General features: G+C 67.4%; 90 protein-coding genes, 2 pseudogenes and 1 riboswitch (1 of these 93 only partly in view). Of the genes and pseudogenes, 44 read left to right on the top strand and 48 right to left on the bottom strand.

Translation table 11 applies throughout. The features are described 5' to 3' along the window. Positions 1–196: 196 nt before the first annotated feature. Positions 197–1,075: a transposase family protein gene (locus AC0B44_RS12245; protein ID WP_471903145.1), complete on the bottom strand. Its 879-nt coding sequence runs from the start codon at positions 1,073–1,075 to the stop codon at positions 197–199. A 715-nt stretch (positions 1,076–1,790) separates the two neighbouring features. On the opposite strand from AC0B44_RS12245, the gene AC0B44_RS12240 reads away from it, so the two are divergent. Together AC0B44_RS12240 and AC0B44_RS12235 are read left to right on the top strand one after the other, a co-directional pair. After that, a complete protein-coding gene (locus AC0B44_RS12240) occupies positions 1,791–2,816 on the top strand; it encodes a DUF2235 domain-containing protein (RefSeq protein ID WP_471903153.1) in 1,026 nt (341 codons plus the stop codon). A gap of 59 nt (positions 2,817–2,875) precedes the next feature. Then, positions 2,876–4,513 (top strand): peroxidase family protein, encoded by a 1,638-nt coding sequence (locus AC0B44_RS12235; RefSeq protein WP_471903144.1) that lies wholly within the window; start codon positions 2,876–2,878, stop codon positions 4,511–4,513. A gap of 16 nt (positions 4,514–4,529) precedes the next feature. Here AC0B44_RS12235 and AC0B44_RS12230 read toward each other — a convergent pair whose 3' ends face one another. From AC0B44_RS12230 to AC0B44_RS12220, 3 genes are all read right to left on the bottom strand, one after another. Then, on the bottom strand, positions 4,530–5,495 hold the full coding sequence (locus AC0B44_RS12230) for an endonuclease/exonuclease/phosphatase family protein (protein ID WP_471903143.1): 966 nt from the start codon (positions 5,493–5,495) through the stop codon (positions 4,530–4,532). 101 nt (positions 5,496–5,596) lie between these two features. Beyond that, positions 5,597–8,185: a LuxR C-terminal-related transcriptional regulator gene (locus tag AC0B44_RS12225; protein WP_471903142.1), complete on the bottom strand. Its 2,589-nt coding sequence runs from the start codon at positions 8,183–8,185 to the stop codon at positions 5,597–5,599. Positions 8,186–8,253: 68 nt separating this feature from the next. After that, positions 8,254–9,384 (bottom strand): catalase family protein, encoded by a 1,131-nt coding sequence (locus AC0B44_RS12220; protein ID WP_471903141.1) that lies wholly within the window; start codon positions 9,382–9,384, stop codon positions 8,254–8,256. Positions 9,385–9,586: 202 nt separating this feature from the next. Between AC0B44_RS12220 and AC0B44_RS12215 the strand changes: the two genes are divergently transcribed. Beyond that, a complete protein-coding gene (locus tag AC0B44_RS12215; RefSeq protein ID WP_471903140.1) occupies positions 9,587–9,976 on the top strand; it encodes an effector-associated constant component EACC1 in 390 nt (129 codons plus the stop codon). Between the two features lie 47 nt (positions 9,977–10,023). On the opposite strand, the gene AC0B44_RS12210 is transcribed toward AC0B44_RS12215, so the two are convergent. Together AC0B44_RS12210 and AC0B44_RS12205 are read right to left on the bottom strand one after the other, a co-directional pair. Then, complete coding sequence (locus tag AC0B44_RS12210) at positions 10,024–12,081, bottom strand: caspase family protein (protein WP_471903139.1); 2,058 nt, start codon at positions 12,079–12,081, stop codon at positions 10,024–10,026. A 174-nt stretch (positions 12,082–12,255) separates the two neighbouring features. Beyond that, positions 12,256–12,723 (bottom strand): hypothetical protein, encoded by a 468-nt coding sequence (locus tag AC0B44_RS12205; RefSeq protein WP_471903138.1) that lies wholly within the window; start codon positions 12,721–12,723, stop codon positions 12,256–12,258. 214 nt (positions 12,724–12,937) lie between these two features. Here AC0B44_RS12205 and AC0B44_RS12200 point away from each other — a divergent pair, with 214 nt between their 5' ends. Together AC0B44_RS12200 and AC0B44_RS12195 are read left to right on the top strand one after the other, a co-directional pair. Beyond that, positions 12,938–14,200, top strand: coding sequence for a hypothetical protein (locus AC0B44_RS12200; protein ID WP_471903137.1), 1,263 nt, complete (start codon positions 12,938–12,940; stop codon positions 14,198–14,200). Next, positions 14,187–17,000, top strand: a complete 2,814-nt coding sequence (locus tag AC0B44_RS12195; RefSeq protein WP_471903136.1) for an FtsW/RodA/SpoVE family cell cycle protein — start codon at positions 14,187–14,189, stop codon at positions 16,998–17,000. The genes AC0B44_RS12200 and AC0B44_RS12195 overlap by 14 nt, the downstream gene beginning before the upstream one ends. Before the next feature lie 20 nt (positions 17,001–17,020). Here the strand turns inward: AC0B44_RS12195 and mreB are convergent, their stop codons facing one another. Continuing rightward, positions 17,021–18,010, bottom strand: coding sequence for a rod shape-determining protein MreB (mreB, locus tag AC0B44_RS12190; protein WP_471903152.1), 990 nt, complete (start codon positions 18,008–18,010; stop codon positions 17,021–17,023). A gap of 206 nt (positions 18,011–18,216) precedes the next feature. After that, positions 18,217–18,768 carry a helix-turn-helix domain-containing protein gene (locus tag AC0B44_RS12185; protein ID WP_471903135.1) on the bottom strand — a complete coding sequence of 184 codons (552 nt, stop codon included), beginning with the start codon at positions 18,766–18,768 and terminating at the stop codon, positions 18,217–18,219. Between the two features lie 82 nt (positions 18,769–18,850). Between AC0B44_RS12185 and AC0B44_RS12180 the strand changes: the two genes are divergently transcribed. The 4 genes from AC0B44_RS12180 to AC0B44_RS12165 all read left to right on the top strand — a co-directional run bounded on the left by AC0B44_RS12180 (position 18,851) and on the right by AC0B44_RS12165 (position 22,552). Further along, the gene (locus tag AC0B44_RS12180; RefSeq protein ID WP_169652723.1) at positions 18,851–19,210 is read left to right on the top strand and encodes a hypothetical protein; all 360 of its coding nucleotides are present in this window, start codon (positions 18,851–18,853) and stop codon (positions 19,208–19,210) included. 220 nt (positions 19,211–19,430) lie between these two features. After that, positions 19,431–20,414: a hypothetical protein gene (locus AC0B44_RS12175; protein ID WP_471903134.1), complete on the top strand. Its 984-nt coding sequence runs from the start codon at positions 19,431–19,433 to the stop codon at positions 20,412–20,414. Positions 20,415–20,469: 55 nt separating this feature from the next. Further along, positions 20,470–21,585 (top strand): acid phosphatase, encoded by a 1,116-nt coding sequence (locus AC0B44_RS12170; protein WP_471903133.1) that lies wholly within the window; start codon positions 20,470–20,472, stop codon positions 21,583–21,585. 88 nt (positions 21,586–21,673) lie between these two features. After that, positions 21,674–22,552, top strand: coding sequence for a sulfurtransferase (locus AC0B44_RS12165; RefSeq protein ID WP_471903132.1), 879 nt, complete (start codon positions 21,674–21,676; stop codon positions 22,550–22,552). Here the strand turns inward: AC0B44_RS12165 and AC0B44_RS12160 are convergent. Then, positions 22,480–23,160, bottom strand: coding sequence for a TetR/AcrR family transcriptional regulator (locus AC0B44_RS12160; RefSeq protein WP_471903131.1), 681 nt, complete (start codon positions 23,158–23,160; stop codon positions 22,480–22,482). The genes AC0B44_RS12165 and AC0B44_RS12160 overlap by 73 nt on opposite strands. 116 nt (positions 23,161–23,276) lie before the next feature. Here AC0B44_RS12160 and AC0B44_RS12155 point away from each other — a divergent pair, with 116 nt between their 5' ends. Together AC0B44_RS12155 and AC0B44_RS12150 are read left to right on the top strand one after the other, a co-directional pair. Further along, complete coding sequence (locus AC0B44_RS12155; RefSeq protein ID WP_471903130.1) at positions 23,277–23,927, top strand: hypothetical protein; 651 nt, start codon at positions 23,277–23,279, stop codon at positions 23,925–23,927. A gap of 80 nt (positions 23,928–24,007) precedes the next feature. Continuing rightward, on the top strand, positions 24,008–25,216 hold the full coding sequence (locus AC0B44_RS12150; protein WP_471903129.1) for a winged helix DNA-binding domain-containing protein: 1,209 nt from the start codon (positions 24,008–24,010) through the stop codon (positions 25,214–25,216). On the opposite strand, the gene AC0B44_RS12145 is transcribed toward AC0B44_RS12150, so the two are convergent. Continuing rightward, the gene (locus tag AC0B44_RS12145; protein WP_471903128.1) at positions 25,213–26,340 is read right to left on the bottom strand and encodes a methyltransferase; all 1,128 of its coding nucleotides are present in this window, start codon (positions 26,338–26,340) and stop codon (positions 25,213–25,215) included. The genes AC0B44_RS12150 and AC0B44_RS12145 overlap by 4 nt on opposite strands. Before the next feature lie 79 nt (positions 26,341–26,419). On the opposite strand from AC0B44_RS12145, the gene AC0B44_RS12140 reads away from it, so the two are divergent. The 7 genes and pseudogenes from AC0B44_RS12140 to AC0B44_RS12110 all read left to right on the top strand — a co-directional run. Further along, the gene (locus tag AC0B44_RS12140) at positions 26,420–27,190 is read left to right on the top strand and encodes a helix-turn-helix transcriptional regulator (protein WP_471903127.1); all 771 of its coding nucleotides are present in this window, start codon (positions 26,420–26,422) and stop codon (positions 27,188–27,190) included. A gap of 140 nt (positions 27,191–27,330) precedes the next feature. Further along, complete coding sequence (locus AC0B44_RS12135; RefSeq protein WP_422423629.1) at positions 27,331–28,368, top strand: iron-siderophore ABC transporter substrate-binding protein; 1,038 nt, start codon at positions 27,331–27,333, stop codon at positions 28,366–28,368. Beyond that, the gene (locus AC0B44_RS12130; RefSeq protein ID WP_471903126.1) at positions 28,365–29,408 is read left to right on the top strand and encodes a FecCD family ABC transporter permease; all 1,044 of its coding nucleotides are present in this window, start codon (positions 28,365–28,367) and stop codon (positions 29,406–29,408) included. Before AC0B44_RS12135 ends, AC0B44_RS12130 begins: the two co-directional genes overlap by 4 nt. Then, positions 29,405–30,457, top strand: coding sequence for a FecCD family ABC transporter permease (locus AC0B44_RS12125; protein WP_471903125.1), 1,053 nt, complete (start codon positions 29,405–29,407; stop codon positions 30,455–30,457). Before AC0B44_RS12130 ends, AC0B44_RS12125 begins: the two co-directional genes overlap by 4 nt. Further along, positions 30,454–31,269: an ABC transporter ATP-binding protein gene (locus AC0B44_RS12120; protein WP_471903124.1), complete on the top strand. Its 816-nt coding sequence runs from the start codon at positions 30,454–30,456 to the stop codon at positions 31,267–31,269. Before AC0B44_RS12125 ends, AC0B44_RS12120 begins: the two co-directional genes overlap by 4 nt. Before the next feature lie 62 nt (positions 31,270–31,331). Further along, the gene (gene pnuC / locus AC0B44_RS12115) at positions 31,332–31,958 is read left to right on the top strand and encodes a nicotinamide riboside transporter PnuC (RefSeq protein WP_471903123.1); all 627 of its coding nucleotides are present in this window, start codon (positions 31,332–31,334) and stop codon (positions 31,956–31,958) included. Further along, positions 31,958–33,034: pseudogene (locus AC0B44_RS12110) on the top strand (AAA family ATPase); the annotation flags it as partial. The gene pnuC and the pseudogene AC0B44_RS12110, both read left to right, overlap by 1 nt. Before the next feature lie 411 nt (positions 33,035–33,445). Here the strand turns inward: AC0B44_RS12110 and efeB are convergent. From efeB to efeU, 3 genes are all read right to left on the bottom strand, one after another. Continuing rightward, positions 33,446–34,723 carry an iron uptake transporter deferrochelatase/peroxidase subunit gene (gene efeB, locus AC0B44_RS12105; protein WP_471903122.1) on the bottom strand — a complete coding sequence of 426 codons (1,278 nt, stop codon included), beginning with the start codon at positions 34,721–34,723 and terminating at the stop codon, positions 33,446–33,448. Continuing rightward, positions 34,720–35,859, bottom strand: coding sequence for an iron uptake system protein EfeO (gene efeO / locus AC0B44_RS12100; protein ID WP_471903121.1), 1,140 nt, complete (start codon positions 35,857–35,859; stop codon positions 34,720–34,722). The genes efeB and efeO overlap by 4 nt, the downstream gene beginning before the upstream one ends. A gap of 73 nt (positions 35,860–35,932) precedes the next feature. Continuing rightward, positions 35,933–36,820: an iron uptake transporter permease EfeU gene (efeU, locus tag AC0B44_RS12095; RefSeq protein WP_471903120.1), complete on the bottom strand. Its 888-nt coding sequence runs from the start codon at positions 36,818–36,820 to the stop codon at positions 35,933–35,935. 199 nt (positions 36,821–37,019) lie between these two features. Between efeU and AC0B44_RS12090 the strand changes: the two genes are divergently transcribed. Further along, positions 37,020–38,090 carry a DNA polymerase IV gene (locus AC0B44_RS12090; protein ID WP_471903119.1) on the top strand — a complete coding sequence of 357 codons (1,071 nt, stop codon included), beginning with the start codon at positions 37,020–37,022 and terminating at the stop codon, positions 38,088–38,090. Here the strand turns inward: AC0B44_RS12090 and AC0B44_RS12085 are convergent. Then, positions 38,087–38,713 carry a maleylpyruvate isomerase family mycothiol-dependent enzyme gene (locus AC0B44_RS12085; protein ID WP_471903118.1) on the bottom strand — a complete coding sequence of 209 codons (627 nt, stop codon included), beginning with the start codon at positions 38,711–38,713 and terminating at the stop codon, positions 38,087–38,089. The two genes, AC0B44_RS12090 and AC0B44_RS12085, sit on opposite strands and share 4 nt — an antisense overlap. Positions 38,714–38,827: 114 nt before the next feature. Here AC0B44_RS12085 and AC0B44_RS12080 point away from each other — a divergent pair, with 114 nt between their 5' ends. Together AC0B44_RS12080 and AC0B44_RS12075 are read left to right on the top strand one after the other, a co-directional pair. Continuing rightward, positions 38,828–40,837, top strand: coding sequence for a DUF2232 domain-containing protein (locus AC0B44_RS12080; RefSeq protein WP_471903117.1), 2,010 nt, complete (start codon positions 38,828–38,830; stop codon positions 40,835–40,837). Then, positions 40,834–41,571, top strand: a complete 738-nt coding sequence (locus AC0B44_RS12075; protein ID WP_471903116.1) for an energy-coupling factor transporter transmembrane component T family protein — start codon at positions 40,834–40,836, stop codon at positions 41,569–41,571. Before AC0B44_RS12080 ends, AC0B44_RS12075 begins: the two co-directional genes overlap by 4 nt. 19 nt (positions 41,572–41,590) lie before the next feature. Here the strand turns inward: AC0B44_RS12075 and AC0B44_RS12070 are convergent, their stop codons facing one another. Next, positions 41,591–42,241: a DedA family protein gene (locus AC0B44_RS12070; RefSeq protein WP_471903115.1), complete on the bottom strand. Its 651-nt coding sequence runs from the start codon at positions 42,239–42,241 to the stop codon at positions 41,591–41,593. A 164-nt stretch (positions 42,242–42,405) separates the two neighbouring features. Between AC0B44_RS12070 and AC0B44_RS12065 the strand changes: the two genes are divergently transcribed. From AC0B44_RS12065 to AC0B44_RS12055, 3 genes are read left to right on the top strand one after another with little or no spacing between them, the layout of a single operon-like run. Further along, the gene (locus AC0B44_RS12065; RefSeq protein ID WP_471903114.1) at positions 42,406–42,909 is read left to right on the top strand and encodes an NADPH-dependent FMN reductase; all 504 of its coding nucleotides are present in this window, start codon (positions 42,406–42,408) and stop codon (positions 42,907–42,909) included. Then, the gene (locus AC0B44_RS12060; RefSeq protein WP_471903113.1) at positions 42,906–43,388 is read left to right on the top strand and encodes a flavin reductase family protein; all 483 of its coding nucleotides are present in this window, start codon (positions 42,906–42,908) and stop codon (positions 43,386–43,388) included. The genes AC0B44_RS12065 and AC0B44_RS12060 overlap by 4 nt, the downstream gene beginning before the upstream one ends. A 36-nt stretch (positions 43,389–43,424) precedes the next feature. Further along, entirely contained in the window at positions 43,425–43,610 is a 186-nt protein-coding gene (locus AC0B44_RS12055; protein ID WP_471903112.1) for a hypothetical protein, read from the top strand. Between the two features lie 28 nt (positions 43,611–43,638). On the opposite strand, the gene AC0B44_RS12050 is transcribed toward AC0B44_RS12055, so the two are convergent. Next, a complete protein-coding gene (locus AC0B44_RS12050; RefSeq protein ID WP_471903151.1) occupies positions 43,639–44,859 on the bottom strand; it encodes an MFS transporter in 1,221 nt (406 codons plus the stop codon). A 220-nt stretch (positions 44,860–45,079) separates the two neighbouring features. Between AC0B44_RS12050 and AC0B44_RS12045 the strand changes: the two are divergent. Beyond that, a pseudogene (locus AC0B44_RS12045) lies at positions 45,080–45,706 on the top strand (GyrI-like domain-containing protein). 49 nt (positions 45,707–45,755) lie between these two features. Then, positions 45,756–46,520, top strand: a complete 765-nt coding sequence (locus tag AC0B44_RS12040; RefSeq protein WP_471903111.1) for a haloacid dehalogenase type II — start codon at positions 45,756–45,758, stop codon at positions 46,518–46,520. Here the strand turns inward: AC0B44_RS12040 and AC0B44_RS12035 are convergent. The 3 genes from AC0B44_RS12035 to AC0B44_RS12025 form a co-directional block, all read right to left on the bottom strand. Continuing rightward, entirely contained in the window at positions 46,502–46,933 is a 432-nt protein-coding gene (locus tag AC0B44_RS12035; RefSeq protein ID WP_471903110.1) for a PPOX class F420-dependent oxidoreductase, read from the bottom strand. The genes AC0B44_RS12040 and AC0B44_RS12035 overlap by 19 nt on opposite strands. Positions 46,934–46,942: 9 nt before the next feature. Beyond that, positions 46,943–47,506 (bottom strand): hypothetical protein, encoded by a 564-nt coding sequence (locus AC0B44_RS12030; protein ID WP_471903109.1) that lies wholly within the window; start codon positions 47,504–47,506, stop codon positions 46,943–46,945. Positions 47,507–47,633: 127 nt separating this feature from the next. Further along, entirely contained in the window at positions 47,634–48,491 is an 858-nt protein-coding gene (locus AC0B44_RS12025) for a helix-turn-helix domain-containing protein (RefSeq protein ID WP_471903150.1), read from the bottom strand. 37 nt (positions 48,492–48,528) lie between these two features. Between AC0B44_RS12025 and AC0B44_RS12020 the strand changes: the two genes are divergently transcribed. Together AC0B44_RS12020 and AC0B44_RS12015 are read left to right on the top strand one after the other, a co-directional pair. Next, complete coding sequence (locus AC0B44_RS12020) at positions 48,529–49,086, top strand: TIGR03086 family metal-binding protein (RefSeq protein ID WP_471903108.1); 558 nt, start codon at positions 48,529–48,531, stop codon at positions 49,084–49,086. Positions 49,087–49,127: 41 nt separating this feature from the next. Then, a complete protein-coding gene (locus tag AC0B44_RS12015) occupies positions 49,128–50,036 on the top strand; it encodes a pseudouridine-5'-phosphate glycosidase (RefSeq protein ID WP_471903107.1) in 909 nt (302 codons plus the stop codon). A gap of 10 nt (positions 50,037–50,046) precedes the next feature. Here the strand turns inward: AC0B44_RS12015 and AC0B44_RS12010 are convergent, their stop codons facing one another. Continuing rightward, positions 50,047–50,712, bottom strand: a complete 666-nt coding sequence (locus AC0B44_RS12010; protein ID WP_471903106.1) for an NUDIX hydrolase — start codon at positions 50,710–50,712, stop codon at positions 50,047–50,049. A gap of 60 nt (positions 50,713–50,772) precedes the next feature. Between AC0B44_RS12010 and AC0B44_RS12005 the strand changes: the two genes are divergently transcribed. Together AC0B44_RS12005 and AC0B44_RS12000 are read left to right on the top strand one after the other, a co-directional pair. Continuing rightward, entirely contained in the window at positions 50,773–51,771 is a 999-nt protein-coding gene (locus tag AC0B44_RS12005) for an ADP-ribosylglycohydrolase family protein (protein WP_471903149.1), read from the top strand. A 59-nt stretch (positions 51,772–51,830) separates the two neighbouring features. Next, complete coding sequence (locus tag AC0B44_RS12000; RefSeq protein ID WP_471903105.1) at positions 51,831–52,991, top strand: iron-containing alcohol dehydrogenase; 1,161 nt, start codon at positions 51,831–51,833, stop codon at positions 52,989–52,991. Positions 52,992–53,027: 36 nt separating this feature from the next. Here the strand turns inward: AC0B44_RS12000 and AC0B44_RS11995 are convergent, their stop codons facing one another. Further along, positions 53,028–53,216, bottom strand: coding sequence for a hypothetical protein (locus AC0B44_RS11995; protein WP_378602662.1), 189 nt, complete (start codon positions 53,214–53,216; stop codon positions 53,028–53,030). Positions 53,217–53,427: 211 nt separating this feature from the next. On the opposite strand from AC0B44_RS11995, the gene AC0B44_RS11990 reads away from it, so the two are divergent. Beyond that, a complete protein-coding gene (locus AC0B44_RS11990; RefSeq protein WP_471903104.1) occupies positions 53,428–53,928 on the top strand; it encodes a beta-class carbonic anhydrase in 501 nt (166 codons plus the stop codon). A 7-nt stretch (positions 53,929–53,935) separates the two neighbouring features. Here AC0B44_RS11990 and AC0B44_RS11985 read toward each other — a convergent pair whose 3' ends face one another. Next, a complete protein-coding gene (locus AC0B44_RS11985) occupies positions 53,936–55,984 on the bottom strand; it encodes an elongation factor G (protein WP_471903103.1) in 2,049 nt (682 codons plus the stop codon). A gap of 147 nt (positions 55,985–56,131) precedes the next feature. Between AC0B44_RS11985 and AC0B44_RS11980 the strand changes: the two genes are divergently transcribed. After that, the gene (locus tag AC0B44_RS11980; RefSeq protein WP_471903102.1) at positions 56,132–56,512 is read left to right on the top strand and encodes an ArsR/SmtB family transcription factor; all 381 of its coding nucleotides are present in this window, start codon (positions 56,132–56,134) and stop codon (positions 56,510–56,512) included. A gap of 18 nt (positions 56,513–56,530) precedes the next feature. Here AC0B44_RS11980 and AC0B44_RS11975 read toward each other — a convergent pair whose 3' ends face one another. The 4 genes from AC0B44_RS11975 to AC0B44_RS11960 are packed head-to-tail and all read right to left on the bottom strand — an operon-like array spanning position 56,531 to position 59,122. After that, positions 56,531–57,295, bottom strand: a complete 765-nt coding sequence (locus AC0B44_RS11975) for an energy-coupling factor ABC transporter ATP-binding protein (RefSeq protein ID WP_471903101.1) — start codon at positions 57,293–57,295, stop codon at positions 56,531–56,533. Then, positions 57,292–58,053, bottom strand: a complete 762-nt coding sequence (cbiQ, locus tag AC0B44_RS11970) for a cobalt ECF transporter T component CbiQ (RefSeq protein ID WP_471903100.1) — start codon at positions 58,051–58,053, stop codon at positions 57,292–57,294. The genes AC0B44_RS11975 and cbiQ overlap by 4 nt, the downstream gene beginning before the upstream one ends. Beyond that, a complete protein-coding gene (locus tag AC0B44_RS11965) occupies positions 58,050–58,436 on the bottom strand; it encodes a PDGLE domain-containing protein (protein WP_471903099.1) in 387 nt (128 codons plus the stop codon). The genes cbiQ and AC0B44_RS11965 overlap by 4 nt, the downstream gene beginning before the upstream one ends. After that, a complete protein-coding gene (locus tag AC0B44_RS11960; RefSeq protein ID WP_471903098.1) occupies positions 58,433–59,122 on the bottom strand; it encodes an energy-coupling factor ABC transporter permease in 690 nt (229 codons plus the stop codon). Before AC0B44_RS11960 ends, AC0B44_RS11965 begins: the two co-directional genes overlap by 4 nt. Before the next feature lie 325 nt (positions 59,123–59,447). On the opposite strand from AC0B44_RS11960, the gene AC0B44_RS11955 reads away from it, so the two are divergent. Next, complete coding sequence (locus tag AC0B44_RS11955; protein ID WP_471903097.1) at positions 59,448–60,743, top strand: MFS transporter; 1,296 nt, start codon at positions 59,448–59,450, stop codon at positions 60,741–60,743. A 13-nt stretch (positions 60,744–60,756) separates the two neighbouring features. Here the strand turns inward: AC0B44_RS11955 and AC0B44_RS11950 are convergent, their stop codons facing one another. Together AC0B44_RS11950 and AC0B44_RS11945 are read right to left on the bottom strand one after the other, a co-directional pair. Continuing rightward, entirely contained in the window at positions 60,757–62,514 is a 1,758-nt protein-coding gene (locus AC0B44_RS11950) for a sulfite reductase subunit alpha (RefSeq protein ID WP_471903096.1), read from the bottom strand. Further along, complete coding sequence (locus AC0B44_RS11945; RefSeq protein ID WP_471903095.1) at positions 62,511–68,006, bottom strand: glutamate synthase-related protein; 5,496 nt, start codon at positions 68,004–68,006, stop codon at positions 62,511–62,513. Before AC0B44_RS11945 ends, AC0B44_RS11950 begins: the two co-directional genes overlap by 4 nt. 334 nt (positions 68,007–68,340) lie before the next feature. Between AC0B44_RS11945 and AC0B44_RS11940 the strand changes: the two genes are divergently transcribed. Continuing rightward, a complete protein-coding gene (locus AC0B44_RS11940; protein ID WP_471903094.1) occupies positions 68,341–69,765 on the top strand; it encodes an aldehyde dehydrogenase family protein in 1,425 nt (474 codons plus the stop codon). Between the two features lie 74 nt (positions 69,766–69,839). On the opposite strand, the gene AC0B44_RS11935 is transcribed toward AC0B44_RS11940, so the two are convergent. After that, entirely contained in the window at positions 69,840–70,136 is a 297-nt protein-coding gene (locus AC0B44_RS11935; protein ID WP_471903093.1) for a chorismate mutase, read from the bottom strand. 397 nt (positions 70,137–70,533) lie between these two features. On the opposite strand from AC0B44_RS11935, the gene AC0B44_RS11930 reads away from it, so the two are divergent. Continuing rightward, a complete protein-coding gene (locus AC0B44_RS11930; protein ID WP_471903092.1) occupies positions 70,534–71,352 on the top strand; it encodes a hypothetical protein in 819 nt (272 codons plus the stop codon). A 158-nt stretch (positions 71,353–71,510) separates the two neighbouring features. Continuing rightward, positions 71,511–72,695: a thiolase family protein gene (locus tag AC0B44_RS11925; RefSeq protein ID WP_471903091.1), complete on the top strand. Its 1,185-nt coding sequence runs from the start codon at positions 71,511–71,513 to the stop codon at positions 72,693–72,695. Between the two features lie 94 nt (positions 72,696–72,789). Here AC0B44_RS11925 and AC0B44_RS11920 read toward each other — a convergent pair whose 3' ends face one another. Genes AC0B44_RS11920 through AC0B44_RS11910 form a run of 3 tightly spaced genes read right to left on the bottom strand, consistent with a single transcriptional unit; the run spans position 72,790 to position 79,582 of the window. After that, positions 72,790–76,932 carry a TIGR02680 family protein gene (locus tag AC0B44_RS11920; protein ID WP_471903090.1) on the bottom strand — a complete coding sequence of 1,381 codons (4,143 nt, stop codon included), beginning with the start codon at positions 76,930–76,932 and terminating at the stop codon, positions 72,790–72,792. After that, positions 76,929–78,065 carry a TIGR02678 family protein gene (locus AC0B44_RS11915; RefSeq protein WP_471903089.1) on the bottom strand — a complete coding sequence of 379 codons (1,137 nt, stop codon included), beginning with the start codon at positions 78,063–78,065 and terminating at the stop codon, positions 76,929–76,931. The genes AC0B44_RS11920 and AC0B44_RS11915 overlap by 4 nt, the downstream gene beginning before the upstream one ends. Then, the gene (locus AC0B44_RS11910; protein ID WP_471903088.1) at positions 78,062–79,582 is read right to left on the bottom strand and encodes a TIGR02677 family protein; all 1,521 of its coding nucleotides are present in this window, start codon (positions 79,580–79,582) and stop codon (positions 78,062–78,064) included. The genes AC0B44_RS11915 and AC0B44_RS11910 overlap by 4 nt, the downstream gene beginning before the upstream one ends. A gap of 167 nt (positions 79,583–79,749) precedes the next feature. Here AC0B44_RS11910 and AC0B44_RS11905 point away from each other — a divergent pair, with 167 nt between their 5' ends. Together AC0B44_RS11905 and AC0B44_RS11900 are read left to right on the top strand one after the other, a co-directional pair. Further along, positions 79,750–80,241, top strand: a complete 492-nt coding sequence (locus tag AC0B44_RS11905) for a MarR family winged helix-turn-helix transcriptional regulator (protein ID WP_471903087.1) — start codon at positions 79,750–79,752, stop codon at positions 80,239–80,241. Next, a complete protein-coding gene (locus tag AC0B44_RS11900; protein WP_471903086.1) occupies positions 80,234–82,024 on the top strand; it encodes an AMP-dependent synthetase/ligase in 1,791 nt (596 codons plus the stop codon). The genes AC0B44_RS11905 and AC0B44_RS11900 overlap by 8 nt, the downstream gene beginning before the upstream one ends. Before the next feature lie 52 nt (positions 82,025–82,076). On the opposite strand, the gene malQ is transcribed toward AC0B44_RS11900, so the two are convergent. The 3 genes from malQ to AC0B44_RS11885 form a co-directional block, all read right to left on the bottom strand. Continuing rightward, entirely contained in the window at positions 82,077–84,203 is a 2,127-nt protein-coding gene (gene malQ / locus AC0B44_RS11895; protein WP_471903085.1) for a 4-alpha-glucanotransferase, read from the bottom strand. A gap of 65 nt (positions 84,204–84,268) precedes the next feature. Beyond that, positions 84,269–85,660 (bottom strand): T3SS (YopN, CesT) and YbjN peptide-binding chaperone 1, encoded by a 1,392-nt coding sequence (locus AC0B44_RS11890; protein WP_471903084.1) that lies wholly within the window; start codon positions 85,658–85,660, stop codon positions 84,269–84,271. Between the two features lie 198 nt (positions 85,661–85,858). Then, positions 85,859–86,887 carry an alpha/beta hydrolase gene (locus tag AC0B44_RS11885; RefSeq protein ID WP_471903083.1) on the bottom strand — a complete coding sequence of 343 codons (1,029 nt, stop codon included), beginning with the start codon at positions 86,885–86,887 and terminating at the stop codon, positions 85,859–85,861. A 178-nt stretch (positions 86,888–87,065) separates the two neighbouring features. Here AC0B44_RS11885 and AC0B44_RS11880 point away from each other — a divergent pair, with 178 nt between their 5' ends. Beyond that, on the top strand, positions 87,066–88,454 hold the full coding sequence (locus AC0B44_RS11880) for a WS/DGAT/MGAT family O-acyltransferase (RefSeq protein ID WP_471903082.1): 1,389 nt from the start codon (positions 87,066–87,068) through the stop codon (positions 88,452–88,454). 19 nt (positions 88,455–88,473) lie between these two features. Here AC0B44_RS11880 and AC0B44_RS11875 read toward each other — a convergent pair whose 3' ends face one another. From AC0B44_RS11875 to AC0B44_RS11860, 4 genes are all read right to left on the bottom strand, one after another. Beyond that, complete coding sequence (locus AC0B44_RS11875) at positions 88,474–89,241, bottom strand: ABC transporter ATP-binding protein (RefSeq protein ID WP_471903081.1); 768 nt, start codon at positions 89,239–89,241, stop codon at positions 88,474–88,476. Then, a complete protein-coding gene (locus AC0B44_RS11870; protein WP_471903080.1) occupies positions 89,211–90,017 on the bottom strand; it encodes an ABC transporter permease in 807 nt (268 codons plus the stop codon). Before AC0B44_RS11870 ends, AC0B44_RS11875 begins: the two co-directional genes overlap by 31 nt. Then, on the bottom strand, positions 89,998–91,011 hold the full coding sequence (locus tag AC0B44_RS11865) for an ABC transporter substrate-binding protein (protein ID WP_471903079.1): 1,014 nt from the start codon (positions 91,009–91,011) through the stop codon (positions 89,998–90,000). Before AC0B44_RS11865 ends, AC0B44_RS11870 begins: the two co-directional genes overlap by 20 nt. Beyond that, the gene (locus tag AC0B44_RS11860) at positions 91,008–91,721 is read right to left on the bottom strand and encodes a TenA family protein (protein WP_471903078.1); all 714 of its coding nucleotides are present in this window, start codon (positions 91,719–91,721) and stop codon (positions 91,008–91,010) included. Before AC0B44_RS11860 ends, AC0B44_RS11865 begins: the two co-directional genes overlap by 4 nt. Then, positions 91,714–91,812: riboswitch (TPP riboswitch) on the bottom strand. Its footprint overlaps the gene before it by 8 nt. Positions 91,813–91,896: 84 nt before the next feature. On the opposite strand from AC0B44_RS11860, the gene AC0B44_RS11855 reads away from it, so the two are divergent. Together AC0B44_RS11855 and AC0B44_RS11850 are read left to right on the top strand one after the other, a co-directional pair. Beyond that, positions 91,897–92,262 carry a non-ribosomal peptide synthetase gene (locus AC0B44_RS11855; RefSeq protein ID WP_471903077.1) on the top strand — a complete coding sequence of 122 codons (366 nt, stop codon included), beginning with the start codon at positions 91,897–91,899 and terminating at the stop codon, positions 92,260–92,262. Between the two features lie 89 nt (positions 92,263–92,351). Next, positions 92,352–93,893: a carboxylesterase/lipase family protein gene (locus tag AC0B44_RS11850; RefSeq protein ID WP_471903076.1), complete on the top strand. Its 1,542-nt coding sequence runs from the start codon at positions 92,352–92,354 to the stop codon at positions 93,891–93,893. A 33-nt stretch (positions 93,894–93,926) separates the two neighbouring features. Here the strand turns inward: AC0B44_RS11850 and AC0B44_RS11845 are convergent, their stop codons facing one another. The 6 genes from AC0B44_RS11845 to AC0B44_RS11820 all read right to left on the bottom strand — a co-directional run bounded on the left by AC0B44_RS11845 (position 93,927) and on the right by AC0B44_RS11820 (position 97,388). Next, entirely contained in the window at positions 93,927–94,223 is a 297-nt protein-coding gene (locus AC0B44_RS11845; RefSeq protein ID WP_471903075.1) for a GNAT family N-acetyltransferase, read from the bottom strand. A gap of 21 nt (positions 94,224–94,244) precedes the next feature. Further along, a complete protein-coding gene (locus tag AC0B44_RS11840) occupies positions 94,245–94,874 on the bottom strand; it encodes a Type 1 glutamine amidotransferase-like domain-containing protein (RefSeq protein ID WP_471903074.1) in 630 nt (209 codons plus the stop codon). Positions 94,875–94,879: 5 nt separating this feature from the next. Next, complete coding sequence (locus AC0B44_RS11835; RefSeq protein ID WP_471903073.1) at positions 94,880–95,722, bottom strand: maleylpyruvate isomerase family mycothiol-dependent enzyme; 843 nt, start codon at positions 95,720–95,722, stop codon at positions 94,880–94,882. Next, positions 95,719–96,159 carry an HIT family protein gene (locus AC0B44_RS11830; protein WP_471903072.1) on the bottom strand — a complete coding sequence of 147 codons (441 nt, stop codon included), beginning with the start codon at positions 96,157–96,159 and terminating at the stop codon, positions 95,719–95,721. The genes AC0B44_RS11835 and AC0B44_RS11830 overlap by 4 nt, the downstream gene beginning before the upstream one ends. Positions 96,160–96,168: 9 nt before the next feature. Next, a complete protein-coding gene (locus tag AC0B44_RS11825) occupies positions 96,169–96,915 on the bottom strand; it encodes an SIR2 family NAD-dependent protein deacylase (protein WP_471903071.1) in 747 nt (248 codons plus the stop codon). A gap of 110 nt (positions 96,916–97,025) precedes the next feature. Continuing rightward, positions 97,026–97,388 carry a DUF488 domain-containing protein gene (locus tag AC0B44_RS11820; protein ID WP_471903070.1) on the bottom strand — a complete coding sequence of 121 codons (363 nt, stop codon included), beginning with the start codon at positions 97,386–97,388 and terminating at the stop codon, positions 97,026–97,028. A gap of 249 nt (positions 97,389–97,637) precedes the next feature. Here AC0B44_RS11820 and AC0B44_RS11815 point away from each other — a divergent pair, with 249 nt between their 5' ends. Genes AC0B44_RS11815 through AC0B44_RS11805 form a run of 3 tightly spaced genes read left to right on the top strand, consistent with a single transcriptional unit; the run spans position 97,638 to position 100,528 of the window. Beyond that, entirely contained in the window at positions 97,638–98,765 is a 1,128-nt protein-coding gene (locus tag AC0B44_RS11815) for a Re/Si-specific NAD(P)(+) transhydrogenase subunit alpha (RefSeq protein WP_471903069.1), read from the top strand. Beyond that, on the top strand, positions 98,766–99,101 hold the full coding sequence (locus AC0B44_RS11810; protein WP_471903068.1) for an NAD(P) transhydrogenase subunit alpha part 2: 336 nt from the start codon (positions 98,766–98,768) through the stop codon (positions 99,099–99,101). Continuing rightward, positions 99,098–100,528 carry an NAD(P)(+) transhydrogenase (Re/Si-specific) subunit beta gene (locus AC0B44_RS11805; protein WP_471903067.1) on the top strand — a complete coding sequence of 477 codons (1,431 nt, stop codon included), beginning with the start codon at positions 99,098–99,100 and terminating at the stop codon, positions 100,526–100,528. The genes AC0B44_RS11810 and AC0B44_RS11805 overlap by 4 nt, the downstream gene beginning before the upstream one ends. A gap of 30 nt (positions 100,529–100,558) precedes the next feature. Here AC0B44_RS11805 and AC0B44_RS11800 read toward each other — a convergent pair whose 3' ends face one another. The 3 genes in view from AC0B44_RS11800 to AC0B44_RS11790 are tightly spaced (at most 47 nt apart) and all read right to left on the bottom strand, a layout consistent with a single transcriptional unit that may run on beyond the window. Continuing rightward, positions 100,559–101,743, bottom strand: a complete 1,185-nt coding sequence (locus AC0B44_RS11800) for an MFS transporter (protein WP_471903066.1) — start codon at positions 101,741–101,743, stop codon at positions 100,559–100,561. 47 nt (positions 101,744–101,790) lie between these two features. Further along, complete coding sequence (locus AC0B44_RS11795) at positions 101,791–103,107, bottom strand: dihydrolipoamide acetyltransferase family protein (protein WP_471903065.1); 1,317 nt, start codon at positions 103,105–103,107, stop codon at positions 101,791–101,793. A gap of 14 nt (positions 103,108–103,121) precedes the next feature. Continuing rightward, positions 103,122–103,738: the 3' portion of an alpha-ketoacid dehydrogenase subunit beta gene (locus AC0B44_RS11790; RefSeq protein ID WP_471903064.1), read on the bottom strand. Its footprint extends 376 nt past the window's final position; only the last 617 of its 993 coding nucleotides appear in the window; its start codon lies off the right edge, out of view; its stop codon occupies positions 103,122–103,124.

The following is a 103,738-nucleotide window of genomic DNA, read 5'->3' as shown; positions in this document are numbered from 1 at the left end:
GTGAGCAGTGCAGAATGATCGTGGGTCATCGCGTAGCTGCTTTCTGTGAGTCACTGTGAGAGGTAACTCGTTGATCACTACGCGATGGCCCACCCACGGCGAGGGAGCGACACGCCGCGGACCTGGCCGGATGCGCTCAGCCGATTCCCACCACTCCCCGGGACTTACCCCGCAACCGTTCTGCGCGAGTAGTCGACTACTTGTTTCTGCGGATCGACCGTAGGTGCACTCTTCCGCGAGCACGGGTGCGTTCGCGAGTCGTCGAGAAATAAGACCGGGAGGTCCATCGGGCGCGGTTCGCTGAGGTTTTCTCACTAGGCCGGTGCTTGTAGGTGAAGAAGCACGGGACCCGCAGCAGTGATCGAACCGATCCTCCACGGGCATAGACTGATTCGCTGCAGGGCTTCCACGTGGTCTTCAACAGGGCATTCGCGCGTTCGGCCGGAGCGTGCATCGCAGATAGCAGCCTGTCGCGGCAGCGAGTGCCGGCATCGAGATCGGGGCCTTTCGTCGGGACGTGGACGCCGATCCCGGCACCGGTGTGCCCCTTGTCGGCGATGGTGGGCATCCCGGCGGCGGCAGCGTTGTAGAGGGCGCCGAGGATCTGCCCCGGCGAGCAGCGGTGAGGTCGTGCACCGAGCCGGGTGCAACCTCGGACACCGATCGGGTAGCCGGCGGGATCGGTCAGGACCTGGATGTTGCCGCCGTGGCGGCTGTGTTTGCCCGAGTGCCACTGATCGTGGCCGGAGCGTTCCCTGCAGCGAGTCGAGAGGCGATGGAAGTGCCGTCGAGGCAGACATACTCCCAGCTGGCCTCTATCCCACGTTCGAGCGGGTCGTGCAGGTTCGGCGTGCGCCGCGATCACGTCGATACCTTTGTGCACTAAACGGTAGGCGGTGGCCACCGACACGCGGTCGCGGGCCAGGGCGGCGATAGCGGTGCCGTCTCGAAACCACCGCAGCGCCATCGCCGCCTGCACGTACACGGTCGCGGCCCGCTGCCAGCGCCGGCGATCGGTCCTGTGGGGGTGCGCAGCGAGGATGCGGGTGACGAAGGCCAGGGTGTGCTCGGGCACGTCGATCGTGGCACGATAGGTGCTTACGTGGGGTCCTGCTTCGGGAATGGATTTCTTGGTCGAAACCACTCCCTACCAGGCCTGACCCCGTGATCACTGTCCGATGACGCGGAGCCGTAGCCACCGAGGAAATACGCCTGCAGGATACCGAATTCGGCAGCCAAGGAACGGAAAACTCGAGGCGGAAGCGACCGTGGCTGACACTCCCGTCGGTCGTTACCCGATCGCGGATCGGGTCTACGGCGACGTTATCATCGGTCTCCTGGGCGACTACGACGACGTTCCCGTCCGGATCCAGGGCCCTCCCTGGCTCAGTGGACGCTGCCCTAAATGTTCTCGAACCCGGCGTAGCCGATCGGCTATCTCGGGGCGCGTCCAGACCGACCTTATGCTGGCTCCCCGGTCAGCATCGGAGCAACGGACAGTCCGGAGAAGTCGGCGGCCCCCGAGTCGTTCGCCGGCGTCGGACGGAGTGCGGTCGCAGTGGGCGCACTACTCGCGGCGCTGGGAGTTGTCGTGTCTGGATTCTCGGGAACGTGGCACTCATCCCGTTGTTTAGGGCGGGAGCGGTGTGGATCATCGCCGGAGTCGGCGTTCTTTCTCTTCTGAGAGGCCGCGTGACCACAATCGGGTAGGGCACTACGCGTGCCCGCCGTCTCCGGGCGCGTGACGATCGTTTCGTTAGCTTCGAACCGATGTGGCAAGGGTGACCGATATGCCGAAGAACATCGTCTACTGCGCTGACGGGACCTGGAACTCGGGCAAGCTCACGAACACGAACGTTCACCGCTTCCACGAAGCGCTCGCGTCGACTTCCACCCAGATCAAGCTGTACGACCCCGGAGTGGGTACCGACGGAAGCCTGCTCTCTCGCTTGCGGGGCGGTGCCTTCGGGGAAGGTCTCGTCGAGAACGTACGGGAAGGCTATGGGCGTATCGCCGAAGTGTTCGAAGAAGGAGACCGCCTCTTTCTCATCGGCTTCAGTCGCGGCGCATATACGGCGCGGAGCCTCGGCGGGATGATCTCCTACTGCGGGTTGCCGTCCAGTCGGCCCACCGCTCGTCTCGTCGATCAGGCATTCCACGCGTACCGCAACCGGACGGGTGACGAGAAGAAGTGGGGCGAACCTCCCGTGGAAGTCCGCATGGTGGATGGGCACGTCGAGATGATCGGCGTGTGGGACACGGTGGGAACGCTCGGGATCCCCGGAGCGCTCTTCGGTCGTCTCGACCAGAAGGCCTATGGATTCCTGGACACGCAACTCCACCCCGATGTGAAGGCCGCCTACCACGCACTCTCTCTCGACGAGAAGCGCCGCCAGTTCCCGCCGACACTGTGGGATGGTGAGCCGGCAGGCGAGCAGATCGTCGAACAGGTCTGGTTCGCGGGAGTGCACTGCGATGTCGGCGGTGGATACCCGTCGACCTCGCTGGCTGACATCACTCTGGCCTGGATGTTATCCAATGCCGAAAGGCACGGTGTAGAGAAGGATCCGGCTGTCACCGCGACCTATCCTGCGCTCCTGCTGGACTACGCCGAGGCGCTCGGACCGGTCAACAAATCGTGGAATCCACTGTGGGGATTACCGAATCGCCGGAGGGTCGCCGACGACGCGCTCGTGGCCGACTCGGTGGTCTGCCGGGTGACCATGCAACCTCGATACTCACCGCCGCTGGCCATGGACAGCAACCCACGGCGTTTGGCGAGGTCGTACAGGCTCGCCTCGGTGGTCTACATCTAGCCGCTTTCGGAAGATCGGGCCGCTACCGACCGGCTCCGATGTCGACGAGGGGAAACTCCATGTTCACACCATTGCTCTTACCGACACGTCACCCACGGCAGTATCTCTCCGAGATCAAGAGGCTGTCGTCGGCTGCATCGCCGCTGCTGGAAGGTCGTCTGCCGTGGCTCGCCGCCGAGTTGGTCGGGCGGATCCCTACGGTTCGACGGCTCGCCAGCAGGGCCGTGATCAACAGGTACGCATACGTCGTTCCGCCGCGGCCACGCCCACTGACGCTGGCCGCCGATTACGCGACGTGGACGAGCCTGACCGACCGCACCTACAGCGGACGCCACCTTCCGCCGTCCACCGAGTCGCCGGAGGAACTGCCGGCCGTCGAGGACGTGGTGGCGCTGTTCCGGCGAAACCGGGACTTGCCCTCCACCGACACGAGCGTGTGGTTCGCGTTCTTCGCGCAGTGGTTCACCGACAGCTTTCTGCGCACGAACAAGGACGATCCGAAGAAGAACGACTCCAACCACGAGATCGATCTCTGCCAGATCTATGGGGTGAATCAGCACAAGACGGAGATGCTGCGGGCTCACTACGGAGGTCGCCTCGACAGCCAGATCATCGACGAGGCGGAATATCCTCCGTTCCTGTTCGCCGCGCGGGAACCGGGCGAGACCCCGACCATTGCATCGCAGTTCGACGGACTGCACGACGAGAAGTACCTCCTGGGGACAATTCTTCGCCTGTGCCCGGACGAGCGGAAGAGCTCTGTGTTCGCGGTCGGACTGGAGCACGGCAACAGCACGATCGGCAATACCGTCCTGAACGTGCTTTTCCTACGCGAACACAACCGGATCGCCGGCCTCCTGGAGACTGCGTACCCGGAGTGGGACGACGATCGGCTGTTCGAAACCACCCGCAACATCATGATCGTTCTCCTGCTGAAGATCGTCATCGAGGAGTACATCAAGCACATCGGCCCGTTCGATTTCCCTATCGAGTTCGTGCCGTTCATTGCCGACGGTGAACGGTGGAATCGAACGAACTGGTGTGCAATCGAATTCAACCTCCTGTACCGGTGGCACTCGCTGATTCCCGATTCGGTGGTGTTCGATTCGCGGCGGATGTGCTCGAGCGAGTTCGTCGACAACAACCCACTCGTCCTCGACCGCGGAGTCGACTCGATCATCGAACAGTTCTCGCGACAGAAGGCGTCGAGGATCGGGCTGGGGAACACCCCGGCCTTCCTGGTCGACCGGAATCCCCGTTGCCCCGAACGTGAGTCGGTCGAAGAGAGGACCGTCCAGTTGATGCGACAAGCCCGGCTGCGCTCGTACAACGACTACCGTGAAGCGTTCGGACTCGACCGGTTGACGAGCTTCGCCGCCCTCACTCGGAACGCCGAACTACAACAGAAACTGGAAAAGCTCTACGGAGATGTCGACCGGGTCGAGTGGTATGTGGGCATCTTCGCCGAGGACTATCCACCTCAACGCATGATGGGCGAACTGCTCACCACGATGGTCGCGCACGACGCGTTCACCCAGGCTTTGACGAATCCGCTGCTTGCGCGCAACGTCTACAACGAGGACACCTTCTCGAAGGTCGGCATAGAGATCATCGAGCAGACGCACAACCTTCAGGAGATCGTCGCCCGCAATTCGAAGCGCACTGAGAAGGCATACGCGAGCTTCCGCGTCGAGTGAACGATATCCCCGACCTTCAGAGGAGCCTCGCGACGACCGGCGCGTGATCGGAACACGCCGCAGCGCGCCGCAAGGTGGGATCTGTGGTGATGCCGGGGAGGGAAGCTGTCGCGGTGCTCGCGGCATCGAGGTGGTCGAGCAATCGATGGCTGATCAGGATGTGATCGATCAACTCGTGTTGGCCCTCGAAGATCCGCGAGAACCGGCGCTCCTCGGGAATCAGTGGCGCGACGTTCCACAGGCGGGTTCTGTCGCCGCGATCCGGGCGAGGGTATCCGCCGGTCCCGATCTGGGATCCGGGCGGTCCGTGGAGGACCTGCGTGGTGGCGGCGCCGGCGGTGTCGTTGAGGTCGCCGAGCACGATCACAGCGGGGTCGTCGCGCGTGGGGCGGTGGCCGGTGGGATCCTCGAGCAGGGCGGTCGCGGCAGCTCGTACGGTGGCTGCTTCGGCCGCCCGCCGGTAGAGCGCGTAGGCGCCGAAGCGGGCACGCTCGTCCTCGTCATGCGGAGCGAATCGGTTACCGGGATACGTGAGCAGTTTCGACTTCAGGTGCGTGGTGAGCAGGTCGAGCATGCCGATTTCCGTCTCGACCCGAACCTTCAACGCACCGCGCCCCATACGGGACGCGAAACTGTGCGGATCCGATCCGTCGGATATCCGTATGGACCCTAGTGGCTCCGGGAAAGCGGTGATATCGGTTGTATCGGGGAACGGGAGCCGGGAGGCGAATCCCACCCGGATTCCGCGGGCATCCGGATAGGCAGACAGGCATCGGTGCCAGTGATCCGGCAGGAGTGCGGTCAGGTCGGCGAGGGCTTCGGGATCACCGACTTCCTGAACGGCGAGGATATCGGCGTCGATCTCGGTCACGGTGTCGGCGATCGTATCCAGCTTGCGTTGGTAGATCTCGTCGTTCGGCGGTCCGAATTCGTGTCCCGGACGGTACAAATTCTCCAGGTTCCACGTCGCGACGGTGACCATGTGCCCTCCCGCATCTTCGCGTCGTCACGATGTCGAAACGGACGGCGCTGCGTACGTCTTCGAGCATGCGGGAAGGTCGCCGGCGCGTCGCGAGTAATGAACTACTCGTTGCGCATCAATCGTCCGAGCTGTTCACGATCGCAAACGTCGAGCTTGATGCACGCTCGATACAGATGGCCCTCCACGGTGCGAACCGAGACGACCAGCCTGTCGGCGATCTGCCGATTCGCGAGGCCGGTCGCGACCAGCGCCGCGATCTCGCGTTCCCGGGTGGTCAGTGGGAGAGGGTGCGCCGCCGACTGGATGGCCGGCGTGGTGACACCGCCGCACCGGGCGGCCAGCTTGAATGCGCGGGCGGCGGATTCGGTACTTCGGCGCTTGTTTCCGTCTCGGGTGTGGATGGATGCAGCGAGCGCTGCCGCGTCGGCAGCGTCGAGGAGTAGCAGGCGTTCCTCGAACTCGTTGCTGACCGACTCCAGGCCCGCCGCATCAGCCTTCGCCACCGCCGCAGCGTGTCGGGCCTGGAGGGAGACGATCGGCCCGTCGACCCGGTCGACGAGCTTGGTGAGGCGATCGGTGACGGTACGGTCACCGAATCGTGTGGCGTCGTGAAGAGCGTCGGCCTCGACCGCGTACTGCCCGGACACCCGCGCAGCTTCGGCAGCCTCGTGAGCGAGCGCGAGGCTCCGCTGTTCGGAGTTCTCCGCGGCTGCCAGCCAGGACCGGGCAATCAGTCGGCTGGGCTCGTGTATCGCTGTGTGACGACCGATGTGTTCCTCTGCGCGGTCCAGTACACGGCGTGCTTGCTGAGGTTGCCCGAGCACGGCGTATGCCTTCACCAGAAGAATGGTGGCTGGGAGTCGCCACGGCAGTGGACCTTCGGCTGTGAGCGCGGCCAGCGACTGTTCGATCTCGGACACGACCTCGGGGAAACAGCCGCGACTGGAGTGGACCACGGCAGCCATGATCTTGGAGATTGCCCACGCGAGATACTGACCCGAAGAGGAGAAATGCGACGTGGCGGCGACACGCTGTTCCGCAAGTGTCAGCTGGCCCATCCGGGTGAGGGCGGCGACGTCGCCGTACCGGATCATGGTGCGGATCATGCCGTCGGTCGATTTCTGCATCGCGAAGCATCGGAGGGCAATCGCCTCGAACTCACTACCGCGGCCGACGGCCGGCAGGCCGAGTCCTGCGCTGAACGCAGCCCATTCGACAGCCTGGGCAAGTGCATCCGGGTCGGACAGAACCCGTTCTGCGAGGGCGAGCCCTTCGCCGAGTCTGTTCTCGTGGACGGCAACTGCGGCGGTGACCGCGTCGACGAGGGAGCGCAGGACCGGATGTTGGATGCGTTCGTCGAGCAGCGAGAGGATCTCGTGGGCTCGCCGGACGTCGCCGAACGACCAGAAGGGGATGGACACCCGAGGAATGCCCCATTGGAGGAGCTCGAGTTCGTTGAGATCGTCCGGATGGAACCGGGACAGCGTCTTCTCGGCGAGTCCCGGATGGCCCTGCCAAAGAAGGGCGCGTGCGAGCGATTCGGCGGCGGCTATTCCTCCTCCGTTCTTGCATGCCTGGCGGGCGAGGCGTTCACCGAGAGGATGGTTCGACAAGGACACGGCGTCTCTGGCAGCGGTGACGAGCAGTTCGGTGTCGGGTGCCCGGTCGCTGCCTAGATACAGTTCGGCCAGGCGGATGCGTTCACCGGCCGTGTGCGTACCGCGCTGCTGCAATTCGTCAACGAGCCGCCCGCGAAGCTTGCGAGCCGACGCGGTGCCCATGTGGGTGCGCACCACTTCGCCGAGCAGAGGATGACTGAATCGCACGTCGAGGCGGGAGCCTTCGGGCTCGATGCGGATCAGGCCGCGCAGTTCGGCCGTGTCCACCGGGTCCTCGCCGGCGAGGCGGAGCAGTACGTCGAGATCGAGCGGTTCGCACAGTGCGAGCGGTCCGAGGGCGGCCCGGACATCCGGGCCGGCGCGGTCGATGCGGCGTTGGAGCAACTCGGCGAGACCGGGGGTCGCGGTGGTCTGTCCACGCAGTTGCCAGACACCCGAAACCCGGATCAGATGTCCGGCGTCGAGGGCGCCTTCGACGAGATGTCGCAGGAAAAGCGCATTACCTCGCGACATGTCCCACATGACATCCGCGCTCAGCTCCTCCAGCTGGCCACCCAGGACGGACCTGACCAGGCGAATGCTCTCCTCCTTGGTGAACGGCCGCAGTTCGATTCGTTCCAGATAATTGTCCTTCCACAGTGACGTGACGGCGTCGGGGACGGGTTCACCCGAGCGGATCGTGACGATGATCCGTACTGCATGTTCGATCGCGAGCTGATGGAGAAGGGTTGCCGACAGCTGGTCCAACAGGTGTGCGTCGTCGACGCCTAGCACGATATCCGGCCGGCGAAGAAGAGATCGGCGGGCAGATCCGACCAGAGCGACGGCGTCCCGGGCCGTGGAGGGATCGACCAGTGGGGCGAATGCACCGAGTGGAATATCGCGTGCGGACTCCGTGCCGGCGACCCACTGCACCGGGCATCCCAGTGAATCGGCGACGAGGTGGGCGAGCGTGGTTTTCCCGACCCCGGCCGCGCCGATCACGATGATGCCGTGGCCTCCGTCGACCAGGAAGGCTCGGATCGTGTCGAACTCGTCGGGACGATCGATCAGCTGCCAATTGCAGGCCACGGTATCCGAGTATAGGCAAGCCACACCGAGAAGAACACGGGCCGGACGGTACGAGGAATGGAATGCGTTTATTCGGGAATGTCGGAAACGGTCGTCGGTTCCCTGCGGTCGATTCCGTTCACGCGGTGCCGGAACTCGCTCGACGCGTTGTACACGCGGAGTTTGAGTCGGTTGATCGACCCCAGCGGCCGGTGGGCAGCGAGTCCGGTCCAGGAATTGAACGACAGTACGTCCTCCGCGTAGGTGCGGAGCGCATCGCTGCTCGTATCCTGGACGGGCAGCCTGATTCTCGCCACCGGAACATGAGGAGAGTCTTCTTCCGGCCACCGCACCGTCGCGTTCTCGACAGGCATCTTCTCGGGATCGGTGCACAATTGCACGCGTATCTCGTACTCGGCACTGTTTCGTTCGAAGAAACGCTCGACGGACGCGCGATGGGCGTCGTCACCTTCGGCGGATGAGATGCGTTGCCCTGTAAGGCATCGGACCGAATTCGAGAGCGGAGCGACACTGACCTTCGCCACATGATCGCCGTACCGGAGCGGTGCTGCGGAATGGTAGGTCTCACCTAGGATGTGGTGGTTCGGTCGAGCGAACAACTGCAGCGAGTCCGGAAGGTCGACACGGATCAGCGGGAAGATCCGCGCGGCCCCTTGGGCGAACAGGCACACCAGCCGAAGTATCGGATCGGGAGTGCGTGCGAGGATCTTCGCGAGGCGCATTCCGTGGACGGCGTACGAACGCACGTCGCCGAACGGAAATGTGTCGCTGTTGACGAGGACGAAGTCCTGGTTGTGGTGACCATCGCCGGGAACGATCCGTTCCCCGGCCACACCCAGAACCTTGACCGCCATGCCGCGGACACCGCGAACCTGATCGCTGCGGATCGCGCCGGCCGTGCTGGAAAGCCTGATGACCACCGGATATGTCGCGGGTGTCGCGAACATCCCTTGCCGGAACGGTGCGGGTAGATCCGGGTACACCGTGAGCTCCCCCCGCATGACGCCCAGACCTTTGGCGTGAGCATCGCGGATCGCGTGCTTGTATTTCTCGGCCGCCCACTCGTTGTTCCGGCGGAGCGACCCGACGATCGTATCGGTCAGAGCGTCTTCGTCTGGGTCGCGTCGCTCGAGATCATCGCTGTAGCGGACGAAGGCGTGCGCGACTTTCGAATGAGCCGCGGAATCGGTGGAAGACATGAATCCTCCCGCTTGTCGGGATGTGTCGAGCCGACGACCGGACGCGTCGAAATCACGGATACGAGTCTGTTGGTGAGCAATGCCGCGGGGCACGAGTAGTGGGGTACTCGAATTCGGGATTTTCCGGCGTCCGGAACGGCGCACGTGATCACCTGTAGCGGAAGTCGCCCGGCATACTTCTCCGCGGAGCTATTCTCGGGAAGTGGACGCTTCAGCCCCGCGTGTCGATGTGGATTTGATGTTGTTCGGTGACGGCGTCGACCCCGAACAGGTCGACGAGGCGACCCGGACGCTTCGATCGGAATTGCTGGACCTGGATGTCGAAGATGTCAGAGCAGGGAAAGGTGGTCCGGCGCCCTCGGGCACCCGAGGGGTGGATGCCGACGCGATCGGCCAGCTGGTCGTGGGAATCGGGCCGAGTCTTCTTGCGCTGCGTCAATTGCTGGAGACCGTTCGCGGATGGCGCTCGAATCGGCGTGAGCTCAAGATCAGTGTGCGGATCGGTGAGGACCATATCGAGCTCACGGACGCTTCACCGGAAACCGAGAGTCGACTGGTGGAGGAGTTCCTTCGCCGCCAGAGCACTGTGTAGGGAAGGCCGGAGCGCTGCGTAGACGAGCACTGAGTAGACAGACGCTGTTACACGCGACGACGTTCGGGTCGTATCGGGTGCGAACTGCTCGCAACTGTGGTGGCGACCAGCACTGCCATCAGCGCCACGAAGACGATCGGCAGCTGAGACTCGATTCCCCACTGACGCGCCGAGTACGCCGAGTAGTACATCGCAATCGCCGCTGCGCCGGCCCATCCCACGGCCAGTGAGATCGCGAAGCGATCAGGTGATGCAACCGAAATGCATACAGGGACCACCAGCGCCATCAGCACCCACACGAGAATTCCCCAATTCTCCGACGAGACCTGATATTCGACGACAGCGAACCGTTCGGCCGCCAGCACCACGGCGGAGGCCACTCCGATCGCGGGTAATGCCCAGGATCGTGCGGATAGGGTTGTGCGCCAACGTAGAGCGGCCCCGCGGCATTGGAACGCCGCCACCCCCGCGACCCCGGCGGCGACCACGAGTATCCACAGGGCCACGTACCAGATCCATGTCGCCGGGCCCCACATGCTCCGGGGCTCCCACTGATTCCAGAGGAACCACGGGAGGGTGGCGCTTTCGCCCAGCAGCATTCCTGCTCCGAGCAGCCAGTTCTTGGACGGGCCGCAGAGGCAGACGCCGGCAATACCTACGAGGACCGCCGTGCCGAGGGCCGGAAGGACTGCGTGTGACCCGACGTCCAGGAGTGTCTCGTCGGAGTACTGCACGTACGGAATGAACGGGTTCGATGCCATCAGAAGGGCGGCGAGGACGGTCAGTGCGCCTGCCGAGCGCCGCAGAAGGGCCTCGGTGGCCCGTGTCGGCGTGACGTCGGTGGCCCCCAGGGCGGACTGTGTGGTTCGCTCCTGTGTTCGCCGCGGACGTTCAGACGCCGGGACCGGTGCTGGTACCGGATTCGCCGGTTTCGGATGGCTGCTCGTCGGTTTCGCCTCCGCGACGGCGTCCACGGGACCGACGCGGTCCGGACGCGGAGGACGGGGAAACGCGTTCGGTGGGCTTTGCGGCCGTGTCGGTTTCGGGGAGGTCGATGGTGCGGAGTCGTGCTTCGGCTCGGAGGGCTGGGGGCGCGCAGTCTCCGGATCAGCCGAAGGCAGCACCGGCAGTCGTACCTGCTCGCGAAGGGCCACCGACGCGGCCGAGGCCACACGGCGGCTGTCGTCCTTCGCGAGCTTCTGCAAGACCCGCTCGGCGGATTCGGCGAGACCAAGATGCCGTCCCTTGCGAAGCTTCTGGAGTTCCTCGACTGCGGTCATTCGAACGCTGGGAATGGGATGGTCGATCAACTGCTCGAGCTCGACGGACAGTGGTGTCGGTTCGCTCAGCCGCCGGATACGCCGGGCGATGTGGAGATCACCTTGCACACCGAAAACCCACTTGCCCGGTGTCTGATTCGGTGAAGACGTCCGGACCTTCCCGTACACGTAGTCGTACAACTCATCGAGAGTGATCATCCCGTCCTGATTGCGGTCGGCTTCACCGGTGGCGAGCCCATCCACAAGAGCTCCGGTGAATACCGAAGGGCCATCGGTACTGGAATTCGCAAGTTCGCCGCTTTCGAAGGAGTACTCCATCGAACTGGATGCAGTGATCACTGCGCGACCGCGCCCGGTCAGCTGCTCTTGGAGGTTCATGCCCGTGTCGGCTCGATGGGCCATACCTCTCTCGAAGGCGCCGGCGTAGCAGCAGTCCAAAAACAGGATGATCCGCCGGGACCGGCTCCTGTTCATCCGACGGCTGACGAACTCCGCGGCAACCCCCGTAGCTCCCAGCCGGGTGAGCTTCGTGTTCGACGCCGCGAAGTACAGTTCGCCCGATTCGTCCTTCACGCCGTGGCAAGAGAAGTGCAGGAGCAGCAAGTCTTCAGGGCCGCGCTCCGCGAAGAATTCCTCCACGCCTTCGCTCACCACGTAGGCGGGCTCGTTCACGAGGGTGCGCACATCGAATGCCCCGATGCGGGGGTCTTTCAATACCGAAGCGAGAGCTTCGGCATCCTGTGTCGGAGCCCTGAGTCGTTGCAGGCCCGGGTCCTGATAGTCGGCACAAGCGACGATCAGGGCGTTCCTTCGTCCGGTAACCATAATGCACCTGCCCGTACTGTTTCTGCCCGCGCAGCCGGGAGGCCGCTACGCCACCCCCATACGGCACGATCCGATCGGTTCCGCACCGGCTGGCACCGTCCGGTTCATCGGGCGTAGTTTCCCGGCGCAGGCACAGCGTCTCTCGTCTTGTGCCGGGTTGTCAGGAGTAGAGGACTACTTGCATTCGGGTGCCGACGGCTCAGCCGGGTGCGCGGGCGGATTCCCGATTCGGCGGGGTGAAGAGGCAGATCGGCGTTTGAATACCACGACGAGCCCCGCTGCGACCATCACCTGGCCCACCATCAACGCTGTCGGCAGCGCGACGAGCTCCCAGCCGGTCGAGGCGAACCCGAAAGCCCACACCACGATGGTCGCGGCCAGAGCCACTGTGGTCACCTGTCCGAGCGCCATGAGGACTGTCGCCCTCCCTCGAGTGTGTCGCCGGAGAATGCAGGCGGTCCCGACGATGGCTCCGGCGAGAGAACAGGGCAATCCGACCAATGTCGGCAGCACCACCAGCAGTTCGAGACCACGGCCGCCGACTTCGACCACTCCTGACACGACCAGCTGAGGCACCACGTAGATCAGGACCGCAACCGTGCACAACACCGAGATGATCGAGACGGTCCGGAGCATCTTCATGAAGGCAAGGTAACGGACGAGGTGATCCATTCGAGGATGCCCCGGGCGGGCCGAAGGGTTTCGGTCGAAAGCCCCCGCAACCGCGGCGCGAATGGCACAGAATGGATCGGTAACCAATAGCAGGCGAGTGGGAAAGGTGCTTGCAGGGTCCACCGTCCACCCCGCTTCTCGATGCTTGAAAGATGCTGGGGGACTAGCATTTTCAGGATGTGCGATGATCGAGGCACTCGTGGGGGTCCACGCGACGGACGGCGAGCCCGACCAGGCTCGGTCCGGACCGCCGGCGCGAACCGACAACGATCCAAGTGGCGTCGGCGTCTCCCTCGAGAGGCTGCTTGCCCTCGTGAAGCTGACCCCTGCGCAGGCGGCCGTGCTCGTCACAGATGTGGTCGATCAGGTCGAGTCGCTACACGAGCTGGGGCGTTCTCCGGCGAGTCTTCGAGGAAACGCCGTGACGGTGTCCCAAAGCGGGCACCTCAGGATCGAGCGCGGTGGAGGAAACGCGGGATCACGGGACAAGGTCCGTGATGTGATCGCGGTCCTGCTTCGAGAGATCGCGGCGAACTGTCGCAGCGCCGCATTTGCGGACCGGCTGGACGAATCGATCGCCGAGGCGTCGGACGCGGTCGTCCTTGCACAGCTCGTACGCAACTCTGTCGCAACAGAATTCGGTCCGGACAAGGTGGAGACGACGCGGCGTCAGCTCGCGGCGCTCGTCTCGGCGGTGCTGGGACGTGCCCGTCCGGAAGGTCCAGCGCACGAACGGCCGGACGCCCCGGATCAGCTGCCACCGGCTACCGGATCCTCTCTAGCCTCGACCGGCTGGCAGCCACCCACAACGAAGATCTGGCATCGCAAGAGAAGGCGACCGTCGTGGCGCCGAGGTCTACTCGCTCTGCTCGCGCTCCTCATGCTCGCCGGGATGGTGTGGGTGGCTCCGAAAGCATGGTCGGAGCTGCGGCAGGGATGGAACACCCTCCTCGACCCCGGGGAATCGTCGATGGACGATCAAATCAGTCCGGTTTCTCCGCCGCCCCCGGCGCCCGACGCCGTATTCCCTCCGGCCGAGCCGGGGTCCACCGAGCCGAGCCCCGTCCCCATCGATCTTCCGGGTGAAGCCGGACCGATCACCCGCATGGTCGCGAGCTTTGCCAACGGCACCTGTGAGCCGGGGCGATCGTGCAACCTGCGGGTGGATGTCGGCGTCGATCCCGCAGCGAATGTCGGTGCGGTGACCTGGAATCTGACCGTCTACGACAGATGTACGGGTGCTGTCGGTCCCGGTGGTGAGGTCACGGTGCCGGTACCGCCCGGCGCGCAGGAGGCCTACGGCGTCGGTCGCGTCGATCTGCCGCCGGGCGCTGCGCTGGCGGTTGCCGCGGTCAGCACGGCTCCCGCTGCCGCCGCGTCGGAGCCGCTGTACGTGCCCGCCGAGAACGTAACCTGCCCGCCGGGGGGCTCTGGTGCAGGCGGATAGGCGCCGATCCGATCCCTGGCTCGTCGCTGCGGCAGTCGTCCTGGTCGCTCTCGGCGTGCTCAACATGTGGACGACGGGAATGACGGCACCGGCAGTGCGTCACGCGGTTCTCGCTGGCGTGGGCCTCGGCGCCATGTGGGCGACGTCGCGAATGCGGGTCGCCACCCTGAGCCGTTTCGGCTGGATCCTCTACATTGCCTCGGTTGTTCTGCTCGTGGCGGTGCCGCTGATCGGGATCGCGACGATGGGCGCGCAGCGCTGGCTGAATCTCGGCGTGTTCACCCTGCAGCCCTCCGAGATCGCGAAGCTCGCCCTGGTTTTAGTGCCCGCATCGATACTGGCTCGTGACTACACGGTCCGCAGGTTCCTGGCTGTCCTGGCGGCTGCGTGTGTGCCGATCGCGCTGGTCGCGCTGCAACCCGACCTGTCGACGGCCGTGGTGCTCGTCTTCACCGTGGTGCTCATGCTGATCCTGGCCCGGGTGCCGATGCGGTCGCTGCTCCCACTGTTCGCGCTCGGCGTCGCCTCGCTGCCGCTGGCGTTGCTGTTCCTCCGCCCGTACCAACTCGATCGGATCAACGTCTTCCTCTCGCGCGACGCGGATCCGCAGGGTTCCGGCTGGGCTGCCTGGCAGGCGGACATCGCGATCGGCAGCGCGGGATGGTGGGGCCTCGGCCGGGAAACGGACTACGGCCTCCGGGCCACCTACCTGCCCGAATCCGAGCACGACCTGGCCTTCGCGAGCTTGGTGTACGGATGGGGTCTGGTCGCCGGGCTGGCCGTCGTGCTGGCCGTCGTGGTCATCGTGTGGCGTGCCGTCCTCGCTGCCCGACACGCACGGACGAGGGAAGCGGCACTCGTCGCGGCGGGTGTCGCCGGACTGTTCGGAATTCACACGGTGGTGTCGGTCGCCCAGAGCCTGTCGCTGCTGCCGCACACCGGCATGCCCATTCCCTTGTTCAGTTACGGGGGCACCGCCTCGATCGTCGGGTTCGTCTCCCTCGGCTTGGTGCTCGCGGTGCGGCGCGACGGCGTGACGCGGTCGCTGTGGGCCACCGAATCCCGGAAGCGACGGCTCCCTCGCGGAGTGTCGACGAGCGCGGTGGCGGTGACCGCGTCGCTCGTCGCGATGTCGATGTTCGCCTGGCAACTCCAGACCGCTCACGGCGGCGATCTGCGGGCCACCAGCGACACGCAGATGCTGCGCTGTCTCCGACTGCCCGCCGAACGAGGTGACATTCTCGACCGAAACGGTGTTCCGGTCGCGGTCAATGTCGCCGAATACTCCGTTGCGGTGGTTCCGCGGATGTTCGCCGACGGTGACCCTGGGGTACGCGACGAACTCGCCGCACTCCTCGCCGTCACGCCTGACGCACTCGCGGACGACCTGACGAGCGCGGAAGAGGAGATGCAGCTCGTGCTCGGACGCGTCGGGGCCGAGCAGGCCCGGCGAATCGTGGATGCCCAGTTGCCCTGGGTGCTCGTGTACCCGACCGGACGCAGGCAGTATCCCCAGGGGGAGTCGCTGGCGTCCGTCCTCGGGTACGTCGGGACCGCGGACGAGCAGGGCATGCAGTACTGGCCGAACCTCCCGCTCGGAGCGCGGGTGGGCAAGGCGGGACTCGAGATGCAGTACGACGCGTTGCTCCGCGGCGTCGACGGCCGGCAGTGCATGTACGTCGATCCGTCCGGGCGTCCGGTCGGCACAGGGGAGAGGGTGGACCCGGTACGGGGTCACGACCTGCGGTTGCACCTCGACCTCGGCATGCAACAGGCCGCGACCGATGCGCTCGCACAGGCAATGCGCACCAGCGGAGGCGACCTCGGTGCCGCAGTCGTGATGGATGCCCGCACCGGTGGGGTGCTGGCACTGGCCAGTGTTCCCGGCTACGACAACAACGTCTTCGAACCACCGGTCGACCCGGTCGCGCTCGCGGCGCAAACCGAGGGCACGGGGCCGGGTCGGATGCTCAACCACGCTGCGCAGACTGCCGTGCCTCCGGGCTCGACGTTCAAGATCGTTACCGCCGCGGCGAATGCGTCGTCGCACGTGTTGTCGCCGGACACCGTGCTCGCGGGCGGCGCCTCCTATGCCTACGGAGGGCACACTTTTGCGAACTGGCAGCCCATGGGGGGAAACAGTCTGCTGGGGGCTATCCAGTGGTCGGACAACGTCTACTTCTATCAGCTCGCCGACCTCATCGGCCCCGAGCGCATAGCGACGACCGCGGGTGAACTGGGTGCCGGCTCGCCGACGGGCATCGATCTGCCCAACGAGTCCGCGGGTTTCCTCGGCACACCGGAGAACGTCAGCGACATCGGTGGGGCCTGGTATCCGGGGTCGACCCTGTTGATGGGAATCGGTCAGGGCACCGTCAGCTCGACCCCGCTGCAGGTGGCGCGTTGGACGTCGGGTATCGCCTCCGGCGCGATGGTGACGCCCCAACTCGCGGCGGCCTACGGGCCGGCGGAGGGTGTGCCCGTTCCGACCGAGGAACCGCATCGACTGTCCTTCGCGGACGAACTCGGACCTGTGCGAGCGGGGATGCGTGCATCGGCCGCCGCCGGTACCGCCGGCCAGCTCGCGAGCCTGCCGGTGCCGGCCGGGGCGAAGACCGGTACCGCCGAGGATCCCTCGGCCCCCGGGAAGGGCCTCAATGCCTGGTTTTCCGCGGTGGTGCCCTTCGATGCACCCGAGGTGGTGGTGACGGCACTCGTGCGGGGCGGTGGATTCGGTTCGGCGACATCAGGTCCGGTGGTCAAGACTCTGCTCGAGCGCTATCTCGCCCACACCCGCTGACCAACCAGACCCGCTGAACATCAGGCGCTGTAGGCAGCGACCACCTCGGGGTGGTCCATGCAGGCGGTCGCGCCTTCCGCAACGCAGGTGAGGGGACGCTCGGCGGTCTTCACGGGAAGGCCGAAGGCTTCTTCGAGCACTTGCGGCAGGCCACGCAGCATCGATCCACCGCCGATCGCCAGCATTCCTTCGGCCATCACGTCACCGATGGCCCGCGCCGGTAGGTCGTCGAGGCACGCGGACAGCGTCTGCACGATGCTCGTCATCGTGGGCCGCACCGCATCCATGATCTCGTCGGTTTCGAGAGTGACCAGCCGGACCCGGCCGGTCGCGGCGTCGCGGCCCTCCACCACGAGCGGCTGTTCCTCGGCGACCTCGGGCGCTCCCACCTTGGCCCGCTCCGCGGTGAACTCGCCGACGACGAGTTCGTGTTCCGCGCGCAGGTAGCGGAGTATCGCCCTGTTCAAGTCGTTTCCCGCAATTCGGCAACTGCGGTGCGACAGGACACCGCCGTAACAGAGAGCAGTGACTTCCGAAGTGCCACCGCCGATATCGACAACGAGGTGGGTGGACGGCTCGAGCGGGTTGAGACCGCAACCGAGCGCGCCGGCCACCGGTTCCGGCACCAGACCGACCTTCCGCAGACCCGCCTCGTGTGCGACTTCGAACATCGCGCGACGCTCGAGCGGGGTCGCGCCGGCGGGAACCGCGACGACGCCCGTCGGCCGTGTACCGAACCGGCGGCGGGGGGCTGCCCGCTCGAGAACGGCACTGACAAACGTCCGAGCGGTCCCGAGATCGACGATGACACCGTCACGTATCGGGTGAATCGCCGTGATTCCGGAGGGAATGCGGTCGACGAGGTCACTCGCGTCATGGCCGATCGTGAGCGCTTTGTGGGGCTCCCTCGTCCGAACCATCAACAGCGACGGTTCGTTCAGGACTATGCCGTCTTCGGGAGTGCCGACGACAGTGTTGGCTGTTCCGAGATCGATACCGAATCCACGCACGTCGGCCTCCGAGCGGATCACCCGCGAGAGTGTTCAGATGCTGGTCAGCGGCATCCGAAGATGTCGAATAAGAGCAAGGTTACCGCTGTCGAATTCGCCTCGGCGCGTTGTTCGGCGGAATAGGCGACGTGGACTCTCGCAGAGTGCCCCGCTCGTCGTGGATGACCGGATACGGGGATGCGCAGCTCTGCCTTCGGCGGGGTCGGCTACTTCTCGTCGGGAGCGACGGGCGGGGGAGTGGGAATCACCGCGGTGGACAGATCGACGCGCATCCGGTCGCCGCCGGCATCAGTTCGGTAGGGGGCAAGGATCTCGCCGAGTCGCGCCTGGATCTCCGCAAGATCGTCGGTGGTGACGTAGAGCGGAGTGGTTCCGAAACCCAGATAGTGCCAGAGCTGTCGATCGTCGTTCTCGACGAACGTGTCGAAACTCTTGCCGAGTGATCCGAGGAAGGCGAGAAAGGCATTCCGTAGTTCGGCTTCGTCCATGGCGGCGAGCTCGTCGTGTCCGACATGGGCCAAACGCTCGCCGAGCGCGAGGGTGCGTTCGATGGTGCCGCGTACGCGGCGTTCGTCGACGACGGTGACGATCTCGGCGTCGATCAGGGCCGCGATGTGCCGATAGAGCGTGGCCTGGGTGACGTCGGGGAGCTCGGCCCGGAGTTGTGCGGTGGTCAGCCGGCGCCCGCCGAGTTGCTGCACGATCCGCAGGCGAACGGGATGCAGCACCACCTCGGCAATCGGTGAGGTCTTTCCCATCGGCACCCTTCCCGCATTATTATCAGTCTGATAATGTTCTCAGTACTACATCGAGCTTACCGTCGACGGGAGACCTGACGTTATGGCGACATCGACCATTCGAGACAACGCCCTTCATCTCTCGTTCTCCTGGTGGGAGGCGATCATGGTCCACCGGAGCACGATGGAGGTGCCGTTGTCGGAGATCTCGAGCGTCGAGGTTCTGCCGGGCTGGACGTCCGAAATACTCGGCATCAGATCGGGATTGGTGATCTCCGGATATCTCAAAGTGGGCACCTTCCGGCATCCGCGCGGCACACGGCGCCTGGTCGCGATGAAGCGCGGATATCCGGTGCTGCGCATCGGGGTGCGCCGGGCCGGCACCGAGTTCGACGAGCTTCTACTGAGTTCTCCGAATGCGTACGCACTCGCGAACGCCGTGGACCCGGCTGGGGCTCACTGACCACCGACGCTGTCCGGCTCAGCCGGCGAGTTCGGCGAGTTCGGCGAGTCATACCGGCGCTGCCCTGCATCCAGACCGTCGAGTCCGGGGGATTTTCTAGGGGCCGATTTCCGGGTCTTCCCCGATGTTCGAGGTGGCGTTCAGGCGGTTGACTGGGCGAAGGGATTCGGGTGCTGCATCCGAATGCTTGCCATCTCGAGACGGTGATCGGAATGTTGCCATGAATCTGACTGCGCAATCCCGGGGCGCGGACCGGGTGTTGCCGCTCCGGCGCTGGATATGCGTCGCCACCGTCGTGTCGTGCCTGCCCTACCTGCTCCTGAAGATTGCCTGGATCTTCGGCTGGACGATCGGTGTCGACGACGCCGAGTTCGCCGACACCATGCGGGTCGCCAACATCGCGACGGCGGGTATGGAACTGACCGCGATCCTGATCGCGGTCGGGTTGGTTGCGCCGTGGGGAAAGAGAATCCCCGCCGTCCTCCTTGCTTTCCCGATGTGGGTCGCGACCGGACTGCTCGTCCCCGTCGCGGTGGGGTCGGTTCTGGGCGGCGCCATTCAGGTCGTCACGGGCGGCGGAAACGCGTACAGCGGCAACGACGCCATGGAGGGGTGGGTGTTCGCTGTCGTGTACGGAGGCTTCGCGACGCAGGCTGTTCTCCTGCTCGCCGGATTCGTTCTCTACGCGCGGGACAGGTGGCACGTGGTGGTCGACGGTGGCGCCGACAACGGCGGAGGACGAACCGGCCGACTACAGAACCACCTCGGTGCCGTATTCGTCGCTGCCGCTGTGATATTCACCGGACAGCAGCTGGTGTGGGCGGTGTGGGGGAGTGCGGTGTTTTCGGACCTGACGACCGCGCAACGAGTATTCCTCGTCGTAGGAGCGTCGGCGGCTGCCGCAGGTGCCGCGGCTGCGACGGGTCTGCTCAGGGGAAAGCGGCTTACGCCGGCTCGTCTCGTGTTGCTCTGGCTGGGCACCGCAGTAACCTTCACCAGCGCATTGAAGGACACGGTGACGTACCTCGCCCTCGACACCGACGCCTTGGGAGGGTCGGCACACGACCCCGGTAACGCCGCACTCACCCTGCTCGTACTCCTGGGTTCCTTGGCTGGTGCCATCGGAGTGGCGATGCGACTCGCCGAAGAATCCGCGGGTAGTGCACTCACGAGGAATGCGCCGGTGTCGCTGCCTCTTGCGTAACGGGCACCTGTGCGGCTTAACTTCGTGGACCGTCGTCCGGGGGGAAGGCCACTCGATGAAGTTCAGCCGGTATGCAGGGGCACTGATCGCTGCGGTGATGATGACGGCGACGGCACCCGTCGCCTATGCCGGGCCCTTCGCTCTCCCGGACCTGGTCGGTCCCTACCCGTCCGATTTCCCCGCGCGCGTCAACTACATCTCCGTGCTCGACGGGTTCACCGAACTTCGCGAGAGTCGTCCCGACGTTGTGCAGCAGAACCTCGGTACCGCCGTGGCGATCAACAATGCGGCGTCGCCTGTAGAGCAGCAGCGCGCGTTGTTCGACAGTCACTACGACCGGCTGCTGTCGTTGTCGGATGGGTTCGGCCACGGCCTGGGCGAAGCGTTCCGCGTCGCGCTCGACGAGGGACGTCTACCGAAGACCGAGACTTTGCTCGGAGGAGACCTGGCCCGGGCCGGCGGCATCGCCAATTCGACGCTCCTGGAAAAGCAGCACTGGAACAACCCGCGGCCGTTCGAGGCGGCACCCGAGCGGATCCACTACTACTTCGGCGACGGAACCGGCGGCGCTGCCGACCCCTATGCAGAAGTGTTCGGTACCAGTTCGTACCCTTCGGGTCATACGGCGCAGGCGTATTGGAAGGGAATCCTGCTGGCGGACATGCTTCCTGAGCTTGCTCCGCAGATTCTCGCCCGCGCCTCGGAGGTGGGGAACAGCCGCATCGTGTTGGGTGTGCACTACCCGCTCGACGTCATGGGCGCGCGCATCATGGGCCAGGCCGCAGCGGCCGACCGGTTGAACGACCCGGCGTTCGTCCGCCTCGTCGACGAAGCGGAGGCCGAACTCCGGTCGGAACTCGAACTGTCGGTGGGTGCGCCGCTGGCCGACTACATCGAGTCCGACGTCCCGTATCGCTCACCTGATGCGGCGCGCGGCGAATACCGAGACCGGATGACCTACGGGTTCGAGCCGGTCGATCCGGCGATGGTGAACGACATTCCCGCGGACGCCGCGGTGCTGTTGCGGAGCGTCGCGCCCCACCTCACGGACGAGGAGCGCCTCGGCGTGCTCCGGGACACCGCGCTACCTGCGGGATACCCCCTCGATCGCGCCGGACCCGACGGCGGCTGGCTACGCATCGATCTCGCTGCCGCGTACGCGACTGTGTAGGAGCCTCGCCGCGTACGATTTGGTGGTTCGGACCTCGCGCGCCGGGGTCGAGGCCAGCACTGCCGTGGGACGGCAGAAGGAGTGCTCCATGAGCGACCCGACACCCCAGTCCGTCACTCCCGAGTGGTTGCACGAGCACCTCGACGACGAAGACCTCGTCATCGTCGACGCCACGACACACCTGAGCATGCCGCCGGACGGGTCGGTGCACATCGAGCCCGGTCTCGACACGTACGCCGAGGCGCACATCCCGGGGGCGGTCTACGCCGACCTGTTCACCGACTTTTCCGACCATCAAGCGCCGCAACCGTTTACCGCTGTCTCGTCCGACCGGTTCGCGATCGCGGCGGGTGCGGTGGGTATCGGAGACGGACGACGGGTGGTGATCTACGACCAGTCGAGCGGAATCTGGGCCGCCCGATTGTGGTGGCAGCTGCGACTCGAAGGATTCGACGACGCGGCAGTCCTCGACGGCGGTCTCCCCGCGTGGCGTGCCGCGGGGTATCCCGTTTCGGAAGAGCAGGTGATTCCGCACGCCGCGACCTTTACGGCGCATCGTCGTCCGGACTTGCTCACGTCGACGCAGGACGTTCTGGGCGCTCTCGACGACCCCCACACCCTCATCATCAACGCTCTCGACCCGGCGACGTACCGGGGTGAAAGCCCGTCGTATCCGCGCCGGGGGCACATCCCGGGCAGCATCAACATCCCGTTCGGCGACCTCGTGGACCCGTCCACCGGCCGCCTCAAGCCGGCAGCCGAACTGCGGGAGATCTTCGAGAAGTCGGGTGCGCTGGACCCGGACGTGCGACCGGTGACGTACTGCGGTGGCGGGATCGCCGCCTCCGGCGTCGCCCACGCACTTGCCGTGGCGGGTCGCACCGACGCCGCGGTCTACGACGGTTCGCTCAACGCCTGGACCGCCGACGAGTCGCTCCCGCTCGTCGAGGGACCCGACCCTCGTTGACCCACTGAGTTATTCGTCTCCTGCGTCGACGGAGCATCGAGGACGGCAAGGATCGTCGTGGTGATCCGTTCCGATGCGTCGTGGGGGTCGAGGCGTGATATCGAGATCTCGGTGGCGGCGCCGTGCAGGATCTGGTGGATCACGGTGACGAGCCACGACGTCGGCATATCGGTTCGGAACACGCCCTCGTCGCGGCCGCGTTCGATGAGTGCCTCGACGCGCGCAGCCGGGTCGGTGTGCAGTTCCTGCATTCTTCCGGGCGGCAACTCGTCTTCGGCGGCGGCGATGATCGAGGCGGCCTGACTGGTCAGGAGCCAACTGCTTTCGATCAGGCGGCTCAGTGCGTCGCGCGGGTTGCCGGACAGGTCGACGGCACCGAGGGCACGTTCGCCCTGTTCGAGGACACGCACGACCACAGCTTCGAGTAGTTCGGCCCGTGATGCGAAGTGGCCGTACAGGGTGACGCGGCCGAGACCTGCTCGTTTGGCGATATCGGCCATCGACGCGGTGGGTCGTTCGGTGAGGCAGGTGATGGCGGCGTCGAGGATGCGCTCCACGTTGCGGACGGCGTCGGCTCGTTTCGTCGCGCGAGGTGTCGGTGCTGTCATCATTCCTCTTCCCATACACGGCTGTACGAGTTACGGTAGCAGGGTCCTAAAATAGACAGCACTGTTCGACTTATGTGAGGCCCAGGGGGAAGGCGCCTCGACGATCGGAGCTCGCGATGCTCGACAGGACGGAACCCACACAACAGTTGCCCACGGCAGCTTCGCCGAACAGCGCTCCCGGGGCAGGACGGATTGCGCGCTGGTTCGACAGACTGCCGGGACCTGTGCGGTGGACTTTGCGCCGCTGGCCCGCCCTGCTCGCCCTCGCCCTGGTCGGCCCCGACGTGGTGGCGGCAGCGCTCGGAGAGAAGGGCGGTTCGGCCCAGTTCCTCGGCGAGGCGCTGCCGATGCTCGCCCTGATCTATCTGATCATGGCCAAGATCGGCAACCGGAAGATCACGTGGCCGATCGTGGTGCTGGTGGCGGGGACGGTCGCGGTCACCGAGGTGACCGGCATTATGGCGCCGTCCACCCTTCTCGTCGGTGCCTCCCTCGTCCTGCTGATATGGGTGATGTCCACCGGTGAAATCGATTCGACGCCGAACCTGCGCCTCCAAGCCATAGGGATCGTGTTCTTCTGCGGTGTGGCGCTCGCCGGTCTCGCCGTCGATCCGACCGTCGGGGTGTACGTGATCGCGGCCGGCTGGTTCCTGCACGGGATGTGGGACTTCGTGCACATCTGGCGGGACCGGGTGGTCTCGAAAACCTTCGCCGAATGGTGCGGAGTGCTCGACGTCCTGATCGCCGCACAGTTGGTTCTGATGTGACGAAACTTAAGTGCGATAGTGCCCGCCTGGCGGGCACTATCCGACCAAAGTTCGTCGCAGGTAACCACTATGGTGGCGCCATGACGCTGCGACAGATCGACGCAACCGAACGCAGGGCCCGCCTGGCCGCACGACACTGCCTCGCTCCGGAATTTCACGCGAAGGATGCCGTCGAGGCCGCGACCGGCATGGTCTGCCTGCACGGCACCGACCCGGCGACCGTCTATCTGTCGGCCTGGGCGCGTGTGGACGATTTCGCGGTCGAGGATCTCGACCGCGCGCTGTACGTCGACCGTTCGCTGGTCAAGCATCTCGCAATGCGACGGACGATCTTCGTCTTCCCGCGGCAGGTGCTCCCGTTTGCGCAAGCCGGCGCGAGCAACCGGGTCGCTGCGGTGCAACGCCGCAGCGTGGCCAAGGATGTCGAGGCCGCCGGTCTGCACACCGACGGTGAGCAGTGGCTGACCGAGGCGTGCGAGCACGTCCGCGAGGCGCTGTCCGGTGGCAGGGAAGCGACCTCCACCGAACTGCGCAAGGAGATTCCCCATATCGACAGTGCCGTCGACTACGGCACCGGGAAGTCGTGGGCCGGGAAGGTCGCCTTTGCTCCCCGCGTGCTGACGGTGTTGTCGGCGTCGGGAAAAGTGGTGCGCGCCTCCAACAATGGAGCGTGGCGAATTTCGCGGCCGAGTTGGGCCACCACGGAGTCGTGGCTCGGCGCGGAGATCGAACCGTGCACCGAGGACGACGGCGTGCGCGGCCTGGTGGAGTTGTGGCTGCGGCGCTTCGGTCCCGGCACCGAAGCCGACATCAAGTGGTGGCTCGGCTCGACGGTGAAGGCGGTGCGCGCGGCGCTTGCCGAATTACACGCGGTGGAAGTGGATCTCGGCGGACGAACCGGTTACCTGATGCCCGACGACGTGGACAAGACCCCGCGCGTTGCACCGTGGGGTGCGTTGCTGCCGGCGCTGGACCCGACGACGATGGGCTGGTTCGAGCGCGACTGGTATCTCGGTTCGTACCGGCAGGCGCTGTTCGACTCCAACGGGAACGCCGGACCCACCGCGTGGTGGGACGGACGGATCGTCGGAACCTGGTGGCAGGACGACGACGGTGCCGTCACCCTCCACCTGCTCGAGGACATCGGCGCGGAGGGTTCGGCGTTTCTCGAACAGGAAGCCGCCCGCCTCGACGACTGGCTCGGGGGTGTGCGCGTGATGCCGAGGTTCCCGTCGCCCCTGGCCAAGGAACTGTCGCAGGGCGGGGACTCCGGTCGCCGAACGCGTTAGGGACGGTCCCGCACGGCGAGCCGCCACAGCGACGTCACTTCCCGCTTGCGCGCGGCGTAGAGCGCATCCGACCGGTCCTCGATCTTGCCGTGCCGCGGCGCCACATCTCGGCGTTCGAGCACGACGAGACCGGCATCGCCGATGAGGGCGAGGAGTTCCTCGCGGGTCCGCAAGCCGAGATGTTCGGCGATGTCGGACAGGATGAGCCAGCCTTCTCCCGAGGGTTCGAGGTGCTCGGGCAGTCCGCGAAGGAAGCCCCGGAGCATCGCACTGTCCGGGTCGTAGATCGCGTACTCGATCGGCGATGTCGGCCGGGCGGGAATCCACGGCGGATTGCACACGACCAGCGGTGCCCTGCCGTCGGGAAAGAGGTCCGTCTGCACGACCTCGACCCGGTCGCTGTAGCCGAGCCGGTCGAGGTTCGCCCGCGCGCAGGCGAGGGCTTTCGCGTCGATCTCTGTCGCGACGACCTTCTCGACGCCGCGGTGGGCGAGGACGGCGGCCAGCACGCCGGTGCCGGTGCCGATGTCGAACGCCTTGGTGAGCGAGGGCAGCGGGGTGTCGGCGACGAGGTCGACGTACTCGCCGCGAATCGGTGAGAACACGCCGTATCCGGGGTGGATGCGCGCGCCGAGGGCGGGGATCTCGACGCCCTCCTTCTGCCATTCGTAGGCGCCGATCGCGCCCAGCAGATCCCGCAAGGTGGTGACGGTGGGCTCGTCGATCGGCCCGTACGCCTCGTGGACGGCCTGCCGCACGTCGGGGGCGCGTCGGAGCGGGATCGTCTGGTCCGCGTCGAACGGCACCAGCAGCATCCCGAGGATGCTCGCTCGCCGGGACTGCGTCTGCCGGTGCAGGTGGAACGCGGTGGCGGGGTCCGTCGACGTCTTGCGGGGCTTGCGCGTGGCCCGGGCGGCGACGGCGGTGCCGAGTTGGCGGGCGTTGTGGAAGTCGCCGCGCCACAACAGCGCCGTTCCCTCGCACGCCAGGCGGTATGCCTCGTCGGCGGTCATCGAGTCGTCGGCCACCCGGACCTTTTTCGGGGGCGTCGCTCCGCTGGTGGACCGCCACACCGCCGAATGCTCGGTGCCGTCCTCGGTCCAGCGGACGAACTCGGTTTCCATCGCACAACCATATGCACTGCCGTGATGTGCCCGACGACCGCACGGGCAGATGGTGACGCTGCGGACATAATGGGTGCCCATGGAGACCAGGACGCTGCCGGTGTACGAGGCCGGAGCGATCGACGTGCCGTTCGTCATCGCCGGCATGGACGAACTCGTCTCCTGTGACACGCGGTTCGAGCCGCACTCGCATCCCACCCACGAACTGTTGTGGAACGAGCGCGGGGCGTCGAGTGTCACGGTGGGGGCACGGACCTGGACGGTGACACCGACGATCGGGTTGTGGATACCCGCCGGGCTGCTGCACTCCGGCATCACGCCGGCGGGCACGTGGTATCGCACGGCGCACTTCGGAATCGGCGCGACGCCCGCACTGTCCGAGCGTCCGGTGTCCGTCGAGATGACGCCGCTGCTCCGGTTACTGCTCGACCGTTTGACGCACGAGTCGCTCGAAAGTGAGTCGCGAGCGCTGACCGAGAAGATGGTGATCGACGTGCTCGCGCCGTCGGACCAGGAACTGCTGGTGCAGATGCCGACATCCCCGCTGTTGCGGCCGATCGTCGAGGCCGTCGATGCCGACCCCGGCGACGCGCGCACGCTCGCGGACTGGGCGACGGCGCTGGGGGTGAGTGCCCGGACCATCACCCGCGTGTTCCGATCCGAGACGGGAATGAGTTTCGGTCGGTGGACGGCGGCGGTTCGGGCACAGCGCGCCGCGATCCTTCTCGGCACCGGTCTCGAACTCGGCGAGGTGGCCCAGATCATGGGTTATCGGTCGGTGAGCGCGTTCGGCGCGGCGTTTCGCCGAATCATGGGAAGCACACCGGGCACGTTCCGATTGACGGGGTAGCTGTCCCGAACGCGACATCGGATGTCCCGAACGCGCGATTGCGCCCGGACCGGACAAACATTACGGTTTAGGCAAACCTCACCTAATTCCCGCGGTTGCGGGAGTGTGGTCACCCCTTGCACGAGAGCGAGTAATACCCCATGCGTTCCAAGCGCTTCCTGACAGTGGCCGCGGCGGCAGTCGCGGTCACACTGGGCATGACGGCCTGTGGTTCCGACTCGTCGGAGTCCTCGGACACCGCGGCCTCCGAGACCGGACCCGGCGCATTCCCGGTCACGATCGAGCATGCCTTCGGCACCACCACGATCGACGAGAAGCCCACCCGCGTCGCGACCGTGAACTGGGCCAACCACGAGGTGCCGCTGGCTCTCGGCATCGTCCCCGTCGGTATGGCCGCAGCGAACTTCGGCGACGACGACAACAACGGCATGCTGCCGTGGGTCGAGGAGAAGCTCGAGGAACTCGGCGGCGAGACCCCGGTGCTCTTCGACGAGACCGACGGCATCGACTTCGAAGCCGTGTCGGACACCGATCCGGACGTAATCCTCGCGGCCTACTCGGGATTGACGCAGGAGACCTACGACACGCTGAGTGCCATCGCGCCGGTTGTCGCATTCCCCGAGGCGCCGTGGGCGACGTCGTGGCGCGACACCATCCTCTACAACAGCATGGGCCTCGGCATGGAAGACGAGGGCAAGGCCCTCATCGCCGACCTCGAACAGCAGATCGCCGACGAGGTGGCCTCGCACCCGGGCCTCGCGGGCAAGTCCACGATGTTCCTCACGCACGTCGACACCGCCGACCTGAGCCAGGTCAGCTTCTACACCGCCAAGGACACCCGTTCCGCATTCTTCGAGGACCTGGGTCTGTCCACTCCGAAGAGCGTCGCCGAGGCGTCGACCGGTGAGGAGTACTCCCAGAAGGTCAGTGCCGAGCGCGTCGACGTCTTCGACGATGTCGAGATCATCGTCACCTACGGCGACCAGGCACTGGTGGACGCGCTGAAGGCCGACCCGCTGCTCTCGCAGATGCCGGCTGTCGCCAACAACTCGATCGTGTTCCTCGACGGCTCCGGCCCGCTGGGCACGGCCGCGAACCCGACTCCGCTCGCTATCTCGTGGGTGCTCGGCGATTACGTCGACCTGCTCGCGAAGGCTGCCACCGGCTCACCGGAGTGACGGTAACCCAACCGGATTCGACGTCGGGCGCTCTCACCACGGGACGCCCGACGTTCGGCCGTCTGCTGTGGCTGCTGGTTCTTGCCGGTGTGCTCGTCGCGCTGACCGTGATGTCCGTCGTCATCGGTTCGCGCGACGTCGAATGGTCCGACATCCTCGCTGCGCTCGGCGGGTCGACGGACAACATCGGGCAGGGTGCCGTGGCCAAACGCATCCCGCGCACCGTGCTCGCGCTCCTCGTCGGCGCCGCTCTCGGCCTCGCCGGCGCGGTGATGCAGGGCGTCACCCGGAACCCCTTGGCGGATCCGGGAATTCTCGGAGTCAACATGGGGGCCTCGCTCGCGGTGGTCGTGGGCATGGCGTACTTCGGTCTGTGGACGCAGACGAGCATGATCTGGGTGGCGATTCTCGGAGCGGGCATCGCCGCCCTGTTCGTCTACACCGTCGGCTCTCTCGGGCGCGGCGGCGCGACACCCCTCAAGCTTGCGCTGTCGGGCGCGGCCACGTCGGCGGCCTTCGCGTCGTTCATCACCGCTGTGGTGCTGCCGCGCAACGACATCGCCGGCAGCGTGCGCTCGTGGCAGATCGGTGGTGTCGGTGGCGCGAGCTTCGACGCCGTCGGGCAGGCATTGCCCTTCCTCGCCGTCGGATTCGTGGTCTCGCTCCTTTCGGCGCGCAGCCTCAACTCGCTGGCACTCGGCGACGAGGTCGCGGCCGGTCTCGGTGAGCGAGTCGCGATCGCGCGGGGTATCGCGGCGCTGGGAGCGGTACTGCTCTGCGGCGCCGCGACCGCCATCGCAGGACCCATCGCTTTCGTCGGGCTCGTCGTGCCGCACCTGTGCCGCATGCTGATCGGGGTCGACAACCGATGGCTGCTGCCGTTCTCCGCACTCACCGGCGCGGCCCTGCTCACCGCAGCCGATGTCCTCGGCCGGATCGTGGCGCGGCCCAGTGAGATCGATGTCGGCATCATCACCGCCTTGATCGGGGCGCCCTTCTTCATCTACATCGTCCGACGCCAAAAGATTCGCGAACTGTGACCGCCACCTTCGAAAACTCCACCTCCGCAACCGACACCGTTGCGGTGAACCGCATCAAGCGGGGACGACGCAGACGCGGGGTCATCACTCTGCTGGTCGTGCTCGTGGCTGCCGCGTTCGCCGTGAGCCTGATGTTCGGCAAGACGTTCTATCCGCCCTCCGACGTGATGCGGGTGATCCTGGGGGAGGACGTGCCCGGCGCGTCCTTCACCGTCGGCACACTCCGGATACCTCGCACGGTGCTCGCGGTGGTCGCCGGAATCTGCTTCGGCCTCGGCGGCGTGACCTTCCAGACGATGCTGCGCAACCCACTCGCCAGCCCCGACATCATCGGCATCAGTTCCGGCGCGAGCGCCGCCGCAGCCTTCGCCATCATCGTGCTCTCACTCGGCGGGTCGCAGGTGTCCGCGGTCGCGATCGTGGCGGGCCTGGCGGTCGCGGTGCTGATCTACGCGCTCTCGTTCCGGAACGGTGTGGCGGGCACCCGGCTGATCCTCATCGGCATCGGTATCGCCGCGATGCTCGACAGCCTCACGTCGTATCTGCTGAGTACGGCCGCGACGTGGGATCTCCAGGAAACTACCCGGTGGCTCACGGGAAGCCTCAACGGAACCACGTGGACCGCAACCGTTCCGGTGCTCGTCGCGCTGGCGGTGCTCGGGCCGGTGTTGCTGAGTCAGACCCGTAACCTGTCGATGCTCCAACTCGGCGACGACACCGCCCAGGCGCTCGGTGTCCGGGTCGAGCGCACACGCATCGTGCTCATCATCGCCGCCGTGGGGCTGATCGCCTTCGCCACCGCTGCTGCGGGTCCGATCGCGTTCGTCGCGTTCCTGTCCGGGCCCATCGCCGCCCGGATCGTCGGGCCCGGTACGTCGCTCGTCGTGCCCGCGGCACTCGTCGGTGCGCTGCTCGTTCTCTTCGCCGACTTCTGCGGTCAGTACGCGTTCGGCACCCGCTATCCCGTCGGTGTCGTGACGGGTGTGCTCGGCGCGCCGTATCTCGTCTACCTCATCATTCGTTCCAACCGCTCGGGAGGCTCGCTGTGACCGCAGCCCACACCCTCGTCGTCGAAGACCTCGAACTCGGATACGGTGGACGTACCGTCGTCGAATCCCTCGATCTGGTGGTGCCGCCGGCAAAGATCACGTGCATCGTCGGGGCCAACGCGTGCGGAAAGTCGACGCTGTTGCGGTCGATGTCGCGCCTGCTGACGCCGCGCTCGGGGCATGTTCTGCTCGACGGCAAGGACGTGCACCGGTTGCCGGCCAAGCAACTCGCCCGCACTCTGGGTCTGCTCCCGCAGTCGCCGATCGCGCCGGAAGGAATCGTCGTGGCGGATCTGGTCGGGCGCGGCCGGCACCCGCATCAACGGGTGCTCTCGCGGTGGAGTCGTGAGGACGATGCCGCGGTGGCGGACGCTCTCGCTGCGACCAACACGACCGAACTGGCCGAGCGGCACGTCGACGAACTATCCGGTGGGCAGCGGCAGCGTGTCTGGATCGCCATGGCACTTGCCCAGCAGACCGACGTGCTGCTGCTCGACGAGCCCACGACCTTCCTGGACGTGAGCCACCAGATCGAGGTGCTGGACTTGCTCACCGATCTCAACCGCAGCCGGGGCACGACGATCGTCATGGTGCTGCACGACCTGAACCTTGCTGCGCGGTATGCGGATTACCTCGTGGCCATCGCCGCAGGTGATGTCTACGCGGCGGGTGATCCGTCCGACGTTCTCACCACCGAGACCGTCCGGGCGGTATTCGGGCTCGACAGCCACGTGATCTCCGATCCGGTGTCGGGCAAGCCTCTGATGCTGCCGCTCGGACGCCACCACGTCACGGAGGGTGCCACGGTCTGAGCGCCCCGTTGCGCACTTAGCGCAATACTGATCTAATCACTGGCACCAGTGAAAGGATCGCCATGCTCACATTCCTGAACTCGACGGCGTTCACCGCCCTCGGCGCTCCCACCACGTGGGCGGAGGTCCTCGGTTTCCTCTCCGGTGCGTGGTGCGTGTACCTGGTGGGCCGGCAGTCCGCGCTGAACTGGCCCATCGGCATCGTCAACAACCTCGTCTGGATTCTGCTGTTCGCCACCGCCGGCCTCTACGCGGATTCGGGACTTCAGATCGTCTACATCGGGCTCGCGGTGTGGGGCTGGACCAACTGGGTGCGGGGGCACGACGGTGGGGTGCTGCCCGTGACCGGCACCAGTGGGCGCGAGTGGCTGTGGCTCGCCGGCGCGGGCATCGCCGGCACCGCCGCGCTGACCGTTCTGCTCGACACCGCCACCCCGTCGACCGTGCCGTTCTGGGATGCGGCCACCACCGTCCTCTCGCTGCTCGCGACGTGGGGCCAGGCCACCAAGCGGTGGGAGTCGTGGCTGCTGTGGATCGCCGCCGACCTGATCTATATCCCGCTCTACCTGCACAAAGGGCTCACGCTGACGGCGCTGCTCTACATCGGTTTCCTGATTCTGTGCGTACGCGGCCTCATCGCCTGGCGCAGCACCCGCGTGATGACGCCCGAATTTGCGCGGGTGGCGTGATGTACCGACATGCACTCGTCATCGGCAAGTTCTACCCGCCGCACATCGGGCACCACCATCTCGTGCGCACCGCGGCACGGGTGGCCGACCGCGTCACTGTGGTCGTCATGGCGTCCGCCGCGGAATCGATCCCCCTCGGTCGGAGGGTCGAGTGGATGCGGGAGACACATCGCGCCGACCGCGGAGTCGCCGTCACCGGAATTGTGTGCGACGCACCGATGGACCTCGGCTCGGACGTGGTGTGGGCGGCGCAGGTGGCATGCATGCGCGCCGCAGTACGGACGGTCACCGATATTCCGGTGGATGCGGTGGTCTCCAGTGAGAAGTACGGTGACGAACTGGCGCAACGCTTTTCGGCGACCCATGTATGCGTCGACGTCGACCGCGTCGCGTACCCGGTTTCGGGAACGGCGTGTCGCGCCGATCTCGCGGGACACTGGGACGACCTCGACTCACCCGCCCGCGCGGGCCTGACGACGCGCATCGTGGTTCTCGGTGCCGAATCCACCGGTACGACAACGGTCAGTCGCGCGTTGGCGGAGCGCTACCGTGCCCGCGGCGGGGTGTGGGAGCGAACTCGGTGGGTGCCGGAGTACGGGCGACAGGCCACCGTGGACACCCTCGCTCGAATGAAAGAGCGTGATCCAGCCGCGACGATGGATGACCTCACCTGGACCGGCGACGACTTCGCGCACATCGCCGCGGAGCAGACCCGCCTCGAGGAGGAGGCGGCACGGACCGGATCACCGGTGCTCGTGTGCGACACCGACGCGGTCGCGACCACCGTCTGGGAGCGGCGCTACCTCGGCTTGGAGAGCCGGCGCGCGTGGACGGAGGTTCCCGACCGGGATGCCCTCTACCTCGTCACCGATCACGTGGCGGTCCCGTTCGTGCAGGACGGGATACGCGACGGGGAAGTCATCCGTGCGGAGATGACGGAGTGGTTCGTCGACATGCTCACGGCGACCGGCCGGTCCTGGGTGCTGCTCACCGGAACCCTCGCCGAACGCGTGCGGCTGGGAGAGCGGGTGATCGACCAGGCGCTCGGGTTGCGCACGCAGTTCGGCGAACCATTGACGTTCGGCCCGGGTGGGTTGAGGCCGAACTCGCTGCTCAGTACACGTGCCGGATCGCGTCGAGCGCATTGGTGCAGGGGATGTGGGCGGCGCGCAGCGCGTCGACCATGCGCGACGACATGCCGGACGTCGTGCTGTCGAGGACACCACCGGCCGCCACAGCCCAGACCACCTCGCCGGGTTCGAACTTGCGGGTGGGAACCAGTCCCCGCTGGGGAGCGAGGTCGCGCAGCGCACTCCACTGCGCGACTTCTCCGGCGTCGGGATGGCCGATGAACAGCAGTCGGTCGTGTGCCACGATGAAACCCCTTTGTGCTCTACATGCCTTCGGTAGGGATGTCGGGGCAGGTGTGTCCTTCGTTACATTCTCGCGAAAGGGTGGTGCGGCCGAAGGCGGAGGGTCCGGAGAACTCACGCCTCGAACAGCGACTGCCCCCAGTATTCGCCGTCCTGAAGGCCGGGCGGACACGCGAACACTGCCGACCCGACGTGCTGGATGTACTCGTTGAGCGCGTCGCTGCGGGCGAGTTCGAGTTGCATCGGTACGAACTGGTCGAGCGGGTTGCGGCAGAAGGCGATGAAGAAGAGCCCGGCATCGAGATGCCCGAAGCCGTCGGAACCGTCCGTGAAGTTGTAGCCGCGGCGCAGAATGCGGATGCCGCCGAGGTGCTGCGCGGAGGCGAGGCGCACATGTGCGGTGACCGGTACGAACGGACCGTCGGGCCCCTTCGACTCGAGGTCGAGTTCGTCGAACTCCGTCGTCTGCCCGAGCGGTGCGCCTTCGCGTTTGTCGCGGCCGATCACTGCCTCTTGTTCTTTGAGGACGGCCCGGTCCCACTGCTCGATGAGCATCCGTATCCGCCGGGCCACGAGGTAGCTGCCGCCGGCCATCCAGGGCTGGTCGTCGTCGCCGGCGACCCACACCGACTCGGAAAGAGCGTCGGGATCTTCCGCTTTGAGGTTGTTGGTGCCGTCCTTGAAGCCGAACAGGTTCCGGGGGGTCGCCTGGGCGGTCGAGGTGGAGGAGGTGCGTCCGAACCCGAGTTGTGACCAGCGCACCGACGCGGTGCCGAACGCGACCCGCGCCAGATTGCGGATTGCGTGCACGGCGACCTGCGGATCGTTGGCACACGCCTGGATGGCGATGTCGCCACCGCTGCGGGTCGGGTCGAGGTTGTCCGCGGGGAAGTGGGGCAGATCCTGCAGGGCCTCCGGTTTGAGCGGTGCCAGCCCGAAGCGGTCGTCGAACAGGGACGGGCCGAAGCCGATGGTCAGTGTCAGCTGGGACGGGTCGAGATCGAGTGCTTCGCCGGTGTCGCTCGGCGCCTGGTACGCACCGTCGCCGGTGGCGCCGTCCTCGGTCGCCTCCAGGCCCGCTGTCATGCGTGCGGCCATCTCGGTCCACGTCTTCAGCATTGCGACGACCTGGGCGCGGTCGGTCGTGGTGATGTCGAACGCAACGAAATGCATCCGATCCTGCGCGGGAGTGACGATGCCGGCCTGGTGTTCGCCGCGGAAGTCGACCACTCCGTGAGCGGCCGCCCCGGCCTCGTCGGGTGCGGTGGCGCGGCCGGCGACCGCGCCCGCACCGGCGATAACCGCCCCTGCCCCTACTGCGCCGAACAGTCGACGGCGGGAGATGCCTGCCCCAGTGTCCCGGCCGGGTGTGTTCGTCGGCCGATCGGTCATAGCCCGGCTGCCTCCGCGACGACGCCCTGCACCTTGCTGACCTCCGCCGCCAGCGCATCGATCAGCCGAGACAGTTCCTGCCGCTGCGGTTCGGTGACGGTGTCGTACGATACGAATCCTTCACCGACCCGGTACTGGTCGAGGGCGGCGTCGAGTTCGGCGAACCGTGCGTCGATCGCGGTACCGAGTGCAGGGTCCTGGGCGTCGAGCACGGGCCGCAACGCCGCGACCGCGGCCTGCGAGCCGTCGACGTTCGCCCGGAAGTCGTACAGATCGGTGTGCGAGAAGATGTCTTCCTCGCCGGTGATCTTGGAGGTGGAGATCTCGTCGAGCAGACCCTGGGCGTCGCCCGCGATACGCGTCGGGTCGATGGTGTAATCCTCCGCGTTCACCAGTCCCGAAAGCTCCTGGACGTCGGCGGTGAGCTGGTCGGCGACGGCAGCGCTGTCAGGCTGGAGCCCGGTCACCCACAGGTCCTTTTCGAGCCGGTGGAAGCCGGTCCACTCCTGGCCGGGCTCGAGGTCGGCCTCGCGAAGATCCAGCCGGGGATCGAGGTCGCCGAAGCTTTCCGCTTCCGGTTCGATCCGCTCGAAGTAGGTGCGCGCGAGCGGGAACAGCCGCTTGCCTTCCTCGACGTTGCCTGCCTTGACCGCGGCGACGAATTCACCGGTCGTGGCGACCAGAGCCTCGGTCTGGCTCCGGATGTACCGGCGGTAACCGTCGGCGGCCTCGGTGAGCCGGCCGTCGGCGTCGGTCGCGGCCTGGGAGTCGCCGGTCACGGTGAACGGTTGCCGGATGCCGTCGCCCACCATGCCCGGTCGGCACGACAGTTCGTAGTCGCCTGCTTCGGGGATGTTGACGATGAGCTGGCGGGTGAGACCGGGCCCGATGTTCTCGACCTCGCCCATGGCCCGGTCGCCACCGGCGAAGACGTAGAACTCGGTGACTTTGGTGCCGTTGTTGGTGACCGCGAAGGTCGAGTGCCCGGTGACGCCCTCGGTGGTGGATACCTCGCAGGACGAGTCGGTTGCCGTCACCGTGACCGCGTCGGAGTCGGTCGCCGATTTCTCGGTGCAGGCTGCAAGCGCGAGCGGCAGTACTGCGACTGCGGTGAGGGCGTATGCGGTGCGACGCATCGGGTGGTGCCTTTCGAGAGGAAGGAGGGTATGCAGGGTGTTGCTCGGCGCAGGGTCTCGTTTCGGCGCGAGGTCAGGTCGCAGCGGGTTCGTGCACCGGCTGGGAGCGCCGAGCGGGTGCGGTGGGCCGCAGGAACAGGAACAGCACGATCACCAGGTATGCCGCCCACGCCGCGAACTGCAGCACCGTGGGGTCGGGACGGAGATTGAGGATGCCGCCGAGGATGGTGCCGTACCAACTGCCGGCGTCGTAGACATCGGAGACGTCGAACGCGGCTGTGGTCGCGCCGGGCAGAACACCGCCGATCTGCAGTGCCCGCACGCCGTAACCGAGGATCCCGGCTGCCACCACGATGAGTGCCACGCCCGTGTACTTGAAGAAGGTCGCCATGTTGATCCGGATGGCGCCGAGGTACATCAGGACGGTGACGACTGCGGCGACGGCGATGCCGAGGAGCAGCCCGACCAGCGGCCAGGGGCTGCCTGCGGTGTTCTCGGCGTAGCCGACCATGAGCAGTGCCGTCTCGAGTCCTTCCCGTCCCACTGCGAAGAACGCCAGTGACAGCACCGCGGAAGGGCCGACGACCAGGGCCTTTTCCATTCCGGATTTCAGGTCGCCGGAGATGGATCGGGACGCTTTGCGCATCCACAGCACCATGGCGGTGACGATGACGACGGCGACGAGGGAGGCGATGCCTGCCGCGATTTCTGCGGCGACACCGTCGAGGGTGCTGGTGCCGAAGTGGATGATCAGGAAGGTCGCGACGACCATGGTCACGGCGATGCCCACCCCGAGCCACACCCACTTGAGCGCGTCGCGGCGCTGGGACTTGACCAGGAATGCCACGAGGATCATGACGACGATGCCCGCTTCGAGTCCTTCCCGGAGTCCGATGAGACCGGAACCGGCCAGCTGGGTGGCGACGGATGGGGCGGTGGCACCCGCGGCGAGCAAGGGCATGAAGCTATCCCAAAGTTAGGTGAGGCGAACCTCGGTGGTTGTTAGAAGGACAACGTACACCCGAGACGCGCACGCGTACACGGAAGGGAACCACTTTCGTCCGGTACCGGTTTGCGACCTCGCGAGTGCCGGCGCGACCCGATAGCGCCGACTCGCCGAAACAATGTTGCGCCGTGTCCCGGAGATTTACCGTGGTGCGGTGACCTGCGGTTCGACGACACCCGGCGGCGCTCGAGCCGAGGCGTCCGCGTGGGTGCTGCACGTCGACCTCGATCAGTTCATCGCCGCCGTCGAGGTGCTGCGCCGGCCCGAATTGGCGGGAAAGCCGGTGGTAGTGGGCGGACGGGGCGATCCCACCGAGCGCGGCGTGGTGTCCACCGCGTCGTACGAGGCACGCGAACGCGGGGTCGGGTCCGGGATGCCGCTGCGTGTGGCGGCGAAGAAGATTCCGGATGCGATCTTTCTTCCGGTCGACAAGGACGCGTACAACGAGGTCTCGGACGTCGTCATGAGTACCTTGCGCAGCTTCGGTGTCGTCGTGGACGTGCTGGGGTGGGACGAGGCTTTTCTCGGCGTCGAGACCGACGATCCGGAGTCTTTCGCGCGCGGAGTGCAGGCTGCGGTGCTGGACGCGACCGGATTGCATTGCTCGGTCGGCATCGGCGACAACATCCTCCGCGCCAAGATCGCGACGGGATTCGGTAAGCCCCGCGGAATGTTCCGCCTCACCCGCGACAACTGGTTCGCTGTGATGGGGGAGCGGGACCCGGCCGCGTTGTGGGGCATCGGGTCACGCACCGCGAAGAAGCTGGCCGCACACGACATTCACACGGTCCGCGAACTTGCTGTGGCGCCGGTCGAGGAGATGGCGAAAAGCTTCGGACCGAAGATCGGCCCGTGGCTGGTCGGTCTCGGCCGAGGTGCCGCCACCGCGACGGTCACCGGGGAGCCGTGGGTGGCCCGATCGCACAGTCGCGAGACCACGTTCCAGCACAATGTCGCGGACTGGGGCGAACTGGCGGAGCACGTGCGGCGACTCGCCGCACAGGCGACGGACGACATTCGAGCCGAGAATCGCGAGGGGATACGCGTCGGCTTGAAGATCAGATACGCGCCGTTTGTCACGCACACGGCGAGTGCGCCGCTTGCCGTGCCCACATTCGATGCTGCGGTGATCGCAGACGCTGCGGTCGCACTGCTGGAGCGGTTCGATCACGACCGTGAGGTGCGCCTGGTGGGAGTTCGGGTCGAGATGACCCCGCCGCACTAGACCGGAGCGGTGAATTGTTCGGCGCGTGGGCCTTTCAGTAATCCGGGCGGCAGCGCACGGCCCGTGAGCACCAGCAGCAGGTGTTGGGCGTCGCCACTGACGACGTCACCCGCCCCGTACTCCCAGTCGTGATCGTCGGCCCGCAGACGGATGCCGTCGAGGTTCGCTCCGAAGTAGCCGACACTCTCCGGAGAGACCGAGCCGAGCAGCATCGCGATCCGCTCGTCCGGCACCCGCCGTCCGAGTCCGAGGGCGACGGTGATGTCGAGTCCGTGAATCACCTCGTGCCACAGTGGTGCCGAGGAGTCGCTGCGGGGCGGCTGCCACGGATGCGCCACGTTGTTGCGCAGGCAGTCGAGGAGTTCGGCGTCGGACAACACCCGCGTGTCGGCGCGGGCGCACGCGTCGGCGGCGCGGTCGAAGTTTCCTCGCGCCTTCGCCATCGCGACGAGCAGGCGCACCATGCCGTAGCGGTACGGCATCGTCGTGTGCGCGACCACCTCGCGCACACGCCATCCCCGGCACAGCGAAGGTGCGCTCCACTGTTCCTCGGTGAGTTGTTCGAGCACGGCGACGAGATCGCGCCGTTCGGCTTCGACGAGCGGGTGTGCGGTGGCGGGCATGATCGTCCTTCCCGGAAGGGGTTTCGTTCGGACTCTGCGGGCGTGCCCATATGGACTTCCGCGCCTGCGGGAAGTCATCGCGGGCGGCACGCTGCGCGCTGGCAGACTGGGGCGGTGCACTCGGTAACCGCCTCCCGGACTCGGGGTCCTCTCCGGCCACCAGAAGCTGCTGCGGCAGCCGTCTTCGGATCGTTGACGGCGGTGCTCACCGTGATCACGGGATTCATCCCGGTCGGCGTCGCGCAGGTGCTCGTGGCACTGCCGATCTCCTTTCTCGCGGCTGCCGGCCGGTTACGAGCGGTCGTCGCCGCGACGGTCGCGTCGGGAGTGGTGGCGCTCGTCGCGGCAGGACCGTTCGCCGTGGCGACGGTCTTCGTGCTCGCCGGGGTCGGCGCGCTGGTCGGATATGCCGAGCGGAGGTGGGGAAGAGAGGCGGTCTTCGTCGTCTTCGCCGGTGCACTGCCGATCGGTCTTCTGATCGCCGCGCTGGTGAACGGCCTCCTGCTGTTGTTCGCGCAGACGCGGATCCTGCTCCTCGAGGCGCTCGCGTCGTCGATGAGGGGCACCGCTCGTGCGTTCGAGGCGGCGGGAGCGGGCGAGGACTTCGTACGCACCTTCGAGCAGACGATCGACCTGATGGTGCGGTTGTGGTGGGTATGGATCGGCAGCGCGGTGGTGGTCGGCATCGTCGGCACAGCCCTGCTGTGCTTCGGGATCTTCCGCCTCGTGGCGGCGCGCAGCACGTGGAGTACGCAGTCGGCCGAGTGGCCCGATCCCCGCTCCGGGGAGCCGAGTCCAGTGCCGCTGGCACTGCGGATGGTCACCTACCGGTACCCGGGCGCGGGCGTCGATGCCTTGTCCGACATCGATCTCACGATCGGTCCGGGCGAGTTCGTGGCGGTGGTCGGCCGGAACGGGTCCGGCAAATCCACGCTGGCACGCATCATGGCGGGCCTCGAACCGACCGCCGGGTTCGTCGACCGGCCCGGGCCTGCCGGCCTCGGACAACCGGGCGGAACCGTGACCGTGTTCCAGCACCCGGACAGTCAGGTGCTCGGCCGCACCGTCGAGGAAGATCTGCGTTGGGGAGCCGACGACGTCGACGTCGACGCCCTGCTCGAGAGGGTCGGTCTCGCCAGGATGGGTGATCGGCCGACGGAAGATCTGTCCGGCGGGCAACTCCAACGCCTCGCACTTGCCGGTGCGCTGGCCCGCCGACCGGCACTGCTCATCGCGGACGAGATCACGGCCATGGTGGACTCGGCCAGTCGGAGCGCACTGGTCGCGCTGCTCGCGGAGGTGGCACGCGAGGGCACCACCGTCGTCCTCGTCACGCATCTCGACGACGAAGCGGCCGTCGCCGATCGCGTCGTGCATCTCGACGCCGGACGGATCGTGCCCGCGCCTGCGGCGGCCCCGAGTCCTGCGCCGGTGCCCGCCGCCGCGCCCACGTTCCCGCAACCCGTCCTCGAGTTGCGCGACGTCACCCACATATATGCGGACCGCACTCCGTGGGCGCACACCGCGCTGCGGGATGTCTCGCTCACGGTGTGCCGAGGCGAAGGGGTTCTGGTGGTCGGTGCGAACGGCTCCGGCAAATCCACCCTCGCGTGGATCATGGCGGGACTGTATCGACCGACGAAGGGCACCTGTCTGCTCCAGGACACGCCCACGGCCGATCTTCGCGGTGATGTCGGATTCGTCTTCCAGCAGGCGAGATTGCAGCTTCAGCGCCCGACGGTCGCCGAGGAGATATCGGATGTCGCGGGTCTCCCGCACACCGATCGGCACTACGTGGCGGCCGTCCTCCACCGGGTGGGGCTGCGGCCCGAACTAGTGGATCGTCCGATCGACCGGCTCAGCGGAGGGGAGATGCGCCGTGTCGCACTCGCCGCACAACTTGCCCGGACGCCGCGCGTCCTGGTCCTCGACGAACCGCTCGCCGGGCTGGACGTCCCCGGGCGCCGTGAACTGGTCTCGATCCTCGCTCACCTGCGGGCGGTCGAGCACGTCACGATCGTGGTCATCTCCCACGACCTGCACGGAATGGAAGAGGTGTGTTCGCGCACCGTGGTGCTCGACGTGGGCCGGATCGTCGACCAGATCGGTGCGGTGACGGAATGAAAGAACAACGTCGGCCTCTGATCCTGCTGCGGCCCGTTCCGCGCATCACCCCCATCCACCACTTGTGGGCGGGCACGAAGATTCTCGCTGCGGTGGCGCTCTCGGTCACCGTGAGCTTCATCCCGTCCTGGACCGCCCTCGGCATCACGGCGGTGGTGCTGCTGGCCGGAGTGCTCACGGCGCGCATCCCACGCGGGGTGGTGCCTTCGATTCCCTGGTGGGTGTTCGCCTTCCTTGCGGTCGGTGCGGTGCTGAACGTCGCCGGGGGCGGGCTCACGAGTTACGTGCGAGCGATGCTTCTCGGGGTGTGCCTGCTGGTGCTGGCGTCGCTGGTCGGCTGGACGACGAGTCTGTCGCAATTGGTCGGCGCCCTGCCCGTCCTTCTGTCGCCGTTGCGATTGCTGCGGCTACCCGTCGACGAGTGGGTGACGGTGTGTGCGCTGGCGCTGCGGATGTTGCCGACGATCCGCGGTGAGTTGCGCATGCTGTTCGCGGCCCGCCGGTTGCGCGGGCGCCCCGGCATCCGTACTCCGAAGCGGTGGTGGCCCGAACTGATCGACACGGTGGGCGCGGTGGCGTCGGTGTCCATGCGGCAGGTGCGCGACCTCGGCGACGCGTTGTCGGTGCGGGGCCCCCGGCTCGTCGTCCGCACCCGACCGCGACTGGGTGCCGGCGACGCGGTGACCGTCGTGGTCGTGTTCGTGGCGTGTGCGGCGATCGTGGTCTGGGGCTGATGCGGCCGCGCGGTGGCGATCAGTTGGCGTCGGCGTGTGCGCGTCGCGACCGGATCCGGCGCTGCACGGCGTAGACGATGAAGCCGATCACCGCGGCGAGGACCACGTACTGAAGAACCTCTGCGTACGGCTCGACCTTCTGCCAGTTCTCTCCGAGCTGATACCCGGCGATGACGAAGATGCTGTTCCAGATCAGGCTGCCCGCGGTGGTGAAGGCGGTGAACTGCCATATCGGCATCTTGGTGACCCCGGCCGGAATCGAGATCAGGCTGCGGAAAACAGGCAACATGCGGCCGAAGAACACGGCCTTGCGGCCGTGTTTCTGGAACCACTCCGTCGTGCGGTCGAGATCTTCCACGTCGACCAGAGGAAGCTTGTGCACGACGCTGCGCAGCCGGTCCTCACCCACCCACCGGCCGAGCGCATACAACCCGAGTGCGCCCAGGACGGAACCGAGGGTCGTCCAGAACAGCGCACCCACCAGGGTGAAGCTGCCGAGGCTGGCGGCGAAGCCTGCCAGCGGAAGAATGACTTCGCTGGGAAGCGGAGGGAAAAAGTTCTCGAGCGCGATCGCGAGCCCCGCACCTACACCGCCCAGCCGGTCCATCAGGTCCAGTGCCCATCCGGCAAGTCCGTCGGTGGGCGCTGAGGGAGAATCCGCGACACTCATCCGTTAAAGGTTACCGATCGGCAACTATCCCAAACCGCCGGGCATGCGGCCGCGCTTTTGCTCGAGCAGAGCGAAACGGTTTCCTCGGGGCTCGGCGCAGCGAACGATGGCGGGTGCCTGTGCCGTCCGCGGGACTCGGAAACGCCGAACCGAAAGGTGGCCGTATGACGATCGTCGTCGTCGCGGGCAATCCCAAGCCCGGCTCCCGCACTCTCGATGCCGGGACCCGTCTCGCGGCCGCCTTGACCGGGCGTGAACCCGATCGGGTCGTGGACGTCGTCACGCTCGGTGCGGGTCTGCTCGGGTGGGGTGACGAGCGGGTGGCCGAGGCGGTCGCGGCCGTCTCCGCCGCCGACCTGGTGGTGTTCGCCAGCCCCACCTTCAAGGCCTCGTACACCGGCGTCCTGAAACTTTTCCTGGACCAGTTCGCCACCGGGGAAGGTCTGCGGGACGTGGTGGCGGTGCCGTTGATGCTCGGCGCGGGACCGGCCCACGCGCTCGCGCCGGACCTGTTGCTCAAACCCGTCCTGGTCGAACTCGGTGCCACGACTCCGTCGCCGGGCCTGTACCTGCTCGACTCCACCTACCTCACCGACAGTCGCATCGCGGAGTACGCGCAGCGGTGGGCGCCGGTCCTGACCGCGTCGATCCGAACCGAGGCATCATGAGCACGTTCGACAGCACCGCCCTCCGGCAAGCCTTCGCACACATCCCGTCCGGGGTGGTCGCGATCTGCGCGGACGTGCACGGTGAGCGAGTGGGTCTGGCCGCGAGCACGTTCGTGCCGGTGTCGCTCGACCCTCCGCTCGTCGCATTCTGTGTGCAACACACTTCCGCTACGTGGCCGCGGCTGTCGGCTCTGCCGCATCTGGGTATCAGCGTGCTGAGCGAGGAGCACGACGGCGCGGCCAGGGTGCTCGCCGCGAAGGACGGCGACCGGTTCGCCGGGATCGACATCGAGATCCGCGACGGCGGTGCCGTGTTCGTGGCGGGTACGAGCGTGCGCATGGACGTGACCGTCGAACAGCAGGTGCCGGCCGGTGATCACGACATCGTCGTGCTGCGCATCAACCAACTGCTCACCGACACCGCGGTGGAACCGATCGTGTTCCATCGCAGCTCTTTCCGCCGTTTGATCGCTTCCTGATGCCCGGTTCCGACTCGATGTCACGAAGGAGTTCGCATGGATCACGAGACCCCGGCCCCGGTCGTCCGGCGCACGAAACGGACGGCCCGGACACGACAGGCCCTGCGACGGGCGCGGAAGGTCACCGGTAGCGACACGGCGGGGAAGGAGCCACAAGCAATCGCAGGGTCGTGGTGGCTCGTTCTGCCGACCGTGGCAATCGGTCTCGCGGCGTCGGGCTGATGACCGTCGATCATCGGTGGAGCACTGCTCATGCAGTCCCGCCGTTGGCAACGTCGTCGGTGCGCGCATAGCGCACCGCCGCAACGAAAGTTCCCACCGCCAGCACTGTGAGGATCAGGTAGAACGCCTCGAGCCCGATCACGTCCACCCTCGATAGCAGGACGCCGACCGTCAATCCGAGCACGCTCGATGCGAGGCCGAAGACACCGCTGATGGACCCGTAGATCTCCGGAGGGGAGTACACGACCGTTGCCAGGACGAAATGCGAGAGTCCTACGCCGGTCGCGATTCCGAAGACAGCCACACTCGCCACGAACGCGTACATGCTGTCCACGTTCAGGAGGGCTATGCCGGCGAGGCTCATCGTGCCGTACACGAGCACGATTTCGACTTCACGGAAGTCGGCCATGCGACTGACGTATTGATTTCCCAGGTAGACCATGGCGTTGGACACGGCGAGAATCAGGAGGGGCGCGGCCGCGTACGACTCGAACTCGAGCACGATCAGGGCGCCGATCAGCGTCGGGGGAAGCGCCGACGCAAGGCATCTCAGCACGAGCAGTCGACGCAACACCACCGAACCCCGGATGTACGTCAGGCCCGCGGACAGCGCTCTCATGGCTGTTCCGTCCGTCCGAGACGCTGCGCGCGGTCGTCCCCGATCGATCTGCAGCAGCGCGACGACAGGCGCACTGGACGTGATGACGTAGAAGATCAGGAAGAGCGTCACGCCGTTCGTCGACAAGATGACGAATGCCGTCAAGGGACCGACTATCCCGGTCATGTAGAAGAGGGTGTTCAGGCTGCCGCGGGCACGTCGGCGGAAATCCGGAAACAGTTCGTTCAGGCCCACTTTCCATGCCGACAGGTATCCGAGGCTCGCTACGGCGTTCACCACGAGCAGGACACCCAGCGCGGCGAGGGGAGGTCGGCCGGCGACCAGGGCGGCGGTGACGGCGCCGATCGAGAGCGACTGGACTGCCAGACCGGCATAGAAGAACGGACGCCACCCACGCGCGTCGATCGCGGCCCCGACGACCGGTGACAGCACACCCGACAACGCGGTGGCGATCACGGACAGGGCGGCCGCAGACGGACCGTAGATCTGCACCAGAAGAAGCGGGGCCACGCCGACGAACGCTGTTTCACCGACGTTGTTGATGACGTTCCCTGTTGCGAAGCGCCGGAATCGGGAATCGGACAGAGGTGCGCGCTCGGCTGCTGTCGGCCGAGGCCGATCACCGGACACGGGAATGTTCTTCCGCGACACGTGGCTTCCGGAAAACGTTCATGCGCCTCCTTGGTGGGACTCGTCGTTTGGCGTCAACCGTACTGCCCAGTCTGTTTCCCGGTCCAGGTCTGCGCCCGCTCCGGGACGGCGTGGAGAGGCAACGGAATACAATGCCCAGAACGAGTCTTTCGTACGTCCGGGAAGGGTGGTGGCCCGCGCAACGGGTCCCAGGTGCTCCATGACCGACAAGATCGACTTCAAGAAGATGCTCGACTCGTATCGCGCGGTCCGGGGCGAGTTCCGGATCCTCGACGTGCCGCAGATGCAGTACCTCATGGTCGACGGCAGCGGCGACCCTAATACGTCCCCGGCATTCCGCGAGGCCATCGAATCGCTGTATCCGATCGCATACAAGCTGAAGTTCGCCAGTAAACGGGAGATGGGCCGCGATTACGTCGTCCCACCGCTCGAAGCACTGTGATGGTCGCTGGACATGGCATCGTTCACCTCCGCGCGGGACAAATCCCGTTGGGACTGGACGTTGATGGTCATGGTTCCGGAGTGGATCGAAAGCGATCTGGTTACCCTCGCCACCGCGCAGGTGGCTGCCACGAATGCGCCGGCACGACTCGACGACATCCGCCTCGAATCCCTCGCCGAGGGCCGGTGTGTGCAGACACTGCACATCGGGCCTTTCGACGCGGAGGCGGAAGTACTCAGGCAACTGCACGACGAGTTCGTGCCGAGCAACGGGCTACGCATGGTCGGAAAGCACCACGAGATCTATTTCAGCGACTTCCGCAAGACCGCACCCGACAAACTCCGCACCGTCCTCAGGCAACCGGTCGAACCGGTCTCGACGTGAAGCAGCGCGATTCTGCTTCTACACTTCGGGCGAAAAGCAGGTAGGGAGAATGGCTGTGGATCTGTCCGAGTTCGACGTGCTGAGTTTCGATTGCTACGGCACCCTCATCGATTGGGAGACCGGAATCGCGTCGGTTCTCGCTCCGTGGGCGAAGGACGCCGGGCTGGAACTTTCCGACGAGGAACTGCTCCAGGCGTATGCGGAGAACGAAGCCCGGATCGAAAAGGACTCTCCGGCAATGCTGTACCCGGAGGTTCTCGCGGAAGCGTTCCGCCGGACGGGGAATGCACTCGGCGCGGCGGTGTCCGACGAGTGGGCGGGCCGTCTCGGATCGTCGGTTCCCCGGTGGCCGGCGTTCCCGGACTCCGCGCAGGCTCTCTTGTCGCTCGCGGAGGACTACGCGCTGATCATCGTCTCCAACGTGCATCGTGAAGGTTTTGCGGGAAGCAACCCGCGCCTCGGAGTCGAGTTCGACAACGTCATCACCGCTGAGGACGTCGGAGCGTACAAGCCCGCCCACAATCACTTCGACGCGCTCGATGAAGTCCTCGCAGACCTCGGTGTCCCACGAGAGCGACTGCTGCACGTGGCGCAGTCGCTCTTCCACGACCACGTCCCCGCCAAACAGCGCGGCCTCTCGTCGGTCTGGATCAACCGGCGTCACGACCGTCCCGGCTGGGGCGCGACCCCGCCGCCCGGCGGCGAGTTCGGCTACGACCTCGAATTCCCGACGATGCGTGCGTTCGCGGAAGCCGCGCGCGCCGCGAACCCCGGTGCGGGCCGGCGGTGGAGCGGTCAGCGGGCGATGCCGTAGAACCTCTTTACCCGTACCCGCAGCAGCAACCGATGTTCGGCGACCGTCGCCGAGCGGTACTCGTCCCAGTCCGGATGCTCGCCCTGAACCGCCCGGTAGAGCGCCACCAGTTGCTCGACGGTCGCATCGTGCGGATCGGCTGCGACTTCGGATAATTCGGCTTGTCCTTCCGCCACCGCGTACGACCAACCGTCGGCTGCGTCGGCGAACAGGCTGACCCGCGGGTCCCTCCGCATGTTCCGGGTTTTGGCACGACTGTCGGTGATCGATACCGAAAATGTGCGTTCGAGCGGGTCGTAGTAGTAGACGACGTTCGAGATCTGCGGCCGCCCGTCGTGTTTCAGGGTGACCAGTGCCGCGATCCCCGTGGATCCGAAGAGTGCTTCGAGCGGCGTTTCCGATTCGTGCGGCATGGACGGCTCTCAGGATCCGGTGCTGGAACCGAACGACGATCCGCTTTCGGTGGAACCGGAGTTCCACGCCGGGCCGAGGACCAGCGCGCCCGTCGCGCCGAGGAGATCGGAACTCAGGTTGCAGACACTCAATACTGCATAAGCACCGATCGGGATGTCCTCGAAAGTCCCGGACACCACGTTGTCTCGGTTGGCGGTTCGCAGCAGGTTGATCGCGGTGACCGCGCCGGCGTCGTCGAGTTGCTGGATTTGGGCGAGAACGTCGATGTCGGGGTTACCGAGGATGTAGTCGAGCAGGACCGGTCCGACGATCGGCGCGGCCCGAACCGCGTCGACCACGACGGTGGTGCAGGAGCCCGGCAACGTGATCGACCCGACGAGCGGCACCCGCGGCACACCGGTGATCGTGTAGCTGATGGATTGGCCTTCGACCTGAACGGAGTAACCGATCCCCCGGGCAATTGCCACTGCCGGAACGGGTTCGGCGGGTTGCGCGTGCGCAGGGGCCGCGAAACCGAGCGCGAACACAGTCGCGGGAACGAGAACGGTTCGTGCCAAAGCGTTACGGAGCATCGCTACGTCCCTACGTCGAACTCGGTGAATGCCGGGTTGATCGGAAATGCTAGCGGCGTATCTCCGTTCGCGCGGCGAATCGCGGCCGACGTAGCCGCCGGTGACGTGCCGTATCCAAAAGAATCTCTCACACCGTTGGTGGACCGTCCGGGGAGTAGCGATCGGCGAATGCGCCGGGAGTCATCCCCACGACATTTTTGAAATCCCTGACGAAATGCGGTTGATCGGCATATCCGAGGACCGCCGCGACCTCCGACAACGATGCGGGCTTCTCGCGCAGGCGACCGGCGGCCTCCTGGAGACGACGCCGTTGGATGAGCCACTTCGGCGTGAGACCGATGCGCCGGTGTACCAGTCGCTGCAGGGACCGCTCCGAAAGTCCGAACTGCGTGCGCACCTGTTCCACACGCAGCACGTCGGGGTTGTCCTCCACGAACGCGACGACGTCGTTGACGAGGCGGCCCTCGTCGTCGACGGGGAGGTAGGAGCGCAGAACTTCGTCGTAGACGGCCATCGCACGTCGATGCGTGTCGGGGGAGCGCGGATCGCGCCGCATCACGTCCCGGATCTGCTCGACGGCATCGCGCCCGGCGTTGCCTAGTACTTCGGGCACCTCGAGCACGCGATCGGTGAGCGCGGCGAGTTCGACACCGGTGAGAAGGGTGCCCGCGGCGGGAGTGAGCATCACCCCGACAGCCCACCCCTCGCCGGTGAGGACGGTCGTCGACAAGCCGGACTCGACGCCGTAGAACCGGGCGTACTCCTCGGTGATCACAATCAGGCAGACGGGATACCGGAGTACGTGCTGGGGCGCGTCTCGTCCCGCCGGTACCCGCCACACCGGAATCCAGTAGCGCTCGACCAATTCGCGCAGATCCGACGGTGGCGGATATCGGAAGATCGTGTGGGTTGTGTCGTTCGGGTCCTTGAGGTGCGCCCGCTCGATCGGCCCACCCGCGTCGGAACCCCCGGTGTCGGATTTCATCAATACCTCGTAGTGGGCGAGCACTAGCGTCGCCACCATGAATACAACAGCCAACCGACACAGCGAAGCAGAACGGCCCCTCGGCTCGGTCGTGAACGCGGTGGACCCCGGCGCGTGGGACCGTCCGTCACCCTGCGAGGGCTGGACGACGCGCGACGTGCTCGGCCACATCATCGACACTCAGCGAGAGTTCTTCGAAGGCCGGGGCCTCGACCTCGGTGCGCGACCGTCGCTCGACGACCCGGCCCGTGCGTGGCGCGAACACACTTCGAAGGTGGCCGAGATCGTCGCGGACGACGCCGTCGTCGATACGCAGTACGACGGCTATTTCGGTCCCACGACGATCGGGTCGACCTTCGAGCAGTTCTACATCTGGGACATGTTCGTACACCGGTGGGACATCGCCACCGGGGCGGGACTGGACGACACCTTCACCGACGCGGAAATCGCTGCCGTGGAGGCCGGAGCCGACAGCTTCGGCGACTCGCTCTACATGGACGGCGTGTGCGCTCCGGGCGTCGAGGTGCCGGACGAGGCGGATCGCGCCACGCGTCTGCTCGCCCGGCTGGGGCGCAGTCGCGCTCACGCCGCCTGAGCGGAGGGTGCACGCCCGGACCGGACGCTAGTGTCGGGCACATGAGCGAACCGATCGTGGTGTCCGACGCGGTTCGGGCGGCGCTGGACGAGCGTCGCCCGGTGGTCGCGCTCGAATCGACGATCTTCACCCACGGTCTGACCCGCCCCCGCAACGTGGAGGTCGCGCTCGCCGCCGAACAGCAGTTGCGCGACGCCGGGGTAGTCCCCGCGACTGTCGGGGTGGTCGAGGGCACTCCCGTCGTCGGCCTCTCGGCACCGCAGATCTGCGCACTCGGCGACGCCGGCACCTCGGTGGTCAAGCTCGGTATCCGCGACCTGCCGGTGGCCGCGGTCAAGCGCACGAACGGCGGGACCACCGTCGCCGCGACGGCTCTGCTGGCTCATCGCGCCGGGATCGAGGTCTTCGCCACCGGAGGTCTCGGGGGAGTGCACCGCGGCGCCGCCACGACGTTCGACGAAAGCGCCGATATCGTTGCGCTGGCGTCGATTCCGATTCTCGTGGTGAGCGCGGGTGTCAAGTCGGTGCTGGACATCCCGGCCACACTCGAACGTTTCGAAACACTCGGGGTGGTCGTCGTCGGGTACCGCACCACCAGCTTCCCGGGGTTCTACATCCGGGACAGCGGCTGCGCGGTCGACGACATCGACTCGCCGGAGGACGCCGCCGCGCTCGCCCGCGCTCGCGACGCCCTCGGGCTGCGGTCGGCGGTGCTGGTGGGTAACCCCGTCGATCCGTCTTCCCAGGTGGATCCGCAGCTACACGACCGGGTCCTCGACGAAGCCGAGCGCGAGGCGGCCACCGCAGGGGTACGGGGCAAGGACCTCACGCCGTTCCTGCTCGAACACATGCACCGCGAGACCGGCGGTCGCACGCTCGAGACGAACGTGGCTGCCTACCGCGGCAACGTCGCGCTCGGCGCCGCGATCGCCGCGGCGATGGTGCCGTGACGCGGACCGGTCACTGCAGCAGGAACGCCGTGGTGGCGGGTGGCAGTGCGGAGTTCCGTCGCCGGTAGATCTCGGCGGGCCGCCCGGTGCCCTCCCGGCGGAGTTCGCCGGTCGGCACGAGTCCGTGCAGCAGGTGACGCCGGAACGTGTCCTTGGGGTATCGACGCGCGAAGACCACCTCGTACAGGCGCCGGAGGTCGAGGACGGTGAACTCGTCACCGAGGAACCGCGCCGGGTCCACCGCTGCGGAGTACCGGGTGCGCAGGTCGTCGACGGCGAGTTCGACGATGCCGGGGTGATCGAACGCGAGATCGGTGGTGTCGGTGACGGGGACGAGGCGCGCATCCGCGGGGATCTCCGAGACGGGAACAGCCGCCCCGTGCGCCATGGACAGCACCCATCCCCGATCGTCGCGCGCGGGGTCGTCGAGCATGGCGAGTTGGTGGAACTCGATTCCGGTGAGCGCGGCCTTGTCCCGAAGTGCTCGCTGCGCGGCGTCCGCGAGTCGTTCCCCGGGACGAAGGAATGTGCCGGGCAGTGCCGACGTCCCGTCGGGTCGCTCGGTGACCAGTACTTTCAGGGTTTCGTCGACGGTGAGCACCGCAACGTCCACGGCCACCGAGGGGCGCGGGTAGTCGGTGAGAGCTTTGCCTCCGGGATCTGTCCAGACCGTCATGTAGCCATTCAATCAAATGTGCGCTAATGTTTGCTCAACATTGATCGAATGGGAGTCGCCATGATGCTCACGGCAGAACAGAACGACCGCGCAGCAGGTGTCCTGCTCGCCACCGCAGCAGGGGATGCGCTCGGCGCCGGCTACGAATTCACCTATCCCACCCCGGAGACTCCCATCCGCATGATCGGCGGGGGAATCGGTCCGTTCGCGCCGGGCGAGTGGACCGACGACACGTCCATGGCACTCGCGATCGCCGAGGTGTCGGCGACGGGCGTCGACATCGGATCCCCGGACGGTCTCGATGCCGTCGCGGCCCAGTTCGCGCGCTGGTACGACTCCCGCCCGAAAGACATCGGGAACCGGACCCGCGCCGTGCTGAGCACCGCGCATCCCACCGCCGCCTCGATGACCGAGCGGGCACGCGCACTCCCGGGACGAAAGGGCGGCAACGGATCGCTCATGCGGACCGCACCCGTGGGGATCGCCTACCTCGGCGACGCGCAACGGTGTGTCGCCGCCGCCCGCGACATCAGCCGCCTCACGCACGACGATCCCCAGGCGATCGAGGCATGCATGCTGTGGTCGTTCGCGATCCGGCATGCCGTCCTCCACGGCACATTCGACGGCGTCGCCGCCGGTCTGGACCTGCTGCCGGGAGATGCCCCGCAGCGCTGGTCCGCCCTGCTCGACGACGCCCGCACAGCGTCCGACCCCCGGGTCTTCGACAACAACGGGTGGGTGGTGCATGCGCTGCAGACGGCCTGGTGGGCGGTGTGTCACGCCTATGCGACCGGTCCCGCTCATCTGCCGCAGGCGCTCGAACTCGCGGTACGTGCCGGCCACGACACCGACACCACCGCGGCGATCGCCGGCGGGTTGCTCGGCGCGCGCTGGGGCGCGTCGGCGGTACCCGCCGAGTGGCAGCGGATCCTGCACGGCTGGCCCGGCTACCGGTCGCAGGATCTCGTGCGTCTCGCGTTGCGCACCGCCTGGGCAGGTGTGGACGACGACCGACCGGGCACCGACATCGACTACGCGCAGTTTCTCGCAGGGGAGTGACTCGGGAGGTGCGGATGCGGTAGACATCCCTCGACCGCACTTGTGACGAAGGGACCCCCGTGGCCGCACCGATTGCTCTTCCCCGCGTGATGCGCATCGGCGGAGGTGCCGTCGACGACATCGGCGAGGTGGTGGCCGGACTCGGCCTGAGCCGCCCACTCGTGGTGACCGATCGATTCCTGGTCGGGACCGGCGCCGTGGAACGCATGGTGTCGCGCCTGGAGGCGGCCGGACTCGCGGCGGCAGTGTTCGCCGATACCGTTCCCGATCCCACCACCGATTCCCTCGTCGCGGGTCTGGAGGCGGTCGCTGCCCATGACGCCGATTGCGTCATCGGGTTCGGGGGCGGAAGCCCGATGGACACCGCCAAGGCTCTCGGCCTGCTGGCGGTCCACGGCGGGCAGATGAGCGACTACAAGGCTCCCCAGATCAACAACGGTCCGGCGCTCCCCGTCGTCGCTGTTCCGACGACCGCCGGAAGCGGTTCGGAAGCAACCCAATTCACCGTCATCAGCGACAGTGTCACCAACGAGAAGATGCTGTGCCCGGGCGCGGCGTTTCTGCCGGTCGCGGCCGTGGTGGACTACCGGTTGACGCTGACGATGCCCCCGCGATTGACCGCCGATACGGGTGTGGACGCACTCACCCACGCGATCGAAGCGTATGTCAGCAAGAAGGCCAACCCGTTCTCCGACACCTTGGCGCTCGCCGCCATCGAAACCATCGGAAAGGTACTGCGCCGCGTCTATGCGAACGGCAGCGACGAGGATGCCCGGGAGCAGATGATGCTCGCGGCCACACAGGCGGGAATCGCCTTCTCGAACTCGAGCGTGGCGCTCGTACACGGAATGAGCCGGCCGATCGGAGCGCACTTCCACGTCGCCCACGGCTTGTCGAACGCGATGCTGTTCCCGGCGGTTACCGCATTCTCGGTGCGCGCTGCCGAATCCCGCTATGCCGACTGTGCCCGGGCGCTCGGCGTTGCCGCACCCGGCGATCACGATGCCACCGCAGCGGATAATCTGGTCGCCGCGCTGGCGGAACTGTGCCGCGATGTCGAAGTGCCGACCCCTCGTGCCTACGGCATCGACAAACGCGACTGGGAATCCCTGGTGCCCCTCATGGCGGAGCAGGCCCTGGCATCGGGATCGCCGAACAATAATCCGCTCGTGCCCACCGAAGAGGAGATCCGCGACCTGTACGCCCGGATCTACGACTGACCGTAGATCCGGGCGTAGACGGGTCGCGGACGCGCGCTACTCGGGTGCTTGGTCGTCGGGCTCGACCGCCTCGGTTTCCTCGCGATCCGAACGGCTACCGGCCTTGCCTTCCCGCTCGTGCTCCGCTTCGACGCGCTCTTCCATGTCGTCCACCAGCCGCGATATCTTCTCGCCGGTGAGGTCGTCGTTGTCGGCAGGAGTGCCCGGTCGCTCGGATTCAGCCATCGAAATCCGTCCTTTCGTGGATACGCCCTGCACGGGACCGCGCCCGTGCTCGGGACAGCACTTGCGATACCCGGGCAGATCGTCGACGAAACCGGCACGAGGCGAATCCCACACCGGGGCGAATTCGGATCAGGACGATCGGCACGCTGGCCGGGCGGGTGAGACCGGAGGAGGATGGTACGACCCTGCCCGACGACGTGGAGATGAGCGCGTGACAGTCACCGACGAATATCTGAACAACAACAAGTCGTACTCGGCCGGGTTCACCGGCCCCCTGCCGTTGCCCCCGAGCAAGCACATCGCCATCGTGGCGTGCATGGATGCGCGGCTCGACGTATACCGCGCCCTGGGCATGGCGGAAGGGGAGGCACACGTGATTCGCAATGCGGGCGGCGCGGTGACCGACGATGTGATCCGTTCGCTCGCCATCAGCCGGCGACTGCTCGGCACCGAGGAGATCGTGCTCATCCACCACACCGACTGCGGAATGCTGACCTTCACCGACGACGAGTTCACCCGCTCGGTCGAAGAGGACACCGGAATCCGGCCGCAGTGGGCGCCGGAGAGTTTCCATGACCCCGAGGAGGACGTGCGTCAGTCGATGCGGCGGATCGAGGTGAGTCCGTTCGTCACCGAACCGACGTCGCTTCGCGGATTCGTGTTCGACGTCGCCACGGGGCGGCTGAAAGAGGTAGCGCGCGAACGCTCCTGACGGGGATTCAGCTCGCCGACGAGGAGGTCACCTGCGCGGCGAGGTTGTCCGGCATCGGTTCGTGCCGGAGGTACATGCGCGCGAACTCGGCGGTGCCCTGCGTGATGGCCCGCAGTTCGACGGGGTACCGGCTCAACTCGATCTCGGGCACTTCCGCGCGCAGTAAAGCGATTCCGGGCTCGGGTGATTCGGTGCCGAGGACGCGGCCACGCCGCGAGGAGAGATCGCCGAGCACCGCTCCGAGGAACTCGTCCGGGACGATCACCCGGACCGCGGCCACCGGTTCGAGAATGCGGACCGTGGTGTGCTCCGCCGCGTCCCGCAATGCGAGCCCGGCCGCGGCCTGGAACGCAGCATCGGAGGAATCGACCGAATGGGCTTTGCCGTCGACGAGTGTGACCTGCACGTCGACGAGGGGGCATCCGATCGCAACACCTTTCGCCGCCTGGGTGTCGATCCCTTTCTCCACCGAGGGGATGAACTGCCGGGGAACGGCGCCCCCGACCACCTTGTCGGCGAAGACCACGCCGCTGCCCATCGGCAGGGGCTCGACCTCGATGTCGACCACGGCGTACTGGCCGTGCCCGCCGGATTGCTTGACGAGTCGCCCGTGGCCCGCAGCATGCCCGGCGAACGTCTCCTGGAGCGCAACCTTGTACTCGACGGGATCGACCTGCACGCCGTGCCGCGTGCGCAGGCGGTCGAGCACCAGTTCGGCGTGCGCTTCACCGGTGCACCACAGCACGATCTGATTGGTCTCGGCGTTGTGCTCGACCCGTACTCCGGGATCTTCCGCCGCGAGTCGCGACAGCGCCTGCGACAGTTTGTCGTCGTCCGTGCGGGTGTGCGCTTCGATCGCGACGGGCAGCAGTGGCGTCGGAACAGGCCACATGTCGAGGTGTGCGGGGTGGTCGGGTTCGTGCAGCACGTCGCCGGGTTGTGCCGTCGACAGTTTTCCGACCGACACCAGGTCTCCCGCGACCGCCTCCGCCACCGGTCGCTGCTGTTTGCCGAAGGGGCTCGACAGCGCGGGTATGCGTTCGCGCGAGTCGCGGTCGCCGCCGGTGAGGGCAACGATCGAGTCGGGGCGGAGGGTGCCGGCGTAGACGCGGACGAGGCTGATCCGGCCCACGTACGAATCGCCCGCGACGCGGACGACCTGAGCCACGAGATCGGCATCCGGGTCGCACACGGGCGCACCGCGCGCCCGCCGGGTGGGATCGGGGAACCCCGTCGTGATCAGTTCGAGCAACTCGACGGCACCCACCCCGTACTCGGTGGCGGGAATCGCGGGATGCAAGGCACAGGAAAGGAATTCGCGGGTCAGTCCCTCTTCGAGTGAGTCGGTGTCGAGTTGTTCTCCTGCGATGAACCGCTCCATGAGCGTGTCGTCCTGGCCCGAGATCGCTTCCACCAGGGCTTCGCGTACATCGTCGGAGACCGGGGCCGGACCGGGCTCGCCGTAGCGCCGGCCGGTCAGCAGTCCCATGGAACCGATCGGGCGGTCACCGTCGTAGACGGGGTAGAACAGGGCGCGCAGGGTGTCGGGGCCGAGGCCGAACGCGTCGTGGCATTCCTCGAGGATGTCGTCGTAGCTCTGGCGGGTGATGTCGAGTTTGTTGACGACGATCGCGCGCGGAATGTTCTCCTCGTCGCACTCGCGCCACAGCGCGCGCGTTGCCGCCGAGATCGGGTCGGTCGAGGATACGACGAAGATCGCGGCGTCGGCGGCGTGCATCCCGGCCCGGACTTCGGCATCGAAGTCGGGATGACCCGGTGTGTCGATCAGGTTGATCTTGATGCCCTTCCATTCGAGGGCGAGCACCGTCAACTGCACCGACCGCTGATGGCGCTGTTCGATCTCCTCGTAGTCGGACACCGCGGTTCCCTCGGCGACCCGACCGGCGCGGCCCACCGCGCCCGTTGCCGCCGCCAGCGACTCGGCGAGGGTGGTCTTCCCGGTGCCGCTGCAACCGACGAGGACGACGTTGCGGATCCGATCCGGAGTGTCGGCGACGGGTGCCTGCCGGCTGCGTGCTGCGGTGCGATCGGGCATCGGCATGCTCCTCGGGTGGCCTGGGCACAGTCTAAGCGGGTTGCCGCGTGCCCACGGCCGAATATGGTCTTCGGTCAATCCCGTTGGACGAGCGGCCTATCGGACGATGTGCGGTCGTGGGAGTGCTGCGCTTCGTACACTCGGTGCATGACGGTTGACGCGGTCTTCGACTCCGACGATGTGCGCCGGGCGGCTGCCGCTCTCCGCACGCCCGAGATCGGACGGTGGGCGGACCGCTTCGAACTGCTCTCCGACGTCAATCGACTGCGGTTGCTGCTGTGCCTGCATCACGCCCCGGGGATCTGCGTCACCGACCTGGCGTCGGCTCTCGACATGACCGGCACCGCGGTTTCCCATGCGCTGCGCCTGCTGCGGAATCGGGGCTGGGTCACGGCCGAGCGAGAAGGACGACTGGTGCGGTACCGCCTGGCCGACCCGACCGTGCACGGACTTCTCCATTCCATCGGGGCGACGCACGAACAGGCCGGCCACACGCACGCCAAGGACCATCATCAGGAGCGTTCCTGACCTGCCGAGACAGCGTTGTCACCCCTCCACCGGATATCTGGCCGAGCGCGTCAGGCTGAAGCCCCAGGGGAGCTCGAGGCGGTTCTCGGCGAGAAGTTCGGAATCGGACAATATCGTCTCGATCGGTCCGTCGGCCGCGAGCCGGCCGTCGTTCAGGATCACCGCACGCGTGCACATCTGCGCGGCGTAGGGCAGGTCGTGGGTGACCATGAGCATCGTGGCGGAAAGCCCGAGCAGCACCTCGGCCAGTTCTCGCCGGGACACCGGATCCAGGTCGTTGGACGGTTCGTCGAGCACCAGAACGTCGGGCCGGCACGACAGCGCCGTCGCGAGGGCCACCCGTCGGCGCTGACCGGCGGAAAGGTGCACCGTCGTGCGCGCGGAATGCTCCGCCATGCCCACCGCCTCCAGGGCGAACCGCACGCGGGAGCCGAGCTCGGGCTCGGTCACGCCGAAATTGGCCGGGCCGAATGCGACGTCCTGGGCGACCGTGGGCATGAACAGCTGGTCGTCGGGATTCTGGAACACGAGACCGACCCGGCTGCGGATCTCCCGGACGGTGCGCCGCGTGATCGGCGTTCCGGCGACCCGCACCGTCCCGGAGGTGGCGCTCAGCACCCCGTTCAGGTGCAGCATGAGGGTGGTTTTTCCGGAACCGTTGGGGCCCAGGACAGCGACGCGCTCGCCCGGCGCCACCTCGAGGTCGATGCCGCGCAGCGCATGGCGGCCGTCGGGATACACGTACTGCAGCCCTTCGAGTTCGATCGCGGGAGTCGCGTTCACGATGCGCTCCACGCCGCGGCGCACACCGCGCCGGCGAGGACGGCAGGAATCAGGCCGACGACCCAGGCTGCGGGTGTCGCGGCCGAGCCTGTCGCCGGTACCGTCCCCGTGAACCCCCGCGAGAGCATCGCCCAGTGGACCCGCTCGCCGCGTTCGTACGCCCGCACGAACAGCGATCCGACGCCGCGGGCGGTCGCGCCGACCCGGTGGAACATGCGGGGATCGTCACCGCGTGACCGCCGGGCGATGTCCATAGTCCGGCCCTCGGCGGCAAGGATGCCGACATAGCGGAGCATGAGCAGGACGACCGTGGTGATCAGCGGAGGAACGTGCAGGCGGGAAAGGCCGCTGGGCAGATCCTGCACGGATGTCGTCGCCGCGAGGATGAGTGATGCCAGCACACCCAGCGTGCCCTTGATCACGATGCCCCACGCCGCATACAGGCCCGGTACGGACAGCGACAGGCCCAGGACCTCGACCCTCTCGCCGGACTCCGCGAAGGGAAGCAGGACCGCGAGAACCAGGAACGGCACTTCGATCAGCAAGCGGGGCAGCAGCCACGACGTCCGGATCCGCGCTGCGGCGCACACCGCGACGATGACCGCGAAATAGAGCGCGAACGCCCACATGGCTTCACGCGGAGTCGCGACCACCACGAAGGTGAACAGGACGGCCCCGACGATCTTCACCTCGGTCGGAAGCCGGTGGACGGGGGTGGCGACGGTGGTCCCCGTAGTGTCGAGTGTCGCGGAATTCACGGCCCGGTGTATCCCGTCGACGCGTCCTGGGTCGGTGGATCGTTGCTCGGGGTCGTCCTGCGACGGCGTGCGAGCAGCATGAACAGCCCGAACGCGACCACCAGCGTGGTGACGGCGCCGACGATGCCCGCGATACCGGTGGAACCTTCGCGTGCGCCGACGCTGTAGTCGGCCAGCGGACTGTCGGCGAGCGCGTGATCCGTGGAGCCGACAGCGGCGCACTCACCGGTGAGCGCTTCGGTTCCACCCTCGTCCACGACTTCGCAGCCCCGCACGGTCGCGGCTTCGAGCCCGTCGGGGTCCGGAACCGCGAGGTACGACACGACACCTGCCAGTAGGAGCACCGCCACTCCCAGAACGACAAAGACTTTCTTCCTGCTCATGCCGGACTCCGATCGAAGGTGCGCAACGGTCGAAGCAGGTAGACGAGGTCGGGTCTCGCCCGGGCGACGGCGATCACGGTCATCGCCGTGATCACCCCTTCACCGATACCGATGAGCACGTGCACCCCGATCAGGTACGGGGCGATGGTCCCCAACGAACCCGCCGTGCCGCCGATGGCGTATTCGATGAGGAAGCCTGTCGCGGCCAGGACGGTTGCGACCACGGATGCGCTGAAGGCCACGACACCGATGGAGGGAAGACCGGGGAATCGGCGGATGAGGGGACGCAGAGCCACTGCGGTGCCGTATCCCGCGGCGACCCCCACCAGCGCCATGTTGGTGATGTTCATCCCCAGGGCGCTGAGGCCGCCGTCGGCGAAGAGAAGCGCCTGCACGACGAGCACGACCGTAAGGCAGAGTGCGGCTGTTGCCGGACCTACCAGGATCGCGGCGAGGGCACCGCCGAGGACGTGCCCGCTGACGCCCGGAAGCACCGGAAAGTTGATCATCTGCAAGGCGAATACGAAGGCGGCGACGAGACCCGCTAGGGGAGCGGTCTTTTCGTCGAGTTCCGCCCGTGCGCGGGGGAGTGCCACCGCGAGTCCGAGGGCGGCGATCGCGAAGAACACGGCCGATGTGGGGGCGTTGATCAGACCGTCGCTCATGTGCATTGCCGAGACGTCCATGGAGGTCCCTCCGACGTGGAAGATCACTCGACCCTACCTGCCCGACTGAACAGTCGGACATGTTTTGCGCGGACCTCCTCATGCGAAATATCCACCCGGAAAGCATGATTCGGACATCTCGAACAACAAGGGCGGGCACACCCCGGCCGGTGCGCGTGCGCGTTCGTACCCGACGGGAGGAATCCGCGCGGGGCGGCACGAGCACGTGTGGAGGGGACCGGGGCCGCTCCTGTAGAATTCTCGGGTTGCTTCGGGTCGGGCACGGCGGGAGGTCGGGACGCCGTGCGCCTCTTTCTGCATGCAGAAAAGTCCCGAAAAGGTATCGATGTCCCGCAGTTCACCCTCCGCCCCCTCGCATTTCCGTGTCATGCACGATCTGGTCGGGTCGGCCTACTTTCCGGTCTCGGCGCTGGCCCGGCTACCGCTGTCCATGCTGGTGCTCGGCGTTCTCACCTATGTCGTCGCCTCGTCGTCCGACTTCGCCGCCGCGGGTATCGCCGCAGCGGTCACCGGCGTGGGTGTCGCGGTCGGGGCACCGCTGTCCGGGATCGCCTCCGATCGGTGGGGCCAGCGGCCGACGCTGCTCGTCTCGACCGTCGTCTACGTGGCCGCAGTAGTCGCCGTGCTCGCCGCCGGAAGTTCCCACGGCGCAGGCGAGGCGTTACCGCCGGCCCTGCTGGCTGCCGCGTTCGTCGCCGGTCTCGTCGTTCCGCAATGCGGTCCGATGACCCGCGTGCGCTGGATCCGCGGCTTGTCCGCGCGCGGCGCGGACGATGCGGTGGAAGAAGCCCAGGGGTACGAGGGCACCATGGACGAACTCGGATTCGTCCTCGGGCCCGCCGCGGTCGGCATCATCGCCGCGCTGTTCGGTGCTGCCGCACCGCTGTACGTCCTGATCGCGCTGACCGTCGTCGTCGTTCCCTGGTTCGCAGTCCATCCCAGTGCTCGATTCGCGAAGCCTGTGAACCTCTCCGAACCGGACGACGGCAGCGCGCCGGACACCGGACCCGTCGCCGTGTCGTGGGGTCCGGTGGCAATTCTGATGACCGGAATGCTCGGTATCGGAACAATTTTCGGCTCACTCGCGACCATCACCACCGTCTTCGCCGACGAGACCGGACACCCCGGCAGCGGCGGGCTCATCTACGCCACGCTCGGGCTTGCCTCCGGCGCAGCGGCGTTGAGCGTGTCGCGGTGGAGCGGACGGCTGACCGTCCCGATGCGGTGGATCGGGTGTGCGGTGCTGCTGGTACCCGCACTCGCCCTGCTGTGGTTGCCCAACGCGCCGTGGCAGATGGCCGTTGTCCTGTTCCTCATCGGCGCGCCGATCGGCCCGGTCCTGGTGACGATCTTCAGAGTGGCGGGCGAGTATACGCCGGGACGGCGACTCGGACTCGTCATGACGTTGCTCAGCGCCGGGATCACCTTGGGCACCTCGATCGGAAACTGGGTCGGCGGCGAACTCGCTGATACCGGCGGGCACTCGGCCGCCACCTGGGTGGCACTCGGCGCGGGGCTGTCCCTGTTCGCGTCCGGGGTGGTGTTCACCGCCGTTCGCTCCAGGTCCGCGGCCCGTACGCCCGCACCGCCGACCGGGGAACTCCTCGAGTCCGTCCGCTGATCGTTCCGGCCGGTCAGTAGACGTCGCGCACGTACCGCTTCTCCCGTTTGAGGGCCGTGACGTACTCGGCGGCCTGCTCCGGACTCATCCCACCGTGCTCGGCCACGATCTCGTGCAGCGTGGCGTCGACGTCCTTCGCCATGCGTGAGGCGTCGCCGCAGATGTAGAAGTGGCCACCTTCCTCGAGCCACGCGAACAGTTCCGCGCCGTGCTCCGTCATGCGGTTCTGCACGTAGATCTTCTCGGCCTGATCGCGGGAGAACGCCAGGTCCAGCCGGGTGAGCAGTCCCGACGCAGTGAACTCGGCGAGTTCGTCCTCGTAGATGTAGTCGGTGTCGCGGCGCTGATCGCCGAAGAACAGCCAGTTCTTCCCCGACGCGCCGCGCGCCCGCCGCTCCTGGAGGAAGCCGCGGAACGGGGCGATACCGGTCCCCGGCCCGACCATGATCATCGGCACGGTGTCGTCGGACGGGACACGGAACGCCTTGTTCTTCGTGACGAAAATGCCCACGGTGCCGTCACCGACGCGGTCCGCGAGATAGGTCGAGCAGACGCCGTGCCGCTTGCGGTCGTCGTCGCCGTACCGCACCGACGCGACCGTCAGATGTACCGAGCCGTCGCAGGCGTTCGGGCTCGACGAGATCGAGTACGCGCGGTGCTGCAACGGGCGCAGCAGCGACAGGAACTCCTCGGCCGAGAGTTCGGGCGCGGGTTCGAGCAGCAGGACGCCGAGGATGTCGCGTCCCCAGAGCCACTCGTCGAGCGCCGCCTTGTCGCCGTGCCGCAGCACATACGTCAACTCTTCGTTACGGGTGCGCTTTTCGACCTCTTCGAGCAGATCGACCGACGGCGCGGTAATCTCGTAGTCGTAGGTCAGCAGATGCGTGAGGTCGCTGTCGAAACCGGCCGGCACCACGGAACCGTCGAGGCGGAGCCGGTCGAGCAGCGCCTGCACGAGCGCGCCGTCGTTGATCGGGACGACGTTGAGCGCGTCGCCCGCCTCGTATTCGATGCCCGACTCACCCAGTGCGAACTCGTAGTGACGGATCTCCTTTGCCGAGCCTTCATCCGAGAGCACCCGATTGGTGGTCAGTGTCGCGGGATAGGGGTTCTTCCGCGTCCATTGCGACTTGGTGCGCGTCGGTGCCGTCGGGGCGGGTGCGGTGGGCGAACCCGTCCCCACGATCCCCTCGACCGCCGCGACGAGCGGCATCGTCTCGTCGATCCATGCGGCGGCGGCGTCCTCGAAATCGACGTCGCAGTCGACACGCGGCACGATGCGCTGCGCTCCGAGTTGTTCGAGCCGGGTGTCGAGGAGCTTGCCGGCCTGGCAGAAGCCGTCGTAACCGGTGTCACCGAGGGCGAGGACCGCGAAGTGCATGCCTTCGAGACGCGGTGCCGACTCCGCGGACAGTGCGTCCCAGAACAGTTCCGCGTTGTCGGGCATCTCGCCCTCGCCGTAGGTGGAGGTGACGATCAGCACGTGCCGGAGCGAGGCGAACCGGTCGAGATCCAGGTCGTCGAGCGCGCACACCACCGGTGCGAACCCGTGCGCGCGGGCCGCTGCGGCAGCGTCCTCGGCGACGGTTTCGGCATTGCCTGTCTGCGAGCCGTAGAGCACGTGCAGGGCCGGAGCGGAGCCGGTGGTTCCGGCAGCGTCGGCGGAACCTCCGGAGATCAGGCGGGTCTGCATGCCGGCGAGGAAGCCGGCGAGCCACGACCGCTGGTCGGCGGTGAACGGTGCATCGAGGGGGATGAAAGGAGTTGTCATGCGGGGACTCCCGTGGTCGGGGCGAGGATGTTCGGCACGGCGTTGCGGGCGAACAGTTCCTCGTATCCGGGCAGGCGGCCGATCGCGTCCAGATTCTTGCGGCTCTGCAGGAGAATCCAGCCGTACGTTCCGGGGGCGTCGACAGAACGGACATTGCGCAGGGCAAGAGCCTGCTTGTAGTCGCCGAGTCGCTTGTCGGCGACCAGCACCGCCAGTTGTTCGTCGGTGTGGTCGGCGATCGCGGCGAGTGCGTACCGTTCGAGCTTGGCCACGAGGAAGAAGTCCTCGGTGAGCAGCAGATTGCGCGCCGCTTTCTGCACGGCCGGATCCGAGACGTCCGACGCGCCAGGGACCTTCTGCAACGCCATCTCCTGCGCGGCGGCGAGCACCGTGTAGTTGTTCAGCAGCGCGTACATCGTCTCGGTGTCGGTGCCCACCGGCGTCTGTCCCCCGGCGACGGGCGCACCCGAGCGGTAGCTGTCCTTGAACTTGCGGACCTGGTGGGCCACCAGAGCGGACGCGACCTCCGCTGCGAGTTCCTTGCGCGACGCGGCGGCGAGGATTTCGTCGGCGTCCTGGTACTGGAGCAGCGCGCGCGGCATCCCGTACGTGAAGTTGTGCTGCTCGACCTGCCAGTTGTCCAGCAGGAAGCGGGCTTTCGCCGATCCGGTCGCCTCGACGTGCAGGTGCAGCAACCGTAGGACGGCGGCGTTGTGCAGTGCCGCCTGCGGATCGTCCCCGACGATGGAGCCGAGCAGGATCGAATCGGCACTCGCCTTCGCGGGGAGCAGTCCGTCCGGGTCGTACTGGTAGACGAACCCGCCCGACATGCCGTTGCCGAGGCCCTTACCGAACCCGCCGAGGTTGAGCACCGCACCGTTGGTCATGTACTCGCACCCGAAATCGCCGACACCTTCGACCACCGCGGTCGCACCGGAGTTGCGCACGGCGAATCGGTCGCCTGCTTCGCCCTGCACGAACAACCGGCCGCCGGTGGCGCCGAACAACGCGAAGTTGCCGATGAGCACGTTGCCGCCACGCTCATCGCGTCCTCCGCCGGGGGAGCGCAGCACGATCTCGCCACCGCACTGGCCCTTGCCGACACCGTCGTTTGCGGTGCCGGTGTGCTCGAGGCGCATGCCGTCGTTGCAGAACGCGCCGAACGAGAGCCCGGCCGACCCGGTGGTGGTGATGGTGACCGTGCCGTCGCGCAGCCACCGGCGGCCGCGCTCGTCGCTCAGCACGGACGGCAGGTGCCCGAGATCGTCGTGGTTGAGCATCCGCTCGATGTCGATCGCCAGTTGTGCGCCGACGCTCTTGTTGTTGTTGGTCAGGCGGACCCCGTCACCGAGTGCGACCGTAGTCCGCCGCGCCTCGACCAGGGCCTCCCGCAGGCTCACCAGCCACGCGTCGTCGAGCGAGTAGTCCTTCTCCAGGTAGACGGGGTTGTCGACGCGGACCTCGGGCAGGACCGTCAGCATGGCCCGCAGGTCCAGTTGCCCGATGCTCGACGGGTGGTCGAGCAGATGCAGCAGGTCCGCGCGGCCGCGCGCATCCCGCAGCGACCGCAAGCCCAGTCGCGCGAGCACCTCACGTGTTTCGTGCGCGATGTTGAGCAGGTACTGCGCCATGGCACGCGGATCACCGTCGAACATCTCCGGATTGGTGGTCAGACCGGCCGGGCACTTGACGTTGCAGTTCTTGGCCATGACACAGCCGAGCATCATCAGCGCCGTGGTGCCGAACTCGAAACTGTCGGCGCCGAGCATCGCGGAGACGATGACGTCCGACGCGGTCTGGTGCGCGCCCGAGCACCGCAGCACGACCTTCTCGCGCAGTCCGTTGGCCGTCAGGGCCTGATGCACCTCGGCCACGCCGATCTCGGCGGACCGGCCCGCGTACTTCAGGGACGTCACCGAAGCGGCACCGGTGCCGCCGGTGTTGCCCGCGACGTTGATGACGTCGGCGCCGGCCTTGGCGACGCCCACGGCGATGGTGCCGATGCCTTCCGACGACACCAGTTTGACGACGACGCGCACCCGCGCGGCCTTGGCGTCGTGGATGAGCTGCGCGAGGTCCTCGATGGAGTAGGTGTCGTGGTGCGGGGGAGGAGAAATCAGCTCGACACCGGGCGTCGCCCCGCGCGCGGCCGCGATCTCCACGGTCACCTTCTTCGCGGGAAGCTGGCCGCCTTCACCGGGTTTGGCTCCCTGTGCGATCTTGATCTCGATCTCTTCGAGCATCGGATCGGCGAGGTAACCGGCCCAGACTCCGAAGCGGCCGGACGCGAACTGCTTGATGCGGGAACCGCGGATCGTGCCGTACCGCGAGATGTGCTCGCCGCCCTCACCGCAGTTGGACATGCCGCCGACCATGTTGGTCCCGTGCGCGACGGCCTCGTGCGCATTGGAGTTCAGAGCGCCGTGGCTCATCGCGCCCGAGGCGAGGGTGCGAGTGATCTCGTGTGCGGGCTGCACCTGGTCCAGGCGCACTGCCGGCGGAGCCTGACGAACCAGAGCCAGGTAGTCGGCGGCGTCGCCCACCGCGTGCACGGTGAGCGTGTCGCCGTAGCAGCGGTGCGAGACGATGGCGTCACCGAATCGCGCGACGAGCGACCGGCCGAGTGCCGCGGGACGGGTGTGGTCGTCGGCGAGAGGACCGGTCAGCCGCAGCACGAACTCGTTCTCGCCCACGCGTGCCGCCGAGATACCGCGCACACGCATCGAGTTGTTGCCGTACCGCGAGAACCGGCCCATCTCCTTGCGGAAGTCGTCGTCGGTGACCGCATAGGTGACATCGGAGGGCAGAGCGAGCACGTCACGCAGCGCTGCCGGGCGGCGGGAGCGCTCTTCCGCCATCGTCCGGGCGAAGGCCCGGTATCCGGGAGTGATCTCGAAGGTGTCGATCTCGTCGTCGGTGAGGGCCCGGAAGCCGCCGTACCGATACGCGTCGTCGTCGAGACCGTGGGCGTCGGACAAACGGTGCAGCGGAAGCAGACGCAGGGAATCCGTCAGGTCCGGCTCGGCCTCGCGCGCGGCGGGCAACGCGACAGGCTCTTCGGTCATGTCGACGAACCCGCGCACGGCGGTGGTACCGAACGAGTGCCCGGCACCTTCGGCGCGTTCCTTGAACAGCCCGAGCAGCGGGACATCCGCCTCCGTCTCGACGGTGAGCGCGCGGCGGTGCCAGTCCGCCACCGCCTGGGCGATGGTGGCGAAACCGACGCCGCCCACGGGCGTGGCCACGTTGGGGAACCAGCGGCGCAGCACCTCGTCGTCGGTGTCGAGATAGCTCGGCTCGAAGAACTCCCCGCCGATGTACGACTCGACGGTGCACAACCCGACCCGGCCCATCGTCTTCATGAGCGACTTCTCGGCGGCCTTGCGGAACTTCAGGAAGGCGAGATCGGCGTCGGCGCCGTACTTTTCCTCCGCACGCATCTGCACGGTCAGCGGGTACACCGCGGCGGCGCCGAACCCGAGGGTCGCGGCGATGTGGTGGGAGGAGCACAACTGACCGGACTCCACGATCACCGACACCCGCAGGCGCAGACCCTCGTCGATGAGTCGCTGGTTGACCGCCGCGATCGCCAGGACCATCGGCAGCGCGGCGCGGTCGGTGGCGACGTGCCGGTCGGTGAGCACGGCGATACCACCGGACTCGCGTGCGAAGGCGGCGATGTGGTCGGCCACGCCGTCGATCGCGGCGGCCAGTGCGGCCGCATTGGCCTTCGTGTCGTCGAAGACCGGGCTGTAGAGCATCTCGAAGCGCCGCACGGGGGTGTCGGTCTGCTCCCGGATCCGGAGCATCTCGAGGTGCGTCAGGATCGGAGTGGGCACGACGATCTGGGTCGCGGTCGTCGACGGTGCGCCGCCGGCCGGTCGCGCACCGAGCGCGACACGCAGCGTCATGCCGTCGGCCTCGCGGATGGAATCGAGTGACGGGTTGGTCACCTGCGCGAACCGCTGCGAGAAGTATTTGGCGACACCGCCTTCCTGATCGGAGAGGGCGTTGATCGCGTTGCCGTATCCCATCGCGGAGATGCGTTCCTGGCCCGACGCGAGCGTCGGGTCGAGCATGAACCGGAACGACTCCTGGTTGAGCGCGTACGAGACGTAGCGCTGATGGCGTCCGAGGTCGCCGTTGTAGCGCAGCGGAGACCCGGCCTTTTCGGCGGGCACCGGAGGGAGCGCCTCGATCTCGCGGCGGGCCGCCTCGACCAGAGCCGCGTAATCGCGCTGCCCGGCGAGCATTTCGAGGGTTTCGACGGTGCTGTACGACCGCTGCGTCCGATGGTCGAAGTGCAGCATTCCACCGGCTTCGATGCGTCCGCGGCGCAGCACCGTCGCGGGTGCGAAATCGAACTGCCCGGCCTCGGACGTCACCGCGAGGTACTCGTCGGTTTCGACGGTTCGCAGCGGACGCAGACCGAGCCTGTCGAGGCGGGCGCCGACCACGCTGCCGTTGCCGAAGATCAGTGCGGCCGGACCGTCGTTCTTCTCCTCGTACAGGGAGAAGAACTCGAGCATCGCGCGCACGCCGGGGGACAACGAGGGGTCGTTCTCCCATGCCGGCGGCATCATCTGCACGACAGCCGTGACGAGGTCGAGATCGTCGAAGGCGATGCGGGACGCGAGGGTCTGGTCGAAGCGGCAACTGTCGGATTGTCCTGGCGGGCGGACGATGTCGCGTCCCGTCGCGCGTGCGAGTGCGCCCTCGAAGAGGCGGTTCTTGCGGTCGGTGTTCAGTTCGCCGTTGTGGGCCATGAGCCGGAACGGTTGCGCCATCGTCGGATGCGGGTCGGTGTTGGTGGAGAACCGCGTGTGGAAGAACAGGGTGTGCACCGAGTGCCGCGGGTCGGTCAGGTCCCGGAAATACGGGATGACCTCGTGAGAGTTCAACCGTCCCTTGAGGACCTGGGTGCGGGCACCGAGCGAGAGCGGGTACAGCCCCGCGAGTGCGGGCTCGGTGTAGGCGCGAGCCTCCACGTCGAGGAGCACGTCGTGCAGGAGCCGGTCGAATTGCTCGGCCGACGTGCAGGTCTCGGGGCGGGCGAAGATCCACTGCCGGATCGGAAGCTGGTACCGGATTGCGGCAGGACGCAGCACGCTGTTGTCGACCGGAACGTCGCGCACCGTGAGGACCGTGATGCCGGCCTTCGCCAGTGCCGCCGTGATCAGGTCCTCGGCCGCCGGGTGGGCCGCGACATCGGTGGGGAGAAAGAAGTTGCCGACACCGAAATGATCTTGCTGCAGCGGTGTTCCGGTGACGGCGGAGAAGAATTCCACCGACAGATCCACGTTGATACCGGCGCCGTCACCCACGCCCTCGGCGGACATACCGCCGCGATGGGGGACCACGCAGAGGGCCTCGTGTCCGCGGTCGAGAATCTCGCGGGTCTGGACACCGTCCTTGCGGGTGATGAACCCTACGCCGCAGCTGCTCTTGTCGACGGTGCTGTCGTACAAACCGGTGTCGTCGGCGTTCGTCAACGGAAGGCCCTCCTCGGCGGATCGGGTTCGGACGTCGTCCGACCGCGAGAACACGAAGGGGAAGGCGAAGATTCGCACTGATCCGCGATCGCACAGAGCTCTGCCGGAGACGGTGGTGAGAAACAGACGACGTTGTCCGGATGTGCCGAGCGATGCGACGGTGAAGCGCGCGAGCAGCGAAACCGATTGTAGCCTACGTGTTAACGGCATGTTCGGCGTCGTGCATCACAGGGGAGCGGCGCGAATCCTAGCGAGCAGCCGATGCCCCGCACCGATGCGACTTCCTTCGATACGCTGCGCCGAAAGAGACCCGCGACACACAACGGAGGCGCGCATGACCGGCATTTTGGACCGCACACAGATCTATATCGGCGGACAGTGGGTGGCGTCGGAGGGAACCGGCCGCATCGAGGTACTCGACCCCTCGACCGAAGAGGTCATTGCCGAGGTGGCGGAAGGAACTGCCGGAGACGTCGATCGTGCGGTCGCCGCGGCGAAAGCGGCGTTTCCCGCGTGGTCGTCGCTGAGCGGGCAGGCGCGAGGAGCGCACCTGGAGAAGGTCTCCGCCCTGGCGAACGAACGGGCCGCGCAACTGACCGCGATCGTCTCGCAGGACATGGGGATGCCGACGAAACTCGCGGCCGCCGTCCAGGTCGGTATGCCGCTGAAGAACATCGCGACCTACGCGGCGCTCGCGGCCGAGTACGCCTTCGACGACCGGGAGATCGGCAACGCTCTGGTCGTACGCGAACCCATCGGGGTCGTCGGCGCCATCACCCCGTGGAACTACCCGCTGCATCAGGTCGTCCTCAAGGTGTTCGCGGCGCTCGCTGCCGGGTGCACGGTGGTCCTCAAACCCACCGAAGTCGCGCCGCTGGTGAGCTACGCGCTCGTCGATATCGCAGACGAGGCGGGTCTGCCCGCCGGCGTGTTCAACGTCGTCAGCGGATACGGACCGGTCGTGGGCGAGGCACTGGCGGCACACCCCGACGTGGACATGGTGTCGTTCACCGGTTCGACCCGCGCCGGCAAACGGGTCGCGACGGTCGCGGCGGATACCGTCAAGAAGGTGGCGCTCGAACTCGGCGGCAAATCGGCCAACATCATTCTCGACGACGCCGACCTCGCCACCGCCGTCGCCGAGGGCGTGAGCAAATGCTTCCTCAACTCGGGGCAGACATGCACGGCCCTGACCCGCATGCTGGTTCCTGCCGAGCGGTTGCCGGAGGTCGCTGCGCTGGCAGAGCAGATCGCCCGCAAGTTCACCGTCGGGCACCCGGGCGATCCCTCGTCGAAGCTCGGACCGCTCGTGAGTGCGACGCAGCAGGCGCGAGTGCGGTCGTACATCGACAAGGGCGTGGAAGAAGGCGCAGAACTCGTGCTCGACGGTCGTGACACCGGGTTCGACACCGGCTACTTCGTCGGCCCCACCGTGTTCTCCGGGGTCACCGAGGAGATGACCATCGCCCGCGAAGAGATCTTCGGGCCGGTCCTGTCCATCATGGGTTACCGCGACGAGGACGACGCGGTGCGTATCGCGAACAACAGCGAGTACGGGCTGTCCGGCGGGGTGTGGTCCGGCGACCCGCAGCGCGCCGAGTCGGTCGCCCGCCGGATCCGGACGGGTCAGGTCTACATCAACGGGGGAGCGTTCAACACCGACGCTCCGTTCGGCGGCTACAAGCAGTCCGGCATCGGCCGGGAGGCCGGAGTCTTCGGCCTCGAGGAGTTCCTCGAGATCAAGACGATCCTGCGCTGACGCCGCGGTCCCTCCGGGCGCAACGAAGCCCCCGCACCGTGGGTGCGGGGGCTCGAGGTGGCCTGGTGGGCTATCTAGCCCCGGCGCGTGCGCCCGAGGCGCAGCAGCGTCATCGCGAGCGTGTTGCCGTCGGCGCCGAGTTCGCGGAAACGATCGAGAACCGCCATCTCCTCCGCCTGGGCCTCGCGGGTCGCGCCGGATTCTTTCGCCACAGCGCCGATGCGCTGTGCCAGTTCGGCGCGTCGCTTGATCACGTCGAGAATCTGGGCGTCGAGCTCTTGAACCTGTTCGAACAGCGTCCCGAGTTCAGCTTCGGTCGCCGATGCTGTGCCCTGGGTGTCGATGCCAGGCGAATCGAGCTGGACAGTCATGCAGATTCCTCCGGTCTCGTCTGAATCGTCAGAGATAGTGTCGCGTTTCGCACCGTAGGTGTTACTCGGCCGTACCGAAAAATCTCCGGAACCTCCTTCCGCCCCTGCTCCGAGCCCTGCGAAAGTGGCAACTGAACTGGGGCGACACTACAACTGACCGGTAAGTATGGTAATCGTCACATTCTCGTCTGCCAACCAGGGGTGCCGAGCCCTTCGGCCCGCTCCGCGCGCTCCCGTCCCGATCACCGATGGCCGGGGCCGCCCGGCCGTTCGGGTAGCGTCGGGCCCCGACCGGCACCGGCCGGGGGCGTCGGGGCTCCTGGCAGACCGGAAGGGGAGACCGATGCGACGAACGTACGTTCGGCGGGGCGGAAACGGAGAAACCGACAGTATTCGGGTGACTCCGGAACGCCCCCCGGAATGGCCGCGGCAGGACTGGAACAGGCCGGCGGCTGTGGCCACGGGAGCCGCTGCCCTCGTGGGGCTCGCCTCGCTGTGGGGAGGGTCGCGGGCCGCCGCGGCGGGTTCCGGCGGCGAGTTGCGATTCTTCCTCATCCTCGCGGTCCTGATGCTGCTCACCGCGGCGTTCGGGGCGGTGTACTGGTGGCCGGAACGACGCGAGCCGAAGGTGCGGTACACAGAAACCGGCGCTCGCGGAGCGACCGAGGTGCAAGCGCGCCAGGCCGTCTTCCTGCTGCTGATCACCATGGTCGGGTGCGCAGCCGCCCTGTCCCTCGGTGCGGCCGTCGAAGTGCTGCTCACCAACGGTGGCCTTCCCTTGGTCAGTGTCTTGCTGGCGATCCTCGGGGCCGTCTGCGTCGTATTCCTCGTCGAAGTGGCACTCGGCAGGATCCGGGCGGGAGCACTGACGCTCGGACCCGACGGGATCAGGCACCGCGGATGGTTCGTCGAGTCGTATCTGCCGTGGGTGTCGGTGGCGGGCCTTCGCGCGGTGCATCACGGCTACCCCGAGATGTGGGTGGAAGGCACCGAGACGGCCGCCTGGGCGCGTCGCCGGACCAGCAAGATCTTCCGGATGGAATCGCTCCCCGCCACCCCGCGGATCGTGGTCGACTCCCGGCGCTTCGATATCGACGCCTCCCTCCTCTATCGCGTCCTCGAGTTGTACGTCGGACGTCCGGATCTGCGTGCCGAACTCGGCACCCCGGACGCGGCGGCGCGCATCCACAGCGGTGATCTGACCGCCCCCGAGTGAGACCGCGGTAGCGATCGCGGGCTCAGGCACCCGGTGTCGTAACATGCGTCACGGATTTCCTCGTGCGACCAGCCACATCGGATTGCGGTTCGGAGCGTCGGCGTCGCGGGACAACGGTGTTCGACCAGAAACGGTGTTCGACCAGATAGGACGAGAACATGAGTACTCCGGAACCGATCGTCATCATCGACGGTGCACGTACCCCGGTCGGCAGCTTCGGTGGCGCCTTCAAGGGCGTCCCCGCCCACGAACTCGGTGCCACGGCTGTGCGCGCGGCTCTCGAGCGTGCCGGGGTGGCCCCGGAGGACATCGACGAAGTGATCATGGGATGCATCGGCCAGGTCGGTGCGGACGCCTACAACGCGCGCCGGGTCACCCTTGCCGCGGGACTGCCCGTCGAGACGCCGGCGCTCACCGTCAACCGGCTCTGTGGTTCCGGGCTTCAGGCAGTGTGGTCCGCTGCTCAGGAGATTCGCTGGGGCACCGCCGACATTGCGGTCGCCGGTGGCGACGAGAGCATGTCGCGCATGCCGTTCTACGACTTCGGTGCCCGCAACGGCTACAAGCTCGGCAACCGTGAACTCGTCGACGGCACGGTCGGCATGCTCACCGACCCGTTCAGCAACCTTCACATGGGTGTCACCGCCGAGAACGTCGCCCGCGAGTACGGCGTCGGCCGCGACGAGCAGGACGCCTTCGCCGTCGAATCGCAGCGCCGCGCCGCCACCGACGCAGCCAAGGCAGCATTTGCCGAGGAGATCACCCCGGTCGAGATCGGTGGACGCAAGCCCGTCACCGTCACCGACGACGAACACCCCAAGCCCGGTACGACCGTCGAAACCCTCGGCAAGCTGCGTTCCGCCTTCATCAAGGACGGCACGGTCACCGCAGGCAACGCCTCGGGCATCAACGACGGTGCGGCAGCCCTCGTGCTCGCGCGCGAGTCGGTGGCCCGCGACCGCGGACTCGGTGGCTCGGTGGTCCTCGAGGCCGTCACCACCGCGGCGATGGACCCGCAGCTCATGGGTTACGCGCCGACGTTCGCCCTGCGCAAGCTCTTCGAGCAGACCGGTACTTCCCCGGCCGACATCGGCACGGTCGAACTCAACGAGGCGTTCGCGTCGCAGGCGATCGCCGTGATGCGCGACGCGAAGCTCGACCCGGAGAAGACGAACCCGTACGGCGGTGCGATCGCTCTCGGCCACCCGGTCGGCGCGACCGGCGCGATCCTCACCCTGCGCGTGGCGAAGGACCTCGTCCGCCGCGACCTCGAACTGGGCATCGTTACGATGTGCATCGGTGGCGGGCAGGCTCTCGCGGCTCTGCTGCGCCGCGTGAACTGACCCGGGCGACTATCCCCACAGACCGGGGCCGGGCGACGAGATCGCCCGGCCCCGGTCTGTCACGTTCCGGCCTGGGTCATGTTCCGGTTTTCGGTCACGACTCGGACGGTCGCACGCGTCGGCTGCGTCCGTCCCAGTGCACCCGGGTCGTGACGGCCGACCCGTCGTCGAGGCGTCGCACCTCGTAGATATCGAGGGCTGGCACGCCCGGCACGCAGCCCCACAGCGCGTGCCCGGTCATCACGAAGTCGATGTCCTGCCGCACGAGCAGTCCCATGAGCTCACCGATGGTCGGTTCGTCGATCTTTGCGAACGCATCGTCGAGCAACACGAGACGCAGGGCCAGATCGGTGTCGGGCAAGCCGGACAGGTACCCGTCCGCAGCGGCGAACAGCGACACGTACGAGACGAACCGGGTCTCACCCTGGGAGATCTTGGCGCGGGTGGAGATCCGGCGTTCCTGATCGGGTTCGGGGCCCACGATCGTCACTTCGACGGTGTGCCACTTGCGGTAGTCCAGCGCCTGGGACAGATGCGTGGCGTACCCGGCCGACGGATCGGTCGCGTGCGACGACTCGACCCGGCGACGCAGCAACTCGAGGAGTTCCTCGCTGTCGCCCGGTGATCGCTCTCCGGTCAGCAGGCGGGTCACGAGCGCCGCGTCGGCGTCCTCCCGCACCGGACGCCATGCGATCCGCACGCCGATCCCGTGGGTCGTGCGACTGCCGGCCAGGCTGGTGTTCATCGCCGCAACCAGTTGCTCGGCCTGGGCGATCCGACGGCGTAGTTCGTCGGCAACCCCGCCCAGTACGAAACCGGTGAACACGTCGCGTTCGCGCTGGGACAGTGCCCGGCTCTCGTCCTCGGCCCGCTTGGTGAGTTCCGCCAGCACCCCGGTGGGTGTGGTGTCGTCGCCGACGCCGCCGATGGCCACCACGTGCGCGGACTCGGTGACGGTGTGCCGGACCTCGAGGCGATCGGAGATGTCGCGGTCGAAGCGTTGGAGTGCGGCGAGAATCCGGTTGTCGCCGGTCCCCGTGCTCGCCGGCAGCACGCTCAGCAGAGCCTGTGCGGCGGTGCGCACGTGGTCCGGGTCGTCGAGGTGGGCGAGCGGTTCGGCCGGAACGTCGGCGGCCGCGCTGATCTCGCGCAGTTGCACCTGCGCCGACAACCTGCCGGCGGCGGCCGCGAGTTCGTCGCGGTCGCGGCGGAGACGCTCGCGTACGGTCGCGCACTGCTGCAGGACTTCCGCAACGGCCTTACCGAGATGTTCGCGGTGGGTGACGGTGCGGCGGCACTGCTCTTCGGTGCGTGCGCGTTCGGCGTCGGAGTTGCGCAGTTCCCGCGCGAGATCGGCTGTATCGACGTCGAGTGCCTCGGCCTGCGCGGCGACGACGGCCGCCTTGCCGTGCCACTCGTGCCAGCACGATTCGGCGTTCTCCTCCGCCTCGGCTCGGACGCCGGACGCGGATGCGAAGCGGTCGACGGCGAGAGCGTGCCTACTTCGCGCGGCGAGAACCTCGCCGATGTCGCGTGCCAGATCCAGACACGTCTTTTCGGCGACCGCGCAGGTGGCGACGATCTCTTCGAGTTCGGCCACCTCTCGTGGCAGCGAGAAGTGGGTGCAGGTGGCGCGATGGGTGTCGAGGTCGGTGGACCATTGGCTCCGCAGGGTCGCGGCGTGTTTTCTGAGTTCTGTCGCGGCGGCGGCGCTGGTCTGCGCACGCCGGTCGGCTTCCCGGTAGCGGTGCACGGCCTCGTCGAGGGCGCCGGTGGTGGGAGCGGACGACGTGTGCGCGTACCACCGTGCCGGATTCGCGGCCGCGTCACCGCGTGCGGCTTCCCGGATCTCCTCGGCCAGATCCAGTGCGGCGAGATCCGCGGTGATCTCGTCGAGCCGAATGCGCCGCGCTGCCGTCGCGGCGTCGCGGGCCGCGGCGCCGATGTACCGCGTGGATTCGGCGGTGTGCCGGCCGCGCAGGACCCCGTTGTGCCAGCGTCCGTCCCGGGACACCGACGCGACCGCGGCGGCGTCTTCGAAGCCGATCGCGGACAGCACGGCCGTGATCGCCGAGAGGGGGACCTCCGTGTCGGGGCTGGGGACGAGCACCGTCGACAGCGGTTGCCTCGGCGGTTCGCCGCGAGGGGAGACCAGTACCTGGCCGGTGTGTGCCCGCAACCGGCCTTCACCGTCGACGGTCGCGGTGAGGAAACCTGCTGCGAGCAGCGCTGCTTCGATGCCGATGCGATCGTCGTCCCCGAGGGAGTCGGCGAATTCGACTGCCTGCCACAGCGGTACGCCGGTGCTCGGAGACTGCCACGGTGCACCCACGGGTGTCCCGTCGTCACTTTCCAGGGCGGCCTGTTCCTCCGCCAGTGCCCGGCGCCGGGAGTCGGCTTCGTGGTCCTGTACCGGCGCGGCAGCGGTCTCGCCCGGGGTTGCCGGCGCCGCATCGGCTGCGGCCGCCGGCAGTGCGGTGAGTTCCGACAGAATCGGATCGGCAGGGGAGTCGGTGTCCACGAGGTCGTCGAGGTACGCGGACAAGCGACGCATGAGCGCGACGGCGTCGATGTCCGGAAGGAGCGTGGACGTCGACTCGGAGGTGAGCCACTCACGCCACCCGTGCCGCAACGAGAGTGCGGCGTCGTCGAGTCTGCCCGAGGCCTCGAACCGCTCGGCGGCGTCGCGTTCGGCTTCCCCTGCGGCGCGCTCGGCGGCGGACTCCGCCTCGCGTACGCCGCGCCCGGAGAGGTCGAGCCGACGGGCTTCCCCGAGCCGCCGGGTGGCCTGCTCGCGGCGACGCCGGGCGGCAGCGGCGGCCTGCTCGGCTGCCGTCCGGGCGTCCTCGCAGTGCTCGGGGACGAGCTTGACCCGGGCGACCGTCGGACGCGGCGCCGATTCGGGTGGCGCATCCCGGTCGGTGCGGACCGGGTGCAGGCCCGACACCTCGCGTTCGATCTCGAGGCGGACGTCTGCGGGAAGTGCGCCCGGAGGAACCGTGGCGGCGGTGAGTTCACGTTTCGCCAGCGCGAGCCGTTCGGTCGCCCGGCCGACCGCCGACGCCAACTCGTCGAGGAGTTCACCGGCACGCTCGGATTCGAGACGCTCATGGGCGCGTGCCCGCGACGCGGCGGAAATCGCTTGATCCGCGGCGAGTCCCAGAGCGTCGACGGCTGCCTGTCGCTGGGCGAGATCGTCTGCGGTGCGGAACAACTCGTGTGTCTCGAGTCCGCGCATGGCGCGCTCGAGTTCGGCGAGCTGATCTCGTCGCTCGCGCAACCGTGTCTCGGCGGCGGCGGCCTGCGTGTCGAGATCGGCAGCATCGTTCTCTGCGGCCGCGAGTTCACGGTCGGTGTCCGACACCCGGTCGGCCGCGGCGACCGCAGCCTCGGCACTCGCACGCAACAGGTCGGCGGCATAACGCCGGTAGACCGCGTGGAACTGGCGAACGCGCGTCAGGGACGCCTCGAGCTGCGCCTGCGCGCGGCGGCTCTCCCCGAGGAGATCGAGTTGGCTGCCCGCTTCCAGCAGCATGTTGTCGGCCAGGGGAGGCAGGGCGTCGGAGAGGATCTGCGGGAGCCGGCCCTCGTCGATGCGGTTGCCGACATCGGGTGAACGCAAGGTGTGCAGCAATTGCAGCAGCCCGGTGTAACGGTCGCGGCCGCCTTCGCCGCGCAGCCCGAAGACCAGGTCGCGGACGGTGTCCCGATGTCGCTCGGGTTCGCGCGTGAGCCTGTCCGCCCCGATCCGCCCGGCGAGATCGTCACGCGAGAGAGGGGAGCGCAGTTCGTCGACGAGTTGCAGGTCGTGCCCGACTCGCAGGTCGGTGGTGAAGAAGTGCACCTCGCTGCGATGGGCGGTCGAGCTGTACCGGATGTGCGCGCCGATCGTGAGATGACCTGCGGGCCGCGTCAATTCGATCCACAGGTATCCGATCCGGTTGGTCTGCCCGCCGGCGCCGGTGCGCATCAGTTCGTCGAGGTCGACCTTCGCGGCGCCCGTGGCATCCATCCGCTTGCGGTCGGCGTCGAGCAGGAACGGCAGGAGCATCTCGAGTGCACGAGACTTACCCGAACCGTTGGTGCCGCGCAGGATCATCCGGCCACCCGACAGCGTGAACTCGGTGTCTAGGTAGTGCCACACGTTGACGATTCCTGCTCGCGACAGGCGCCAGCGATCGGGATGGCTGGCCGGAACGCCCTCGTCGAGAAGGAGGGCGTCGGAGGAGTGGGTCATGTGGCAGATCTTTCGGCGGCGGTGGGTCGGTAACGGGCTGCGGGGGCGGCCAGTATGAGTCCGTCCTCGAGGGGGCGGGCGAGTCCCAGTCGTGCGAGCAGCGACACGACATCGCGTCGGAGCAGCGGGACGTCACGGACGTAGTCACGACGCCACGTGCGCGCGTGGGTCGCCGCGAGTTCTTCGAGGACGGCGTCGAGGGCGTCGGTGTCGACGTGGAGGTCGGCACCGGGTTCGGTGTCGTACCGGTCGGTGAGTTCGGAGACGAGCAGCAGTGCTGCCTGCTCCAGCGTGCCCGCTCCGGGGAACGGCACGTCGGTGAGTTCACCGTCGGGGTCGTAGGCCAGGGCGCCTTCGGTGCGGATCTCGAGAACGAGCCCGAAGTCCTCGTCGAGCAGGCGGGTCAGCTCGGCCCGGTCGCGCACGAGTACGTCGAGGGCTTCCGCGTCCAGGTCGGTGCGGGCGACGAACGGGTTCTCCACCAGCCGGCGATACAACCGTCGGGTCGGCGGCTCGGGTACCGGCGGCGACAGGACCGCCGCGGGCCCGGCGGCCTTGTGCAACGGACCCGACAGGAGGTGGGGAAGCAGCGCACGGTCCACGGTCAGCAGGACCTCGCCGGGAACGTCGGCGTCTCGGTCGGCTTCCCCGTCGGTCTCGCCCAGGACGCCCCACTCCTGGAGCGTCTGCAATGCCGACACGAGGTGCCGCCGCTCGGACAGGGTGTCGCCGAGTTCGATGCCGTGTTCCTCCGCGTCGGCGCGAATCCGGTCCACGAGGTTGGAGACGAGGACGCGATCGTCGGTACCGGGTGCGAGCAGGGCCGCGCACACCAGCGCCAGATACATGTACGCGGTGGCGCCGAACTCGTCCCCGTTGCTCCGGCGCAGTGGACGGCTCGGGGCCGAACCATCGATCGGCGCCTTGGTCAGCCGGACGAACGTGGTGTCGACGACGAGGGTGTACCCCAGCCTGTCGGCGAACATCGACTTCAGCGAGGTGGCGTGCCGCCGGACGAGTTCGAAGGTCTCCGGGTCCTGCGCGGCGGTGAGTATCGGCTGCTGGAGCAGGATCCGGGCCGCATGACGCCGGCCGGTCGTGTCCTGGGCGACGGTGCCCGTCGAGGTGGTCACGGCATCCCCGTTCTCTGCGAGTCGGTGTCGGTCCGGTCGCGGGCACCGCCGGGCACCGAAGCCCGCAGCGAGAGCGAGTGCACGGTGAGGTCACCGCCGGGGGAGTGCACCACGGTGTCGGGACCCGGCTCGGCGGTGAGGGAGAAGCCGAGATCGTGGTCGTCGACACGGACGGGCCCGTCGACGGATCGGTGTCGTGCGAGAAGTGCACCGAGAGCGTCGAGCAACAGGTCGCGCGCCGGATCGGAGACATGCGCGCCGTTCAGGTCGCCCGCCTCGCACAGTTCGGTCACCGCCGCAGCGCGCTCGCGCGATTCGCGTGCCGCGAGTGCGTCGGCACGGGTCCGGTCGGACGCCGGATCGGGGATGCGCGCGGTGCGGCCCCGCGGCGAACGATCGCCGCGTTCGCGCAGTGACGCAGGAATCGGCACGGGGTCGGCCTCCCACCAGGAGGTGCCCGGCCCCACCCGAGGGTCGGGTTCGTCGGGGCCGAGAAGGAGGTGACGACTGGGGTACGCGCCGAAGGTCGCGGCGAACAGGCGGTGCGCCTGCTCGTCGGAGGACTCGGCGAACCACCCCGCGAGCCGGAGGAGATCGGCGCGGTGGGAGAAACCCGGTGTGGCGGCCGTGAGTCGCCGGGTGTGGATCAGCAGGCGGCTCAGCGCGTGCGCTGCCGCGTCGCGCAACCGGCGCGGTCCCGAATCCTCGTCGAACCATTCCGCCAGTTCGTCCCAGTCGCTGCGGCTGCGCCCCGGCGACCGGACGACGCCCGCCGGATCGGGTAGTCCGGTCGTGGGTAGCGCGTCGAGGACCAGGTCCAGCCGGGGCAGGAGGTCGCGTAGCCGCGCGGCGACGACGGGAGCGTGTTTCGCGACATCCGAGGTGACGACGTCGAGATACTCGAGCAGCAGGAGCTTGAACTCGGTGTACTCGTCGTCGGACAGATCCAGCCGGGCGAGCACGCCACCGAGGTAGGTGTAGAAGTCGGCGATGCTGTCGGTGAACACCCGGTGGTGGGCGAACACCCCGGTGACGTGCCCCGCGAGGGCATCGGGATCTGCCACGGTGCCCGAGTCGCCGACGAGGTCGTCGATGTGGACGAGGGCGTCGGCGATCCGGCCGAGGGATTCGCGCGCGACCTCGCGGGCCCCGTCCCGTGACGCCACCACCGCACCAGCCTCGCGGTGCACACGAGCACCGGGAACGGTGGTGCGATACCGGGCGCGGGCACGGACGTAGTCGGCGACGGCACCTCCACCCGCGTCCCGTCCGGACGTCGCGAGATTCCCCCAGTGGACGAGTTTGCGGCAGCGGGTCTCGACGACGTCGGCGTGGAGTGGTGTGCCGTTCGCGGCAAGGGTCGAGGCGATGTCCGCGGCGGAGAGTTCGGCGAGCAGGAGATCGGAGAAGCAGTCCATCACGGCGACGTAGTCGTCGGCTTCTTCGGCGACCAGATATCGGAACAGGTCTCGGCTGCCCCCATCACCCATCCGAACCTCCTGCACCTGCGCCGTCACGGTAGGGACAGGCTAGCGGTGCCGGCCGTCCGGCCAGTGCTCGCCCGGCACGGGCTCGAGACGTATGACAACGGCTTGGGGCGGTGGCTCGCGCTCGTCGTGGGTAGATCACGCTGGGGCAACGTACCGATTAGTGTCGCAGCACACCCCCCGCCTATAGTTGCCCTGTGCAACACGAGTGGCAGGCCGGGACGCCGGCCGAGACCGAAGTGGCGCAGGTATACGAAGAGTTCGTGCACCTCGTCCGCTTCCTGACAGCCGGAGAGCGCGCACACGACAATGCGCTCAGTCTGGCCCAGCACTCCCTGCTCGGATTCATAGCCCGTCACCCGGGCTGCCGTGCCACCGAGGTCTCGGAGAACTTCGGCGTCAACCGATCGACAGTCTCACGCCAGGTGCGCAACGCCGTCGACGCAGGGTGGGTGGAGGCCGAAGCCGGACCGGTGAGGACCGGTAACCCGCTCCGCCTGACCGAACGCGGCCGGGCGATCCTCGACGACACAGTGGTGCGCAGGCACGGCGAGATCCGGGCGGGTCTCGCCGGATGGGAAAAGGAAGATCTCGACCGGTTCGTGCACCTCCTGCACCGCTTCCGAAGCGGTGTCGAGTGGGGCACCGCCCGGACTCCCGACCAGAACGATGGAGATATCAGTGCGTGAGTACTCGACCCCTGCCCAGTACACCATCGGTGAGGACGAGTCCGTGGTCCACACGGTCTTCGAACACGCGGAGAAGACCCCGCACCGAGTGATGTATTCCCGCCCTGTGGGCGACGAATGGATCGGCGTGACGGCAGGTCAATTCGGGGAGCAGGTCAGCGGCGTTGCGAAGGGCCTGATCGCCAACGGCGTCCAGCCGGGCGACCGAGTGGCACTGCTGTCCGCGACCCGCTACGAATGGTCGCTGCTCGACTACGCGATCTGGGCCGCCGGCGCCGTGTCCGTGCCGATCTACGACTCGTCGTCGACCGAGCAGATCCGGTGGATCATCGAGGACTCCGAGGCCTGCCTGGCCATCGTCGAGACTCCGAGACACGAGGCACTGTTCGTCGACATGCCCGACACGCTGCGCCGCATCGTGCAGATCGAGGAGGATGCGATCAACATCCTTCTCGCGGAGGGCGCAGAGGTCGACGACGCCGAACTGAAGGCGCGTCTGGCGGACATCCGTTCGGCCGACCTCGCCTCGCTCGTCTACACGTCGGGCACCACGGGCAGGCCGAAGGGATGCATGCTCACGCATGCCAACTTCCTGTCCGAGGTCCGCGCGATCCTCACCTCGCCCGTCGGCGCGGTCGCCAAGCCCGGGAACCGAGGACTGACCTTCCTGCCGCTCGCCCACGTGCTGGCCCGCGCGGTCTCGCTCGCCTTGTTCGAGGCGGGTGCGGCCCAGGCCCACTGGGCGGACTTCTCGACCGTCTCGGGACAGTTCACCCGTTACTCCCCGAACATCATCCTGGGCGTGCCGCGCGTGTTCGAGAAGGTGCGCGACGCCGCCGCAGCGAAGGCTGCGACCGGCGGCAAGCTCAAGGGCGGCATCTTCGCGTTCGCCGAGCAGACCGCGGTCGAGTACAGCGAGTCGCTCGATCACGGCGGCCCGACCTTGCTGCTCAAGGCGAAGCACACGCTGGCCGACAAGCTGGTCTACTCGAAGCTGCGCGCAGCGATGGGTAACGAATGCTGGTACGCCATCTCCGGAGGCGGCGCACTGAGCCCCAAGCTCGGCCACTTCTTCCGCGGTGTCGGCGTCCCGATCTACGAGGGCTACGGCCTGACCGAGACCACCGCCGCCCACAGCGTCAACATGCCGGGCGCCCAGAAGATCGGCACCGTCGGTCAGCCGATGGGCGGCAACAGCGCCCGCATCGCCGCCGACGGTGAGATCGAACTGCGCGGGAACGTCGTGTTCAGCGGGTACTGGCGCAACGAGAAAGCCACCGCAGAGGTGTTCGACGACGGCTGGTTCCGTTCCGGAGACCTCGGTTCGATCGACGACGACGGATACGTGTCGATCACCGGACGCAAGAAGGACCTCATCATCACCGCGGGCGGCAAGAACGTCTCGCCGGGTCCCCTCGAGGACCGGATGCGGGCGCACACCATCGTCTCGCAGGCGGTCGTGATCGGCGACGGACGCTCGTTCATCACGGCGCTGCTCACCGTCGACCCCGACGTCTTCGAGAACTGGAAGGTGGAGAACGGCAAGCCTTCTACGGCGACGATTGCCGATCTGCGTCACGATCCGGCGCTTCGCGACGCCCTGCAGACCATCATCGACGACGCGAACACGATGGTCTCGCACTCGGAGTCGATCAAGAAGTTCGTCGTCCTCGAGCGCGATCTCACCGAGGAATCCGGCGAACTGACGCCGACTCTCAAGATCAAGCGCAACGTCGTCACCGAGCGGTTCGCCGCCGATATCGAGGCGATGTACCGCAAGTAGACCCGGCTACCCGCGCAGCCACCCGATCCGATGATCGGGTGGCTGCGTTGTATCAGGACGCAGATTCGGCGGTCGGGGAGAGAGCCGCTGCGAGTGCGGCGAAGCGCTCGTTGTCCGCCAGATCCTCGAGCAGCACCGCCTTGCCGTGCTCGTCGGCGAGCGGGACCCGCCAGTTCGGATGCTCGTCGACGGTGCCGGGCTGATTCTGGCTGCGCCGCTCACCCACGGCATCGGCAAGCGAAAGACCCAGCAGTGCGGACGGACTCGTGGCGATCAGCCGATGCAGCGACTCCACGGTGACGGCGTCGCCCGGCTCATCCTCGGACACCGGGAACCCACGCTCGGTCGCCAGACGCAGTACCGCATCCCGCGAGACCGCCTCGTCGGCCAGTTCGGTGTGCAGATCGCGTTCGAGCAACCCCAGCGCAGACCGCAACGTGATGTGTTCGGCGGCAAGATAACCGGATGTCGGCGGCAGGTCGTGAGTGGTGACCGACGTCAGGCACAACCTGCGGTAGGTCTCGGGCGGGCGAGGGGTGTCACCGTCCTTCTCGAACCACAGGATCGAGGTACCCGCGATGCCGCGCCGGGACAGATATTCCTGCACCCATTCCTCGAACACACCGAGGTCCTCACCGATCACCACGGCGTCGGCGCGTTGCGCCTCGAGCGCGAGGATCCCGATCAACGCCTCGTGGTCGCTCCGCACATACGCGCCGTCGGCGGGAGAGAACCCCTCGGGAACCCACCAGGTGCGGAACAATCCGAGAATGTGATCGACGCGCACGCCACCCGAATGGCGCAGCGCCGAACGGACCACGTCGCGGTACGGACGGTAGCCGACCTCCGCGAGACGGTCGGGTCGCCACGGAGGCTGGTTCCAGTTCTGTCCGTTGCGGTTGAAGTCGTCTGCGGGGGCACCGCCCGTGACACCGGAGGCGAGGACATCGCCGAGCGTCCACGCGTCGGCGCCGTCCCGACGCACCCCGACGGCGAGGTCGTGCACGATCCCGATTCCCAGACCGGCGGCGTGCGCGCTGTCCTGGGCCGCGGTGAGTTGCTCGTCGCACACCCATTGCAGCCAGCGGTAGAAATCGATCCGGCCGGCCAGTTTCTCCCGGAGTGCGTCGACGCCGGGATGGTCGGGCGAGGGTGCGTGGGCGCGCCACTGCGACCGTTTCGACCCGAACTTCTCGGCCAGCGCACACCACAGCGCGAAATCGTCGAGTGCTGAGCCTCTTTCGGCGCAGAAGGCGTCGAACCGTGCTTGCCGGGCCGGTCCGCGCGGAACGCGGTACACGTATTCGAGCACGTCCAGTTTCGCGCGATATGTGGTGTCCCGATCCAGTTGCGCTGCTTTTTTGTTCACTTTCGTGAAGAGCGCTGCGTTCTCGTCCAGCTTGGCGCGGTGCTTGCGGGGCAGATACGCAGCCTCGGGCACATCCTCCACGCGCACGTACAGCGGATCGACGAACCGCCGGGACGACGGCAGATACGGAGACGGCTCGTGCGGCGGCACCGGCTCGGCGGCGTGCACCGGATTCACCAGCACGAAATCCCCACCGTGCCCGGCGGTGACGGCGGCAAGGTCGGCGAGATCTGCGAAGTCCCCGATTCCCCATGACCGGCGCGACCGCACCGAATACAGCTGGGCGGCAAGGCCCCAGCGTTGCTGCTGCAGGATGCGGTCGGCGGTGGACAGGCGAGTCGGTGTCACGACCAGCGTGGCCGTGCTTTCGACGTCGTTGCTGCGGGCATGCACCGTGTGCCAGCCGAGCGGAAGACGCGGTATCGCGAACGTGGCGCGGCCGACGAGCCGGCCGTCCACCTCACGCGGGTCGACCCAGATGTCGAGTTGTTCGACATCGATCTTCTCGCCGTCCTCGGTGACGACCCACACCGACACCGGGTCGCCGTGCGGCACATGGACGGGAAAGCTGCGCTCTTCCCGCTCGGTGACCACCAGCGACGGCGGAAGCATGCTCCGCCACGGCCGGTCGGGGACGTCGGCGAGCGACGCCGCGATCTCATCGGGCGTGTCGGCAGGAACATCCAGGGCAGCGAGGATCCGCTGCAACGTCCGATCCGCGACGTCGTGTTCGTTGCCGTCCCACCCGACGTAGGTCGTGGAGATTCCGTGGTGGCCGGCCAGTTCGCGCAGCTTTTCCGTCGACGTCACGATGTCGAATCATGCCAGCAAAGCGAACGAGTCGCAGACACGGACCCGCTCACCAGCCCCGGCGTTCACTCCCCGAAACCGTCGAACAGGGTGGGTTCGTCGGGGTTGTCGAACAGAGCGGGCTGGTCGGGCGGAAGGGGCTTGGAACGGGTGGCGCGCGGCTTGGGCTGCTCATCCCGACGCTCGACGAGTTCGAGTGCCGCGACGAGGGAACGGCCGGTGAGCTCCCACTCGTGTGCCTTCGCGTCGGCCTCGGCCACGTCGTCGTCCTTTCCGGACGCGGCGCGTGCCAGCGCTTCGCTCGCCCAGCCGACCTGCTGCTCGTTGCTCATGTCGAGGAACTGGCGCAACTGCTCGGCTTCCCAGTCTCCGATCGCCGCAACCGTCTTGACGGGGATCTCGACCCGGCCGTCGAGGTGGAAGTCGCGGAGCGCCAGCAACGGCAGGGGCAGGTCCTCTTCGGCCTCGGGCGTCCACGGCGGATCCTCGAACGATTCGGGGACACACTCGTGGTCGGGTTCCTGCTCGCGCAACAGCATTCCGCCGACGTGGGAGGCGAACCCGTTGTCGACGGTCTCGAGGAACTGCGCCAGCCCGTCGAGTGCGGACACCAGATGCGTGGGCACGAACGGAGATGCGGGCAAGTGGTTCACCACCGCGACGCGGTCGTCGACGAGAACGAATTTGAGGTGGGGCCAGCGGCGATTGAGATCGGACACCACTTCGGCGGCGCGCGTGCGGCCGGTGATGGAGTGGACGATCGGCGCGAACAGGTCGACCGTGGCGCCACCCGGCCCGACTCCGACGAAGACCAGAACACCGTCGATCTTGAGAATCAGATCGCCGTCCTCGTCCCAGGCAGGGCACTCACCGATGCGGTCCTGCACGGTGGATTCGATCAGCTCGCGGATGTGCTCCTCGCTCACAGGCTCGACGGCAAGCTGGGGATGTGCGGCCGGGCGGATCTCGGGCCGGGGGCCGGGAGGCTCGAACTCCGGTGTGCGGCCGGCGCCGAAGGTCTCGGACCGCAGGAACAGCGGATGCGGTACTCCCCACACCTCGCGAAGCGCACGAACCGAGAGTTCTGCGAGCTGATCGGCCCACGACAGCGGCCGGTCGATCCAGAACGCGGGGGAGCCACCGTCCTCGGGATCGTCCGCGCCACGGGACGGAGCGTTGAGGCCCAGATCGAGCAGCAGAGCTTCGTCTTCCGGGCGTAACCGGCGGTCGTGCGCGAGGTGGCTGTTGGACGGCACCTCGCAGCGCACCTGGTCGTCGTTCCACGCATAGAACTGGACGCAGGGCCCCGCAGGCCCGGCCGAATCCTCGGCGAGCGGCTCGAGCACCAGGCCGTCACCGTCCTGCATCGCGGCGACATGGTCGGCCAGCCGCGCGCGGAATGCACGCCAGGCCAGGTCCACATCGCGGTCGAACCGGTTGTGCGCCTCGGTCATCATCGGCCCCCTTCCTTGCTCCGGTCCCTTCTCAGGGCTTCGACCCGTGCCAAAAAACACTAGTCGCCCCCACCGACACCGTGCGCGGCACACCGGACCGAGCGCAGAGACGGAGCCGGACGGGTCCGGCAGCACACGATTCCCTACACGGGCGCACACCGCCACCGGGGTAGGCAACGACCGGCGGGTGTGCCCGGATCGTCAGGCGAGGGAGCGGACGAACCGTCCGATCTCGGAAATCGCCCGGCCGCCCTCGGGCACGGTCCCCGCGGCCGCCTGGAACACGTGGATCTGTTTCTCCCACACCTGCACCTGCGCGGGAACCCCCGCCGCCGCGAGGCGCTCGCCCATCAGTACGGCGTCGGTGTAGACCATCTCTTCCGAGCCGGTCTGGATCAGAGCCGGAGGCATGCCCGCGAGGCCGAGGTCGACGGGCGAGGACACCGGTTCGTACCCGTCGCCTCCGCGTCGTTCGGCGCGGCGGACGAGCGTGAGCAGTGCCGGGACCGCTCGTCGCGGGAACAGCGCGCACCGGTACGAATTGGCGTGCTCCATCTTGCCGAGCGGGTCGAGGTCGGTGAGCGGCGACAACGCGACGGTTCCGGCCACCCGGCCGAGCCCGAGGCGCAGTGCCTCGTGTGCCACCGCGAAGGTGAGGAAACCGCCGGCGGAGTCTCCGGCCACGACGATCCGTTCGACGGGATAGCCGTGGGCGACGAGCCAGCGCAGACCCGAGATCCCGTCCTCGACCGCCCGCCGGATGGGGTGGCGGGGAAGCATCCGGTACTCGACTGCCAGCACGGGTGCCTGGGACGATGCCGAGATCCGGGAGACGAGATTGCGGTGGGTCGCCAGGCCACAGCACACGAAGGCCCCGCCGTGAAGGTAGAGAATCGCCTGCTGCTCGCCCGCGTTGCGGGTGTACAGGAACTCCGCTCCGCATTCGGTCAACCGGACGCGATGGCGCCGGGTTCCGCGAACCGGGCGAATCGAGAAGGCAGCCCGGTCGACGAGCGGGGCCGGCCACGGAAGGGAAGGGGCGACCGCCCACGCCTCGATGAACGGCCGGATGGTGCGCCGCACGGACATCGACAGCGCCCTCGACTGCAAGCTCACTCCGGCGAATTCCTGCACGAGCGGATTCGCGCGCGGGAACGGCGATGCCGTCTCCCGGTCGCTCGACACCGACGCGCTCGATACCGGCACGTCCGGCACTGCACTACACATCACCGGTACCTCCTTGTACCGCTGCACCTGTGGCAATACCTCTCGCCGCGGTGCCGGGGGAGCCGCGCGTCCGGATCGAAACGTGCGAACCCCCGAATTTCGAGGGTACGCCGGACGTACGATGCGGTGTGATACGCGTTACCAAAAGGTTGCGATGATGGGGGCCCAGCCGGTGGGGATCATGCCCGTGACAGATTCGATCTTCTTGCTCGCCGAATCCCGAGAGCATCCGATGCACGTGGGATCGCTCGAAGTGTTCACCCCACCGGAGGGCGCGGGGCCGGATTACGTGTCCGACCTGTACACGCAGTTCCTCGAGACCGAGGTGGTCGACGAGGTGTTCCGCAAGCGGCCCGGGGACCCGGTGTCCAGCCTGGGCTACCTCTGGTGGTCCGTCGACGACGAGGTGGACCTCGAATACCACGTACGGCACTCGGCGCTCCCGGCGTCCGGGCGGTCGACCGACCTGTTCGCGCTGGTCTCCCGGTTGCACGGCACGCTCCTCGACCGTCACCGTCCGCTGTGGGAGATGTACCTCGTCGAAGGTGTCGAAGGCGGACGGTTCGCGGTGTATACGAAACTGCACCATTCGTTGATGGACGGTGTGACGGGACTTCGTCTCCTGCATCGCACCCTGGACCCCGATCCGGACTCCGACGAGGCACGTGTCCCGTGGAACCTGCCGGAGCGCACCCGGCGGCCGGCCCGTGTGCCCGACGCGCCGGGCAACGGTCTGGCGCCCCTCCCGGCCGCCGTTCTCGCGTCGGCCCGAGGGTTGGCCGGAGACGCCGTCGAGGCCGCTGCGGGGGTGTGGCGGGTGGCCCGGACGGTCCTGGGGCAGCGCAGCGTGGCACTCCCGTTCGAGGCACCTCGATCGATCTTCAACGTCCCGATCGGCGGTGCGCGGCGGTTCGCGTCGCAGTCGTGGCCTCTCGACCGCATCGCCCGTGTGCACGACGCCGCGGACGCGAGTTTCAACGACGTCGTACTGGCGATGTGTTCGGGCGCTCTCCGTGCGTTTCTGCTCGAACTCGACGCGCTGCCCGAGGGCCCTCTCGTGGCGATGGTGCCGGTCTCCCTGCGGGCTGCCGATCAGATGGATGCGGGTGGCAACTCGGTCGGGGTGACGCTCTGCAACCTCGGCACCGATTCCCCCGACCCGGCCGAACGACTCCGGGTGATCCGTGCGTCGATGGGCGAAGGAAAGGCTCTGTTCAAGGGGCTGACGCCGATCGAGGCGCTGGTGTGGTCGGCGGCCAACGTGGCTCCGCTCGGCCTCGCACCCGTACCGGGATTCGTGAGGGTGGCGCCGCCCCCGTTCAACCTCATCATCTCGAACGTGCCGGGACCGCGAGAGCCCTTGTACTGGAAGGGTTCCCGTTTGGACGGGGTGTACCCGACGTCGGTCGTGCTCGACGGGCAGGCGCTGAACATCACGGTCACCACCACCGCCGGCTCGCTCGACGTCGGAATCGTCGGTTGCCGGCGCACACTCCCGAGCCTGCAGCACCTGCTCGGGCACCTCGAGCAGTCGCTCACCGATCTCGAGCACGCGCTCGTCCCGGAGTGAGGCCGCTCCCCGTCCGGTCTCAGCGATGTTCGTGCAGCACCGACACCAGTTCGCGCTCCACGTCGACGAACGCGGGCTCGGTGAGTGTCCGGAGGGACCGGGGGCGCGGAAGCGGGACTCGCACCTCGTGACGGATCGTTGCCGGCCGGGCTGAGAGAACGAGTACCCGGTCGGAGAGCAGGACGGCTTCGCGGACGTCGTGGGTGATCATCAGTACCGTCCATCGATCGCGCATCCGCACGTCCTGGAGCCAGAGTTGCATGTCGGTGCGGGTGAGCGAGTCGAGAGCACCGAACGGTTCGTCGAGAAGCAGCACGTCGCGTCCTTGCAGCACGGTGCGGGCCAGTGCTGCGCGTTGCCGCATCCCGCCCGACAACTGGGCCGGTCGCGCCTGCTCGAACCCGGAGAGGCCGAAGGCGGGAAACAACCGGCGTGCGCGCTCGCGGGCCTGCCGTCTCGGTGTGCCCTGGACTTCGAGACCGAGAGAGCAGTTGTCGAGCACGGTGCGCCACGGAAACAGGAGATCCTTCTGCGGCATCAACGCCGCCCGGCCGGGTGCTGCGGGCGCTCCGCCGACGGTGACGGCACCGGCGTCGGGAGTGTCGAGTCCGGCGATCAACCCGAACAGGGTGGATTTGCCCGACCCGCTGGGCCCGATCACGGACACGAATTCTCCTGCAGCGACCTCGAAGTCGATCCCGTCGAGGACGGTGTTGCCGCCGAACGATCGGTGCAGTCCCGTCACCGACACCGCGCTCACGACCGGGGCTCCGGGGACAGTGCCCATGGTGCGACCACCCTTTCGGCGGCATACGTCAGTACGTACAGCAGCAGGGAGACGGCGGCGGTGACCGCGACCGCGGCGAGCACCAGATCGGTGCGGAACGAGTTCTTCTGGGTCGCCATGTAGATCCCCAGACCCGAGGTGGCGCCGACATATTCGGCGAACACCGCTCCGACTACGGCGTACGTGATGCCGATGCGCAGCGACGTGAAGAACCGGGGAAGCGCGGAAGGCAGGCGCACGTAGCGGAACTCCTGCCGGCGACCGGCACCCATGCTCCGCAGCAGTGCCCCCGCCTCGCGGTCGGCCGCCGCGAAACCCTCGATCAATCCGATCGTCATCGGGAAGAACGTGGCGAGCGCGACGACGAGGATCTTGGGAAGCAGTCCGAATCCGAACCAGATGATCATCAGCGGCGCGATCGCGATGATCGGGAGGGTCTGGGAGACCACGAACAGCGGCACGAACGCGCGCCGCAGAGTCGGTGAGAAGTCCACGGTGACCGCCAGGATCCACGAGACGACGAGGGACACCGCGAACCCGGCGAGCGTGACCTGCAGGGTCGTGGCGGCATGACCCGCGAGATCGGCGCGATGATCCCACCCCTGCGCGAGAACACGACTCGGGGCCGGGAGGACCTGCGGACGGATACCGCTCGCCCGCACGTACCACTCCCACGCGCCGACGAGGAGCACCGCGACCCCGACGGCAGGCAGCAGCGCGCGCAGACGACGGGACACCGCTGTGTGGCCCTGCTTCTCAGGGAACGAGGTACGCATCGGTGAAGTACTCCGACCAGTCCGGTTCCTCGGTGAGCGTCGCGCCGTCCGGTCCGGCGAGCAGTCCCGCCTCGAACAGGAATCTCGAATACCCGGACCACCGCTCGAGATCGAGGGTGCAGACCGCGCCGTTCTCGTCGCGCATGTAGTCGGTGGACAGCATCTGCTGGCTTTCGAACACGAGTTCTTCGTCGGTGAAGACGCCGGGGTTGGCATCGATCAGGGCCTGGGCGCCGCGCCGAGGATCGTCTGCCGCGATCCGGTAGCCCTGCTGCATGGCCCCGACGAACGCCCGGGCGCGGTCGGGATGGTCCGCGAGCCAGGTCGCGTTGCCGTCGACGACGATCGAGTAGGCATCGGGAAATCCGTAGTCCGTCGGCGCGAAATATCGCATGGGGAGTCCGCGGTGTTCGGCCTCGAGACCCTCCCACGCGACGTAGGAGACGGTGAAGTCGGCGGTACCGGAGTACACGGCCTCGTAGGCGGAGGTGCCGAGCACGACCGATTCGAAATCGCCTGTGCCGCCGTCGTTGCGGATGACCTGGCGCAGGGTCTCGTTGTCGCCGGGGTCGCCGAAGCCCGCGTAGGTGCGACCGTCGAGATCCCGGGGGGATCGGAGGTCGGCCCGGTCCGCCCGCACCCCGATGGCGGTGGCGCGGTGCTGGAGGGGCGCCAGGACGGTGACGGTGTCCGACCCTGCGGCGCGGGAGAAGGTCGCCTGCGAGTGCGTCGAGATGCCGAACTCGGCATTGCCGGAGTCGACCAGGAGGTCCGGTGTGGTGTTGTTGTACGGCAGGATCTGTACGTCGAGACCGGCCTGCTCGAACAGTCCTTCCCGGATCGCCACGTAGAGCCCGGTGTGGTTGGTGTTGGGTGTCCAGTCGAGGGCGAACCGGATGGTGTCGCCCGAGGCGGAGTCGTTCGCACACGCGGGAACGGTGGCGACCGCGGCAAGTGCGACGAGCAGTATCGCGATGCGGTGCCCGATCCTCATGCGACCGGCCACGGCCGGGTGACGAGCGCGTCGGCCCAGAACATCAGTTCGTAGCGGGTGGCGATGGTGAATGCCTCGATCATCGCCGCGCGGTCGGTGTCGGTGGCCGTTGCCCCAGCGGCGTCCACGAGTTCGCGTGCCGTCGCAACCGACGCCCGGAAGGCCTCGTCGTCGTATGCGGACACCCACTGCGCGTACGGGTGCGCGGGATCGGAGGAGAGCACGTCCGCGGCCCGCTCCGCGAGGTCTCGGGCCACCTCGGCGTAGATCCAGAAACAGGGCAGGACCGCTGCGGCGCCGACCGGATACGGCTCGGTGGCGACGGTCGCGGTCAGGTACGACACGTAACCCAGGCAGGCGGGGGAGTGTGCGACGGGACCGGTCGCCGGGGGCAGCACCCCGCCGGTGAGCAGATTGCGGTGGAGAACGGCTTCCTCGGCGGCCGCGGTGGCTGCGCTGGTCGCCCAGAACGCACCGGTGCCGGGGTCGGGCGATTTGGCGGACAGCAGCGCCAGCGCCTTCGAGTATCCGGCGAGGTACAGCGTGTCCTGTTCGATGTAGACGCGGAATGCGCCGAGCGGAAGGGTGCCGTCTCCCAGCCGGCGCAGGAACTCGAGGTCGTCGATGGCGGCGCGGAGGGTGCGGGTTCGTTCCCACAAGGTGTCGGTGAAACGGGTGGTAGCCGAGGTACTGCACGCAGGCAGGGTCATGCCGAAACATCCCTTCGTCAGAATTACCTGATCAGGTTCGACGGGTGTGTTCTCAGCCCCGCAATTTCGCGGAGCACCCCGTGTCGGTCTCCGCGACGATAGCACTACCGGTGGGCGTCCCGGAGCCCCCTGCCTGCTCATCGGCATTCCACTCAATTCGGACCAAACTGTCTGTATGTTAGTGGGACCGGAACGACCGTTCGACGAAGGCGGGGATGTGTACCAGCTCGAAACCACTTGGCCTGCAATGGAAGAACTCCCTCGAATGCTCGCCGATGCGGTGCAGTGCGAACCGGACGGGGTGGCGCTGACGCGAGGGCCCGTGGTGGTCACCTACGCCGAACTGCATCGTGAGGTCGTGGCCCTCGATGCGGCGATGGGCGTGCTGCTCGGTCCCGCATCGCTCGTCCCCATCGCGCTGGCCACGGTCCTGCCCGAGCTGTCCGAGACGCAGACCGGAGAACTCCGCGGTGCTCTCGACGAGTTGATCCGCTCGCTCGTCGAGCACCGGTGGTGTTGCCCTCAGGCGTCCGCGTCCTGATCTCCCGCCGATCCGGTCTCGTCCGAGTCGGTCTGCCCACGTCCTGATGGTTGGTACGTTGGCGACTGATCGGTTCACCGGGAGGTCATGTGGACACTGCAACCCTCACCGTCGGCTGCAAGTACGGGCAGGTCCGCGGCTACCGCGACGGCTCGGTCTTCTCGTGGAAGGGCATCCCCTACGCTGCTCCCACCGGAGGAGCCGGGCGGTTCCGCTCGCCCGAACCGCCCCGCCCCTGGAAGGGTGTGCTCGAGTGCGACAGGTACGGGCCGATTGCTCCGCAGAGCCGGCAGAGCCCCATCCGCATCGAACCGGGTATGACGATGGGGGAGGACTGCCTCTCGCTCAACGTGTGGGCGCCCGAACCGGACGGCACCGCGCGGCCCGTGATGGTGTGGATCCACGGCGGCGCCTACGTGATGGGCTACTCGGGACAGAAGATCTACGACGGCCGCGTGCTGTGCGAGACCGGCGACGTCGTGGTGGTCACCCTCAACTATCGCCTCGGGCCGCTCGGCTTTCTCGACCTGTCGTCGTTCTCGACGGATGAGACGACGTTCGAGAGCAATGTCGGTCTGCGCGACCAGATCGCAGCACTCGAGTGGGTGCGGGACTGTATCGCCGACTTCGGCGGCGATCCCGGCGACGTCACGTTGTTCGGGGAATCCTCCGGAGGCGGTTCCGTCACCACCCTCATGACGGTTCCTCGCGCGGAAGGCCTCTTCCACAAGGCCATTGCGCAATCGCCGCCCGCTACCTCCGTCTACGGGCGCGAACGCGCCGCCATGGTGGCCGAGCGGTTCCTCGAGATCCTCGAACTACCCCGATCCCGCGTCGGAGAGTTGCTCACGATGCCTGCCGACACGCTCGTCGAGGCGTCGGAAATCCTCGTCGGCGAAGTGCCGACGAAGGTGCCCGGCACATTGGCGATGACGCCCGTCGTCGACCGCGATCTGGTGCCGAAGTATCCGGTCGCCGCGTTCCAGAAGGGTCTGTCGCACCGCATTCCGCTCATCATCGGCTCCAACAAGGACGAACCGTCGATCTTCAGGTTCATGAAGTCGCCGCTGATGCCCGTCAACGACACCGCCATTCAGGCAATGTTCAAAGCGCTCGCCGAAGACCGACCCGACCTCGAACCGGACCGGCTCGCTGAGATCGTCGCGGCATACCCGGACCTCACGAAAACCAGTGGTGCGCTCGCACTCTCGGGTGACGCGGGCTTCCGGATGCCGGTGGTCTGGGTTGCCGAGGCGCACAGCGTGCACTCTCCGACATGGGTGTATCGCTTCGACCATGCAACTCCGATCCTGCGCGCAGCGCGGATCGGTGCGGGCCACGCCACCGAATTGCCGTATGTGTTCGGTAATTTCGGAACGCTCGGGCGGGACCCCACGTTCTGGTTGGGCGGCAGGAAGGCGGCGTCGGAGGTGGCGGGACGTATCCGGCGGCGGTGGCTGGCGTTCGCGCACCACGGTGTGCCGGCGGCGCTGGACGGATCCGCGCACTGGCCGCCCTACGAGCCGGAGCACAGGCTGACGCTGCTGCTCGACGTGCAGGACTCCGTCGTGGCCGACCCGGACGGTGCGTTGCGGCAGGCATGGGGCAGTCAGGTGATGGGCTTCAACTGACCACCGGACCGTCCGGGTGCGGCGCCCGGACGGTCAGTTGCGATATTCGGGGTGCTCCGCGACGAACTTCTCGACGTACGAGCACGACGTCCCGATCTTCAGGCCTTCCTTGCGGGTCTCGTCGAGGGCGAACCGCACGATGTCTGCGGCGAGCCCCCGGCCCCGGAAGTTCGGGTCGGTGACGGTGTGGTCGAAGTCGCGCAGGTCGCCACGCTGCGAATAGTCGGCGTACGCGGCGAGGGTGTCGCCCAGGTACAGCGCGAAGCGGGACTGCTCGGGCAGATGCTCGACACGGGTGTCGGTGCTGCCGGACTCGGTGTGCTGTGTCATGTTCTCACCGTACCGCCGGAGTCACCGCGGGTCGGTTTCCACGACGAGCGCGTCGTCGTCCGTCAATGCGACGAAGGGAATTGCGTTGTCGCGCATGTACCGCAGGCTTTTCTCGATGCCGTCGTCGGTCAGTGCGGACGCGCCGGCGTGCGGAACGATGGCGTGATCGATCCATCCCAGACCATCCCAGACGACCTCCGTTCCGCATGTGGTGCGCACCTCCTCCGGATCGTCGGAGAACTCGATCCCCCGCAGCGACGGGGTCACCACACAGGCACCGGCGCTGTAGCCGGCGTACGCCAGTTCGTTGCTGCCGACGAGATCGGTGAGCACCGCGTCTGCGCCGCTCCGCGCGAACTGTGCGCGCAACACGAACGTGTTCCCTCCGCGCACCCACACCGACGCGAACTCGCGCAGCCGGGTGCGCAGGGAGTCGGGGTCGTCGAGGTGATCGCGCAGATCGGTCTCCTCGGGCACGAATCCCCGGGAGCGAAGCGGTTCCATCTCGCTCGTGACCGCGGAGCGGCGGGCGGCCGGCGGCCACGCGTCGGCCGCGTTGGCGATCACGGCGATGCGGCCCGGAGGGCCGACGACGCGCAGGAACTTCGACGGGTCGGACCCGAGCCGGTACGACGAGAGGAACAGTCGCACGGGGATCAGATGGTGAAGGCGAGGTTCTCGACGAGGCGTCGCCCGACGGCGGTATCGCCGCCGAGCGTGATCTCGTCGAGTCGGTCGACTGCGCGCACCCGCCCACCCGCCAGTCGCACGAACAGACTCGAGTCCATCGCGATCGTCGTCGTGGCGGGGCCGGACAACTCGGGTACCGCTGCGGCGCGCCCGTCCACCTCCACGTGGACGGTGCGGGCGAGCGGGCCGCTCAGTTCGAGGGTGATGCGCGCTCCATCGGGTGCCTTACCGAGTTTGCCGAACACGAACGGCACCGCACCGAAGATTTCGGCGGAACCCAGTTCGCCGCGCCGACCACCTTCGTCGCCGGGCGCGCCGATCGCATCCCGGATGTCGAGTTCGTGGAGCCAGCAATCGAAGATGCGGATGCGCATGAAGCGTCCGTAGGTCGCCCGGCCCACCGGCGTGTCCGCGGGCGCCTCGAAATCCGCCTGCGTCATCGCCGACAGTTGCTCGGTGCGATGAGCGACTATCCGCCGATACTGCGCGAGCACCTCGGAACCGGGCGTTCCACGCAGCGACTCGACCCAGTGTTCGTTGAAAGCACCGATCTCGTTGCGCACGTGGGCGAGCGCGTGCACGTCGATGTTCACGTGCGGCGCCTCGATCCCGGCCAGCATCGACTCGGTGCCGATCAGGTGAGCGACGATGTCCTTGACCGTCCAGCCCGGAAGATTGGTGGGCGTGAACCATCCGTCGCTGTCCAGAGCGGCCAGGAGCGAGTCGATCACCGCGAACTCCTCGAGCAGGAGAGGCCGGATGGTGTCGACGGGAAAGTCGATTGCGGTGCTGCCCGGTGGTGACGTCATGAGTTCTCCTCGGAGGCGAGACGGTCGAGTCCTGCGCGAATTGCCGCCGCGGTGGCGTCCGGATTCTGGGCTCGCCGGCGGACCAGGCCGAGGCCGAGTCGAATAAGGTCACCCTTCTTGCGGGGAAGTACGTGCAGGTGCGTATGGAAAACGGCCTGGAACGCAGCCCGGCCGTCGTTGAGTACCAGGTTGGTGCCGTCGGTGGTGAGATCCGAGCGGCTGAGTGCACGCGCGAGACGATGTCCGGCGCGGAACATCGACGCACCGAGTTCGGGGTCGAGGTGCTCGAGCCGGGAGACGTGCTCACGCGGTACGACGAGCAGGTGTCCCCGCGCAACCGGGCGGGCGTCGAGGAACGCGACCACGTCGTCGTCCTCGTAAACCCGCGCGGCCGGTGCGGAACCGGCCACTATGTCGCAGAACACACAGGAACTCATCGCGTCACTCTAACGTCCCCGCTGCCCCACCAGACCCGGAAGCCCCTTTGCTGCGGTGGTCCGCCACACCGCCTCGACCCGAGAGGACAACTCGGTGTCCTGGGGGTTGATCTCGACCACCGGGACGCCGTAGCGGGCCGCCAGTTCGGGCAGCTCCGCCGCCGGATACACGACCCCGGACGTACCGACGACCAGCAGGACGTCCGCGACGCGCAACGCTGCGACCGCAGCGTCCCAGGGTTGACGGGGCAGCATCTCGCCGAACCACACGACACCGGGCCGTCCGGCGCCGCCGCATGACGCGCACGTCGGGGGCGCGAGGCGAGCCACGGGTTCGCTCGGCGGCTCGGGGAGGTCCATCGGGAGCTCGCAACTGCTGCACCGCGGATCGAAGAGGCTGCCGTGGAGGTGTGCGAGAACGGTGCTGCCGGCGCGCTCGTGCAGGTCGTCGACGTTCTGGGTCACGATCGCGACCTTTGCGGTGCGTCCCCATTCGGCGAGCGCGTGATGCCCGGCGTTGGGAGCGACGCGGCGTACGAGCGCGACCCGCCACTGGTACCACGCCCACACCGCGTCCGGATCTGCGTTCCAGGCCTCGGGGGTTGCGAGGGTGGCAGCGTCGAAGTTCTCCCACAAACCCGTCTGCGCGTCGCGGAAGGTGGGCACGCCGCTCTCGGCGGACATTCCGGCGCCCGTGAGCACCGCTACGCGGCGTGCGCCTCGGGTGAGGTCGAGAACCGCGGCGGGAACATTCATGGAGCAAAGAGTAGAAGAGTGCCCCGGCCGCCGGGCCGTTCTTCTTTCCGTCAGTGTTCCTCCAGATACCTCAGTGTTCCTCCAGATACCTCAGTGTTCCCTCGGATGCGTCAGTGTTCCCTCAGATAATCGGCGAGCACCCGGGCGCCGCTGTGTTCGACGTCCCGCGTGGCGGTGAGAAGCACGAGCGCCCGCCCGTCCGCCCGCTCGTCGAGACGGGCGATGGCGTCGCTCGCCGCGGGCGACGCCAGTTCTTCGCGGTAGCGCTCGCGGAACTCGGTGAACAGGGACGTGTCGTGTGAATACCACTTGCGGAGATCGGTCGACGGCGCGAGGTTCTGGGCCCATTCGTCGTAGTGGAAGGCGTCCCGCCGGAGGCCTCGCGGCCAGAGGCGGTCCACGAGGACCCGGAACGGCACCTCGTCGCCCGGGTGGTCGTAAACCCGCTCCACGGTGACCGTGCGGTGTGGCATGGCGTTTCCTTTCGCTTCTCGCGCTCACAGTAATTGCGGCAAGCTTGTGAAGTGAGGTGTGACACATTCTTGCATCATCTTGCTGTTCGGACTCGATTCAGACGATTCGTGCAAGTTGCAGGTCGCGTGCCGTCCCGGTAGGCCTGCATAGAGTCACCACGAGTGCAGGCCGTCACATGGCCCGATCGCACGCACATCTCGCCGCCGATCGCGGCGCCGCGCACTTCATCGACGCAGGAGTCAGAGAAATTGAGTACCGAAGGATCGAATACGGGGAGCGGAGCGCACCGCCGTCCGACCGTCGGCGTGGTTCGTGAAACCCACGGCGGTGAGCGGCGTGTCGCGCTTGTTCCGAAGATCGTGCCGTCGCTGATCGCCAAGGGCCTCGACGTGATCGTCGAAGCCGGTGCGGGTCTCGGCGCCCTCATACCCGACGCCGCTTACAAGGAAGCGGGCGCTCAGATCGGCGACGCCTGGTCGTCCGACGTGGTCGTCAAGGTCGCACCACCCACCGACGCGGAGATCGCCCGGCTCGGCTCGGGACGCCGGCTCATCGGTTTCCTCGCGCCGCGCAACGCCGACAACCAGATCGGTGCGCTCGCTGCTGCCGGTGTCGAGGCGTACGCCGTCGAGGCCATCCCGCGCATCTCCCGTGCGCAGGTGATGGACGCGCTGTCGTCGCAGGCCAATGTCGCCGGATACAAGGCCGTGCTGGTCGCCGCCAACGAATCCACCCGCTTCTTCCCGATGCTCACCACCGCGGCCGGCACGGTCAAGCCCGCCACGGTGCTGGTGCTCGGTGTGGGTGTGGCAGGCCTCCAGGCACTCGCGACCGCCAAGCGACTCGGGGGCCGCACCACCGGCTACGACGTCCGTCCCGAGGTCGCAGATCAGGTGCGTTCCGTCGGTTCCCAGTGGCTCGACCTCGGTATCGACGCTGCCGGTGAGGGTGGCTACGCCCGTGAACTCAGCGACGACGAGCGCGCGCAGCAGCAGCAGGCACTCGAAGATGCCATCAAGGGCTTCGACGTCGTCATCACCACCGCACTGGTGCCCGGCCGCCCCGCTCCGCGCCTGGTGACCGCCGCGGCCGTGGAAGGGATGCGTCCCGGTTCGGTCATCGTCGACCTCGCCGGCGAGACCGGCGGCAACTGCGAGCTCACCGAACCCGGTCAGACCGTGGTCAAGCACGGGGTGACCATCTGCTCGCCGCTGAATCTTCCCGCGACGATGCCCGAGCACGCATCGGAGCTGTACTCGAAGAACGTCGCCGCATTGCTCGAACTCATGCTCGACGGGAACGGCACGCCCGCCCCGGACTTCTCGGACGAGATTCTCGCCGAGGCGTGCGTGACCCGCTCGAAGGAGACCCCCTAGATGTACAACGAACTGTTGGCGAACATCGCGATCCTGGTTCTGTCCGGGTTCGTCGGTTTCGCAGTGATTTCCAAAGTTCCCAACACGCTGCACACCCCGTTGATGTCGGGCACCAATGCCATTCACGGCATCGTCGTGCTCGGCGCCCTCGTGGTGCTCGGCCACCTCCCGGCCGAGGCGCCGTGGAGCATCAAGGTCATCTTGTTCGTGGCGCTCGTGTTCGGCACGCTCAACGTCGTCGGCGGCTTCGTCGTGACCGACCGCATGCTCGCAATGTTCAAGCCCAAGAAGGACTCCGGCAAGGCTGCCGCGACCAAGGGAGCCGACGCCCGATGAGCTACCTCGTCTCCATCCTCTACATCGTCGCGTTCGGCATGTTCATCTACGGTCTGATGGGTCTGACCGGCCCGAAGACCGCGGTGCGCGGCAACTACATCGCCGCCGTCGGCATGCTGCTCGCCGTCGTCGCAACCCTCATCGACATCCGCGACACCGGCAACTGGATCATCATCGTCGCCGGCCTGGTCGTCGGTGTCGTGCTGGGTGTCCCGCCCGCGTTGCGCACCAAGATGACTGCGATGCCGCAGTTGGTCGCCATGTTCAACGGCGTCGGTGGCGGCACCGTTGCCCTCATCGCCTGGGCGGAGTTCCTCGACACCGACGGATTCACCCAGATCGACGGTTCGCCCACCGTGCACATCGTCATCGGTTCGCTCTTCGCCGCGATCGTCGGCTCGATCTCCTTCTGGGGTTCGATCGTCGCCTACGTCAAACTTCAGGAACTGCTGAACAAGAACGTCGAGAAGAAGCTTGTCGGCGCCGCGAAGCTGTTCCAGATCGCCAACGTGCTGCTCGCGGTTGCGTCGCTCGCGATCGCCGTCTACATCGGGATCAACGCCGATCCCGCCAACGACCCGACCGCCGGCATCTGGATCCTCGGACTGCTCATCGTCGCGGGCCTGATGGGTCTGTTCGTCGTACTGCCCATCGGCGGCGCCGACATGCCGGTCGTCATCTCGCTGCTCAACGCTCTGACCGGTCTGTCCGCCGCGGCAGCGGGTCTCGCGCTGAACAACACCGCGATGATCGTCGCGGGCATGATCGTCGGCGCATCCGGCACGATCCTGACCAACCTCATGGCCAAGGCCATGAACCGGTCGATCCCCGCGATCGTGTTCGGTTCGTTCGGCGGGGACGGCGGAACGGCCGGCGTCGTCGGCGCGACCGGCGGCACCGTCAAGTCCACGTCCTCGTCCGACGCGGCGATCCAGATGGCCTACGCCAACCAGGTCATCGTGGTGCCCGGTTACGGTCTCGCCGTCGCGCAGGCTCAGCACGCGGTCAAGGAGATGGCATCCCTTCTCGAAGAGCGTGGTGTCGAGGTCAAGTACGCGATCCACCCGGTCGCGGGCCGGATGCCCGGGCACATGAACGTCCTGCTCGCCGAGGCCGAGGTGTCCTACGACGCGCTCAAGGAGATGGACGACATCAACGGTGAGTTCAACCGCACCGACGTCACCATCGTCATCGGCGCGAACGACGTCACCAACCCCGCTGCGCGCCACGACTCGTCCAGCCCGATCTACGGGATGCCGATCCTCAACGTGGACCAGTCGAAGTCGGTCATCGTGCTCAAGCGGTCGATGAGTTCCGGTTACGCGGGCATCGACAACCCGCTGTTCACGGCGGACAACACCTCGATGTTGTTCGGCGACGCGAAGAAGATGGTCGCCGAGGTCACCGAAGAGCTGAAGGCTCTCTGACCTCTCGCTCCCTCCCGGCGCCCACGCGAATTATCGCGTGGGCGCCGGTGTCGTCGGTGCCGGTTTCGTGAGCACCGGCGCGAGCAACGCCGCTGCGAGCACGCAGACGAGCGGGACCGCCATCGCGGTGGTCAGCGAGGTGGCCTCGGACAGCCAACCGATGCAGGCCGGACCCGCCAGGAACCCCAGATACCCGAGACCGACGACGCGGGACATGTCGGCGCCGGGCGACCCGGATTCGAGATTGCCCGCCGCGGTGAACAACTGCGGGACGGCACCCGAGAGGCCCAGACCGAACAGTGCCCATCCGGCGAGAGTCAGGGGCAGCACCGGTGACGCCATCACGGTGCCCATGCCGACGGCCGCCAGGAGCGTTCCGTACCTGATCACGCCGGCGCCGCCGATGCGTGCGCTGACCCGGTCGGCGACGAACCTGCCGAGCGTCATCGTGGCGGAGAACGCGCCGAAGGCAAGTGCGGCTATTGACGCCGGACTGTCGAGGCGCTCCTGGACCTGGAGAGCACTCCAATCGTTCGCCACCCCTTCGCAAAGCATGAGCGCGAACGCGACACCCCCGAGCAACACGATCCGCCGCGAATAGCCCCCGCGCCGCGCCGGCGACGACGGCCGGGGCGCCGGTGAGGTGTGGACGAGATACCGCCCGGACGCAGCGATCAGGAGCACCGACACCGCTCCGGCGGCCGCGAGTGTGACGGGAGGACTCACCTCCAGCGCCAGGGTGGCGGCACCGACCAGCGACCCCGCGATGCCACCGGCGGAGAACAGTCCGTGGAAGGCCGACATGATCGGTCGTCCGTACTGCCGTTCGAGGACCACCGCTTGCGAGTTCATCGAGACGTCGAGTGCCCCGTTGGCAAGTCCGAAGACCGCGAGCGCCAGGCCGAGTTGCCACGGCGCGGTCGCGAGTCCCGGCCCGACTGCCACGAGAGCCAGCGCCAGCGCCGACACGATCGTCGTGCGGTGACTGCCGAACCGGTCGGCGAGCCGTCCCGTCACCTGCATCCCGCACAGTGCTCCCGCCGCGAGGAGCAGGAGCAGCGATCCGAGGGTCGCGTAGCCGGTCCCGACCCGTTCGAGGATCACCGGGATGTGCACGACCCACAGGGCGAGCAGGAACCCGTTGACGCCGAAGACCGTGAACACGGCGATGCGCGCGCGGGCGAGCCGGACATCCTTCCGCGCAGAATCGGGCACGAGCGAACGTTACCGATCCCGGACGCGAAACCCTGGTACCCGGCCCGTCAGCCGCCGAGGAGCGCGGGCACGGGGTCACCGAGGAAGCGGCCGATCCCGGCGAGCGCACGGCCGGCCTGTTCCCCGTCGACGAGGCGATGGTCGAACGAGAGCGACAGGCTCGCGACCTTCCGGATCGCAAGTGCGCCGTCTACCACCCACGGCCGGTCGGTGATGGCACCGACCGCGAGGATCGCCGCTTCCCCGGGATTGAGAATCGGCGTGCCCGCCTCGATCCCGAAGACACCGATGTTGGTGACCGACACCGTGGAACCGGTCAGCTCGGACGGTGACGCCCGCCCGGTGCGTGCGCGATCGGCAGCCTCCGCGATGGCCCCCGCGAGGTCCGGGAGCGGCAGGCGCGCGGCATCGCGCACGACCGGAACTTTCAGCCCATCCGGTGTCGCTGCCGCGATCCCGAGGTGGACGTCGTGGTGGACGACGATTTCGTGGGCGTCGTCGTCCCAGCGCGAATTGAGGGACGGTTCGTCGGCGAGGGCGCGGATCAACGCTCGCGCGACGATCGTCAACGCCGTCAGGTGGCGGCCCTCGAATGCCGGTTCGCTGCGCAAGCGATTCACGAGGTCGACGGTGCCGGTCACGTCGCAGGTGTGGAACACCGTCGCGTGCGGCGCGGTGAACGCGCTGCGGGTCACCGCATCGGCCGTGCGCTTGCGGACTCCGCGGATCGGTACCCGGGTGGTCGACGTGGTGGAGGCGGTGGCGTTCCGAGTCTTCTCGGCGGCATCCCTGTCGACTTCCCTGTCGACTTCCCTGTCGGCGGTCCCGGCCGCGCGCCGCACATCATCGGTGGTGATCACACCGCCGGGACCGGAGCCGCTCACCCCGGCGAGATCGACACCTCGCAGTGCCGCTTCGCGGCGCGCGCCGGGTTTGGCGTCCGGCCGGTGCAGTGCTGCCGCGGTGTCGTCCGGAGTGATTTCGGGAGTGCGGGTCCGTGTGGCCCTCCGGCTCACCGGCGCGGCACCCGGGCCGTAGCCGACGAGCACCGCCGGGCGTGCTTCGGAAGTTGCGCCGGGAGAGGGGGCTTCGGCCTGTGCGTCCCCGGGGACCGCGGCGCCGACCGCGATCCGGAGCAGCGGGCTGCCCACCGGGATCGTTTCGCCCGGCGCGGCGAGGAGTTCGGCGACGGTACCCGCAAACGGCGACGGCAACTCGACGGTCGCCTTCGCCGTCTCCACCTCGCCGATGACCTGATTGAGCTCGAGCCGGTCGCCGACCTCGACGGACCACGACACCCACTCACCCTCGGTGAGCCCTTCCCCGAGATCCGGCAGACGGAACTCCTCGACGGCCTGCGACATCGTCTCTCCTTGCGTCATGACGCGAGTGCGCGATCCACTGCGGCGAGGATCCGGTCGGGGTCCGGCCGGTGGTGCGATTCGAGCTTGGCGGGCGGATACGGGATGTCGAACCCGCCGACGCGCAACACGGGCGCTTCGAGTTGGTAGAAGCATCGTTCGGCGATGCGCGCGGCGACCTCGGCACCGATACCGCAGAACACGGGTGCCTCCTGCACGACCACCAGGCGGCCGGTGCGGCGCACGGATTCCTCGACGGTGTCGAAGTCGATGGGGGAGAGCGACCGGAGATCGATCACCTCGAGGGACTGTCCTTCGGTGGCCGCGATGTCCGCCGCTTGCAGCGCCGGTGGCACCATCGCGCCGAACGTCACGACGGTGACATCGCTTCCCGCGCGGAGGACGCGCGCGCGGTCGAGCGGAAGGTCCGGCTCGCCGTCCACGTCGACCTCACCGCGTTCCCAGTACCGGTGTTTCGGTTCGAGGAAGACCACGGGGTCGTCGAGTGCGACGGCTTGCTGGATCATCCAGTACGCGTCCGAGGGGCTGCCCGGGCTGACCACACGAAGACCCGCGGTGTGGGCGAAGTATGCCTCCGGCGACTCCGAATGATGTTCGACCGCACCGATTCCGC

Source organism: Rhodococcus sp. NPDC019050, from assembly GCF_055664235.1.
Note: the sequence above shows the minus strand (reverse complement) of the source record. Positions and strands in the feature narration are given on the sequence as shown.

What these genes read in the sequence shown, in the direction of transcription:
- pnuC (WP_471903123.1), top strand. Translation starts at nt 31,332, where the DNA reads ATGCTCACATTCCTGAACTCGACGGCGTTCACCGCCCTCGGCGCTCCC.
- AC0B44_RS11935 (WP_471903093.1), bottom strand. Translation starts at nt 70,136, where the DNA reads ATGACTGTCCAGCTCGATTCGCCTGGCATCGACACCCAGGGCACAGCA.
- AC0B44_RS12060 (WP_471903113.1), top strand. Translation starts at nt 42,906, where the DNA reads ATGAGCACGTTCGACAGCACCGCCCTCCGGCAAGCCTTCGCACACATC.
- AC0B44_RS11870 (WP_471903080.1), bottom strand. Translation starts at nt 90,017, where the DNA reads ATGCGTACCTCGTTCCCTGAGAAGCAGGGCCACACAGCGGTGTCCCGT.
- AC0B44_RS11980 (WP_471903102.1), top strand. Translation starts at nt 56,132, where the DNA reads ATGACGGTTGACGCGGTCTTCGACTCCGACGATGTGCGCCGGGCGGCT.
- AC0B44_RS12220 (WP_471903141.1), bottom strand. Translation starts at nt 9,384, where the DNA reads ATGTCTTCCACCGATTCCGCGGCTCATTCGAAAGTCGCGCACGCCTTC.
- AC0B44_RS12015 (WP_471903107.1), top strand. Translation starts at nt 49,128, where the DNA reads ATGAGCGAACCGATCGTGGTGTCCGACGCGGTTCGGGCGGCGCTGGAC.
- AC0B44_RS12030 (WP_471903109.1), bottom strand. Translation starts at nt 47,506, where the DNA reads ATGCTCCGTAACGCTTTGGCACGAACCGTTCTCGTTCCCGCGACTGTG.
- AC0B44_RS12065 (WP_471903114.1), top strand. Translation starts at nt 42,406, where the DNA reads ATGACGATCGTCGTCGTCGCGGGCAATCCCAAGCCCGGCTCCCGCACT.
- AC0B44_RS12135 (WP_422423629.1), top strand. Translation starts at nt 27,331, where the DNA reads ATGCGTTCCAAGCGCTTCCTGACAGTGGCCGCGGCGGCAGTCGCGGTC.
- AC0B44_RS11830 (WP_471903072.1), bottom strand. Translation starts at nt 96,159, where the DNA reads ATGAGTTCCTGTGTGTTCTGCGACATAGTGGCCGGTTCCGCACCGGCC.
- AC0B44_RS12240 (WP_471903153.1), top strand. Translation starts at nt 1,791, where the DNA reads ATGCCGAAGAACATCGTCTACTGCGCTGACGGGACCTGGAACTCGGGC.
- AC0B44_RS12155 (WP_471903130.1), top strand. Translation starts at nt 23,277, where the DNA reads ATGCTCGACAGGACGGAACCCACACAACAGTTGCCCACGGCAGCTTCG.
- AC0B44_RS12160 (WP_471903131.1), bottom strand. Translation starts at nt 23,160, where the DNA reads ATGACAGCACCGACACCTCGCGCGACGAAACGAGCCGACGCCGTCCGC.
- AC0B44_RS11890 (WP_471903084.1), bottom strand. Translation starts at nt 85,660, where the DNA reads ATGATGACCGAGGCGCACAACCGGTTCGACCGCGATGTGGACCTGGCC.
- AC0B44_RS11805 (WP_471903067.1), top strand. Translation starts at nt 99,098, where the DNA reads ATGAGCTACCTCGTCTCCATCCTCTACATCGTCGCGTTCGGCATGTTC.
- AC0B44_RS11950 (WP_471903096.1), bottom strand. Translation starts at nt 62,514, where the DNA reads ATGACAACTCCTTTCATCCCCCTCGATGCACCGTTCACCGCCGACCAG.
- AC0B44_RS11810 (WP_471903068.1), top strand. Translation starts at nt 98,766, where the DNA reads ATGTACAACGAACTGTTGGCGAACATCGCGATCCTGGTTCTGTCCGGG.
- efeB (WP_471903122.1), bottom strand. Translation starts at nt 34,723, where the DNA reads ATGACCGATCGGCCGACGAACACACCCGGCCGGGACACTGGGGCAGGC.
- AC0B44_RS12205 (WP_471903138.1), bottom strand. Translation starts at nt 12,723, where the DNA reads ATGAAGATGCTCCGGACCGTCTCGATCATCTCGGTGTTGTGCACGGTT.
- AC0B44_RS12010 (WP_471903106.1), bottom strand. Translation starts at nt 50,712, where the DNA reads ATGACGGTCTGGACAGATCCCGGAGGCAAAGCTCTCACCGACTACCCG.
- AC0B44_RS12020 (WP_471903108.1), top strand. Translation starts at nt 48,529, where the DNA reads ATGAATACAACAGCCAACCGACACAGCGAAGCAGAACGGCCCCTCGGC.
- AC0B44_RS12035 (WP_471903110.1), bottom strand. Translation starts at nt 46,933, where the DNA reads ATGCCGCACGAATCGGAAACGCCGCTCGAAGCACTCTTCGGATCCACG.
- AC0B44_RS11960 (WP_471903098.1), bottom strand. Translation starts at nt 59,122, where the DNA reads ATGGACGTCTCGGCAATGCACATGAGCGACGGTCTGATCAACGCCCCC.
- AC0B44_RS12180 (WP_169652723.1), top strand. Translation starts at nt 18,851, where the DNA reads ATGGCGACATCGACCATTCGAGACAACGCCCTTCATCTCTCGTTCTCC.
- AC0B44_RS11965 (WP_471903099.1), bottom strand. Translation starts at nt 58,436, where the DNA reads ATGAGCAGGAAGAAAGTCTTTGTCGTTCTGGGAGTGGCGGTGCTCCTA.
- AC0B44_RS12200 (WP_471903137.1), top strand. Translation starts at nt 12,938, where the DNA reads ATGATCGAGGCACTCGTGGGGGTCCACGCGACGGACGGCGAGCCCGAC.
- AC0B44_RS12055 (WP_471903112.1), top strand. Translation starts at nt 43,425, where the DNA reads ATGGATCACGAGACCCCGGCCCCGGTCGTCCGGCGCACGAAACGGACG.
- AC0B44_RS12140 (WP_471903127.1), top strand. Translation starts at nt 26,420, where the DNA reads ATGGAGACCAGGACGCTGCCGGTGTACGAGGCCGGAGCGATCGACGTG.
- AC0B44_RS11940 (WP_471903094.1), top strand. Translation starts at nt 68,341, where the DNA reads ATGACCGGCATTTTGGACCGCACACAGATCTATATCGGCGGACAGTGG.
- AC0B44_RS12085 (WP_471903118.1), bottom strand. Translation starts at nt 38,713, where the DNA reads ATGCCCGCCACCGCACACCCGCTCGTCGAAGCCGAACGGCGCGATCTC.
- AC0B44_RS11955 (WP_471903097.1), top strand. Translation starts at nt 59,448, where the DNA reads ATGTCCCGCAGTTCACCCTCCGCCCCCTCGCATTTCCGTGTCATGCAC.
- AC0B44_RS11820 (WP_471903070.1), bottom strand. Translation starts at nt 97,388, where the DNA reads ATGCCACACCGCACGGTCACCGTGGAGCGGGTTTACGACCACCCGGGC.
- AC0B44_RS12210 (WP_471903139.1), bottom strand. Translation starts at nt 12,081, where the DNA reads ATGGTTACCGGACGAAGGAACGCCCTGATCGTCGCTTGTGCCGACTAT.
- AC0B44_RS11880 (WP_471903082.1), top strand. Translation starts at nt 87,066, where the DNA reads ATGCCCGTGACAGATTCGATCTTCTTGCTCGCCGAATCCCGAGAGCAT.
- AC0B44_RS12235 (WP_471903144.1), top strand. Translation starts at nt 2,876, where the DNA reads ATGTTCACACCATTGCTCTTACCGACACGTCACCCACGGCAGTATCTC.
- AC0B44_RS11845 (WP_471903075.1), bottom strand. Translation starts at nt 94,223, where the DNA reads ATGACACAGCACACCGAGTCCGGCAGCACCGACACCCGTGTCGAGCAT.
- AC0B44_RS12170 (WP_471903133.1), top strand. Translation starts at nt 20,470, where the DNA reads ATGAAGTTCAGCCGGTATGCAGGGGCACTGATCGCTGCGGTGATGATG.
- AC0B44_RS12150 (WP_471903129.1), top strand. Translation starts at nt 24,008, where the DNA reads ATGACGCTGCGACAGATCGACGCAACCGAACGCAGGGCCCGCCTGGCC.
- AC0B44_RS12005 (WP_471903149.1), top strand. Translation starts at nt 50,773, where the DNA reads ATGATGCTCACGGCAGAACAGAACGACCGCGCAGCAGGTGTCCTGCTC.
- efeU (WP_471903120.1), bottom strand. Translation starts at nt 36,820, where the DNA reads ATGCCCTTGCTCGCCGCGGGTGCCACCGCCCCATCCGTCGCCACCCAG.
- AC0B44_RS11925 (WP_471903091.1), top strand. Translation starts at nt 71,511, where the DNA reads ATGAGTACTCCGGAACCGATCGTCATCATCGACGGTGCACGTACCCCG.
- AC0B44_RS12025 (WP_471903150.1), bottom strand. Translation starts at nt 48,491, where the DNA reads ATGAAATCCGACACCGGGGGTTCCGACGCGGGTGGGCCGATCGAGCGG.
- AC0B44_RS12185 (WP_471903135.1), bottom strand. Translation starts at nt 18,768, where the DNA reads ATGGGAAAGACCTCACCGATTGCCGAGGTGGTGCTGCATCCCGTTCGC.
- AC0B44_RS11795 (WP_471903065.1), bottom strand. Translation starts at nt 103,107, where the DNA reads ATGTCGCAGGCCGTCGAGGAGTTCCGTCTGCCGGATCTCGGGGAAGGG.
- AC0B44_RS12175 (WP_471903134.1), top strand. Translation starts at nt 19,431, where the DNA reads ATGAATCTGACTGCGCAATCCCGGGGCGCGGACCGGGTGTTGCCGCTC.
- AC0B44_RS11920 (WP_471903090.1), bottom strand. Translation starts at nt 76,932, where the DNA reads ATGACCCACTCCTCCGACGCCCTCCTTCTCGACGAGGGCGTTCCGGCC.
- AC0B44_RS12040 (WP_471903111.1), top strand. Translation starts at nt 45,756, where the DNA reads ATGGCTGTGGATCTGTCCGAGTTCGACGTGCTGAGTTTCGATTGCTAC.
- AC0B44_RS11855 (WP_471903077.1), top strand. Translation starts at nt 91,897, where the DNA reads ATGTTAGTGGGACCGGAACGACCGTTCGACGAAGGCGGGGATGTGTAC.
- AC0B44_RS11875 (WP_471903081.1), bottom strand. Translation starts at nt 89,241, where the DNA reads ATGGGCACTGTCCCCGGAGCCCCGGTCGTGAGCGCGGTGTCGGTGACG.
- AC0B44_RS12075 (WP_471903116.1), top strand. Translation starts at nt 40,834, where the DNA reads ATGAAAGAACAACGTCGGCCTCTGATCCTGCTGCGGCCCGTTCCGCGC.
- AC0B44_RS11835 (WP_471903073.1), bottom strand. Translation starts at nt 95,722, where the DNA reads ATGACGTCACCACCGGGCAGCACCGCAATCGACTTTCCCGTCGACACC.
- AC0B44_RS11995 (WP_378602662.1), bottom strand. Translation starts at nt 53,216, where the DNA reads ATGGCTGAATCCGAGCGACCGGGCACTCCTGCCGACAACGACGACCTC.
- AC0B44_RS12070 (WP_471903115.1), bottom strand. Translation starts at nt 42,241, where the DNA reads ATGAGTGTCGCGGATTCTCCCTCAGCGCCCACCGACGGACTTGCCGGA.
- AC0B44_RS11865 (WP_471903079.1), bottom strand. Translation starts at nt 91,011, where the DNA reads ATGAGGATCGGGCACCGCATCGCGATACTGCTCGTCGCACTTGCCGCG.
- AC0B44_RS11860 (WP_471903078.1), bottom strand. Translation starts at nt 91,721, where the DNA reads ATGACCCTGCCTGCGTGCAGTACCTCGGCTACCACCCGTTTCACCGAC.
- efeO (WP_471903121.1), bottom strand. Translation starts at nt 35,859, where the DNA reads ATGCGTCGCACCGCATACGCCCTCACCGCAGTCGCAGTACTGCCGCTC.
- AC0B44_RS11825 (WP_471903071.1), bottom strand. Translation starts at nt 96,915, where the DNA reads ATGAATGTTCCCGCCGCGGTTCTCGACCTCACCCGAGGCGCACGCCGC.
- AC0B44_RS12165 (WP_471903132.1), top strand. Translation starts at nt 21,674, where the DNA reads ATGAGCGACCCGACACCCCAGTCCGTCACTCCCGAGTGGTTGCACGAG.
- AC0B44_RS11985 (WP_471903103.1), bottom strand. Translation starts at nt 55,984, where the DNA reads ATGCCCGATCGCACCGCAGCACGCAGCCGGCAGGCACCCGTCGCCGAC.
- AC0B44_RS12230 (WP_471903143.1), bottom strand. Translation starts at nt 5,495, where the DNA reads ATGGTCACCGTCGCGACGTGGAACCTGGAGAATTTGTACCGTCCGGGA.
- AC0B44_RS12145 (WP_471903128.1), bottom strand. Translation starts at nt 26,340, where the DNA reads ATGGAAACCGAGTTCGTCCGCTGGACCGAGGACGGCACCGAGCATTCG.